This is a genomic window from Cyclobacterium sp. 10D3-21, assembly GCF_055809755.1.
Genome location: NZ_CM147924.1, coordinates 1,845,486 through 1,960,828, shown reverse-complemented (window position 1 = coordinate 1,960,828; position 115,343 = coordinate 1,845,486). Strand labels below are relative to the sequence as shown.

The following is a 115,343-nucleotide window of genomic DNA, read 5'->3' as shown; positions in this document are numbered from 1 at the left end:
AGGAAATAATCTCGTTTACTTTGGCCTGTGCTTTTTCTGGAGGCATAAAGCCCTAGACCTATGATCCCTACAATGTAGACTACAAATATCCCTAGGTCTAAATTCGTAAAATTGGATTCCATATTGTTTTGAAGATAATCAGGATTTACTGTTCATTTTATTTAATACCTCTTGAACCAAAACTTCATAAGCTCCTGCTTCAAAAGGCGTTTGCCATACTGTATACATGTCCTTGTCATAAAACTCTTCAGGTGGCAAATACCCTATATGCCCATTGACTATATTGCCTACGATCACAGGAGCCGGAGAGAATTTATTTCGAATGGTCTGCTGAAAAACAGCATAGGCTTCATTGGGTTGCACCACGATCAGACAATCTCCCAATTGCCAATACCAAACCTTGACTGTGACCTTAGCCCCATCCCCAATTGAACTTCTCACGCCCAGTTTCCGAATAAGCCTTTCCTTTAGCACTGGATCCTCACATTCATTGATTGAATGCCTAAGTTCCCTGACGGATGGCCATGGCTTTAATGGCAATTCAATAGCGATAATTTCAGCTGAAACATTACTTTTCGCAGAAATTTGTTCAGGTTCCCAGATGGCTAGCGGCGCACCAGAGGCAACAGTTTTATTGAAAAAAAGCGCTTTGCCGGGAGGGGGCATACTTTCGAGCACAGCCAAGGCTGCGAATGCCAATTGTCGGCCGTGCTTTTCTGCAAGCGCCACATTTCCTGAATATTGCTCTGCTGGAGCCAGGTCTCCGGAGGCTCCCTGAATGAATAAACTTGGAGCGCCAGTATTTTCTTTCATTACCTTTTTGAAAGTACCTGGGAAATCTGGAGAAATTTTAAGATTGTCCCAAGCTAAGGTTGTAGGATGACAAGCATAGTTCACGATTGTGCCCATTATTCCTCCACCAGTATCCGTAATTCTCCCTACAAGCAAGGTGTCATCGGCAGGTTTATTGGAATTATAGCCAACAAAATATTGATTACACGCCGGCTCATAATAATCCCGGTTTTTGGCCAGCTGGCATATACCATACTCCCAGGTGAGTATTCCCGAAACTTTATTCCGTAGGCAGTCTTTAATTAATTCAGTACATGTTTCCCTCAAGGTATCCAGGTAAGGAGCTATCATTTCTCCTCCCGGCTTGTCTTTGTCTCCCCTATTTAGGTTGGGTCCTGCATGGGTATGAGAGAAACAGAACAAAAGAGAAGCTTCATCAATACCTGTGTTTTCCAGGATAAAATTCCTAACATAGCCTTCATCCTGCATGTTTTTCCACCAGCCAAGATCCGCTGACAAAAAAACCATAGGAGTAGGGTTACTTTTCGTCTCAATGCTTATACAGGTCACCAATAATGGCTGATGGACACCTGTAGAAGTAGCCTGGGAAGCAGCCCCCCAGTTTTTGTTATTGATACCAACAGGAGGTGTAATATCCCTTTGTCCTATTCCAAATTCTCCTTCAAACGGTCTATTTAATTGCTTTTTCTTCGTATTACCAGATGTCATATTGGAAATAGTTTAGGACAATAGCGACAATCCCCCATCCATAAGCAGGGTACTGCCGGTCATGTGTTTATTTTCAAAATCACATAACCAGAGTACACTACTGGCTACTTCATCCGGGTGCATAATTCTTTTGACAGGTACTTTTTCTGTTGCCTTTAGCTTAGCTGATTCGTTGCCGTCTAAAACCTGCTTACTCAAACCCGCATCCACATAGCCTGGAGCAATTTCATTGACCAGAATATTGTTTGGCGCAAGTTCCAATGCCAGGCATTTGGATAGCATTCTCAATGCTGCTTTGGACACACTGTAGGTGGGTAGGTTTTGGTGAACTGTTTCTCCAGCCCAGCTCCCGACGAATACTACCCTTGCCGGCAACTTGTCCTGAAGCAACTTTTCACTGGCAAATCTGGAAAGGTAAAATGCACCGTCAAGATTCACTTTCAATTCATTTGTCCATTCCTGAGGACTGATATCCATGATTCCTTTTATGGTAACTGTAGCAGCATTTGGTATGACTATATCCAATGGTCCCAACTCCCCTGACGCCCGGTCGACCCAGTTTTTAACTTGCTCAGGATCTCGCACATCTACCTGATCATAAAGCACGTTCACTTCAGGATTTATGGCTTTTAGGCTTGCTAAAAAGGCTTCTGCCTCACCTATCGATTTCACATCTCCTAAAGCCACGTCAGCTCCCTTCCCGACAAATGCTTTTACTATTGATTTACCAATATCCCCAAGGGCACCACTTATGATTACCCTATGGTTTTTAAATGAACCAAGCATATTATTATAGTTATTTTAGAAAAAACCTGTTCAATACTCATCAAAAGGGATCTGAAATCAGCCCCCTTTATTCATAAGTTTTTTCACTACTTTCGCTGTTTTTTCCAGCGTTTCAGTGATGTCTTTTTCGGTGTGGGCATACGAAATACTGCCTTGTTTGATTGGCAAAGGGAAATTATAAATTCCTTCATGGATAAGTTCATTTCTATAGGCTTTATCCAATTCAAAGTCATGATTTAACACAATGTCATGAAAGTCCACAGGTGCATGATCCATAAAGTAAACACAATAGGCAGATTTTATACGTGCCACCTTGAAGGGCTTGTCATATCGACTAAAGATGTCCGTTAATCCATTTTCCAACAATGCTCCCATGGCTTCCAGATGATCATATACAGCACTTTCGGGAGAAGACAACTTTCTCAGCGTGGCAATGGCTGCTGCATCTGTGAAAGGGTGGGCATTGAAAGTTCCGGCAATTAAAACCCTCTTACCCTTTTCTGGGTGATTAAAATAATCCATGTATTTTTTCTTGCCACCGATCACTCCTATGGGGTAGCCATTGGCCACAGCTTTACCAAAAGAACTCAGATCTGGAGTAACTCCACAAATACTCTGGTAACCACCTAAAGCATGGCGAAAACCTGTTTTCACTTCATCAAAAACCAGCAGAAAGCCTTTTTCATCTGCCATTTTACGCAAATCCTTCAGGTAAGCCTCTTTTGGTTTTACGATTCCAATATTTTGTAAAATCGGTTCGAGAATAATACAGGCAACAGGATACTTGTCCACCACATAAGCTATTGATTCCAGGTCATTGAAATTGACTACGTGAATCAGGTCTTTGTGGCTTTGTGGAATTCCTGCTGACAAAGAATCATAAGGATACTCTCCTGGAGAAACTCTAGGCCCTATATCGTCAAGACTACTCATTACATTTGCAGAAACATCATTGTGCCAGCCATTGTACCCGCCTTGAATGATGATGACATGGTCTTTTTCAGTAACTGCCCTTGAAATTCGAATGGCATGGTAGGTAGCTTCTGAACCGGTACAAGTCACTTGTATGCTTTCCACAGTAGGCACGCAGGCACAAAACAAGGCTGCCAATTCCCCTTCGTGGGTAGTAGGTCCAGCCCCCATCAACACCTCTTGGTCTTCCATGGATTTCTTTACTGCTCCATTGACATCTGGATCATTGTGTCCCAGAAAGGCTGAAGCAAAGCCCGCTTGATAATCGATGTATTCATTCCCATCAACATCCCAGATCCTACTGCCTTTACCCTTGGAAAAGGCAATATTTGGGTCTGATTTTCGATTTAAAGAAACAACCCCACCAGGTATCCATTTCTCATTTTTATTAAGTAATGCTTTTGATTTTGGCCAATTATTCATAGTAATAAATTGAATTATTTTTATATACACCCACTAAGAGTGTCAATTATACGTCAAATGTTGGAATTTTCATGCTTTCTCCTCCCCTTAATGCCGACTGATGGGCAATAAGACCAGGAGCAGTATAGGCCAATGCTTCATGAATATTAACCAAAGGTTCTCGTTCGTTTATTACTGCTTCCACAAATTCATGGGTAATAAAAGTATGTGAACCATCGTGTCCACTATTGTGTCTCAATGGTTTAGGCAGGGCATCCGTATCCCACCAATCTGGCTGATGGTAATCTTCTTTCTCTGCCCTTTTAAACAAAAACCCTGCATCATCTCTTCCAAGTTCTTCAGAAGCATTTATCTTCACTTCATCCAGGCCATGAGGATCTCTGGCATACAAACTCATTTTATCGCCATGCCATTCTCCCCTTTCAGTTCCCATCAATGCACCTTTCCAACACACTGACATCCTGCTCGCATTGCCCTTATTGGTTTTGAAAAGGGCTGTTTCATTCCAGAAGGGATTGTTATAGGGATTACCTTTTAAAGCTTCACTGTCGTCTCCCCAACCAATGCAACTCACATCAGTAAATCGTTCCCCGGTAACAGAAATATGATAGGCCGTACAGTGCGTAGGATACATCATTGGTGGCATACCATGTCTCCAGGTAGGTTTTCCATCTTCAAAGAAAAGTACCTCCAGGCCTGGGTGGTGATAATCCGCCTCTACCCTGAATATATTTCCAAACTTACCTTCTTTATAGAATTTCTGTGCAGAGATGACCACCTGGTGAAAAGCACTGGTCTCGGCCATCATATAGGTCAATCCGGTTTTATTTACCGTGTTCCTAAGCCTTTCACAATCTTCTATAGACCAGGCAGCAGGTACTGCACAAAGCACATGCTTGCCTGCATTCAAACAGGCTAGAACATGTTCTGCATGATCTGGGGCTGGAGTGGCAATAAAGACCGCTTCTACCTTTGGATCTTTTAATAGTAACTCCAGGGAATCGTAACTTTTGGAGCAATTGTAAACTTCCATTAGTCTTTCTCTCCTGTCTTTTCTTAAATCACTTACCGCCTCCACTACACAATTGGGATGCTCATGGAAGAAAAAACTGGCGCCAAATCTTCCACCTACCACTGCCATTCTTAGTTTTCGATCACTCTTAGGTGGGCCAGCAAAGGCAAACCTTGGGCTCACCACTAAGGAGGCTCCCAATATTCCTGCTGTTTTCAAAAAACTCCTACGATGCTTTCCTGATAATGAATTTGGTTTCATAGTTATAATAAAATTTGAGAATGATTTTATAAGATTGATTAATACCTAAACAGACAATTGGATACTTTCCAATGGCTACAAACTCCGTTTAATAGTTTGGATTTTGAATTAACGTCGGCCCATCATTGGTTTCACTAAGGTCAATTTGTGCCTGTGGGATAGGATATATTTCATTTTTACCCTTTGTGAAAGAAGCTCCCTGCATGTAATAAAAATTGTAATCAGGTATACTGGTTTCATGTTGAATATAAGTGTTCAACTTTTCTGCCATATAGCCGGTACCATTGTCATACCTCTGGAGATCAAAGAATCGGTGGTGTTCCATGGCCATTTCTAATTTTCTTTCAAACCTCACCGCTTCTCTGGCGAAATCTTTTCCATTGGTAGAAAATTGCCCATTGTACAGTCCTACTTTATAATTGGCCGCAGGCTCATCTGTGGTTCCTGCCATAGGCGCATTATTGTCTTTGTATTTTTTCACCCAACTTTCAGGATCCGCAGCTCTTGCCCTTACCCTATTGACATACGCTTCTGCTAGCTCAAGATTTCCAACTTCCACTTCCACCTCTGCTGCCCATAAAAGCACATCTGCAAACCGAATCAAGTTATAGGAATTTGCACTACTATTCCCTTGTCGTGCTTCTGGTTCAGCCTGGGGGTTGGCATTTTTCATATGCAAATAAGGCCCACCTACACTTTGCTGCCTTACCCAGGACATGCCTGGATTAACTCCCCAATCAAGAAAAGGGATTCCCCTGCGACCTACAATCCAATCCAGCCGTGCATCTAAGGTGCCTTCATAAGGAGAAAATGGTTCTGAAGAAGGTATACCCAGGTCATTATTGATATCGAAATCATTGAAACTATCTATCAACGGTAAACCAGTTTCAGGATCGGTCTTATAAGAATTTACAAGCGAAAATGAAGGTTGATAAAAACCATAGCTAGGGAATGGACCACCATAAGGTCCTGAATGCCCTTCCCCTCCAGCAGTATTTCCATTCGCACCATTTCCTCCATCATTAACGGAATGCATTATAGCAAAAACCTGCTCAGGCCCATGTTTGGTTGAAGGTTTAAAATTATCGAAATAATGCTTATTCAAATCGTACTTCAATCCATTTGAAGTCACGCCATTGGCTATAATATCATCCAATATTGGCTTTGCCTCTGTGTACTTGTGCTGAAACATATGTGCCTTAACCAGAAAAGCTTTGGCTGCCCATTTATTGGCTCTCCCAACATCACTTTTGACTTCGTTTAAATTTTCTGCAGCAAATTGAAAATCTGCTTCAATAGAAGGCCATACAGGTCCTGAATTAGGTAAATTAAAGTTTCCATTTGAAAAACTAACACTCTCGTCAATAAATGGGATATTCCTCCACATCAGAGAAGCTTCAAGATGATAAAGCCCCCTTAAGAATCTTGCTTCAGCCTCTACCTGTAAGGCTTTGTCTTGGGACATTCCACCATTCTCCATTACTAGTTCTAAAAGCCGCAATACGTCATTGGAACGTTGCACACTTGAGTACAATACTTTCCAGCGGTCATTGAACCCTGGAGTAGCTGCCGTAGCGGTATAACTTTCGTATTGGGGAACCGGTTGCAGGGCTCCTGCCTCGGTTCCTGTATGCGCATCATCAGAGGTCACTCCTCCAAATATCCATCTCCCTGAGGGCCAACTCCCTCCAGAGGTACCCCCATTATTCAACAGTGAATACGCACCAATCAATACGCCATTTACCCCTGCCTCAGTTGCCAAATTGGAAGATGAAAGTGTCCCTTTGGGTTTAACATCCAGAAATTCTTCGTTACAACCAAAACTCCCTGTAAGTAAAATCATCATTACAATGATACTTTTTGATTTTATTAAATGCTTCATGATTATGAAAGTTTAATCAGGTGTTTATTATAATTAAAAGGAAAGGTTCAACCCAAGGAGAAAGCTCCTTTGATTGTTGGGATAGTTGGCCAAATCTATTCCGAAACTGGAACTACTTCCCGACAATTCAGGATCCAAACCTGTATATCCAGTTATGGTAAATAAATTCAAGGCCTGGGTATACACCCTCAGTCTGGTAAGCTTGATTCTTTCCAAAAGTGATGGAGAAAAAGTATATCCCAAGGTAAGGGTGCGCATCCTCAAGTAAGAAGCATCCTCAACAAAATAGGAATTAAACACTCCCGCTGTACTAAAGCTATTTTGAGTTTCAATTTTAGGAACCGATGTATTGGTATTCTCCGGTGTCCATGCATCCTTCAGCACATTGCTTTTGACGCCAACATAGGTGCCAAAGAAATGCGTGTAAGCAGGAACAGTATTTACTGCTTCATTCCCCTGTGATCCATAAAGGATGGTGGAGAAATCAAACCCTTTATAGGACAAAGATAAATTAATCCCATAAGTAAAGTCAGGGTTTGGGTTACCGATAAAGGTCCTGTCATCAGGTGTAATCTCACCATCTTTGTTCACATCCCTGTACCTAAACCTTCCCGGTTCAGCACCACTTTGTGCAGGTGCATTGTTAACCTCCTCTTCGGAGTTAAATAATCCTATCACATCATACCCGAAAAAAGAACTGACAGGTTGCCCTACCTGGTTCCTAACCATGCTACCCAGTTGCTGGTGAGAAGCCGTATTAAAATATCCAGGTTCTGGTATATTCACGATCTTATTGTCGTAGGCCGTAATATTACCTCCAAGGGAATATTCCATCTCATTCATGAAATTGCCTTTATAGGTAATGGAAAAATCTACCCCTGAATTTTGAATGTCCCCAATATTTACTGTAGGTGGGGTAGCTCCACCTGCTGTCGCAAGGGTAGGCTGCACAAACAATAGCCCATCAATTGACTTTTTATAGTATTCGACGGATAAATCAATTTTATAATTTAGAATTGAAGCATCAAACCCAGCATTGGTTACAATATTCCTTTCCCAACTGGTTCTGGTATTGCCACTTCTCGTTTGAAAAAAACCCTGAACGGCACTGTTACTAGTCCCCCTTATATCGTAATAAGCATTACTTATAGAGCCCCCAAAAAGGTCAAATTGGTTTTCAGGATTGATATTATTTTGAGACCCCAGGATACCATAGCTCCCTCTGAATTTCAAGTCATTCAGCCAAGTGATATCTTGCATAAAAGACTCTTCAGAGATTCTCCATCCCAATGAAAAGGAAGGAAAAACACCATACCTGCTTTGGGATCCAAACCTGGATGAACCGTCCCTTCTTACGGTAACGCCAAATAGATATTTGTCATCATAGGAATAATCTAATCTACTAAATAGGGAAAACAAGGCGTCTTCATAAAAGCTACTGTAGTTTAAGATATTGGAAGTACCGGTACTTAGTGTTCTATAGTCTACATCGGTAGAATAGTAATTTTGTCGTGATCCTCCAACAGACCTGCCGGTGTTGGTAATTGATTCTGTACCTAGCAACACGTTGAAAGTATGGCCTTTAAAATCCTTGGCATAGTTCACCGTATTGGTCCACATCAATCGATTGGAAAAAGAGGAGCTTTCACTGAATGAATTTGGATTCAGGAAGCCCTCCACATTTTCATATTGAGCAAAAGAAAAGGAATTATTGTAACTATTGTTCACCACTGTGGCAAGACTGGTCCTGGCAGAAAAATCTTTCAGGAACCTCAATTCAGCAAAGACATTTCCTACAATATTCCAGGACCTGTCTTGGTTATCCGCAGCCCTTTCTCTATTGGCCACTGGATTTGAATTACTCCCTAAATTTATCCCAGCTCTCGTACCTCCATAATTCCCCTGGATATCATGGGTTGGAACAATTGGCATCATTTTGTACAAATTGGAAATGCCCCCAAATTGACTTTGTGTATTAAAGCTTGGATTTTCTCTATAGAAAAGATTTAGGTTTTGCCCAATGGTAAAATTCTCACCAAAATTAAAAGAAGTATTGATCCTGGCAGAATACCTTTTTAAATAGGTTTCAACTACGGTTCCTTGTTGGTTAAGATATCCAAGAGAAACCATGTATTTGCTTTTGTCTGTACCCCCACTTACACTTAGGTTTTGCTCAGCCATAGGGGCTGGTTTAAAAAGCTCATGAAACCAGTCGGTACCCGTTTTGTTCACTTTTTGAATCAGGTAATTGTTCCCAGGATTCAAGGGATCAAAATTGTATTTTGAAGGATCTACAGCTGGATCACCAGCCATGGCAATTCCCGAACCACTAGGTCCAGCATACATGTAATCTGGTATTCCGTCTCTGTAAAGGGCATTGTTTGGATCTGCAATTAAAGCCATTTCAGCAAATTCCTCTGGGTTGCGCACAATATTGAAAGGGTTTCCACTCAAAGGCATTTGCATGCTGTAAAAAGTATCAAAGGAAAACTGAGGCGCTCCAGATTTACCTTTTTTCGTCGTTACTATTATTACTCCATTGGAGCCCCGCACACCATAAATGGCTGCTGCGCCTGCATCTTTCAACACCTGAATAGACTCCACATCATTTGAACTTACGTTATTTAAATCTGCCTGAACCCCATCTACAATTACCAAAGGTTGAGAATCACCAAATGAACTCACTCCCCTGATAAAAATATTGCTTGTGGACCCGGGTGACCCTGAACTAATTACATTCACCCCCGAAGCCTGCCCTTGCAAGGCCTGAGCAGCCGATCCAGAAGGAATCGACTTCAAGGCATCTGTATCCACCACAGATACGGCTCCAATGATATCTTTCTTTTGCTGGGTCGTGTATCCTGTGACCACAACTTCATCAAGCGAAGTAGCACCATCTTGGAGGCTAACATTAATAATTGATCGACCGCTGATAAGCTCTTCTACAGGCTCATATCCAATAAAGGAAAATACCAAACTGCCTTCACCAGAAACTTGTAGGCTGTACTCACCATTAATATCCGTAACTGTACCAACTGAGGTGTTTTTCAAAAGAATGGTTACGCCAGGAATTGGCTGAGCATCTGATGCAGAATGTACCGTGCCCTTAACCGTAAAACTGCTTTGGGCATTCACCAAGCCCGGTGCTATACCTGACGCTAAAATAGCCAGATATAGCAAAAGCTTGCAATAATTGATAAGTGGTTGAAGTAGATTTTTCATTAGAGTTAGGTAAGGTTTCTCAAGTAAAACTTTTCATTTAAATGCAAATTTTGTTTACCAAACATATATATTTTTGTTTACATTTAAAAATAGTATTCAAAAATTAATTTTGTAATCTAACCTACTTATAAAAATTAAGAAAATTCATGGAATAGTTTTCAACCACATTAATAACAGCAGTTTATACCATTAGAATTGTAGAAACAACACTCCTCCCCTGCATAGCACAGTTAAAAAGGAATGGAAAAGGCAATAATTATGTAAACATAAAAATGAACAACCCTCTATAAATTTTTTAAACTAGTAATTGTACTTTGGCGGTCAAAAAAAAAAAAAACGTACAAGACTAATTAAACCTCGGCCTATAAATAGGATGTCCATTCAGCTCTTGAGTAGCTTCGAAAGATAATATTGCTCATATAAGTCTTGGAATGCCCACTAAAAAGACTAAGATGTCTAGTGGATTACATTAAACAGTAGTAAAAACACTTCACCTAGAAAAATAACAGAATCATTATAGTGACAACATTGCTTCACTTCACAGCATACAGCACCGAACTAACGAATAAACGTTAGTTTTTCAAGGCTCTGAATCCAGGCTAAAAAAAAAATATAGGTTTGGAAACTGGGGGATAGAATAAGACCAACAAAAGCAGTGAAGAGGTTTTTTTACCGTCCAATTCTCGTTACGATAGGATATCGAGCTAAAATTCTAACTTGTTTGCCTATAAAAAAATCAGAAATGGCATCTACAATTCCAGATTAAAAGACGCCATTTCTCCTCTTAAAAGATGTTTTTTTAGCTTTTCCTCCGCTTTTGCCAAGTCTTTGTTTTTAAGTGCATTCACAATAGCTCGGTGCTCTTCATCGGTATGTTCATAATCACTCATGTGCACCTGTGTATGCCCAAGTTTTTGGTGAAAAAGTGGAATATTACTCAATTGGTAGATTTGCTTCAGCTTTTCATTCCCAGAAAGCTCAATCATTTTCTCATGAAACCTAACATCTGCTTCACAGGCCCCTTCAAAATACTCACGCTTAAACATTGTTGTAAAATCATCGCAAATTTCCTCAAGGATGGTGATGTCATTTTGGTTCTGTTTTTGAAAAACCAACCGTAAAGCGCCCAACTCGATAATTTCCCTTACCTCACGAATCTCTTTAACATCTTCAGGCGTAAGACTTTTAACAAAAAAACCTCCCTTCTTTCCGAAAACCACCAGATTTTCTCCAAGCAAACGATTCAATGCTTCTCTTACGGCCATCCTATTTACATTTAGATGGGTTGCCCAATAATCTTCTTTCAAGCGGATGCCTGAAACCAGATGATTGGACAATATCTTCCTTCTTAGTTCTGAATAAACCTTGAAGGAAAGTGAATCATTTTTCATTTCCAGGGTGTTAAGTTTACAAAATGACCACAAAATAACACAAAATATACCATTAAAACATGATTTTTCTCTCAATCCTTAAACTTGTAAACAAAATGACTAAATCTTGGCACGGAAATCAGCTATTCCGTTTATATTAAACAATTAAGAAGTGCCATAACGGTGGGCATCAAAACCAATTCTAACCATATAAACAGTTTTTATTTTAATAAATTTTACCGAAAAAATTGATAAACGTACTTGAAACGCAAAATTCAGACAGGTTCGGAATCGCTTAATATATTGGGTGAAATACTGACTTTTTTAAAACACCATTTTGCACATTGATCTATTCCATAATTTCTACCAACATCCATCCCTCATCGGTTTTAACAAATCGTCCCGTTTCTATATCAGCCATTCCGGCACCAATTTGCCCCATCATGGAGGTTATCATTTTTCCTGACACTCCTCCTTTTATATTTTTTTTGATTGAATAGTCGCATACAAATCCTCCCCGGCTGGCAGACTTTTCACAGGTGATTTTTCGAAAATATTCCAAGACTACCTCAGAGCCCTTTAAAAACATTCCTCCCAAGACTATGGGCAGGTTCATTGGATGCTGTTCGTCCAGTTTTGTATTTCCTATTTGTTTTATTTTTTTGTTTTTCAAATCAACCTGACTTTGCATCGCAAATCTCATTTGGGCCTCTGTAGGCTCTCCAGAAGCAGTAGTTTCCCGCATCATGTCATCGATCTTCTTTTGCGCCTGCTATCTTGCCATCCGCACTAACGCTTCTTCTTTTCTTTTTTCTTCAGCAATTAGATTCTGTTCCAATCTGGAAGTAAGGCTTTCCAATCTTTGTACAGCGGCTTGACTTTCCAGGTTAGATAAATAAAATACTCTTTTCTCAATTAATTGATTTCTATCCTTTATAGACCTGAAATATTGTCCTATCTCATTTTCATTATTCTCTACAATTTTAGTTTTCAATTTTTTCATGTACAAAAGCATACCGCCAACTATAGGTAACCTAACAAACTCCCCTGCATCCTTAACAATCATTTTGTAGAGTAATTCTACCTTAACCAAGGAAGTAAAATCATCCATTGCTATATTGTTAAGCTCCTTCTCCCTTATCCCCTCAAATGCTGAGGCAAAGACAGAGGACACATAAGCATCCCCCATCTTTTTAAGTTTTTCTTTTTGGTCAGAGGAGATTTTACTATATAGTTCCCTATGATTGTTAGAGAAAGCTGCAATTTGGTCTACGTGTACCTTATTGAGTGGTTGTTGAACGATTTGTTCCATTTTTTCATGAAGCATCGCAAAAGCTGCATTCTTTTCTCTACTGAGAACAAGGTCGCCAAATGGTTTTTTTTCTTCCGGGTAGAAATAAAAATAATCATTTCTCATAAAATCACGATAAGAAAGCAATTCTTCCCAGTCCATTGATTCATTGGATTCCATTTTTAAAATCATGGAATCGTACTCTTTTTTTACCTTACTTAAATCTTTCGCCAATTTTTCTGGTGCCAGCAGAAGCCTCCCATCATCTCTAGCATTTAACAAGTGATAGTTTTCGTTTCCTACCCGGTTGTATTTACGTACCCATTGGTTCTGATCCTTTATTTTTAAAGGTACATTTTTTCCTTTCATTGTATTTTTGCTGATCGCTCCTGCGATCAAAAGCCCACTCAATAAACCTGCCCCTCCATAGGCCGCGGCATTTTGTTCTTGGTTTTCAAGCCCTTCAAACACATCAGTAGTGCACCCATATGCACCACCTGCTGCAAGCCCCAATAGTGGAGCAATAAGCCATATGCCGTTCTTTTTCACTTTCCATTGAGGCTCCACCAAAATGGCTCCTCTCTTTGCATCCACTTTTTCTACTACTGTAGGTTTTTTGCTGACACAGGAATTACCTATTGAAAAACAAATACCTATCAGGGTAATAATACATACATTTCTCATGTCAATACAGATTAGCTTTTTACTTCAATTCTAATAACCAAGGTAAATTTTCACGATGCGTTTTCAACCACCAACAATGGTGGTTTTCTGCAAAAACCACAGGTAATTTTATTTCAGCTGGAAGACACAGTAATGAATAATGGCTTAATCCTACCCTCTCAAATAGGTCATAGCTATTACTTATAATAAAAGTAGAGAGCGTATCCCGCTTAAATTAGAAATTATGGGATCTAAAAAGTGAAATCAGAAGAGATGGTCTTTCAATTTCAATTCTACTAAAAGTAAGGTGTTCTTATGAAAGACGGAGAGTTAAAAAAAACCACCATTAATGGTGAGCTAAATTGGAGAATGACCTTCTATTTTTGAACTGTCTGCCTATGGCTTGCAGGACAAAATGAGTAAAAGTCGTATAATCTTAAATTTTAAACTGTATGAAACGCTTTCTTAGTTACCTATCCATGATTTTAATCTTAGCAGGCTGTGAAACCACCCCGACAGAAACCCCTATTAATCAGGAAATAACCGCCACTATAGACGGAAAGGCCTTTAAAGCAATCAAAACACCGGAAAATTCATCGGGTTTTGATCAGATTGAGGCTGGACTTGTTATCTATACAAATCAGAGTGGGTTTGTATTGTTTTTTGGTGGGGTGGATTTAACCTGGGAGAATGCGGCTGCCGTAGACATAGGACTTGTATTGATAGGGCCGGACTTTGCCTCCTTGAAGGCTGGAACTGTTTTTGAGTGGCGAGGAACTGATACGGAGCCCAGCTTCGATACCTACTCGGGGGCAGGAACTTCCAGTATGGTCTTATTAAATGAAGAAGTTGCCTATTCTGCACTTACCGATGAATTTGGGGAGATTGAGTTGTTCGTAACTGCCATAGACCATGAGGCCAAAAGAATTTCGGGGACCTTTGAATTTACCGCAGTCGACCCGGACGAGAACCGAACGGTGGTGGTAACTGGAGGAGTATTTAAAAATATTAGCTGGGAGGAATAGAAAGGGGGGCGAACAAAATAAAGTGAGAATTACAAAACCTTGACACGAATCCCATTTGAAATTTATTTTCACACACAAATTAGCCAAATTCCATTCCCTACTTGTCATCCCTCACTCCCAAAAATAAAAGCTTCAAGAATTACCTAGCCACGTTCACGAACAAGATTTCTAACCCTTCAAAACACTTCCTTTATTGTCTTCCATAATTAGTAGTCAACCACTTAAAGACTATGTACCATGGAACCAATATTATCAAATGAACAGGAATTTATCAAAACAAAGATAAATGCGCTAAAAGTTGCAGGAGAGTGGATACCGGGCATCAAAATTGTCCAAAGCACTCAGCCTATTCAGAATTTATTTATCTGCAATCTTGGCTTGAAAAAATACGGACTAACAGAAAAGTTTTTTAGCCACCTTCCTATTCATGAATACAGGAAACTAATCTTCAATCCAAAAGGCTCCAACACCTGCCTCCTTGAAAGGACTAATTCTTGTAGCAACGACATCTCCACAAAAGAGCTGTATATCCGATATGACCAGCATCAGGAAAACCAAGAAGTAGAGCTAATCATCGTATACCATTTTCTACCTGATAGCAATGGAAACACTCAGTATTCCTTTACCCAAATCCTTCCACTAGGTTTTCAGTCCTGGGCTATTCCGAAAACAAAAAGGATAGCTCAAGAGGTGACTTTCCGTAAGAAAAATCAAAAAAAGTTTTCGCAGCTAACAGACAGGAACAAAGAAGTTCTTTCACTTATGGGACGCTGTCTGAAAGCGGAGGAAATTGGCGACAGGTTATTTATTGGTACGAATACCGTAAACTCCCATAAAAAACGGATTAAAGAAATATTGGAAACCAATGAAACCTGGGATTTAATCCAATATGGCTTTGCCTTTGACTTGGTATAAAATACCCGAAGTATGCATCCGACAACCCACTGTCAGATGAAATCACTTTTTTTTATAGGTCAGCAATAGCCTTTCCATTATTCAACCTATGATTACATAAAACAATAAATTTAAAGCATTTATTTCGTCTGGATTGTTACTAAAAGGCAACAATCCAGACAAATCCCCATCTGAGTAAGCCAAATAACTTTGGCACACAGGCCAGGCCTGTTAAAATTTTTCCTGCTTTATTAACCTAGGTGTAACATTTTTCTCCAAAAAAATCGTTTTTATAAAGGTTTACAGTTACGGTTTAGTTCGTTTTAATTTGATTTAATCTCGAACTCAACTTATTATTAAAACATCCGAAAACACCCTGACGAGGAATCTCACCAAAATCCCCTCCGCTTTTACAATCAATTTCCGACAATTAACTCTCTCATTAAATAATGTTTAAGTTCGAAACCTTGTGAATAGCCTTTAGTTAAATCCTAGAATGGCTTCATTATTGTTTAAAAGAATATTATTATTTAACAATTATATTCTTCCAAATAGAACTTTTGCCTACTAATTTCGATTAACAACCTATGGCAAATTACTTTTGGCCAAAGAAAATAATTAACTACTGAAAATTGAAAACAAAATCATTACTTTTAATCCTTTCTATTTTACTATCCCTATCGACTTATGGACAGGTGGTAATAAATGGAAAAGTCACTGATGCTGAAACTGGTGACCCCATCCCTTTTGCTTCAGTATTGTTACAGGGTACAACTATTGGAAATTCTACTGATTTCGAAGGTAATTTCCTAATTAACAGCAACATTAGCGCAGATAGCCTAGAGGTTTCGTATATAGGGTATTTACCCCAAACAAAAGCCATAGGTACCGGAGATGAGCTCACCCTTAATTTTCAACTACGCCCTTCCGATATTCAAATGGAAGCATTTGTTTTTGAGGCAGGAGAGAATCCAGCATTCGAAATAATTAGAAGAGCGGTCGACAAGAAAAAGCAATTTGACAAGAGGAATCTAGAGGCCTATGAAACAAAAAACTATACCAAGATAGAAATTGACATAGACCATGTTTCTGAAGCCTTCACAAAAAGAAAAGCTGTTAAAAAAGTAACAGCTGTTTTAGATTCCATTAAGCAATTGACAAATGATGAGGGCGAAAAGATTTTGCCAGTCTTTTTCTCTGAAACACTCTCTTCGTTTTACTTTAGAAACAACCCTGAACTAAAAAAAGAGGTGGTGGAAAAATCTAGAGTTACGGGTGTAGGAATTACAGATGGGTCCACTGCTTCTCAAATCACAGGTTCCGCCTTTCAGGAATATAACTTTTATAGAAACTGGCTGGTTATTCTAGAGAAAGAATTTGTCTCCCCAATCGCAGATGGATGGCGTGGATTTTATGACTATGACCTACTCGATTCTGTTAAAATCGGTGAAGATTCCGTTTATGTCTTACAGGTCTATCCTCTAAGAGAGCAAGATTTGGCCTTTACCGGTACCATTTGGATCAATAAAGACACCTATGCTTTAAAACAAGTGGATCTAACGATACCAAAGGAGGCCAATCTTAACTTTATCGAAAGAATTAAGATCCATCAGGAATTATCACCTACCCAAAAAGGTGCACTTATTCCTTCAAAAACACGTGTGCAAGTAAAAATAGGGCAAATAACGCCAAAGACGGCGGGTTTATTGGCGAAATTTTATACTACAGTTGACAGTGTTAGTACTGGGGCACCTAAACCTACTTCCTTTTTCAATCAGGCAGTTGTTTTAAAACCTGATTTTGATATTGGAGGAGATGAATTTTGGAACAAAAACAGAAAAGACCCACTTAGTAGCGAAGAACTTGCAGTACTGCAGATGGTGGATACCCTAAAAAAAATCCCTGTGATTCGGTTTTATTCAGAGGGCTTAAAATTTCTTGCCACTAGTTATTTACCTATTGGCAAGTTTGACCTTGGACCATGGCCAGGATTTTTCAATTACAATAATGTAGAAGGCATAAGGCTGGGAGCTGGCTTACGCACCAATTCAAAATTCAGTAATAAATGGACCCTTAGTGGTTATGCCGCTTATGGTTTCCTAGACCAACGCTGGAAATATGAAGGAGGAATTACTAGAATTCTGGACAGGGACAGGTGGACAACTATCAAGCTCTCTACCCAAAAAGAAATTGACCAAGTAGGACTGGAAATGGAAAATTTAGTGGGAAATAGCATTTTCCTCTCAGCGAGCAGGTTTGGCACACTACGAAAACCTTTTATTTCTACCAACCATCGCTTGGACCTTAAAAGGGAATTGGTAAAAGGTTTAATCTTATCTGGCGGCCTGAAGTCAAACCATTTTGACCCTCTATACAATTTCTACCATAGAGATGAAGGAGATTCCGAACTTAAAACGGAATTTAGAACTACGGAAGCTAAAGTAGGCATACGTTATGGAAGAGACGAGACCTTTCTCATTAATGACAATGAAAGGATTTCTTTAGGACCTTCCCGATGGCCAATTTTCTCACTTAATTATTCTCAGGGCTTTAAGTGGCTTAAAGGTGAATACAATTATTCCAAGCTAAACCTTTCCATCACACAAAAACTAAACATGGGCATGTTAGGCATTTCCAGATATGAGGCAGAAGCAGGGAAAGTCTTTGGTGAAGTGCCCTACCCAATATTGGAAAACCACTTGGGAAATGAAACGCTATTTTATACTTCAGCGGCATTCAATACGATGAATTTCAACGAATTTGCATCCGATCAATACTTTAGTATTCGTTACAGACACTTTTTTGAAGGGTTCCTATTGAATAAAATTCCTTTGATAAGGAAATTAAAATGGAGGGCTGTTGCCAATGCCAATGTGCTTTTTGGTTCAGTAAGTGAAGCCAATAGGTCTCATGCGCCCGTAATGGACCCTGAAGGTTATGCATTACAACCTTTTGGATACCTTGATACCACAAAACCTTATTTAGAATTGGGGTATGGTGTGGAAAATATTTTCAAGTTTTTCAGGGTGGACTTTTTTCACAGAATGACCTATCTGGATGACCCGGCAACCAAACCATTTGCTGTAAAAGTCAGTGCTCAAATAATTTTCTAATGAAGTGATTTAAGGCGCAATGGTGAGTAAAACACTTATTTTTCAAGAATTTGAAAGCTGATAAATGTGAATTAGTAAAATAAGTAAAATCACATAGAAATGGAAATTAGAGACCTTTTTGCACAACAAAACGACTTTTTCAATTCAAATAAAACTAAAAGTGTAAGCTTTAGGATAGAACAATTAAAAAATATTAAAGGCATTCTAAAAGAAAATGAAGGTTTACTTTATAAGGCAATTTATGAAGATTTTGGGAAATCTGAATTTGAAACTTATGCTTCTGAATTATCATTTCTTTATCACGAGATCAATATTTTTATAAAAAACGCAAAAAAGTGGAGTAAACGAAAAAAGGTAGCCACCGGAATGGCCAATTTCCCTGCAAAAAGTTACATTATTCCAGAACCAATGGGAGTTACATTGGTGATTGGCGCCTGGAATTATCCCTATCAACTTTCGCTTCTGCCCGCCATCACATCACTTGCGGCTGGAAATACGGTTATCCTAAAACCAAGCGAACTTCCTTCCAGAACTTCTCAAGTAATGGCAAAAATTATCAATGATAATTTACCAAGCAGCTATTTTCATGTCATAGAAGGTGGTGTAAAAGAAACCACCGAGCTTCTAGAGCATCCCTTTGATAAAATATTTTTTACTGGTAGTATTCCTGTCGGAAGGATAATTTATCAAGCCGCAGCAAAACATTTAACGCCTATCACACTAGAGCTGGGAGGGAAAAGTCCAACATTCGTCCTTGCTGACACGGATATCAAAATGACGGCTAAACGAATCGTCTGGGCAAAGTTCTTAAATGCGGGCCAAACCTGCATTGCCCCAGACTATATTTTAGTAGATCAATCCATAGAGGAGTCTTTTCTAGAAGCCTTGAAAAATGAAATTGAAACTCACTATCAAAACAAGGCAGATATTGAGGAAAATTATTTAAGAATAATAGACACCAAAAATTTTGAGCGCCTCAGTAAATTGATTGAAACAGGTCAGGTTTATTTTGGAGGCAATTTAAATAGAGACAAAAGGTTTATAAGCCCTACAATTCTTCAAAATGTATCCTTCGAGGACGAAGTTATGAAAGATGAAATTTTTGGACCTATCCTCCCTGTTATAACCTTCTCTAACCTTGAAGAAACAATACGGACCGTGAAGGAAAGGCCAAAACCGCTTTCCTGTTATATATATTCGAAAAACAGACAAACCATTAATAAATTATTGAATGAACTCTCTTTTGGTGGTGGGGCTGTAAATGACAGTATAATGCACCTATCCAACAGTAACCTTCCATTTGGAGGAATAGGCTCAAGCGGCATGGGGAGTTATCACGGAAAAGCAGGATTTGATACCTTCACTCACTACAAAAGCATATTAGATAAACCCTTTTGGTTTGAAGGGAATATCAAATATGCTCCTTATACAAAGAAAAAGAAGGCCATCATTAAGTGGTTTTTTGACTAGTTCAACACCAAACTATGAAAGCACAAGAAAGCTTCTAATTGCCTCATGAAATCACTTCTTGAGAAATTTCAGAAACTGCTATTGAATAATTTGGATTAAATGATATTCAGTGCTTGTTCTTTGATTTTCTCCAATTCATCTTTCATATTGATGACATGATGTTGAATGGAAGAATCATTGGCCTTTGACCCTATGGTATTGATCTCTCGACCCATTTCCTGGCTGACAAAACCCATTTTCTTACCTTCAGACTTATTTGACAGTAAGACATCAGCAAAAAGCTTCAAATGGGCTTCTAACCTGACCACCTCTTCGGTAATGTCTAACTTCTCAAAATAATAAATGAGCTCTTGCTCAAATCGGTTTTTATCGAAGTCCTGTTCCTTCACCCATTCCGAAAAATTACCCCTTATTTTCTCAATAAGTCTGTTCTTACGGACGGGAACCAATGTTTTAATGCTTTCCAGGCTTTCCGTAATAATAGACAAGCTCTCCTGAAATTTCTCCATCAACACAGCACCTTCATTGATTCTAAATTGATCGCAGTCTTTTAACGCTTCTTCTAAAACCGGCAAAATAATTTTCCAGGCTTCATTATAATCAGACTTCTCTATATTAATAGTGCTGACTCCTGGAGACTGTAGCGCCAATTTAAAAACATCTATTGTCGAACCTTTTACCATTTCGGCCATGCCCGCATATTTTTCATAATACCTTTGGAAGAGCTCCTCTTGTATTACTATTGGAAGGTCATCTTCTTTTTTGGCACTGAAATCAATAGAAACATTAACTTTCCCTCTTTCTAAAATACCAGAAACTATACTTTTTACTTCTGTCTCCTTTTCTGAAAATTGCTTTGGGGCCCTGTAATTAAGGTCTAAAAACTTAGAATTAAGGGTCTTTACTTCTATTTGAATCGTATAGTCGGAGTCCTCATATACTGCCAGGCCAAAGCCTGTCATTGATTTTATCATTTCAAAAGATTTTGTATCTAAAAATTATAACCCAAAGTTACATAAAATCTCGTTTTCTCAACCGTATAATTTCTTATTGGTCTTGCTGCATCAAACTTCACATAATAATTTAACAATACAGTTCTTAACCCTGCCCCATAACTTTGTAGCCAGGGGTTATTGAAATTGTTGAGTGTTATGACAAATGGCGAACCCTCCGTATTGATTACCTCGGTGTTTTGATCATTTACGCGCTCCCAAGGTGCGGAATCAGACCAAGAAGACCCCGTATCATAAAACCCTACCAATTGAAAATTTCGAATGAAATTAGAAGTTATATTCCCTCGAGAAAGGTAAGAAAATAATGGAATTCTCAATTCTGTGCTAAAGGTTATTACATTATTACCCCTGATTTCATCATAATCAAAACCACGTAAATCCACAAACTCAGCAAAGAGCAAATTGGAATTTTCCACTCCTTGATCATTTCTAATAGGGGAAACTTCTGGTCTATTGGTCGGTGGTTGGTAAAATTTATTAAACAACCAGTTCTGCATTCCTCCAACCAAATATTTTTGAGGATTGCGACCGAAGTAACTGCCAGCATATAATCTAGTGGCCAGAGTAATGTTTTTGTGGATTTTCTGATAATTTCTGAAATCAAGATAAACATTGCTAAAAGACCTTTCACTTCGGTTAAGCCCTTGATAGTGAAGCATGCCTATTTTACCTTTAAACCCCTGTTCCATATACAATCCCAAAAGCCTGGTTTTGTCTATGACCACCTCTGCTCTCCCACCTGCATAATTCACATCCAACCGATTTTGAGGTCCATTGCCACCTCTTATAATTGAATCTGGGTTTAGATTAAAATATTGAGTTTTGGCGATAAAAGGGGCTAAACTCACCCTTGCTCCAGTAGATAATGGATACGAAACACCAATTTCAGTTTTGCTAAGGATGTATTTTTGAAAGGTAAGGTCACCTTCATTTCTTAAAATTGAACGGCGATCAAATCGACCGCTTATGTCCAACTTGTATTTTCTATATTCGTATTCAAAATAAAGGTCACTACCAGATCGAAAATCCAAAGCGGTTAAAACGCCGCCTTTAATAGCGTGATTGTCTAGCAGATCAGTCATCTGACCACTAAGATTCAATCCAAATCCTCTCAATGGATCCACAACGAAAGAGGTATTGAGACTGCTTGTAATAAATTGTGGTACATAGTCTTTTGGACCCTGTACTCGTTTTACCATGTTTTGTTTCCTGAACGCATCCAATATATTGCTCCTTCGGTCTGCAAGACCTGAAGCATCCTCTAATGGCCTAGAAGATTCTTGTCCATAAAGATTTGGTATGGTATCAAAGGAGTAATTGTCCGTATCAAGACCACCCTCTGTTTCAAACCTTAGCCTGTCCACATTTATAGCGGCCGTTATTGGCTTATTTTTGGGAGGGATGCTGTCCAAAGAAGCTCCTGCCCTGTCAGGCAAATTAGTGTCTGCAAGTATTTTAGATTCACCTCCTGATAAAAGCTCTTCCAGGTCTACACCCGATACGCTGGTATCTGCCGGTGTTAGTAGTACATCTTGATTATCGGTTTCCGTATCGAGCACTGGAGACTCACCCGAATTTCCAGCTGATATTTCTTCTTCCTGTCTTTGTATTCTTCTGTTAGAAATCCTTTCGTTTACAAGTTTGGCTTGTTCCAATTGGATTCGGGGAGTGCTTGGGGTAAACTGATCCATATTAGGAAAGTTTTCCAAAACCAGTTTACTCCGACTACCGTCTTTTACGGAATAGGCCCATTTGTTATTTTCCAAGTCATAATCAAAGGATTCAAGACTTTTATTAAATGCAGAAACCTGGCTGGAAACACTACTCCCAAGAGCTAGTCGCATTAAATTGGTGATCCCACTCTGCTCGCTAAGGAATAAAATAGTGGCATTGTTAAGTTTTTTGGGATGCAGGTTAATATGATTCACATTCGTTAATCTGGTTTCTGTAATGGTATCCCCCAGGTTTAATTGAAATAAATTATAGTAATCAGGGAAATTATGAACGTCTATAACACCATTCAACAGGCTATCCGCAAGATCTACCTTATTTGAAGCATAAATTATCGTAGAATCATTCAGGTATATTGGTGTTCTGTTGTCGAATACATCATTGGTAATTCTTTTCCCCTGTCCTCTCATATTTAGGGTGTAAACATCTGTTTTACCATTGATTATCGCAGATAAAATCATGGTACCCCCATTGGGAGAAAAATCGAGATCTAAAATCTGTGTGATGTTTCTTAAAAATATTTTATCTTGACTACTGCCATCGATCGCTCTCATTCTTAGGGTGGTTACACCTCTTTTGAATGTACCTATTACTAAATTAAGGGTATCCCTCCACGCAATAGTAGGCGTACTGTAATCTGCCTCCTGCTCATAAGAAGCATAACCTCCTTTGTATATCACCCTTTCTCTGCCCGAGGATACCTCCCTGATTTTTACTTTAAATTTCCCTTCCACATTCTCAACATAGGCAAGGTTCTTCCCATCAGGACTAAAGCTAATGTCTGTGATCTCACCAAATCGGTTTTTGGGAGTAATATTAATCACATTTTCCTCATTGATATCTTTAAAGTTCTCAAATACTCCAGTGTTGATATCGATGTAAAATTTTCTCCACTCTGTGGTAAAATCTTTAAAGCGTCGTCCGAGGGTATTTGCTATGCTTGTCCCTTCATTTCGATTAATTCTACTTAAGTTTAAAATACTGGAAACATACCTTCTGCCATATTTCTCAACGACATAGTTCCAGATGGATTGCCCCACCAAACCAGCTTCCTCATCTTGAAGCTTGAATAATTTTGGGTTTTCATTGTCCCGCAGATAGTGACGAACAAAATCATCCATTTCTCGACTCCATCCAAAAGCCAGGTATTTGGCCGCTCCATCTATAAACCAATCTGGAAAGTTATTCACAAGGTTGGATTGGAAAGCATCAGAAATGCTCGACCCATATAGCATCTCCTCTATGATTATTTTAGATGTTTTGTATAATAATTCTTTTTTGAAGGACTCCCAGGATCCTGAATAAGCCGCTTCAGCAAGGAGTTTACTAAAGAAAGTTTGCCCATCAACAGTAAAATTATTGGTGTTGAGATTTAAATTACTTTCAAGTAATTCCTGCTTGGAATTGTAAATAAAAATCTTGGGTTTGGTATATGCTACATACCCTATGGACTGGGTTAAGTTATCAAATTCACTTTCTAAGAAATCTATGGCCCTTCTGGCGTTTGTTTGCCCCCCATCATAATAGTACACCTCAAAGTTATTGGAGGTGAAAAAATACCATTCTTTATCTTTATGCTGAACCCTGTTCTTTCCAAATTTCTCCTTATTGAATTGCGCCATTAGCTCCCCGCTAGTGAAGCAAGAGGTAAGGATCCATATTAATAATAAATATTTAAGTCTCATTTACGTGCCTTAGAATTATTAGCCAATGTTTTAAATATACTTAAAAAATCTATTTATGTTCACTTCTTTATGAGGTTCCTCATCGCAAACCAGAAGTTTTACCATCTGTTTACTTAAATGAGGCATTAACGATACTCCCTTCGCTCCAAAACCACCAAACAAGTAAACGTTTTCCTTGCTCGGATGTTTTCCAAGTACCGGAATTCTATCCCTTATGCCAGGCCTTATTCCTACCTGATGGTCAATAATTGAGATCACTTCTCGCTCAATTAACTGTCCTAATTTATCAATAATTTCCATTTTTCCTGCATCCGTTGGACATAAATCGATTTCTGAATTGTTATAGGTAGAACCAACCTTTCCAATTCCCTTGCCCATATCAATTCTAAACACCCCTCTATTTATTATCTCAGAAGAATAGAAATCCTGTTTAACTGTAAGTATTTCCCCTTTCACTGGAATGAAAGGTATCCAGTCGAAAAAAGAATTGTTCCTCGCTTGGATTCCATTAGCAAACACAATCTTCTTGGCAATAATGTCCATCAATTGCCAATGACCATCCTTAGTTTGCACCAAATCTTTTTCGGACATCACACTGGTCGTAAGCAGGTTTCGTTCTTTGAGCCACTCTCCATAGCCATGGACCAATTCCCGGGTGTCAATATAGCCAGTAGATTTGAGCAGTAACCCTCCAAACGGATCCTTTACACCTTGATTTCGTGGTTGGGAAAAAACCTGATCAATATAAGCATTGAACTGAGGATCGGCACTTTTGGCCACCCATTCATTTTGTTCTTGGTAAGAAACAAAGGGGCGGTAAATCCCTACTGGATGTACGAACTTCTTGTGAAGTAAAACCTCCATTTCGTGATAAAACCCTTCTATTTCTTTAAAAAGAACATCAGCTTGCCAGGTTTTCACCAAATTCCTCCCCGTCACTGGATTATACAATCCAGCAGCTATTTTAGAACTGCTATTAGGATCTCCATCATCTATCAGGTGAACACTAAAACCTTTTTGAATAAGCCGATGGGATAAAACCGTACCTGCTAATCCCTGACCAATAAGTAAAAAATCCACTTCCATGCCTAAAATTAAATCATTCTTTGTTATTTTGATGCAGGAATTCAAATCATTTTAAAATGCTGCAGATTAAATCATTTACTTTCAACCCTTTCTCGGAAAATACTTACATCTTATTTGATGAAACAAAAGAAGCACTAATCATTGATCCTGGTTGTTATGAAAAACAAGAAAAAGGAATATTGTATGATTTCATAACCAAAGAACAGCTGAAACCAGTAAAAATCATCAATACCCATTGTCATATAGATCATGTTTTAGGCAATGCCTTTATCAAAAAAACGTATAAAATTCCTCTCTGGTTTCACGCTGAGGAAGAACCAATTATGAAGGCTGTAGGTACCTACGCGCCTAATTATGGGTTTGCCCAATACCAGGAAAGCGAGGTAGATCACTTCTTACAGGAAGGAGAAATAATTAAATTCGGAAATACTGAATTGATGCCAATTTGGGTTCCTGGCCACTCACCAGGACATTTGGTATTGTACAATGATGCCTCCAAAATCTGCATCGGTGGCGACACCTTGTTTCAGGGAAGTATTGGCAGAACAGATCTTCCTGGAGGAGACCATGACACACTTATTAATGCCATAAAGGAAAAACTTTTTAAGCTTCCTGATGATGTAATCGTTTACCCAGGGCATGGACCATCAACGACGATTGGTTATGAAAAGTTAAACAATCCCTTTGTGGGAATAAATGCAGTAAATTGACCATAAAAAAACACATCCCAAATGCACTAACCAGCCTGAATCTACTTTCAGGCATGATCGGAATTCATTTCGTCATGGTAAATGGTCCTTATTATGGCTTCTATTTTATTATAGCAGCGGCCATTTTCGATTTCTTTGATGGCTTTGCAGCCAGAATGTTAAAAGTACAAAGCCCCATTGGTAAGGAGTTAGACTCACTGGCTGATCTTGTCACTTTCGGGGTTTTACCTTCATTTATTATTTTTTTATTATTGGAGTCTGTCAGCACTTCTGACTGGCTTCCCTACATTGCATTTGTGATTGGCATCCAATCTGCCCTAAGGTTGGCCAAATTCAATATTGATGAAAGGCAAGCAGACAGCTTCATTGGCGTACCTACACCTGCCAATGCACTGTTTTTTTCTACCTTGCCCCTATTGGGCTCTTCTGTGATATGGATTGGAAATGGACTGGAAAACCCTTGGCTCCTCGCTGGTTTAACCTTGCTCTTCTCCTACCTCCTTACCGCCGAATTACCACTATTGGCATTAAAATTTAAACACTTTAACTGGAAAGGAAACCAATGGCGTTATCTGGTGCTTATCATCTCAGGGCTTGGTATACTGATCCTGGGCTTTGCTGGAATTCCAATCGCTGTTCTTTCGTATATTTGCCTTTCATTGGTCAATAACTGGATGGACGGTCATGGAGATAAGGGGTAAATTTGTTTTCAAACTCTTGTTTGGCGTATTAGGTAGCTTATACTACTTTACGCCACTCCACGGCCAGCAAATTTATAAATTTCCGGTTTTAGAAGAAGGTATCTACCACCTAAGCCAAGGTCAGGCCACTGACTGGGGTCTTGGAAATCTTGATCAAATCAGCATTTTAGGACATCCCGGCATGCTGAATCAAAAAATTGACAGTAGTATTTTTTATCAAAAGGAAATCCCACAGAAAAAAATAGGAGATAAATTGTATTTTTTTCTTGAAGGAGCTGACCAGGTGCTCATCGAAGATGGTAAAGCCAAAATAAACGGGCACCACTATACGGATACACTTTATTACTTGCTCCAAACCGGAAATCCTTCGGTAAAAAGGGTTTTGTCAGAAGCCAGCTCTCTAGAAGTCGATGAGGACCTCTATCCACCAAAGCAACTCTTCCAAATTTCCATTCATAAATTGGAAGAGGACAACCTATTAAGCTCAGGTAGGAATTGGTACGGTTATCGAACCTTAAACAGAGGCAGCCAAATATTATCCATAAACCAACCTTCCCCAAACTCCGATGGGCCTGTTGCCATTTGGGCCCAAGTGATGGCCAAATCCTATTCAGAAAGTAAATTCACCTTTGCCGCTAATAACCAAGTCATTGGTGAGGCCAGTATCCCTTCCGTCCCTGAAAGCAGGTATGCCATCAATGGAAGTGAAGTAGGCTTTGACTCGAATTTTCCTAAACCTCAAGGAAATAAACCCCAAGAAATAGTCCTCACTTATTCCTCCGATCACGCCAATGGTACCGGCTATTTGAAAAACATCCTTTTAGGCTATCCGTTTTCTTCCTCCCAACTACCTGAGGGAGTTTATTACAATCCTGATGAGAAACCCTACCCATTGGAATCCACTTTTACAGGCTTATGGGATGTTAGTGATTTTTATCAAGTAAAGGATTTGAAAACCAATGGATCTCAAGTAAGTGATTCAAAAAAAATAGTCGTTTTCGACCCGGAAAACACAACTGAAATAACAAGTCCCAAACAAGTAAAACAAAGAATTGACCTGCTTTCTGGACAACCCGAATTCATTATAATCACCTCTGACCTTCTTTACGGTCAGGCAAAAAGACTTTCTGATTTTAAAAACGCATATGGATTGTCCACTGAAGTAGTCTTGACAACCGATATTTATGACAGTTATGGCTATGGTAACCCAGACATTACAAGCATTCGGAATTTTATAGCTGACTATTGGCAAAAAAGCAGCCGCTTAAAAAATGTTTTGTTCTTTGGGAAAGGCAGTTTTGATTACAAACATAAGTTAGGTGGCAGACCTAACTTAGTGCCTACGTACAGCTCCAGAGTTAGCCTAAACCCATTGACCACCTATGGCTCAGATGATTATTTTGGCATTTTGGAGATGGGGGATGGTGAATGGTTGGAAACCCCAGATGGGGATCACATGATGCAAATAGGCATTGGGCGAATCCCTGCCATCAATTCCAGGGAAGCAAAAATAGCAGTAGACAAAATCATCACTTACCAGACTGGAAATCAAGGCAATTGGAAAAAAAACCTTTTATTCGTGGCTGACGATGGCGACAATAATATACATCTGAATGATTCAGAGAAGCATACTGCCTACCTCCACGACCAATCCCCTGAATTTGAACTAAAAAAACTATATCTTGACAACTTCCCTCAGGAACTAACGGACAACCAGCAAACAGCGATAAAAGCCAAAGAAGCATTTAATAAAGAAATAAAAGAGGGACTTTTGCTCCTTAATTATATTGGGCATGGCAGTTGGCTTAACCTAACTTTTGAAGGGCTGTTTAGTGTAAGTGACATTGAAGACTGGCCGATAACCAATCGGTTCCCGGTGATGGTTACTGCCACTTGTGAATTTGGCAGGCACGACAGCCCTTTTATTCGTTCGGGGGCTGAAGAGCTTTTACTTGCAGAGCAGAAAGGGGTAATAGCGATCCTAACTACCGGAAGACCTGTTTTTAGCAGCATTAATTACGAACTAAACAAAGCCTTTATAGAAGTTGCATTTAAGCAGGGAGAGGCATTGACATTGGGGGAGATTTTTAGAGAAACAAAGAACAATAGTCTCAACGGACCACTGAATAGAAATTTCTCCTTGCTTGGTGACCCTTCATTGAAACTGGACCTCCCTTTATACAAAGCCAGCGCAAAGGAGTGGATAGAGCTGGATACTCAAATAAAGACGGATCGCTTAACTGGCCTCAATCGACTTGAATATAAAGGCAAGGTAGAAGACCCATTAACCGGCGCCAATATTACTCAATTTAACGGCAGCTATGAAATAACCATCAGTGCTCCTCCTCAGCAAAAGGAAACACTTGGCGATGAAAGTCCAAAGACCACCTATACTGATTATAACCAACCTTTGTTTCGTGGTACAGGAAGAGTGGATAATGGAAGTTTTTCCGGAGAAGTCTTACTTCCTGATTTAGCAGCCTATTCTAATGGTGAACTTCAAGTCAGCCTTTTTGCCAGCCATGAAGCCTTAAACCTGGAAGCATTTGGTGCTACTAAAATCGCTACAAACTCAAAATCATCTAACATTCTTCCAGAAGAAATTGGACCAAAGATGGAAGTATGGATTGCGGATAGTTTGTTGAGTAAGCAGGTAATTTCATTTAGAAACACACCTGTTTGGGTCCAATTATTTGATGATTCAGGAATTAGGATAAATGATCCAATGGATCTTTCACTTCAGGTAAATGGTGCTGAAACCATATCGCTAACCAGTTATTACACTGCCATAAACGGGAGTTATGATACGGGCAGGATCAAAGCCTGGGCTAATGGTTTAAAGGAAGGAACAAATACACTTGTTTTCACGGCTATTGATCAAATGGGGAATAGTACCCAGCACATTGAAACGGTGGAAGTAATAGGCAGTAACCACCTCAAAATAGAAAACCTATCGGTTTTCCCAAACCCGGCGAGTGATCAGGTCAGCTTTAAAATATCCCACAACCGACAAGGAGAAACCTTGAATCTAAACTTAAGTATATTTTCTTTGCAAGGAACTGAAATATTTTCTTACCAAGGACGTTTTCCAAAAGCTGAACGGTCAATATTAGATATCCAATGGATATTTTTAAACAGTAAGTCCAAGAATCTAATAAAAGGAACTTATCTTTACAATTTAAATCTATATTCTGAAGAGGATGCAACTTCGGATATATTAGCAGGTAAAATTATTATTCAATGAAAGCAATTAAAAAAAGTTTCCCAATTTTTATTTTTTTGTTGGTATTCGGCTCCTTTCAGGTCGTCACCAAAGCGCAAAATGCTGTGGTACTCTCCGGACAAGACCCCAACAGAAGGGTTATAATTACGGCAGTCCCATTTTTGAATTTCGCTCCTGACAGTCGACATTCAGCAATGGGAGATGCAGGGGTAGCTACTTCCCCTGATGCTAACTCAGCACATTGGAATGCTGCGAAGCTAGCGTTCATTGAAGATGACATGGGATTTTCCCTATCTTATTCTCCCTGGCTGGGAAGATTGGTTCCCGATATGTCTCTAAACTATCTTACCGGGTACAAAAGGATTGACGATGTTTCTGCCTTCGGTATTGACCTCAGGTATTTTAATATGGGGGATATTGATTTAACAGATGGTCGGGGAAACTCCCTTGGAGCATTTAGTCCCAGGGATATTGCCATAGGAGGTACCTATTCCAGAAAACTCTCTGACAACCTGTCTTTAGGAATTAGTGCAAGATTTATACATTCCAACTTATCTGGCAACATTAGTTCTTCAGGAGGCAACGAAAGCAGACCTGGAGTATCAGTAGGTACAGATGTTGGGATTTACCACACTTCAGAAATATTGATCTCCGATAAAGAAGGTGTTCTATCTTGGGGGATAAACCTCTCCAATATCGGACCCAAGATCACCTATAATAGTGCTGATGATTTGGATTACCTCCCTACCAATTTTAGAATTGGAACAGCGCTAACAATACCAATGGATGAAAAAAATAACATCACGTTTGCCCTGGATCTAAACAAATTAATGGTACCAAGTCCACCCATTTACAAAGAAGATGAAAATGGACAATTGGTCATCGACCCCAACACTGGTAAACCTGAAATTGAAGCTGGGAAAGACCCTTCAAGACCTTTAATTAGTGGCATTTTTGGTTCATTTGTGGATGCGCCAGACGGATTCAGTGAGGAATTACAGGAATTGATGATATCATTTGGTACAGAATATTCCTATGATGATAAATTCGCACTTAGGGTAGGCTATTTTCATGAAAACGCAAAAAAAGGTGGTAGAAGGTACTTCACTATGGGTGTAGGGTTTAAGTATAACCGTCTTGGATTTGATTTTTCCTACCTTGTCCCGCAGGTTCAAAACCACCCTTTGGCAGAAACACTTAGATTTAGTCTGCAATACAACGTTCAGAAATGAGTATAGACCGAAGTCTTGCACCCCATTATAGTTTCCCTGAAAAAATTCACCTTAACCCTCCTGAAGTAAGGGTTTTGGCCAATGGAACGCCTTTATATTATATTCCATTTCCAAATATAGATGCGGTTAAAATTGAAATAATTTTCACCCTAAAAAATTCAGACAACACACCGTTTAAACCCTTGTTGCCTTACTTTATGCTACACATGCTATTGGAAGGAACAAATTCAATGAGCTCCGAAAAATTGGATGACTTTTTTGATTTCCATGCGTCTGAAGTCGATGTAATTTCGGGCTATGAAAAGCATGGATTAAGCCTGCTTACTACGAAAAAACACCTTTTGGAGGTATTGCCTGTTTTCAGGTCTTTGTTCACAGATGCAACTTTCCCGGAAAAAGAACTTAACAAAAGGAAATCCCAGAAAAAATTAAGTATCAGCATTAAAGAAGAACAAACCTCTTCTCGTGCAAATCAGTTGATCCGAGGAAGCTTATTCGAAAAAGACCATCCTTTCGGTTATCAAGTCACTGAGAAAGATGTAGATGCTATCAATCAAGATGACCTTAGCCGTTATTACCATAATGAATTTTTGATAGCTCCCCAGATTTTCTTAACTGGCCAACTTTCCAACGAGGAGCTGTATCAAATTGAAAGCTCATTCAGTGATTTACCTTTATCCACTGAACAGCTAATCCCACGACCTACTGGTAAAATTATCCCTTCAAAAAAAGTAGAAAACAAACCCGAGGCCTTACAATCCAGCATTAGGATCGCCAAATGGATGGTACCTAAATCTCATCCCGATTATCCTGCATTGTCTGTTCTTAACACCCTTCTAGGTGGCTATTTCGGAAGTAGGCTGATCAAAAACATCAGAGAAGAAAAAGGGTACACTTATGGCATCAACAGCTTCTTAGGGGATTTGAATGGGAATGAATACTGGATGACTGTTGCTGACGTTAAGGGTGGCTATGGTGAAGTGGTAATTCAGGAAGTTTACAATGAAATTGAACGCCTAAAAACGGAACCGGTAGCTGCAGGTGAGCTCGAAATCATCAAGAATTATTTGGCAGGGAGTCTATTGTCAAATTTCAGCAGCCCTTTTGATCAAATGAATCATTTCCAACAGGTACATTTCCAGGGTCTGGATTTTGATTATTACACACGTCTTCTTGAATACATTACTAATTTTGACGGTAAGGACATATTGACCATGGCGAATAAGTATTTCGATCAGAAAGACATGCTTGAAGTCATCGTTGGTGCAGGATAACAACCGAGCTTAATTAAATGACCTATTGCGCCACTTTTCATACAATGGAGAAAGGTCACATTTCACTTTAGCCCATACATAAAAGAGTATGTAGCTGAAATTCGCTGAATAAAGCTTTTTATAAAGTTTCAGCATCCTCAACGCAATATCAAAATTAGCGGATGCTGTAGCGTGTTTTATTTCGTTGAGTAATCTCAGCCGAAGTGCTTCCTTTTCTTGATCTGTGCTGACCATCCCCGCTATCTTTTCACAAACAATAAAAGTAGAAGGTAGCAAATGAGATATTTTTGATTGGTATTGTTGCTGAGACAGAGAATTTTTAATAATTCTTTTATTTACGCCTAAATAATCTCCGTACACGAAAGGGTACCTAGCAGCCATTCTTACCAGAATATCAAAGTCTTCGTAACTCAAATTTTCATCATAACACCCAATCTCTTTAAATGCCTTTACATCCATGACCAGGGTTGGAGAGGGAATGACATATCTCTTGATCACCTCAGCAAAAACATTTCCTTCTACTATTGGCACATTCGCTTTTCCAGAATTATCTGTTGAATAAAAGGATTGGATTTCTCCATTTGGAAAATGCTCTAACGCATTGCAAAAATAAACTTTGGCTTCACTTTGCTGTAAGTGCTTCATTGCAAACTCAAAATGCCTTGCATTAAAAAAATCATCTGCAGCCAAATCCACAAGGAAATCCCCATGTGAATTGGCAAAGGCCTGATTAAAAGATTTACAATAGTTCATGGGTTTGTCATGAAAGATTGATTTTACAGGGATTTTTTTGGCGTTTCTATCCAACCATAAGTTAATTTCTTGCTTTGAATGGTCACTACTGCCGTTATCTATAATGGTAAGTGCTATGGGCCTGTAGGTTTGAGTCAAGACGCTATCCAATGCCTGGGCTACATAATCTCCTTGATTGTAACAAGTGCAGATCACCGTCACAAGAGGCTTTACTTCTTCCCGCAGAGCAGACCAATGTATTGATTCCTTCATCAGATTAATTCTTATGACTAAATTAGCAAATGAATATTGAGATTATTAAACAAAGCCAATAATAATGGAGGATACTTATCGCAGTATTGACAAACCATCGACAGGTATTTATAAGGAGAAAGGGAGTAAGTTTTTATCATTTGCCTATCCGGTAGAAGACGAAGAAGAAATACAGGAGTTGATTCAACAACTCAAAAAGCAGTATTATGATGCCCGTCACCATTGCTATGCATATATACTGGGAAAGGACATGGAAACCTATCGGGCAAATGATGATGGTGAACCATACCACAGCGCAGGAGACCCTATTTTGGGTCAAATCAGGTCTCAGGAATTGACACAGGTATTGATTGTCGTTGTCAGGTATTTCGGCGGCACCAAATTAGGAGTTGGCGGCCTTATACGCGCCTATAAAACTGCTGCCGCTGAGGCTTTATTATCCGCAAACATCATTACAAAAACCGTCATGGTACCTCTTGCTTTTACATTTGAATACCTATCGATGGATGAAATAATGAGAACCATAAAACGATATGACTTAAAGATAATCGCCCAGAAATTTGACAACAATTGCCTCATAAAACTGGAATGTAGAGAAAGTCTGGTAGAAGAGGTCCTTGCAGTACTATCGGATGTTCCTTCAGCCAACCACCTCAAATAGAAAAAATCTCATCCAAATGCCCCTCTTCCTGTAATTTAAGGAAAATCTCCAGACAAGCCCAGGCATCAGTTGCGGCATAAAGCATTTGCTTGGCGGTCAACACAGGTGCTTCCCAATTGGACACTTGCTCAGATTTCGAAATTCTGATCCCCAACACCATAGCGCTAAGGTTTCTTACGCCTACATTCAAGAAGCCTACTCTCTTTAATTCTTCATTCAAATCAAAAAAAGAATCTGGCTCAAAGTTGGGAGCAATTTTTTTCAATGCTTTTAGGTCATCCCGTACCGCAGCACCTACTTTGACGATATTCGAATTCTCCAATATTGCTTTGGCGCTAGGAGGAAAACCGGTATGGTTAAGCCTAATTAGGTAAGCATTCTCTGTAGTAGAAAGCTGAAGTAAAGCTACATCATAACTTACCCCTTTTCTGAACGCTGGTCTGGTTTCGGTATCAAATCCTATGATTTGACTTGCTTTCAAATCTTGCTCCATCTCGCGAAGCCCTGTTTCATCCTCTACCATTATAATATTCCCTGGAAATGCCCCCAAGTCCAATGCATTCACTTCTTCTTTACTTATTTTTAATGGAATCATGCCACAATTTCTTCTTCGTTGATTAATTTCATTTCCTTTTTAGAGTAGTAGGATATTCCCCAATTGAGATAGCCAAACAATATTGTCATTATTGGACTAATTATATTGAAAAAACAATAGGGTGCATAGGTCAGGGTGGCCACTCCAAGGACCGATGCCTGAGTCGCCCCACAAGTATTCCATGGTATTAATACTGAGGTAACAGTTGCACTGTCCTCCAATGTTCTGCTCAAATTTTCACCCTTCAGTCCACGTTTGCGATAAATATCGGCATACATTCTTCCCGGAACCAAAATGGCCAGGTATTGATCTGATGTGGTGATATTAAAAAACAAGCCAGTGCCTGCAGTAGCAGCAATTAGAGATCCTACAGAATTCACCTTACTGATGACAGCTTCTGCTATTACTTTCAGCATACCGCTAACTTCCATAATACCACCAAAAGCCATCGCACATAAAATCAACCATACGGTATAAAGCATGCCTGACATCCCTCCGGTAATCAGTAATTCATTCACTATTTCATTGGATGTGACAATGGAAGTCTCTCCATAAAGTGCCATCATCACGATTTTAAAAGATTGAAGAGAAACACCACCTTCCAGGTTCAAAAGAGTTGCCAGGTTACGGATCACTTCCTGTTGGAAGATCACTGCAAAAACAGCTCCAAGTATAGCTCCGCATAACAGAACGGGAATAGCGGGCACTTTTTTAATGATAAGTAGAAATATGACTACAGGAACAATAAACAGCCAACCATTGATGGCGAATGTATTGGAAATCACAGCAGAGATTTCTTCCACCTGACCGATCGTTCCCTTAGGATTTCCCATCAAACCTATCACACCAAATATTATTAAGGTAATGGTGATCGAAGGAATGGTAGTTTTCATCATATGCTTGATATGGGTAAACAAATCCGTCCCTGCCATGGCAGGTGCAAGGTTAGTGGTGTCTGAAAGGGGCGACATTTTATCACCAAAATAAGCCCCAGAAATGATAGCCCCTCCCACTAAACCTTCACTAAAACCCAGGGCCTTGCCTATACCCAGCAAAGCCACCCCCACGGTAGCCACCGTAGTCCAGCTACTGCCTGTGGCGACAGATACTACGCCACATACAATACATGCCGCCACCAAAAACACCGTAGGGTTTAAAACCTTCAGTCCGTAATAAATCATTGCTGGTACAATTCCGCTTAACATCCAGGTTCCTGCCAGTGCACCTATCAACAGTAAGATAAGGATTGAAGACATGGCTGAAGAAATACTATTGATCATCCCATCTTGGATCACTCCCCACTTTACCTTCAACCTGAAAGCAGCAATAAGCCCAGCTACCGCAGCTGAAATAATCAGTACCAATTGATTTGATCCAGACAAACCCTCCGTCCCAAATACTTTGATATTGATCACCAGAAGAATCATCAAGAAAACAATAGGAAATAATGCCTCCAAAATGGAAGGTCTTTTTGAGGTATTACCCATGTATGTTTGGTATATTCATCATAAAAGTGAAACTCAAATTACGCACAAGTTACACAACAACTTGTCGAAAACATTTTAAATTCAGCCATTAATTGTTAAACCCAGAATATGCCACAATCATTCTATTCCTTTCTTAAACTTCAAAGAAACTATAGTCATTCTACCGCAGGAAGTAATCCTAACAAAACCAGCCACTTCATTTTATTCTTAGAAAACGTCCCGTGACGCTATCCCTTTGTTTCCCAACGGCTAGAATTTATTCATTATTGTAGCATTAATGAAGATGCCAAATTCGATTTAACGACAAATAAGCAAATCCATTATTTAACATTCAACAGCAAGGTTATTCCTTTGTTTTCTTTATTCACAATTAAGCCCGAAGCTTAATCCAGTTTAAAGTTATAAAAATTTATATGTTTTAGCCTTCTAGACCAGATTCACTTTGAAAATTATTAACGAATCAAAAGTCCAAGGATAAAATTTCACTCGCAGAAATTATATGAATATTAGCGATTTTTTTTTAACTTATAAAGACTTTACCCACCAAACACATTAGTATGAGGAAAATAGATGGTCTATTAGAGGAATACGGCATCAGTCATCAAAACCCTACCAATAAAGCCATTCATTGGTTTTGTGTTCCTGCAATCTTTTTTAGCATTGTGGGATTAATCTACAGCATACCTCCAGGACCATTGACTTATCTGGATTTTCTGTTAAGCAACTTCACCAACTGGGCGACTATTACGTTGGTGCTAGTCTTGTTTTATTATTTTGCCCTCTCCCCTCCTTTGGCTTTGGGAATGTTTTTATTTTCATCCATATGCCTGGCATTAGCAAATTTATTGACCTATTATTTGCCATTCCCACTATGGCTTTTTTGTACATTCCTTTTTATTATAGCTTGGGTATTTCAATTTTATGGTCATAAAATTGAAGGCAAAAAACCATCTTTTTTTAAAGATGTCCAATTCTTACTAATTGGTCCCGCATGGTTGATGCATTTCATTTATAAGCGATTGGGTTTAATATATTAATAAAACTAAAACCTCCATTACACCCTGCGTTAAAGGGTCAATTATTTTCAACTCGACTCCTTAGCGTAGAATTCTTTTTATTATAGTATCTTTCTAACCCATTTCTTTTCAATTACCCGTACTATGAACCCTTTTATATTAGCAGTAGCAGAACTACCCTTATTATCCGACATCGTAGTAATCTTTGGGTTAGCCACTTTGGTAATTCTGCTCTTTATGAGACTCAAGCTACCGACCATTATCGGGTACTTACTTACAGGCGCCATTGCCGGACCTTATGGGCTCTCGCTTGTCTATGCTTCTACAGCTGTGGAGGTTTTATCAGAAATCGGGGTAATATTATTGCTATTTGTGATTGGCCTGGAGTTTTCACTAAAAAGCTTGATGGCCATCAAAAAAGCGGTATTTATTGGTGGAAGCCTGCAGGTGACCCTAACCATTGGTGTCACCGCATTGATCAGTTATTTGTTTGGTTTCAGCTGGAACATAGCGGTATTCTTTGGGTTCCTTTTTGCCTTGAGTAGTACCGCCATTGTATTGAAATTATTGCAGGAATCAGGACAGGTCAACACCATTTCAGGACGTACCACACTAGCTATATTGATCTTCCAGGACATCATTATTGTCCCCTTGGTACTGTTCACCCCTATGTTGGCTGGAGAGTCCGACAACGTCCTCCTATCGCTTTTCTACCTGGCGCTTAAGGGAGGCTTGGTAATTGTACTCACCATCATCAGTGCCAAATACCTGATCCCTCAGTTATTGTACAGAGTGGCAAAAACTAAAAATGAAGAACTTTTCCTTTTGAGCATAATAGTAACCTGTTTTGCTGTAGCTTATGTCACCTCATTACTTGGCCTTTCTCTAGGTTTGGGGGCCTTTTTAGCAGGCTTGATTATCAGTGAATCTGAATATAGCCACCATGCTACTGGCAAAATCCTGCCATTCAGGGAAATATTTCTAAGCTTCTTTTTTGTTTCCGTAGGAATGCTTTTTGACATTAGCTTTCTAGCCGAACATTTTTTACTTATTTTGGCTTTGGTCGCACTTACTTTTATTGTAAAATTTATAGTTACTTCAATTGCTGTAAAGTCATTAGGGACTAGTTATAAAGAATCTTTTATCGTGGCTTTCTCCATCTTTCAAGTCGGTGAGTTCTCACTTTTACTTGCCAAAGAAGGGCTGAAATATGAATTACTGGACAATAATACTTACCAATTTTTCCTTGCAATCTCTATTCTGACCATGATCATTACCCCATTCGTACTTAAGCAACGAGAAAACCTCGCATGCAAAGTACTGAACATCCCGATGCCTCAAAAATTTAAGGATAAACTTGAGCAACAAACGAAGGTACCCGAATTGAATCTTGAGAAAGATTTGCTCAATGATCACCTGGTCATCATCGGTTATGGATTGAATGGGAGAAATCTTTCCCGAGCAGCAAAAAGGGCGAAAATCCCTTATGTAATTATTGAAATGAACCCTGAAACTGTAAAAGTAGAGGCAGCAAAAGGTGAACCCATTATCTACGGTGACGCTGCCAATGCTGTAGTCCTTGAGCACGTTCAAATTCACAAGGCAAGGGTGGCTGTTATTGCCATTTCTAACCAACCTGCAACGAGTGGAATAATCGAAAACATCAGGTTGACGTCACAAAGTGTCTTTATCATTGTTAGAACAAGATATGTCAATGAGATTGAATCCATGCTCAACCAAGGTGCTGATGAGGTCATTCCTGAAGAATTTGAAACCTCTATTGAAATTTTCACAAGAGTCTTGTACAAATACCTCGTTCCAAAAGGCGAAATTGATGAATTCACTATAGACGTTAGGCATCATAATTATGAAGTTTTCCGTACCCCTTCTAATGACAATGCAGTTCCAACATTGGACCTACCGGAAATTAATTTTTCAGGTATTAAAATTGAAAAAGACCATGGAGCATTTATAGGTAAATCCATCAAGGACAGTAATTTAAGAGAAAATTCAGGCCTTAATTTGGTTGCCATCAAACGAGATGGGAAAACGGTAACAGAAATTACGGGCCACACGAAAATTAAGCTGGGAGACATCGTCTATGTGGTCGGAAAACCAGAAGCCTTGGAGCTATTTGAAGAAGAAGTTGGGATAAATTAATCCTAATTATACACACAATCAAAAAAGCCCTGTCAATTATAATTGACAGGGCTTTTTTATTTTTTTATAGCAAAAATTGCTACTAGATAATCAGCATGGCATCTCCATAACTGAAAAATTTGTAATTCTCTTTAATCCCTTCCTGGTAAGCCTTCATGATCAAATCATATCCTCCAAATGCCGAGGCAGTCATCAATAGAGTAGACTCAGGCAAATGAAAATTGGTGATCATTGCGTTGGCAATTTTGAATTCGTATGGAGGGATGATAAACTTGTCTGTCCATCCACTACTAGCTTTTAATCGGCCATTGGCTGTAACAGAAGACTCTATGGTTTTTAAAGGAGTGGTTCCTACAGAAACTACCCTTTTCTTTTGGTCTAGGGCCCTGTTAACAAGGTCCACGGTTCCTTGAGGGATGTCATAATTTTCAGAATCCATCTTGTGTTTCGTAAGGTCTTCCACATCTACCTGTCTAAAAGTTCCCAAGCCAATATGCAGAGTAATTGGACTAACCTCAATACCCTTTATTTCAAGGCGTTTCATCAAATGATGGGTAAAATGCAGACCTGCCGTAGGAGCAGCTACTGCACCAACATGCTTTGCAAAGATGGTTTGATACCTTTCTCTGTCCGCATCTACAACATCCCGCTCAATAAAGTCTTTCAATATCGGTGTCTCACCAAGCGTATCTATGGTCTTGTAAAACTCTTCATCCGTTCCATCAAACAAAAAGCGGATAGTTCGGCCCCTGGAAGTAGTATTATCGATTACTTCTGCAACCAAATCACTGTCCCCAAAATAAAGTTTGTTCCCTACCCTGATTTTTCTAGCTGGATCCACCAATACATCCCATAGCCTTAGTTCCTGATTGAGTTCCCTTAACAAAAAGACCTCGATTTTTGCACCAGTTTTCTCTTTATTCCCATAAAGTCTGGCCGGAAATACCTTTGTATTGTTGGTTACAAAAACATCTCCTGTATCAAAATAATCAATGACATCTTTGAAAATTTTATGTTCTATTTTACCTGTATCCTTATGAATAACCATCAATCTGGACTCATCCCTGTTTTCTGGGGGATGAAGGGCAATAAGTTTTTTTGGAATTTCAAACTTGAAATCTGATAACTTCATATATGTATATATTTAGGAAATACCTATTAAACGTAATTATCGTAAAAAATGCAAAGTTAATAAGAATTAAGCCAGATTCTATTTATATTGTCAAATTGTTTTAAATAATATTATAATTTGATCGTATTTAGACTTATTTGGGAGAGCTTTCGCTTTGCAATGGATGCATTGAAGTCTAATTTGACAAGGACTATCCTTTCTCTATTAGGCGTTACGGTTGGTATCTTTGCTATCATTGCTGTTTTTACGCTGGTGGATTCACTAGAAAAGAACATCAAGGACAGTCTTACTTTTCTGGGAAGTAATGTGGTTCGGGTCGATCGATTTCCTTTTGCTGCCGGAGGCCAGGATTACCCTTGGTGGCGATACTTTAGAAGACCTCCGGGAACGTATGCTGAGTTTACTTTTTTAGATGAACGATTAAAAAGCGCTGCAGCGGTTACTATTTCTGCTAACACAAGAACTACCGTAAAAGCAAACAGTAATTCTTATGAGATGGCCAATTTAGATGGGGTCGTATTTAATCACAAAGACGTCTATGATGTTCCTATTGATCAAGGTAGGTTCTTCACCGAAATGGAAATAAATGCCGCAAGAAATGTTGCCATTGTAGGTGTAAAGATAGGAGAAGCCTTGTTTCCAGGACAAAATCCACTAGGGAAATCATTCAAAATTAAAGGTTTAAAATTCACCGTCATTGGCCTTTTTGTAGAAGAAGGAGAAGGATTATTCGACACCCCTTCAAAAGATGAGGCTTTAATCATTCCTTATGGCGCTTTTTCCAAGCTATTCTACGTTGGAAAAAATGGTCGTGAACCTATAATTGCTGCCAAAGGAAAGGATGATGACCCTGGACTGGTGATGTTGGAAAATGAAATGGCAGGACTCCTAAGGGCAAAAAGAGGTCTAAAACCGACAACTGAAAACAATTTCGCTTTAAATAAATCTGAATTTATCCAAGATGCCGTAGGCTCTATCTTTGCGGTCATATCAATTGCTGGAGGGGTAATCGGTGGATTCTCAATCTTAATTGGTGGCTTTGGAATTGCCAATATCATGTTTGTATCGGTAAAAGAACGCACTGGAATTATAGGTATCCAAAAGTCTCTTGGCGCTAAAAATTATTTTATTCTGCTTCAGTTTCTATTCGAAGCTACAGTCTTAAGTCTAATTGGAGGTTTAGCAGGACTTTTAATCGTTTATGCCGCCACTTTTGTCTCTTTGGGCAACTTGGAGATTATACTCACCTTTAAAAATATTGTCCTGGGATTGGTATTGTCTTCTGCTATTGGTATTATTTCTGGAATAATACCTGCCTCACTGGCCGCAAAAATGGATCCGGTAGTTGCTATCAGAATGTGATCACAACTACCAGATTTTTTTATTCTAAATGAATTTATTTTTCAGCCTTGGGCTTTTTACCAGACTTTGCTTTTTCCTTATCCAATTTAAGTATCCCTGCTTTTTCTTTGATCTTAAGTTCTATTTCATCCATAAGCTCAGGATTGTCCAAAAGAAGGTTTTTTACCGCATCTCTTCCCTGGCCTAATTTATTCCCTTCATAGGAAAACCATGACCCTGCTTTCTTAACAATTTCAAATTCAACACCAAGGTCAATAATCTCTCCTACTTTGGAAATACCCTCACCATACATGATGTCAAATTCTACCACTTTAAATGGAGGTGACACTTTGTTCTTGACCACTTTTACCTTGGTCCTATTGCCTAGAATATTGTCTGGACCATCTTTAATTTGGCCTATCCTACGAATATCTAGTCGAACAGAAGCATAAAATTTAAGTGCATTACCACCGGTCGTGGTTTCAGGATTGCCAAACATCACACCGATCTTCTCTCTCAGTTGATTGATAAAAATACACGCACAACCTGTTTTATTGATGGCCCCAGTAAGCTTTCTTAGCGCTTGAGACATTAATCTGGCCTGAAGTCCCATTTTGGAATCTCCCATTTCGCCTTCAAGCTCTCCTCTTGGAACCAAGGCAGCTACAGAATCTATGACAATAATGTCAATGGCTCCGGACCTGATAAGGTGTTCCGTTATTTCTAGTGCCTGTTCTCCACTATCTGGTTGGGAGATTAGCAAATTCTCAGTATCTATCCCCAGTTTTTCCGCATAGGCTTTATCAAAAGCATGTTCTGCATCTATAAAAGCAGCCAATCCGCCTGCTTTTTGCGCCTCAGCGATGCAGTGCATAGACAGTGTAGTTTTTCCGGAAGATTCCGGTCCATAAATCTCTATGACTCTACCTCTGGGTACTCCCCCAATGCCTAGCGCCATGTCCAAACCTAAGGATCCTGTAGAAATAGCAGGCACATCAAGAACCACATTATCGCTTAATTTCATTACAGTCCCTTTGCCGTAAGTTTTCTCCAACTTATCCAGCGTAAGCTGTAGGGCTTTTAATTTTTCAGTATTTACACTCATATTCTCTCTTCAGATATTCGCTAATGTTCATTCCTAATGTGAAAGTAAACATTAGGGAGTTCATTAACAACTATTGAATAACCATTGTTAGCGCAATACATTATAGTACATTTGGATAATCAAACATCAGTGCTTGAAATCCACAATGGTATGAACTTTGAAGTAAACCAATTAAAAAAGGCATGATCATGTACCTTCAATCTTTTATTATAGTGCTACTGTTGTTTTTTCAAACGGCCTCATCAAGTCAGTCCAATGTCAAAAACAATGAAGCGTTTACCAAAGGAGAAACGCTCACATTTAACGTGAGCTATTTCCTATTTAATGCTGCAGAAGCCAAAATGGTCATTGATGATAACATCCATTATATCAATGGAAAACCTACCTACAAAGTTGATGTTTACGGGAAAACGCTGAATATTTTCAAGCTGTTTTATGTTAAAGACAATTGGGGAAGCTATATTGATACCGCACAAATAATTCCTTATCGATCGTATAGACATATCGAAGAGGGCAATTATAGAAAACATGAAATCATTGATTTTGATCATGAGGATCAAGTAGCCAGCAGGAAACTGTTCGATAGGGAAAATGAAAATATAAAGGAAAGAAATACCTATGACATCCCCTACCAGGTACAGGACATCGTCAGTGGTTATTATTTATTGAGGACGATGGATTTCACAGGATTAAAAAAAGGTGATAAAATAGACATCAAAGGATTCTTTGACGAGAAAAATTATAACTTAAAATTAACATACGAAGGGATGGATGATATTTCCACAGATATTGGAGATTTTGACACCTATATTTTCAGCCCTGAAATGCCGAGCAATAAACTCTTCCGGGGTAAAAAACCCATCAAAATATGGATTACTGCCGACCAAAACCGTATTCCTGTTAAAATAAAGGCGAGTATGTTTGTCGGTTCTATTAATATGGAGATCGTCTCTGCTGAAGGGCTACGAAACAAATAATTAACATTAAGTTAAAACTAATTTCACATTGTATGCAGTTTTATTTCCGCAGCTATTGGCTATTTGGACAGTTCAGGTGTCAAACACTTAATTGTTTTTTATAATCCTTATCTTTGTGACTTAATTAAAATAAATTGTTTTTTTAGGAAATCAAGCAATGGGTAACAATCAGAAGCAAAGGGTATTGGTAGTAGATGATGAGGAGGATATCATTGAAATCTTAACCTATAACCTGGAAAAAGAAGGCTATGAGGTTAACTCAGCAGGCGACGGAATTAATGCAGTAAAAAAGGCAGCAATTTTCAAACCTGACATCATTCTTTTGGATATCATGATGCCCAACCAGGATGGCGTAGAAACCTGCAGACAGCTGCGCGAAAACCCTGACTTAAAAAACACTTTTATTATTTTTCTCACTGCCAGGTCAGAGGAATACTCAGAAGTGGCAGCATTTGATGTGGGTGCGGATGATTATATACACAAACCTATCAAACCCCGGGCCTTGGTAAGTCGTATTGCAGCTTTATTTCGCCGTGAAATTAAAAAAGAGGGTGACACCAATAAAATCACCATTAAAGATTTAATAATAGACCGAACCAGCTTCACCCTGCTAAAGGATGGGGAATTAATCGTGCTTCCAAAAAAAGAATTCGAATTGATCCACTTTCTAGCCAAAAACCCCAATACGGTTTTTAGTAGGGATGAATTGCTGAAAAATATCTGGGGAACCGATGTGTTTGTATTGGCGAGAACTGTAGATGTACACATCCGTAAAATAAGAGAAAAAATAGGTGACGATTATATCTTTACTGTCAAAGGAGTGGGCTATAAATTCAATTCATGATTAACACCTCCAAAGGTATTGCATTTGGGCTGGCCATATCCATCGCTTTGCTATTGGTAGCCTTTTTATCCCTTTTAGAAGCCTCCAATTCTATAATACTTTTGGCTGCTGGTACCTTGACTTTTTCTATTGCTTACCTTTTGATTCACCTCAGTCTTGAATTCCTTATTTTTAGAGAAATTGGCAATATTTATAGTGTGCTGGAGAAAATCCAAAAAAAGGACACCACCTTTAATGCCTCCAATAAAATAAAAGCTTCTCTCCCACCTTTAAAAAGCATTCAGGCGAACATTCATGACTATGCCGCAGCTAAAAACAGGGAAATTGAAATCCTGCAAAGGAATGAAACCTTCCGAAGAGAGTTCATAGCGGACATATCCCATGAGTTGAAAACCCCCATTTTTGCTGCTCAAGGTTATATTCACACCTTAATGGATGGCGCAGTAGAAGACCATACAGTAAGGGACAAATTCTTAAATAGAGCGGCCAAGAGTCTTAACAACCTGGAGGATTTAGTACAGGACTTGATCACACTAAACCAGATAGAAAGTGGGTTCATCAGGTTTCATCCAATCAATTTTGACCTTAAAGAAACCATACTTGAGGTCATGGAGCAACTGGAAGGCAAGGCCCAGAAGAAGGGCATCAGCATGGCCTTCCGATATGACAAAGAAGCAAGTTTCCAATCGTACGCAGACAAGGATAAAATATTCAGGGTTTTACAAAACCTCGTTTCCAACGCCATAAAATACAACAAAGAGGCTGGTTCCGTTACGATCCAATTAAATGCACATAAAAATCACCTGACGGTAAAAGTAAAAGACCAGGGAATCGGCATTCAACCAGAAGACATGAAGCGAATTTTTGAGCGTTTTTACAGGGTAGAAAAAAGCCGGTCGAGAGAAAATGGAGGTACCGGACTTGGTTTGGCCATTGTCAAGCATATTTTAGAAGGGCATCAGTCCAAGATAGCGGTAAGTTCTACCCCAGGAAAAGGCTCTGTTTTTAGTTTTGAGCTGCCTCATGCCGCCAAAGTTTTGGAGGTGCAGGGAGCCAAATCAAAAAAATAAACCCAAGTGTTTTCAATAAGGCTTTTTTTTATTGGCTAATTTCGGAACTTTGTATCGAAACACAACGGTATGAAAAAGATCGATTTTAAATCATTGGTAGTTAAAGAAACTGATGATTACCTAATAGTCAACAAGCCTCCTTACTTTTCTACATTGGAAGACAGGCATGAGGCGCAAAACATGCTTGCTCTTGCCAAGCAGGAATTCTCAGATATTCAGGTATGTCACCGGCTGGACAAAGAAACATCTGGCTGCCTGGTTTTCGCCAAAAACCCTGAAGCTTATCGAAATATTGCGATGCAGTTTGAGGACAGGAAGGTGGAAAAAGTATACCATGCTGTGGCTGATGGCATCCATGACTTTGATGGCGTAATGGTTGACAGGAACCTTACGGCCAGCAATAACGGAATCGCACGAATAGTAGTGAATGGAAAATCTGCGCAAACCATTTTCAAAACCGTCAGAACTTATTTTTCACATACCCTTATCGCTTGTAAACCTATCACCGGTCGACTTCATCAAATTAGAATTCACCTGGCTTACCTGGGTGCTCCCATTTGTGGTGACGAGCTTTATGGTGGCAAGCCATTGTTCCTATCCAGTCTTAAACGCAAGTTTAACCTGAAAAAAGACACAGAAGAGCGCCCCATCATGCAGCGGGTGGCCCTGCATGCTTTTGCCATTTCCTTTACAGACCTTTCCGGAGAAAAAATAAGTGCAGAAGCACCTTACCCCAAGGATTTCGCGGTAATGATCAAACAACTGGAAAAAACCAGTAAATAGTAAGGGAGTTCTTAGGTAAAAGTGGTTTCGCTGACCTTTTCCAAGGCTGGGATTTGGTTTTGCATTTTAACATAGGTTTGACACCCTGTACTGAGGGATTTCGCCATTTTAGTTAGGCTGGGTAATTTGATTTGACCTCATGCCCGTTTTTGACAAGAAATAAACGTTGTGATTTTGTCAGCATTGTTGCAGAAAAGAGCAACAATACCGCCAAAATCATATCAACTGATAATTTACTAAACCAGTGGCTGACGCCACTGGCTACAAAAATATCACCCCTACCGGGGTTTAGATTACGAACAAGTTATTACGTGGCTTAAAAAAATCAATGGACAGGGTCGCTTTACCCAAAGCTGCTCTCATTACAAAACTTCACACCCTGAAAGCTTATTCGTCAGTAAATATTACTTCGTCAAGGTTGGTGATTTCTAAAAGCAATCGGCACTATTAAACCCGATGGATACAACAACTTCGATGACTTCGACAAGCTCAGCCACCGCAGCCACCGGAGTCAACTTAGATATCGCAATTACCGGAGCCAGTGCACTGGAGACAACACAGCCACCGCAACCACGGGATATTCCTCAGCCAGTATTGCCAATCCCCACACCGAATATTATATAATTAAGTTAATTCTGAACTTATTATACTCATCATCCCAGGCCTGGAGGGCCTGAACAATAATAGCCGTGGGTGGCAACCCACGGATTGGGTACATACAACAAACACTACAACCCCGGACGGGGTTGAACAGGAACCTCTATCAGCCTAATCAATTCCGATTCTCATTCTTTTAACCAACCAAAGGTAAAACTGTAGCTTGATCTGGTTTGTGCTTAAAGATCACCGCACTTTGTTCGGGGAATGTTTTTAGGACATATTCATAAAACTGATCCTTACAAGTGTGACAACCATAGTCCAGCACAATAACAAATGAGGTAAATTGATCGCTTTCCATTCCTATTCGCTCCATATAGGCTTTGCCCTGATCAGTCTGGCAGCTCAATAATAGTGGCATTATCAAAATCAACTCGGCAATATCTATAATCGACTTTCTTCCTGCATTTTTCAACATCAAGTTATATTTTTAAGGTACGCTGATAAAAAGCTTAATTAAAATTTCACCATAACTAATCACTGATATCAAACTTTATCATTTTATAATTTAGGTGGTTTTCATCAAAATTAGGATTAAAAATATTATTTGTTGAAAGATATAGTCCTTGTTCTCCAACGAAAAAATTATAGGCACCAAAAATCTCGTACTCTTTAAATACAGTTTCTCCAAGAATATTTAAATCAGGGTCTAAAACCATTACCCCAACATCCTTCCTAAACCAATTTAAATCTTTTATCTTTTCCATAGAAAAATCTTCTGGTATTTCCATACCAGGAAGGAAGATCCTATAGAATACATCACGGTACTTATCATAGATAAGAGACTCGTACCTATCATAGATCAATCTGTCAATGTATCCCTTGGTTTGATTTTCAGGTAATTCATTAACATATAAAAAGTTATTGACATCATTTGATTTGACCTCTTTTCTATCAATTATTTTATTAGTAGTCAAATCAAAAACCTGGATTTGATGGTCATACCAGGGAGCGATATACAATTTATTTTCCCTTTTTGCCCAAGAAAATTCGGCTAGTTTTTTCCCCTTATTCCAGAAACCGTCTGGGTAAAATACATCGTACCATTCAACACTGTCAGTATCGATATCGTAACTAAAAAATAATTGATGGCTTTTGATATCTTCTTTATTCATATTGTGGTGATCTGCAAATAATGGTTGAGTTCCATAGACTTTAGAGCCATTTTTAAATAGCGCCCTATGTTGAAATGCAGACAGGTACATTACAGGATTCAATTCATTTTTGAATTCTTTTTTAAGTTGAACTTCTCCTTTTGCGTTTAAGAGTATAATACTTGAAGGACTGGCCAAATTCCAGATACTGTCTTCAGATGTTAGACTACCTCCCGATATTTGTCTTATTCCATCCTTTTCTTGAAATACCAATGGTATTTCCAAGACAGGTTTGCCAGAATCAAATGCCAAATAGTTATAACTTTTATTGTATCCATTGTAAATAAATAAGTAATTCCCTGAATCTGATTCAATGAGTTGAGTAATACCTGGATTTGAAGGAATGGTACCAGTTATGGGAATAGAAACAGACAAGTCTTCGTAATCAAGCCTTTTATTCTCATTGTTGCTTTCACAACTAAAAAATAAAACAGTAAGCATTAAAAGAATAAATCTCATATTTTTTTTTTTTAAACAAGACAAGTGATTAAATTTTGTTCTAAATCACTTGTCCTACTAACAAACATTAACACCAATCGCAAATACACGGGGTAGTATTTACAGGTGCCAAGCAACCTGGAAATTGAGGATGATCAATAAATTCACACCATTCTATTTCTCCTTGTGCAATTACATCTGCACTTTGAGTAGAAACAAAACCTAAACCAATCAATGCTCCCAGAGAACCTAAGAAAAGAACTGGTTTTTTAATTAACTTTTTCATAAATAATAAAAATTTAAATGAAACAATTATTTAGTTAAAACTAAAAAAAAAAATGAAACTACAAAATTAAACCGGTCCAATATTCTTAAAAAACAAAATGACATCACGTAAAAAACGCTATTTAACAATATATTATTTCGTGTAAATTATATAAAGCAACTACCATATTGACATGATAAATGTATTTTTACTTTTCGGGAAACAATATTTTAATTTTTATAAATAATTTTACCTACCCAATATATTTTATATATAATTATTTCAATTTTATTTATAGAATTAACTATTAAATAATAAAATTCCCCTAGGAGTAGTTTAGAACTACTCCCATTTATCCATTTTAAAAGAATACAAGGCATTTGCAATGCCGGTCCCACAAGAAAGGATCAATAAATCCAAAAGCATTATATTAATAAATTCTAATTCTTCTCATTCCCCCACATCAAAGCCAACCACCATGTACCTTAAATGGTCCTCATCATAATCGGGACTGTTTTTATTGTTAAGCGAGAGGTATAAGCCTTCTTCTCCGACAAATACATTAGAAGAAGCATGTACTTGAAATTTATCAAAAACATGCTCACCTATTACATTCAAATCCTTGTCCAAGACCATCACTCCTCTGGGAGTAGTTTAGAACTACTCTCATTTATCCATTTTAAAAGAAATTGAGGCATTTGGAGGCCGGCTCCACAAGAATGGACGAATAAAATCAAAGGTATTTTAATTATAAACGCTTCTTCTGCTCATTACCCCTCCTCAAACCGAACCACCATGTACTTCAAATGATCCTCATCGTAATCAGAATGGTTTACATTGTTAAGCGAGAGGTATAAGCCTTCTTCTCCTACAAAAACATTAGAATAAGCGTAAACTTGAAATTTATCAAAAACATGCTCTCCTATTATATTCAAATCCTTATCCAAAACCATCACACCTGTAAAAGGTCTGGAGTGTCTTAGCATCCTTAATTTTTCTATCGAATATACCTTATCGTCCTTATATCCCGGATAAAAAAACCGATAAAAACAATCTCGGTACTTGTCATAAAGGATTATCCCATATAGATCATTATTTAATAATTTTGTTAACCCTTCTTCGTGAGTTCCCGGAATCTCATTAGCATAAAGAAAACTATTAACATTATCCGACTTAACTTCCACCTTATTAGTTACTTGTTCCTTTTGCATATCAAACACTTGGATTTCATGGTCGTACCAAGGAGCTATATAGAGTTTATCCCCTCTTCTTACCCATGAAAAGTTAGACCCCTTTTTTCCCTTATGCCAATAATCCTCAGCATAATACACCTCATACCATTTGGTCTGATCTGAAACCATATCATAACTATAGACCAGAGAATGTTTTTGGATGTCTTCCTTTCCCATCCCATGATGATTCATAAAAAGCGGTTGCATACCGAAAACCTTATCACTGTAGCGATGAAGCCCCTGATGAAAGTCAGAGCCTACATAAGTAATATCAGCCTTACCTGCAGGTATTTTCTTTTCAAACTGGATTTCGCCATAATAATTCAAAAATGATATGCCATGCGGGCTAAATGTTGTCCAAACCTTATCCTCTTCCAGGCCTGCAATTCCGGAAAGTCTGCTCATACTATTTGGCCCATCGTATTCCAATACAATTTCCTTGGCTACCTTTCCGTTTTCCAAATTCAAAAACTGTAAATTCTTTGAAATATGGTTCAGATAAAAAAGGTATTGGCCGGAGTCCGATTCTATCAAATGAACATAGGCCGGGTTAGATGACATCATAACCTCAGGCTTAATTTTCACTTCCTTAACCTTTACTATTTCCAGCAATTTATTTCCTGCTTCTCCCTGACATGAACAAAAAAGCAAGAGGCAAATGGTAAATACTTTGCAATGTGTCAATAAATTTTTCGTAGAAATAAGCATATAAAGAGTTTGTCAAAATGGAGTTTCCCCTTATTAAAGGTCCCATATAAAGCCTCGCATCATTTAGCCTCAAGAGAACTAAATCTAAACAATTAAGAACTAATATCAAAGTTTAAAATTTCTATAAACTTTGATTTGAAAATTTAAGGCAAGAGGTAGAGAAAATCCGGCTTGGTTAAGGGCTGAATAGTTTGGTTTGATCTATTGCGCGTTTTTGATAAGAAATAGACGTTGTGATTTTGTCAGCATTGTTGCAGAAAAGAGCAACAATACCGCCAAAATCAAGATGGCGCTATAATTTTCACACCAAGGGCTGGCACCCTTGGCTAATATATTGCGCCCCTTCCAGGGCTGGAAAACAGGTAACTTTTCCGTTAATTGCTCTCATTACAAAACTTCGTACTCCCCTGGGAGTAGTTTAGAACTACTCCCTACCATCCATTTGAAAAGATTACGAGGCATTTGCAATGCCGGCTCCACCTTTCAGTGCCAGGATTTGGTTTTGCATTTTAACCCATTGACCTAATGCGCGTTTTTGATAAGAAATAGACGTTGTGATTTTGTCAGCATTGTTGCAGAAAAAAAGCAACAATACCGCCAAAATCATATCAACGGATAATTTTACTAAACCAGTGGCTGACACCACTGGCTACAATAATATCACCCCTGCCGGGGTTTTGCGCTTCGAAGTGGTTATTACGTGGCATAAAAAATCAATGGGCAGGGTAACTTTTCCCTAAGCTGCCCACATCCCATCACGATAACAACACATCCTGAAGGCTTAAGCATAAGCCAATATTTCGTCAAGATTGGTGATTTCTAGAAAAGCTGGGCAATTTTAAACCTGATGGATACAACGACTTCGATGGCTTCGATGACTTCGACAAGCTCAGCCACCGCAGCCACCGGAGTCAACTTAGATATCGCAATTACCGGAGCCAGTACACTGGAGACAACACAGCCACCGCAACCACGGGATATTCCTCAGCCAGTATTGCCAATCCCCACACCGAATATTATATAATTAAGTTAATTCTAAACTTATTATACTCATCATCCCAGGCCTGGAGGGCCTGAACAATAATAGCCGTGGGTGGCAACCCCATAGCCGTCAGGCTAAGTGTGTAAACGTTTGATTTTGAGATAGTTTATCTTTTTTCTTTTCAAGAATAAATTCCATGGGGGCTATTTTCAACACCCTAATAAGGATTTTCTCCATCTGAACGGGATCTTTCAGTGCCATTCTGAGTCTTTGAGCAATCCGGGTTGCATATTTGTAAAACTTCCAGACACTGCAGAGTATTCTTTCCCTTTTGTAGATCTCATTTCCCATCCATTTAAAGATCCTCCAGTTTAGGAGCAGCCAGATCAGTTTGCTATACAATTGACACTCAAAACGTTCTATTTTCATTTCCTTGATCTGGTCTATTTTCGCCTGAGATTTCCAGACCTTGAAGAGGAGTTCCAGCTGCCATCTTAGTGTATAAACTTCCCGTACTTTTTCTGTATCCAGGTCCTTTTTGTCCACATTGGTGATGAAGAAATTGAGCCTACTCTTTGCCCTGTACTCTTGGGACACCTTGTACTTGTAGTGCTTACCCTTTTCTGTTGCCTTTCTTATCCTCTTTTCATAGGTTGCATTATCGACAGGCATGATGACAAGCCGGCAGGGAAGTTTGGCTTTTTTACCCACCAACACGTTCAGTTCCATGTGTGATAAATTGCGTTTTTTCATTATCGCATATAAATTCTTGAAATCCATTTGTTCGCACCCGTCTTCGGCGGTATATACTACAGTCTTGGCGGGAAGTCTGTTGAGGAAAAAGGCCCCTCCCTCGGCAATTTTTTCTAGGTAAGGGAGGCTACAATAGCCAAGATCCCTGATGAAAAGGTCGTTCTCGCGGATGTCATCAGTAAAATCTCTGGAATCCGACAGGTCGTTTTTAAGCCCGTCGGTCAGCCTGAGATCCATTGTTTCTCCGCTGAGCATGTCATATTCGTACTGGACGCTGATCAGGGACTCGCAATTGTCGGACTTGCCCCCGTTGCCACCGCCCCCGTGTCCCTTGTATTTATGGGTAAAGGCTTTTGGAAGAGGAAACTTCGTTGAATCTTTTATCCTCACCCTGTTGAAACGGGAAAGCAACCCCCCAAAATCTTTACAAGTATTAAATTCGGCGGAAAGTAGCCGGTCTAGTATCCGGCGGAAGAAAAGTACGGCTCGGTCATTGAACCTGTCATCAATTGCCTGTTTTGTGATCCCCAGCTCGTATTCCTCCATAAGATCCGAACACACATCCATGAGGCTGAAAGATTTTCCTAAATGATGGGAAAACATCAGGCTCTCGAAAAACAGGTGGGGCTTAAGTTTGGATTTTCTTTTGGAAAAACCTGTTTCCTTGGCAAGGCAGTCAATAATATCCGGGTTGAAAGATAAATTAAATTTTTCCGCTAAAACTCTAAATTTTACTGGTAATTTTCTTTAATTTTTGGTCTTTTAGATGGAAATTATATGTATATTTAACTAGAAAAAACAGGGGGGTCAGTGGGCATAGCCGTCAGGCTAAGCTAAATTTTAGGTTACAAAATAATATTTGGTGTATATGCACACCAAGCCCGGTGAGGGCTTGGGAAGTTTTATTCCTCATAATCATATTTTTTTTGAAGGCCTGTTTAATGTTTAGGAGAAGCAGGCCTTTTTTCTTCTTTTTCTTTATGTTCAATATAACACTTAAACACCTCATTTACAAATGTTTAATCGTAAATATTCTTCCAAATTATACCTTCCTTTGCGTCTTTCCTGAATTAGGAAATCCAGACAATTGCTTCTGGTATTCTTTATAAAATCCTCCATTTGTCTGCCACTTCCAGAAAGTAGTTGACGCCATTTTGGTTTGTTTTGTATCCAGGCTTTTGCAAACTTCATTTTGCTGACAAGCACTTGTTTTTCCTTCCATATCAGACTTGCTAAACTGTAGTACAGTTCCCATCCTGATAGGATGAAGAGTAGACTGGCATATAAATAACACTCCAATCTATGGAGCTGCATCTTTTTAAAATGATGGAATTTGAAATAACCCTTCCAGGTTTTAAATACCAATTCTACCTGCCATCTTAATCGATATAGTTCGTGGATCTGCTTAATAGTTAAATCCTCCGGTGGTACGTTGGTGATAAATAAATTGAGTCGGAGAAAGGCCTTGTATTCCTTACTAATATTCCTGCCTTTTTTAATCGCATGTTTCTTTGCTTTGCGAAGGCGCTCTTCCACTACCGCATCAGGCAGTAATTCCAGAAGTAGCCTAACGGGAATCTTCTTTGGTCCCATGTGCACCTGTTTTTCCAGATAGGGCTTTTTACTTTTTGCTATTTCAGCATACAGCGAAATAATATCTAACCTGATATATTGCCCTCCCTTAAGCTCATAAATAGTGGTTTTAGGTCTGAGACGGCTGATAAAGAAGGCTCCTTTCCGGTGGATCAAATCCAAAACATCCATCACAAAATACCCTAAATCTCTTATAATCAGGCTATTTTTGGAGATTTTGTCCACTTGGTCTCTAGCTGCTTTTTGATCTTGATATTTAGCATGGTGAAGAGATAAAGTCTTTACATTTCCGCTTTTAAGATCAAATTCAAACTGCAAGTGGGCTCCTGCCTGGGAAGCCCCACCTCCATTTCCCGGGTAACTATCTTTTAGATGCTCCGGAAGTTGGAAACGAACCGAATCTTCAATAAGCACCTCTGTAAACCTCTCTAGGTTTTTCCACGGTAATTCACAAGACCATTTCTGTTTGAGTTGTTCTTCAAGTAGATACTTAAAGAAAGCCACCGCCTTGGAATTGAAGCGTTCGAAGAGACTTTGTTTGCGCATCCTAACTCCTTGATTCGTCTTCAAATCTACCAAGTGATCGTTTAAACTCGTTTGACTACCACTAAAGCATTGAAAAAGGACAGACATCAAAAACGATTTTGGATCAATCTTTCCTTTGCGTTGTACAAAGCCTGTTTGGCGAGCAATACGCTCCAACGACTTTGAGGTGTACATAGACTGGATTATTTTGAATTTTTTGGATATTTTCGATAATTTGAACTGTTCTTTCTTCCTCTATGTCAGTACCTTATGACGTTTTAGCCTGACGGCTATGGGGTCAGTGGGGATTGCATTTTTCTGAATTAATAAAAAAAATACCAATTGATATGAAAAAAAGGAACAAAGATCCCAAGGGGGATCTACGTTTTTATTTAATTAACTCATTGTCAATGATTTAACCCGTTAACTTGACGGCTATGGGGTGGCAACCCACGGATTTGGCATATACAACAAACGCTGCAACCCCGGACGGGGTTGAACAGGGACCAAATTTTACCCTAATCATTCAGACAGACCTGATAAATCGGCTTATCCTCTTTACCTCTTTGAACCCTCTCACATGGATTACTGTTACTATAAAGACAATTAGGCAAATTTAAGGGCTGAGATTATGATCAAAATCATAAGCAAAGCAGTAATCATAGTTTTGCAAACAAGGTGCATTTAAACAAATAAATCCTTACTTTTGCATTCAAATGGCGAAAGCAATAATTCACATATCGCTCTCCTTGATGATCTTGCTCAACGGCTTGGTTTTTTCTGTCATCCAGATGGACTTCACCATTAACCGCACCTATATCATTGAGAATTTTTGTGTGAATAAAGACAAACCCACGCTGCATTGCGATGGGCAATGTTTCTTGGCAGAGAAATTAAAAAAGGCCCAGGACCAAAAAGAAAACCAAACCGGTGGCATAGAGTTTAACAGAGACTTTGGCATTTTTATTTTACAAGAAGCCTCTATATCATTAACTACCCTTCCATCCACAACCCTAAATCACGGAACCTCCTATCAGGAAGCCTACAGGGTTTCCCAATTCGTGGATATTTTTCACCCGCCCAAGGCAATTGCCTAAATTTCTTTGACAGCGTGCCATTTAATTTAAAACACGAATTAGAACAGTTGTTGTACATTTTGGTTTAAAGCCTTGAAAAGCAGACAAGGCTTGCAGCTTAATCGCTTTAACACCAAAATTATAATCAAACTTGCTTTTTCGACGTTTCTTTGGAGCAACCTGTCACATTTTCTATTATTCTACATTGGCTGGTATAGGTTATGTCACGATACCCAATTACGTATTCTATTGGGATAGTCATGGTTTGTACGTCAATTTGGGCATGCAAGGAAGAATTGGTTGAAGAACCCCTTCCCGATAACACCGAAATTGAATTACAACATCCTGATTATTTCCCTAACAATATTGCTTCCCCAAGCGACAATCCACTCACAGAGAAAGGTGTTGAGCTAGGCCGCATGCTTTTCTATGAAAAACAACTGTCACTGGACGGCTCCATTTCATGTGCCTCCTGTCACCAACAGTCCAAGGCTTTCACTGATGGCGAGCAATTTAGTCTTGGCGTAAATGGCACCATTGGCGTGAAGAACGCCATGTCATTGGCCAATTTGCATTGGACATCCAGGTTCTTTTGGGACGGGCGCGCTGAGACACTGGAGGAGCAGGCCCTTCAGCCAATTTCGGATCCTACAGAAATGAACTTACCCATTGAGGAAGCGGTCGTGAGATTGCAAAATGATCCGGATTACCCAACACGCTTTAAAGCGGCCTTTGGAACGGACCAAATAAGTGCTGAACTGGTCAGCAAGGCCATTGCCCAATTTATGCGGACGCTTGTCTCCGGAAACTCCAGGTTTGACCAATGGATCAAAGAAGAGATTGTCCTTACCGATATCGAGCAGTTGGGAATGGAGCTTTTCTTCACTCACCCGGAAGCATCTATAGCCTTGCGGGGTGGAAACTGTGGTGACTGCCACCTGGGTTTTTTAACCTCTGGGGACAGAAACGATTTGTTGGGATTTCACAACAATGGCCTGGATACCGATCTGAATTTAGAAACCGGTTTAGAGGCGGTCACGGGAAAATCGGAAGACAAGGGGAAATTCAAAGCGCCAACGCTACGCAATATCGCACTAACCGCACCCTATATGCATGATGGTAGGTTTAACACTTTGGAAGAAGTACTGGACCATTACAATGAGCATGTGGAAAGCAATGCGACTTTGGACATCCTTATGCTGGAAGCCAGCAATGAAATCGTTGAACCAGGACAGCCGGTAAAACTACATCTTACTACTCAAGAAAAAGAGGCCATTATCGCCTTTTTACACACATTAACAGACGAGACATTCATAACCGATCCGGCATTTTCGGATCCTTTTAATTAAAAAATCAGATGAAAAAACTAGCTATTATACTATTGGCCATTATAGGCTTTACTGCTTGCAAAGACGATAAGGAAGAAATGCCTGCAGAAATCCAGGTGAATTTCGAATTTTCCCATTTTATCAATGGAGAAGAATTGGTATTGGAAGGAAAAGCTTACACGCTACCTTCAGGTGAAAGCTTTATCCCAAGTAAATTCAAATACTATATCTCCAATATCACTTTTGAAAACAGCCAAACTGGCAACTCCTACACTGTTGCAGATGGCTATTACCTAATTGATGAAGCGGGAAAAAAGGAAATCTCATTGGAAGTACCTACGGCTAACTACGACAAATTATCCTACTATGTGGGTATTGACAAGGCAAGAAACCTATCCACAGATCAGATAGGTGACCTTGACCCTAACAATGACATGGTTTGGAGCTGGAAAACTGGTTACAAGTTTTTGGTATTAGAAGGAGAATGGGAATATCAGACTGCTGACAGAAGAGGGCTTGTAGTGCATATTGGCAACAATGACCCGGAGTCTGAGATTAATTTCAAAGAATTCTCCTTTGACTTAAGCTCTGAAGGCTTGTCTTTGGGCAATCAGGCAATGGTTGATCTTGATATTGAGGCCGAAATAAGCAGCCTTTTTACTGGCGACAGTGATCTTGTTGTTCATGAGCTTGAAAGTACAAGTATTATGGGAGGACCATTGGCCATTACCGTAGCCAATAATTACCAGAAGAATCTTTTCTCTATCAAATAAACCATTGTCATCCTTCATATAAATGGATTGCTACAAAATCAGTTTGTCTTTTATTTTGCTAGCAGCAGGTTTTTTAAACGCCTGCTTGCCTGTAAATGAAGACATGGGAAATAAAGCACCGGAATATTTTGTTCCGGTGCCCTCTCCCAGTCTTCAGCAGGAGGACTTTCCCCAACCGGAAAGAAATTACCTCAGCAAAGAAGGGGTTGAACTTGGTAAAACATTGTTTTTTGACCCCGGACTTTCTGCCAATGGAAAAGTTTCATGTGCAGGATGTCACCTTCCTGAAAAGGCTTTCAGCGATGGACTGGCATTGACCAATATTGGGGTCTCAGGATTGGCCTTGCATAGGAATTCACCGGCCTTATTTAACCTGGCTTGGCATGATGGACTCTTTTGGGAAGGTGGGGCCAATGATCTGGAGTCCATGGTTTTCGGTCCTCTGACACATCCCGACGAAATGGCAGCGGACTTAACCGAAGTCCTTCAATACCTTAATAGGAATGAAACTTACCCTAGGCTATTTCAGGAAGCATTCCCCACAGATAGCATTACGAGCGCAGCCATCGCCAGGTCCCTTGCCCAATTTATGCGGACACTTATATCCGATGACAGTAAATATGACCAATGGAAAAGGGAAGAAGCCAGTCTCACATCAGTAGAATTGAAGGGCTATGAAGTATACAAGGAACATTGCAGTAGCTGCCATAAGGAGGGTTTGTTTACTGATTTAAGCTACCATAACAATGGACTAGACAGCAGCTATCCCGATCCACCTGAATTGGAAGGACTGTATCAAGGCAGGTACCGAATCACTTACAAGGAGGAAGACATGGGCGCTTATAAAACTGCTTCTCTGAGAAACCTTTCCTTTACGGCTCCCTACATGCATGATGGCAGGTTTGCTAATTTGGAGGAGGTTTTGGATCACTATGAAAGCGGCATTAAGACCAATGGGACTTTGGCACCACAACTTGAAAATGGCATTGTATTAAGTGCAGCTGAAAGAGCACAATTACTGGCTTTCCTTAACAGCCTAAACGATTATAATTTTATTACAAATCCAGCCTACCAAAAATAGGTTTAAAACTATGAAAAGACTCACTATTTTAGCGATCACCCTGTTGACATTGTCCTTTTTACCCAAAGAGGCCAAAGCATGTGATAGCTGTAACTTTTTCGAATACAGTCTCTTGCAAAACAGAAGCTATTTTGGACTTTTTTACAGGCATCGTAATTTTAGCGGTTACAATCAATATGGCAATACCTCTCCCCAAGTCACCACTGCTGGTTTGTCAAATGCTGTTTTTGAAAACAGCGCTACTAATAGCTATACGCCCAATGCAAGGATGTTATCCACTACTATCCCTGATCATGTGGTTATGCACGAACCGGAAGGCACAGGACTCTATGTCAACAAAACAAAAATGGATTGGGAAACTTATGAAACGGTGGAACTTAGAGGAAACTTCATGTTAAAAAACAACTGGAACTTCGCCTTTCTCCTACCCTATGAGTCCAACCTGGTATACTATGAAAAATTGCTAGACCTACCCAATCCCGTTCAGGACACCACCATAAGCGTAAAAGGTTGGGGAGACTTGACTTTAGCAGCTGATTATATCCACTATATCTATAACCCCAAGGCAAGGCATACTTTCCGTCCGGGGATAGCCGTCACTGCTCCCACCGGACAATCAAGACAAATAGCCAATGCTGAGCAACTTTTCGACCCAATTATTCAGCCAGGTACAGGTTCCTGGAGTTTGATTGGAAGGATGAATTATCAATTGTTCTATACCAAGACAGGAGCCAACCTTTCGTTCAGCTATAAAACAGCCACTGAGGGGAGTCAAGAGTACCAATTTGGAAACAGTTTCAATGGATCTGCTGTGGGCTTTCATCAATTCACCTTTCACAACAATTGGATTTTGGTCCCTAACCTTGGTGGATATTTTGAACATTCCGCCAATGATACTTGGAAAGGTCGAACACAGGCACTTACTGGCGGTGATGTGGTATTTGCACAGGCAGGAACAGACCTCAACATAAAAGATTGGACATTGAGTTTTGTTTGGCAAACGCCTTTGTCACAAAACCTTAACGGGAACCAAATTCAACACCAGGATCGGTTGAGTTTTGGTATTATTAAATCCTTTAAGTTGTAGTAAAGAATTAAGATAAAAAAAATGTATTTAAAAAAATTGATACTTTGTATTACTTAAAAAATCATTAAAAAATATAAAAATCAAGCATGAAATAAATCATGCGGAAAGAATTCATCAAAAAATCAATTCACTACTTTCTTTTCGGCTTTGACACTGTTCCAAAGTAAATACCCAAAAACCAACTGGGGGATTACAAACAATAAAACATGTAAGGAAGTTACCCCTTTACTAAGAGATATATTCAGTTTAAAAAAATCAGCAACAACCAAGATCAATACCAAAGTTACCATGGTATAAAGATGGGCCGTCATTATTTTTTTTTTGCTTTTCATAATCTTAAAATTTATTTTATTAGAGCTACTAAAAATGATCAGTGCAGTTATTTACACGTGAATACAGAACTAATTTGGGGCATTTATTTGATAATAACAAATCATTATACAGTACGCAACACCTTTGAAAGTCAATGTTTTAGACAATTTATCATTACGAAAAACCATAAATGTAAATCGTTTAACATTAATTGCATTTCACCTCAAAAAAACTTTTTGAAAAAAAAATCACATGGCTTTCGACCGGGGACGTACACCTAAAAAACTAATCGATTTAAGACAAGATCCTTGACAAAGATTTCAACGATTTGATTGAATCCTTTGTCATCAAAAACCTACCCTAAACATATTCGATAACGAGCTTCATATATAAATGAATTAAACACAGGACATCCAATAAAGCATTAATAGTTGGTTGATCTTTCTAACAGAGATCCATTTGAACTTACCCTTTGCTGCATTTAACATACCTACTTCAAAGGCAGCATTGCTTGATCCAATAGTTTTGTCAAATTTGTATCTACCATGGCCTATGTCAATGACAGGGTCGCTTTCCAAACTGCACTTATATAGAGTATCCCTAGACAAACATGGCTAAATCTAAAAAATCAATCTTTGGAACAACCAAAAACAGGATCAAAAAAAAGAGATTGTTTTTCATGCGAAATTAAGTAAACAGTAGCTGAAGACAGTGAGTGTTGCCAATTTTGGGAATAGTTTCTATGATTAGGCAAATGGCATCCATCCCTTAAAATTAAGGTTAGATATCTGTACCAAATCAAGGCATGTGTTTTAATCAATCAGCAAAGACCATCTGGGACAATAAAGTTACAAGCCTTAATTGGTGTTTTTTCTCCAAAGCTGGATACCTTACATTTTGTCTGGTAATGGACTTTGCCACAAAACTTTAACCAGTACCAAGTCCAACACCAGGATCGATTGATTTTAGGTATTACCAAACCCTTTAAAGGATAGTAAAGAATTAAGATAAAAAAATAAAAAAAAATGTATTTGAAAAAATTAGTGTCTTGTAAGCTTCAAAAAATTTACAAAAAAAATAAAAGTCCAGCATGAAATTAATCATGTTGAAACATTTCATTAAAAAATCAATTCAATACTTTTCTTTCAGTTTTTACACTTTCCCAAAGAAAAAATCCGAAACCAAGCTGAGGTACTGTTATCAATACAATATGAAGAAAAGTTACACCTTCACTAAGAGAAATATTCAATTTTAAAAGACTGGCGACAGCAAGTATTATCACTACAGATACCAAAGCAAAAAGATGGGCCACCATTAATTTTTTTTGACTTTTCATAATCTTAAAATTTACGTTATTAGAGCTATTAAAAATGATCAGTGCAGTTATTTACACTTGACTACATGACAAATCTGGGGCATTTATTTCGTAATAACAAATCACCTAACAGTGCTTAACACCTTTGAAAATCAATGTTTTATACTTTCAACCATTACGAAAAACCTTAATTGCAAATCGTTTTACTTAAATTGCATTTCACCTCAAAAAAACTTTTTGAAAAAAAAAATGATTTTTTTTATTTAATGTTCATTGGATAAGTTGAAAATGGAAAAAATGGTTGATTTCGAGGAATTAAACATAAAACTACATGGCTTTAAACCATACAATTAAATGATCCCCTTTGAGTGATCCCGAAATAAAAAGGTTCATTAAAAAAGGTAACTTTTATTTCCTTGAATACGGTCGAACTATAATTGACCATTATTCAATTGGTCCAGAAACACTTTATCATATCCAAGTATGGTTTTCTCAATAAGCCCCTCTTCATTGATAAGAATGAAAGTAGGGTAAGCTGATACGCCATACATTTCCGCAATTTCTTTTGCCCCTGCAATTACGGGGAAAGGGACAAGAAATTTTTCAACGTAATCGATTACCTTATTTCTGGAATCAAGTGGATTTATGTACAAGGCCAAAACATTATTTGGCAATTGATAATCCTTTTGGTTAAAATGATGGAGGGCTTGAAGGCAATACCCGCAGTTTATTACTGAAAAATTCAGTAGTACTTTTTTACCCTTGAACTCTTCTAAATCAACGGTATTATTTTGCAAATCATCGGCTAAAAAAATAGGGGCAACCTGACCAAGGGCCAGCATCTTCTCTTCATACTCACTCCCATAAGCGACAGACTTGTAACCTTCTGGATAATCATAAGTAAGAGACACACTTGATTTTTCAGCATTAAAGTCAGAATATTCATACACTATTGTTTGATTGAGATCCCCTTTAAAATAGTTTCTGCGTTCAAACCTCTCTAGTCGCTTCGATTCACTATTAATGAAAATGCGTAGCTCTGTATAAATTGTGTTACCGTTTACGATGGTATCACTTTCAACTTTAAAAAAATCTCCATACGATTCCCCACCAATAAGCGTGTCTTTATCGAATTTCCACTCCGATTGATTTAGTAAGGCTACTGGTGAATAATTGATGTATGAATTACCATTAATTTGGTGTTTTATTTCTTCCTGTTTTTCTGATGGATAAAAAATTACTTCCTTTTGGGCGTGATTTACTATCCTATATTCCCCGTTGGTATATATTTCATCGCCCCTTTCTGATTTTATTAAAAAATCATAGCCTATAACACTGTTATCAGCATTACTAAATACAAGCGAAGCAATTAAGGTATCGTATGTCCCCATGGGGTTAGGGTAATACGCTTTTTGAAAATAGCTAAAGTACTTTTGATCAGACAATTTCATTTTAGCTTTGTTGAAAATTTTTTGAGGATTGTCAGAACAAGAATTAACTATAAACCACAAGAGGGTCAAGGTGATGTATTTTACTATTTTCATGGATGTATTTTTTAAATTAAAATTAAGGAAATTGGTTATTACTTGACTGAGGCACTTTGTCTCACCACAATTGCATAAGCCTAACTTCAAATCAATAGAGCCCAATAAATTAATGAATACAGTTAACTCTGGATAAATGATTAAACTTGGACTTTCAAAAGGATTTTTAGTGATAAGGGGCATTGTCCTTAGGCAATCTTGCTATTTGGAAGTGACCCTATCAGATAATGGATATTTCTTCAGTTTAAATAATTTCTGTAAATACTTTTTGCATGATTTGCTTTAAGTTCATTTCACCTTTGCCATAGGCCAACAAATCTTTTGCTTTGGCTGAAATCTCAACAGTTCCTGGCAATTGGCAGGTATTACAACTGGGCATGTTTAAGCGCAACAGCACTCGCTCATTTGGAGCAATGGACTTAATGGTTTTTCCGTAGTTGATAAACTGCTTGGTAATTTCCTTCAAAAAATCGGGGTAAAGACCAACTAACTTGTCATCTCTTTCTTTTTCGCTTATATTTCTAAGATTTAAAGTAGGGAAATCATAAAACCCTTTGTTTTTCCTTATCGAAGAAAATAGATTAATGGAATAGATTACTCCAAAACCTGGGAGAATCTGAACGGACGGTTTTTGTTGAATATAGTAGTTTTCTGACAAATCTATCTGATACAATCGCTCAAGAATTGAAGCGAATACCAATAAATCTTGTGCAATTTTAGTGGTATCCAAACTTGAAAATTGAATGCGGGTTATGGCCTCTTCCCTATTTATTTTCCCAGTTGTAAAATCAGTTAAATCGGCTTTAGTAATAGCTGCACTAACATTATAATCAACCTTATGGGTGTCATTTATATTGAATGCCAATCCAGAATCTTTGTTTTCAATTAATACTACCATCAACTTGTCATCTGGGGCCATTTGAGATATAAGTTGGCCATAATCCAGCAAATAAGTTATCAAGTTTTCTTTCTCTATATTATTACCATCTGACTTAAAACCTTGGATGCTTTTCGTTACAGACGACGTTTTCCCCAAACCAATTTTGGATTCAAAGGTTTGATCTCCATTGAAACTTTGCATGTTGATCGCTCCTTTTGTTGGTACCGTAGTACTATCTATAATAGGTTGGCTATTATACATGTGAAACCCATTAAACACCTGGTCTCTAATATCAATAGCTATCATTACCCCAAAACCTTTGATATACTGGGAGCGCATTTTATTAGAATTACCTGAATGTAATCTAAGGCTATTTTGGGGTATTGGCTGGTCCATATCCAAAACCATCACTTCTCCATTTGAAACTATTGAAAAGGCCTGTGACTTCCCTTGGGGAGTAATCAAACCTTTAAGAATGGTTTCCGCCACCTCGATGTCTTTTTCCATCAAGTTCTGGTCAATTCCCTGAGCCATGAGGCCTTGTGAAAAAAAGAGCAGAAACAACAATAACATACGGTAGGTTTTCATATTTATTCGTGTTTAAGGTTACCATTGAGGTAATAATGATCAGATAAGTATTTATTTGTTTCAGCTAGTAGGTTTTCTTTATCTGCCTCTATTCCTGCCAGTACCATCTGAAGGTACAATAGGTCGTATTCCCGAATATCCTTCATCTCAGCCATCATAACTTTAAGGATTTCGTTGCTTTGCAATAGCTGTTCCTCCCCTAATTCAACCACTAGTTTTTTGTGGTATTCCTTATTAATGGCTTGCCCATTTTCTATTGCCACCTTCAATTTATTTGTTATGTTTTTTTCCAATTGATCAAGTTCCTTCCTAACCAATAATTCCGGAACCTGGTATCCTTCTGATAGCTGATCTAAAATTTTTATTGAGACCAGCCTTTCCTGATCGAGAAGTTTTTCTATATTTTGGATTCTCGCTTCAAGACCTACTGATGTAGCACTTACGTTTGGAATTAGTTGCCCATCCGATTCCATAAATTGCCCCTTATTACCAAAAGTTATAAGTAGGCCGTTCGAATTTGAAAAAACACTCAAGCCTGTAACCTTGGCTGTGAAAATTAATAATCCGACAATTACCCCCAGGATGGCAACCAGCCTTACAGCTGGCTTTGACAAAAGGGAAGCAGTTGGTGTTGGAAGTAATAAGGGAGGGTGTACAGGAACATCTTCTAAATGGTTCAAATAACCACGGATTCGCATAAAGTCTTTGTGTTCTTTATGCAAGTCATGGTTTTCCGCTAATTCCCCTTCTACCTCCTTCTTTTCGTCTGAGGACAATTCCCCATAGAGGTAAGCCATTAATCTATCTTTGTCAGTGCTATTCTCCATAATCAAAGCTATTTTGATTGATGTTCATTTTGTTTAAATATTTTCTTAGGTGTTTGAATGCATAATACAGCCTGGATTTGACTGTATTTTCCGAAACACCCAAAATTTCTGCTATTTCTCTAAATTTCAATCCCTCAAATTCTTTCATAATCAAAACACTTCGTTGTTCTTCTGACAACTCCATTAACCCCTTTTCAAGACATAATTTAAGTTCCTGGTCCATCATTAATGACTCAGGATCACCCGAAGGTGAAATATAATCTGAACGAAAATTTCCCTGCGCTTCAGGAGAGTAATTTATACTTTCATATCTTCGGTTCGTTGCTTTTCGCCTTTCCCCAAGACAATGATTGTGTAGAATAGTATACAACCAAGTTTGAAATTTGGCAGCATCTTTTAATCCAGGCAATTTGAGCCACACTGTTATGAAAGTTTGCTGACTCACTTCCATCGCTGCATCATAATCACCTAGTATCCTTAAAGAATAATTAAACACTCTTTTGTACCAAGTCTTCACCAATAATCCCTGGGCGATGGGATCTCCTTTTTGAGCCCTTTGGATAATCTGATCGTCTGGATTTATTTTATTCATTGGAAAGTCTACTATGTACAAATGATCTAATGCTAAGATGCTTTCAAAGCCAATTTAGTTTTACTAGCTGACATTTTTTTTCTTTATTTTTTTATGAGCGATACAAAGGCCCCATTTTTCATATAAATTTCATACAAGGATCCAATTTTTCCCTTACCTGGTTTCTTTCCCGATAATTGATGCTATTTTTGTACTTTGGAAAGAGAGGCATGACATATCAAATCAAGGCGTTTGAAAACGGAATCAGAGTTGTACATCAGGAAGTAACCAGTACCCGACTGGTCCATTGTGGGTTTATTCTTGATATCGGCAGTAGGGATGAAACTGAAGATCAGGTAGGATTGGCGCACTTTTGGGAACACATGGCTTTTAAAGGCACAAAAAAAAGAAAGGCCTTTCATATCTTAAACAGGCTTGACTCTGTCGGTGGCGAGCTTAATGCCTATACTACCAAAGAGAAAATCTGTTTCTACGCAACTGTATTACAGCAGCATTGGGACAAAGCAGCAGATTTACTCTGTGACATAACCTTCAACAGTACTTTTCCACCCAAACAAATAGAAAAAGAGCGACAGGTTATATTGGAAGAAATGGCCATGTACCGGGATTCACCGGACGATGCCCTTCAGGATGAATTTGACAGTTTGCTTTACCCCAACCATTCCCTGGGCTACAATATTCTGGGTACAGAGAACTCGGTAAAAAATTTCACCCAGGAGGATTTCATTAATTTCATTGCTCAACACATGGATACCTCTCGAATTGTGGTCTCTGTGGTGGGCAATATCAGTTTCAAAAAAGCCCTTAACCGGTTAAGTCCTTTATTAAGTAATATTCCTGCTACTGAAAGTTTGGTAAAAAGAACCCCTTCTCTGGCTTACAGGCCACAGTCCATCGCTTTCCAAAAGGACATCACGCAGGCCAATTGTGCCTTGGGCAAGCTTGCACTTTCAATAGATGATCCTAGAAGGTTTAAGCTTCATTTGCTAAACAATATATTGGGAGGCCCCAGCATGAATTCAAGGCTAAATATGGCTTTGAGGGAAAAACATGGTTTGGTTTACAGTATTGAATCAGTTTATCAGGCATTTACAGATACAGGTTTTATCGGGATCTATTATGGCACAGAAGAAAAGGCAGCCGACAAAGCCCGTAAAATCGTCTTAAAAGAAATCCATCGCATTTGCACCAAAAAACTTGGTAGTATGCAACTGCACATGGGCAAAGAGCAGGCCATAGGCCAAATGGCCATGGCAGAGGAAAACTATGCCGGCTTGATGCTTGTCTATGGAAAAACACTTCTTGACAAAGGGAAAATTGAACGGCTTGAAGATATTTTTTCAAGCATTCGCTCTTCTACAGCCGAAGAGCTTATGGAGTTGGCCAATGAAATATACGATGTAGATAAATTTAGTTTTTTAACCTATCTACCAAAATAATTATGATTGACGAAGACCTATTAAACTATTGTGAACAAAATAGCGGTAGTGAAGACGAGCTGCTTCAATTGATCCGTAGACAAACAAATCTTAAGGTGCTAAAGCCAAGAATGTTATCAGGGCACTTACAGGGGAAAATATTGGAAATTCTGGTGAAAATGAGCGGGGCCAAAAATATTCTAGAAATCGGAACGTATACAGGCTATGCTTCTATATTTCTTGCTCGGGGATTGGGCGCTACAGGCAAATTGACAACGATTGATATCAATGAAGAATTGGAAGAAATGGTTCAAGGTTTTTTCAATCAATCAGGCTTAGAAGACAAAATCGATTACAGAATAGGAGATGCGCTTGAAATTATCCCTACGTTGTCAGGGCCTTTTGATTTTATTTTTATTGATGCAGACAAGCGCAACTATGTCAATTACTATAATCTTATCGTTGATAAAATTAAGCCAGGAGGTTTAATTTTAGCCGACAATATTTTATGGTCTGGAAAAGTCCTGTCCAAAAACCGTAAAAAAGTTGACAAGGATACAGCAACTATTCTCGCTTTCAACGAGCAAGTCAATGCTGATCAACGCGTAGAGAATGTAATTTTACCGATAAGAGATGGCATCATGCTTGCCAGAAAGCTTTAACCGGAATAAGAATGAAAAAAACAGTAATTGCCAGCATTTTATTTTTTCTAAACATTTGCCTCCCGGTTTTTGGACAGGTACCACAAGTACCTCGTGTCATAGACTTTGCTGGGCTAACCTTAAAACTTAATGATGCAGCCCGAAAAGATATTCAGGCAGATGTGGATGCTCAATATAGAAGTGCCTCTCATTTTCAGGTAAAATTGGACCGGGTAAATCTTTATCTGCCCATTATAGAAAGAGTGCTTAGGGAAGAAGGAGTACCTGACGACTTTAAATTTCTAGCCATTCAGGAGAGTAGTCTCATTTCAGATGCGGTATCGACATCAAATGCTGTTGGTTTTTGGCAATTTAAGAAAGGTACAGCAGAAGAAGTCTTCTTAAGGGTGGACAATGAAGTAGATGAACGAAAAAGCATTGTTTCCTCCACAAGAGGAGCCGCGAAATACTTAAAAAAACACCAAAGGTACATGGACAACTGGGCGACAACGCTGGTTTCCTATCAAATGGGATTGGGTGGAGCAAGAGGTTATTATAAAGACAAATACAAGGGTCATCGAAGTATGGACATCGATAGGAATACCTATTGGTACCTTAAGAAGTTCCTGGCACACAAAATCGCCTACCAGGGTCAATTAGGAAAAGTGGTGAGCAATGGGGATTATTTGCATGAATACCCAATTCAGGGCCCAGCCAATCTTAAATCTGTAGCCAAAACACTAGGTGTAAGCGAAAATCATTTAAAAGAATACAACAAATGGTGTTTGAAGGGTAGCATTCCAGGTGATCGGACCTACACTATCACCTATATTTTAAAAGGGATAGTACCTGAACGGCCTTTACTTACCAATAATACTCCCTCCACCAACGATAACGGCCTACTTCCTGTAAAATCAAATGCCATGGGCTTCCCTAAAATCTCAGGGGATACCGGGAATTCAAACCAGCCGAATCAAATCAAAATAAATGGCATTAAAGGAATTGTTGCGATTTCCAACAACCAAAGCCAACTTGCCATTCAGGCAGGAATAAGTGAAGGGAAATTAAGAAGGGTAAATGATTTAAAGCCATCAGATCCTATACAAAGAGGTGGCTATTATTATACTAAAAGCAAAAAAAGCAAGGCAAAAACACCTGAGCATATCGTTCAACCAGGAGAAACCCTCTGGGGAATCTCTCAATTGTATGGCATCCGTAAACACTCTCTGATGGCAAAAAACAGGGTCTATAAAGACGAACAACTTCTTCCCGGCATGGTGTTGCGTTTAAGAAAATATTACAAAAAGGATGAAGCAATTGCACGGGTTAAGTTAACTCCTGCACCAGCTCAGGCAAAATCTGATCAAAAGCGTCCTCAAAGGACGCCTACAGCCAAACCTCATGCGCCTGTGGCTGTGCCTGATAAAAAGTCAGAAAACGCTCCACAAACCCAAATACCTACAGAAATAAAGACTGCATATAGAGAACACCAGGTAAAACCGGGAGACACACTCTATTCCATCTCCAGAAGTTATGGTGTCACAGTAGATGAATTAAGAAATTGGAACAACATAAGTGAAGATAATATCCTCTCTGTGGGACAAAAACTGGAAATTAGAAAATAAATAAAATAATTGACTGTATATTTGTAATCCACCGTTTATTCGCCATGCACACAAGGATTGTTTTAATTTTATTTTTACTATTTGCTACAAAAATCAGCTTTGTACAGGGTCAGGACGCATTGTCTAAGGCAGATACTGTAATCATCGGTGGTGATACACTTGTAATGCTGGGAGATTCCTTGATTTTCACCACAGAAGTAGAACCTATTTATTGGAAAAATGGTGGCAATTTCAATTTTAGCTTGCAACAAGTAAGTCTTAGTAACTGGGCTGCTGGGGGAGCAAGTTCTTTTGCTTTAAATACCGGGTTACAACTATTTGCCAATTACAAAAAGGAAAACATCATCTGGGACACCAAGTTGAATATCAATTATGGGATTAACCGCCAGGCAGGAAGGGCTTTTCCTACAAGAAAATCCAATGACAACTTTATTTTCATTAGTAAATATGGCCGGCAACTAAGTAAAAAAATATACCTCTCCACCCAGATTGATGCGCGAACACAACTGCTGGAAGGTTATCGTTATTTTCGGCCTTCAGGTGCTGAAAGAGATAGTAGAAGTCGACTTTCTGATTTTTTAAGCCCTGGATACGTCCAGTCTTCCACTGGTTTGAATTACCAGACAACTTTTAAAAACAACGGCAAGTTTTCTTCAATCTTGTCTCCTTTTACCGGAAGGTTTACTGTCGTTTTGGATGATTCTCTGAGTATGGCTGGAGCATTTGGGGTAATACCAGGAGAAAAGGTAAGGCCAGAAGCAGGTATTTCTTTGGGTTCTTCTGCTGATTTTCAATTGATGGAGAATGTAAGATGGAAAATGGACCTTAACCTCTTTACCAATTATGAGAAATTGGGTAACACAGTAGTCAATTTCAATTCTGTAATCAGTTTGAAGGTGAATAAATACATCACCACTAGAATTGAAACCATTATGATTTATGATGAAAGTGTCTATATTTCACAAGATGATGGTCCAGCTACACGTGCCATACAACTCCAAAACCTGCTAAATTTCGGAATTGCTCTAGATTTTTAACTAACCTCTTAGATTTTAATAAAAAACCTGTTTCGCCCTACCTATGGAGGGACAACTTAAAATTATTTAGCATCACAGTGGCGTAAGGGGTAATTACTGGAAAGATTGGCACCTGGCACCCTCTTTCAGCTTTAAAAATCAGCTTGTAAGCCAAAGCGTTTTTTCAATTCTTTTAGTGCAGGTGACTTCTCCATCAGATAGGTTAATTTCTCTCTGGATGTATAGAGGTTTTTTAAAGGGTCTTTTACTTCTTTAGTAATTTCAAACGTCACCTCTACATCAGGATGCCTCAGCTTCCTTCTCAACATTCCCGTAAGCTCTGGTTTTAATTTAGGGAATAAGTCTTCATGTAGCCCTGAGCTAAGCATAAAAACGACTTCTAACCCCCTAAGTTCAAAAGGTTGGCTGAGTAAAGCCATTTCCATGTTTTTATGGTCTTGCTTAAATTCAACCAATACTTCTTCAAAAACTGTTTTAACTGTATCCGAGTTGAGTGGCTGCCTGGGGAGATCCTCATTCACCTCAGAGACTTCCTCTTTTACCGCTTCTTTTTTGGTCAATTCTTCCAGTGGCCGGTCCTTAATTTGTTTTTCAACAGCTTTAAGATTGGATGGGATGGTAATGGTCTTTTTTATCGCCGAGACAGGGTCACTATGGATAGAAGACTTTGAATATCCTGGATTCTCAGCCTTTATTTCCGTCTCATTCGTTAGGCTTTTTTTTTTGCCTCCTCCCCTGCCACAGCGGCAAGTGAAATGGCATGGGGCAACTTCGCCAATTTCATTAAAACCAACTCTACATGTAGTCTTTGGTTTTTACTGGTTTTATAGGACAAGTCTGCCTGGTTGCAAATATTTAAGGCAGACAATAAGAATGAAAAAGGACTCTCTTCAGCTTGCGCTACATACCTGGCTTTAGCAGTGTCAGAAACCTGAAGTAATACGACCGTATCCGGGTCTTTACACACCATTAAATCTCTGAGGTGTTCACTAAGCCCCACTAAAAAATTATGTCCATCAAAACCTTTTTTAAGGATCTCGTCAAAAATCAATAATGCTTTAGATATACTCTCTTTAAGCAATGCATCTGTTACTTTAAAATAGTAATCATAATCCAAAACATGAAGATTATTGATGGTTTCCTTATAGGTAACCTTTTTACCCGCTGAGAAGGTAACAATTAAATCATAAATGGAAAGTGCATCTCTAAGGGCACCATCTGCTTTAGTAGCAATTAACCTTAATGCCTCAGTTTCATAATCTACCTCCTCTTCTTTAGAAATATATTCCAAATGCTGGCTGATATCTTGTATCTGAATCCTATTAAAATCAAATATCTGACAACGAGAAAGGATTGTTGGAATAATTTTATGCTTCTCAGTGGTAGCGAGGATGAAAATAGCATGTTTGGGAGGCTCTTCAAGTGTTTTCAAAAACGCATTGAAGGCCTGGGTAGTAAGCATGTGAACTTCATCAATAATGTAGACCTTGTATTTGCCTTTCTGGGGCACATACCTTACCTGTTCTACAAGGCTGCGCATATCATCGACGGTATTATTAGACGCCGCATCCAATTCATGCACATTAAAAGAACTGTTAGAGTTGAAAGCGGTACATGAACTGCATTCATTACATGCCTCTCCATCCTCTTGGCGGTTCTCACAATTAATAGTCTTGGCCAGAATTCTGGCGCAGGTAGTCTTACCCACTCCTCTTGGCCCACAAAACAAAAATGCCTGAGCCAAGTGCTCATTTTTTATCGCATTCTTTAGCGTAGTGGTAATATGGCTTTGCCCCACCACACTCTTAAAGTCCGAGGGTCTATATTTTCTGGCAGAAACAACAAAATTTTCCATCACCGCAATTTATAAAATTAATCGAACTTAAAACGCTCTGCCCTTCCTTTTTAGCCCTCCACTTTTGCTAACACACTGGAAACATGATTATTTAAATATTATTTTAAAGTCGAAAGAATAGCAATACCTTTTATTGGACTTAACCTAATTCAGGTCCGGTTATCAAGTAATAGCTTTCAATATTGCCATTAGTAGATTGAGGGGGAATAAACATTCTAATCAACTCTCGTTGCTTTGTGAAGCCACATTCTTCAAGCCATGGATTTAATTTTGAATGATGCTCTCCTAAATCTAAGACCAGATCACTTCCTTGAAAATCGATTAAAACCTTATTGACAAGCATTTGGGCTAGTGCATCATTTGAGGCGACCAAAGGCCCAAGTTGTAAAAATTTACTCCCTGGTCTACAGAAAACAAATCCAACTATTTTTGCTTCTCGCTTAATGAGAAAAGCTCCCTGAGGAAAACTATTGAACAACTGAACCAACACCTCTTCCCTGTCGGCTCCAAATACCTTCTTGTCATAGGACAGCACCTCAGCAAAATCTTCCTGAGCCACTTTCAGCACTTCATCGGTAGGAATTCCCCTCAATTGCAATACCCCTTTAGGTCTAATCCACCTAAAGAGGGAATATTCTTTGACAAAGCCTAGTTGTTCATACACCTTTTGACCTGCAGGAGTTGCATCTAGTTTTATGCTTTGATTTTCACCTATTCGCTGGATAACTTCATGCATAAGTCTCTTACTTATGCCTTTCCTTCTGTACATCCTGTCTACCAGCATCATTCCAATCCAGGCCAATTTACCTTTATAGGAAAAGGAACAAACGGTGCCTACTACTTTATCTTCAGCCACCACTACCAGGCATAAACCAGGGTTATTTATTAAAAACAACTCCCAATCAGCTCTGGTTTGGTTCCACCCTTCCACTGATTTCAGCCTCATAGCTGCATCCAGGTCTTCTGCCTGCATTTCTCTTATAAATAATTCCGAATCCATAATTTTAAAGACATCTTAAATTGAAATATAAACCAGTAAACTGGAATATTTAACTGCATTTGGGGAAATTTTTCATATTTTAGAAATTCGAACCCACAAAACCCAACAATAACCCAGCTATCTATATGGTGAAAATCCTGATAAAATTAGAATTATTAAAAAGGATAAGAAGCACTTCTTTTGCTAGAAGTTTGACGATTGGCATATTTATGCTATTTATAGGTGTTTTATTATTAGGCTACCTGCTTCTTTTGGGGCTGTTTCTTAATAAGCTGATTACGGAAGTTCTGGAAAAACCTGATGCCATTTACTTTATCAACAGTAACCTGCTGTATTTCTTTTTGTTAGAGCTGATTTATCGTTATTTCATCCAACAGCTTCCTGTAATTAATTTGGAAAATTACCTGCATTTACCCATAGCCAAATCGGCTATCATTCACTTCCTATTGGTCTGCAGCTTCCTTTCTCCACTGAACATCATTGCATTGTTAGTCTTTGGGCCCTTTGCTATTATAGAACTAAGGGCAATTTATGGCGCCGCTCCGGCTTTTGCATGGCTAGGTGCAGTGCTACTTACCAGTTGGTCCATGCATTGGTTTGTCCTTTGGTTCAAACAACGATTTGAGGACAGTCTTATTGGCACGCTGGTCGTTTTCAGTGCCTTATTGATAAGCATAGGTTCGAGTTATTTAGGACTCTATGATTTAGGAGCCTTTTTTGAACCTGTTTTTACTTTTGCACTTGAAAACCCAGTACCTGTTTTCCTTTTGGTCGCGGTTTTGATTTTAAGCTATTTTCTGTGTTTTGCCTTCTACAGACAAAATGCCTATTTAGAGGAACTTTCGGAAGGAGATCATCTTCAATTTGCCAACCAGGACTTAGGATTTTTATCCAAATTCGGGCTCGCCGGTGAGATGGCAAATTTGGAATGGAAATTAATAATCAGGCATAAAAAGAGCCGTACCTATCTTACCTTATGTCTACTATTTCTGCTCTACGGATTGATATTTTACAACAATCCTGCTTATGTGCAAGAAAGCGGATTCAGCTACTTATTTATATTTGTAGGTACTTTTATTACAGGAATATTCATGCTTCAATACGGGCAATTATTTCTAAGTTGGAACTCGCCAACCTTTGACTTTTATGTGCACCAAAAAAATGGTTTAAGGGCATTGGTAAAAGGAAAATACCTTTTGTTTACAGGGATTTCATTTCTATGCTTCATACTCTCTGTACCTTATGTATACTTTGGATGGAATGTATTGCTTATCCACCTGGCTACCTTTTTGTTTAATATGGGTGTAACCATACACCTTGTAATTTACATGGCACTATGGAAACCCAAGCCGATGAACCTCAACAAGGGCTCTGTATTTAATTATGAAGGCATGGGTATCTCCCAATTCCTAATGATCATTCCATTGATAGCTGTACCCTATGCGGTTTTTCTTCCTGTGGCATATTGGTTTGGTGACTATTCTGGATTGTTAGCATTAAGTGTTATAGGCGGATTTGGTTTACTCATTTTCCCAATGATCTCTACTAAAATGGCAGATGCTGTAGTAGATAAAAAGTATGAAATTTCAGCAGCATTCCGTCAAGAGTTATGATTAGAATAGAAGCATTAAAGAAAATATACGGAAACACTACCGTTTTGGATATCCCATCCCTCATCATCCCCAAGAGTCAATGCCTCGGCTTGGTAGGGAACAATGGAGCAGGAAAGACTACCCTTTTTCGTGTCATGTTGGATCTTGTCAGGGCTACAGAGGGGGCTGTAACCGTAGATGAAGAGGAAGTAAGTAAAGGTGAACAATGGAAAACTAAAGTGGGTGCCTACCTGGATGAAAACATGCTTCTCTCCTACCTTAGCCCCGAAGAGTATTTCACTGCCCTTAGAAAGATTTATCGCCTCTCAGAGGAGGACCTTCAGATACATCTGGAGAAATTCCACGATTTTTTTAATGGTGAAATTTTAGAAACCAAAAAATACATTAGAGACCTCTCCAAAGGAAATATTAAAAAAGTGGGAATCGCAGCCGCACTACTGGGAAAACCTGAGGCAGTATTGCTCGATGAACCTTTTGAAAACCTTGACCCAAGTTCGCAGATCAGGTTAAAGAAATTAATCCTAAAGGAGAAAGAAGAAAACCTGGTGACCTTCTTAATCTCAAGCCATGACCTTAATCATGTGGCCGAAATTTGCGAAAGAATAGTGCTACTTGAAAAAGGTATAATTATTAAGGATTTGGAGGACAAAAGCCATATGACCGAAGAATTAAACAATTACTTTAATGTCAGTTAAATCCAGGTGATCATTCAGTCAAAAATGAAAAAACAAAAGCCCTAAGGTACTCTGCTGAACATTATATGTCCTGATACCAGCCTTTGATTTATAGCTCTCTAGGATTCGCCCACTTTCAACCCAGCATTTCTTCTGTTTTGGTTTTATTAAGAATAAGGAGAACTACCTAAAAGCAAAGGGAGATGACACCTAAATCATGCCCTAAGCATTAGAATAGGATATTGGCAAACCTTTCATAGTTACCTTTTTCCCTCAATGGACATAAATGATCCCTCATATATATTAGAGATAATATAGGTTTTCGCTTGCCTATTTCTGGTTAAAATGGTTTAATTTACAATTTCATTTGAAACCAGAATACCTATGGCATTAACAGAAAATCCAAATAGGAGAAACTTCATAAAAAAGACAGCATTAAGCTCAATGGCAGCCTTACTAGGTACTAATGTAGTCTTTGCCCTTCCGGAAAATTACACCCCTGTGGCACTAGAGCAAGACAATGACCCCTTTACACTTTTCGGCAAGAATAAGGAAATGATTGTGCTCAATGACAAGCCCTGGAATGTGGAATCAAAAGCCCATTTACTGGATGATGCAGTCACACCCTCAGATAAAATGTTCATCAGGAACAATGGCCTGATTCCTGAAAAAATAGAGGTGGAAAATTGGACCTTGACCATCAAAGGAGAGTCCATAGATGAAGAGAAAACTTACACACTGAAAGACTTAAAAACAAAATTTCCTATTCATACTTACCAACTTGTTTTGGAATGTGGTGGGAATGGCAGAAAAGAATACTATCCCCCTGCAAAAGGGAACCAATGGTCTTTAGGTGCTGTATCTTGTGCCAAATGGACAGGCATCCGTTTAAAGGATTTATTGAAAGACGCAGGCATAAAAAACAATGCGGTATACATAGGCTACCATGGTGCCGACAAACACATCAGCCGAGACCCTAACAAAGAACCCATTTCCAGAGGGATCCCCATTGCAAAAGCCATGGATGAGTATACGATTTTAGCTTTTGCCATGAACGGAGAAGACATTCCTATTGCCCACGGGCATCCTTTGCGTTTGATCGCTTCTGGCTTTCCTGCATCAGTTTCAGGAAAGTGGCTGGAGGCTTTATCCATCCGGGACAAGGTTCACGATGGTGAGAAAATGGCAGCCCCTTCCTATTCAGTACCCAAATTCACAGTTGAACCAGGTGCTCAGGTGAAGAATGAGGACATGAAAATCATTGAAAGCATGCCTGTGAAATCACTGGTTTCTTATCCTAAGTCAGGCGCAATGATTAAATCAAACCAAGCCCTTGAAATAAGAGGACATGCCTGGACAGGTGCAGAGCGCATAAGTAAAGTAGAATATTCCATTGATTTTGGAGCTACATGGCATCCATGTAACCTTCAGAAAGCTGTCAATCGCTATGCCTGGCAACATTTTAAAGCCACTATAAACTTTCCTCAAAATGGATACTACGAAGTGTGGGCCAAAGCCACTGACAATACTGGCCTTAGTCAGCCGATGGTTACCCCAGGATGGAATCCTAAAGGATATCTAAACAACGCTTGTCATAGAATCGCCATAAAAGTAGCTTAAAATGGGAAAATTAAAAGTAATCCTAATCACAGTACTAATCGTCTTGGTAGCAATCGGCGGTTACCTGTGGTCAATTAAAGAAACACCCTTAGCTGATGGGGAATTCATTAAAGCTGATGCACCAATAGAAGCAAACCCTTTGGCATCGGAAATAGAAAATGGCATTCATATGCCAACTGGTTTCATTGCGGATGAAGGCCTTAACCTTGTCATCGCAAATTGCACCGCTTGTCACTCTGCTAAACTGGTCACACAGAATCACGCCGATAGGGCTGGGTGGGAAAAAATGATAAGATGGATGCAAAGCAGCCAAAACCTTTGGGACCTGGGCACACAAGAAGACATAATCCTCGATTATCTATCGAAAAACTATGCTCCAGAAGACGCCACCCAGAGTAACGCTGGCCGTAGGGCACCATTGATGAACATCGAATGGTATGAACTGAAAAACTAACTCAAGGTCTTTCAGCTACAAAAATTTGCACATGGCTTTCAACCTCTTGGTTGAAAGCTATTTTTTTACCATCGTTGGAATAATTTATAGCATAGGTTCGCGTTCCAAATTCCGGGCTAATTGCATTGGCTTTGCCAGGATTCATTTTCTCATCTATCGTATTGACAAAAATCTGGTCATTACAGACATAGGCAAACTCTCTTGTTTTAGGATGCCACCTAACGGTACTCTGCACTGAGGTAGAATGAAAGGAAACCTGTTTAGGCGTACCTCCATTTACTGGTATTATAAAAACCTGGTCGATTCCTTTGTTGTCTTTGGCTAAATAACTTAAGAAGGCTCCATCCATAGAAGAAGTCACCCAATGTCTAAATTCTGTAGTGACTCCAGGGTATTTTTCTCCTTCAGTAAAGGTAAGCCTTTTGGTTTTGGCGCCCGCTGGAGGCATGGGCATGGTCGTTGAAGTCCCGGCTAAAGGTCCTTCAGCACCTTCAATACTTATATCTTCTGGCACATCAACCACAAAAACCTCTGTAAGTTTCTCACCCTTGCTGGTCACAAGATCTCCTAAAAATGCCCTTGCCCGTTGCCAACTCCCATCTGATTTTTGATAGCCATTTTGTCCTACCCACCAATCACTATAGGCCTTGCTGATTTCCTCACTTCCAGGCCCTGGAGCAGGCACCACTTTTACCAAGAGTACGGAATACCATTCCCCCTGAAAATTTTCACCGGTTTTGGTTGAGACTTTAGGGCTTTTTATATTTCTTGTAGACACCCCCACTGTTCTTAGATTATGCGTTTCTCCTGTCTTTTCCTCCAAATCAAACATTAGGGCGTCATTATAAGTATACCCCAGCCAATTTCCATCACCGCTCCATTGATGCCTATGCGTTCCTCCACGCAAAGCTCCCGGAGTAAAAGGAGCCATTACATCCCTGCTGTCCATCCAATAAGAAGTCTGGGTTGATTCATTAACTATTTTCCCCAGTCTCCTGTGCATCGCATATGGTTTTTCTTTACTGGTAGGCGGTAAGCCATGAATAAAAACGACTTCATTTTCTGTAGGATGATAACTTACAGCCCCTACTCCAGGTCCAAATTCATCGGCATTTTTGGTCTTGTAGACAACTTTAGTTTTACCAGTTGCAATATTTACTTTTTCAATGATAGCATTTTCTCCGATCCCTCCTTCGTCAGGCCTTGTATCATAAACTATCCATGCATCGTCGGGAGAAAAATTTTGGTTATTGTCCATCGCGTGGTTCTGGGCTTGATGGGTCACTTGCCTAATTTGCCATAATTCCTGTGAAAAGAGAGGGGTGGTACTCATGATTAATAGTACTGGTAAAAGCCAATTATTTAGTTTATTAAGGGTCATTCGCATCGAGTCTTCAAATTTATATTTCAAATATACGCTGGAATGATTAAATAGTACTATTGTTTTACACGAGGTACCTATCAAGATGCCTTTTTAATCTTTTTTACTTTATTAATATTTCTATTTGAAAGACAATAATTTTAAAGCCATGAGATACCTGTTGTTATTTTGTTTTCTTACCTGTACTATTTACCAAGTTAATGCCCAGCAAATTGCTTGGGAAAGTATCGCTCCAGGGGTTTGGAAAGGAACTGTTGGAGAAGCTGAGGAATACAACCTCCTAACTGCTGCGGATGCGCAACCTAATGCTTCTGCCCTTTCAGACTTGGGACAAGCGCCCTTCCCAATTGGCAAAGAGGAGATCAAGGCCAAAGTATTGGATGGCAAAACTTATTTGCAATTCCCTCTTGATAAAACGGAGGAGGTTTATGGATTTGGATTAAATTTCAAAACCATTCATAAAAGGGGCAGAATCATGCGTCTTCATGTAGATCATTATGGAGGGCAGGACAATGGAAGGACCCATGCCCCCGTCCCCTTCTATGTAACCAGTAAAGGATACGGTGTTTTCATTAATTCATCAAGGTATATGGACGTTTATGCCGGAACAGGTTCTCGGTTAGACAGTAAAAACCCCGCAGAAGCATTGGATAGGAACACCAATCCAGCATGGACTGCGTCTCCATATTCTGACGCAGTTGAGATTCTTGTTCCCGCCAAGGGAGTTGTCTTTTATGTTTTTGCCGGGCCATCCATGCTGGAAGCTGTTCAGCGTTTTAATTTATTCAATGGAGGAGGGCCTATCCCACCAAGATGGGGACTAGGTTTTACACAAAGAGTGCATCGGCTTTTGGACCAGAACCAGGTATTGGCAGAAGTGAATGAATTTGAAGAAAGAGGTTTTCCATTGGATTTCATAGGGCTCGAGCCAGGTTGGCAGAGCAAGTCTTATCCCAACACCTTTGCATGGGATGAAAGTCGTTTTCCATCTCCAGAACAATTGATTCAAAAACTGAAGGAAAAACACATCAGTTTAAATCTTTGGATCAACCCATATGTTTCTCCGGAAGCCAGCTTCTATGACAAACTCAAGCCCTATTACGGAAGTCATACAGTATGGGCTGGTGCTGTTCCAGACCTTAGCATTCCTGAAGCACAAAAAATTTATTGGAAGCCTTTCAAAGATGACCATATCATTCCGGGCATTGGCGGATATAAGATTGATGAAGTTGACGGATACGACCGTTGGCTGTGGCCGGATGTGGCTCAATTTCCTTCTGGACTCGCGGCTGAACAACTTCGCCAAACTTACGGCTTGCTGGTACAAAAGCAATCCAGTGAACTTTTCAGAGAGCAAAATCGGAGAACTTATGGGCTGGTGAGGGCTTCTAACGGCGGTGGAGTTTCTTTTCCTTATGTCATTTACAATGACTACTATGACCATAAAGACTTTATAACGGCATTGATTAACAGTGGATTTTCGGGTCTTTTGTGGACACCTGAAGCCAGGGCTTCAAAAAGTTCTGAGGAATGGCTAAGAAGATTCCAGACCGTTGTTTTTTCTCCCATGGCGATGATCAATGCCTGGGCCAGCGGCACAAAGCCCTGGTCCTATCCTGAGGTAGCAGAGGAAGTAAAAGAAATGGCACTATTACGAATGAAAATGATGCCTTACTGGTACAGTAGTTTTGCCCTTTATCATTTTGAGGGAATCCCGCCTTTCAGGGCCATGCAACTTGAAAATGGATTTTCTATTAATAATGAGAAGCAAATAAATGGCATTTCAAATCTGGAAGAGAATCCCTACAATGAGGCAATAAAAAAAGAATTAAATGATCAATACATGGCTGGCCCTTCCTTATTGGTTGCACCAATCTTTGCAGGAGAAGATACCCGAAAAGTGGTATTGCCAAAGGGAAAATGGTATGATTTTTACACAGGAAAATATGTAGGAAATGGTGAAATCATTACAATCAACGCTCGCTTAGACCAAATCCCGGTCTTTGTCAAAGATGGCGGAATTGTCCCATTAATGGAACCCATGCTTCATGCACCTGGTAAAAACCAAAGTTTCGATTTGCAAATACTTCATTATGGAGAATCACCTGGTCACTATACTTTATATGATGATGATGGAATATCATTTGATTATGAAAATGGGCACTATTCTTGGAGAGATATAAATGTATCCAAGGAACCCAATGGAAAATGGAAAGGCTCCATTTCCACGGTTGATTCTCAAAAGCCGGACAATATTGGGGAAGTTAGTTGGGTATTCATGTCTGATGGAGAGGGCCAAAACCCTTTAAAGTAAAAGAAGGAATTTAGACTTCCACCCTCAGAATTTAAATTGGTTGTGAAATAGGACCTTTATCTAAATTTTCACCAATAACACAGCACCGAATCAACTCATTTTGTATCGATCTCTTTGGGAAATTAATCATTTCCCCTTAATAAAAAAATGAACATTTCACTGTGCTTCAGGTTAATATCAGATATTGTTTAAAATAAAATGGCAAACCAAAAACAAAAAAAAATGAAAAAATACCTACTTACTAAAAAAAGTTATTTCACTTACTTAACAGTGTTTGCAGTGCTCCTAGCCTTTTCGGCTTGTTCTACTAAAGTCACCTTCCCAGTTTCCAATATTGTACCGGCAGCAGAACCTACCGCTACCATCAGTAAAAACAAAGAAGGTGCCTATGATGTAAAAATAAACATCAACAACCTGGCACTCCCAGAGCGATTGTCTCCACCAAAAAAGCACTATATGGTCTGGATAGAGGCTTCTGGTCAAGGAATAACTAAACTTGGAGAGATCTCAAACAACAGAGGTGTTTTCAGCAATAGGGGAAAAGCATCCTTTGAAGGAGAGACCATGTACAAGCCTACAATGATTTTGATTACGGCAGAAAATAGTATGGATACAACGTATCCCGGATCAAACGTAGTATTAAAAAGCAAACCTTTTAAGGTAAAATAACATTTGGAACAAAGGCTATCTTATTTGATAAAATATATTATTTTATAATTATCTATAACAGATTTAAATACTTTTCCGAAATTTAATTCTTACTTTTGCATCTTAATAACATTACACATGCAGAGTATTCGAAATATTGCAATTATTGCACACGTTGACCACGGAAAAACAACCTTGGTAGATAAGATAATACACGCCTCAAAACTTTTCAGGGAAAATCAGCAATTTGATGACCTTATATTGGACAGCAATGATCTGGAGAGGGAAAGAGGAATTACCATTCTTTCAAAAAATGTTTCTATTAGGTATAAAGATACCAAAATTAACATAATAGACACCCCTGGTCACGCTGATTTCGGCGGAGAAGTTGAAAGGGTTTTGAAAATGGCAGATGGTGTTATTCTTTTGGTTGACGCTTTTGAAGGACCTATGCCCCAAACTAGATTTGTATTGGGCAAAGCACTTGAGCTTGGTCTTACACCTATAGTAGTGATCAATAAAGTGGACAAAGAGAACTGTCGTCCTGATGAAGTTCATGAAGCAGTTTTTGATCTAATGTTCAACCTGGATGCAACTGAAGAGCAGTTGGAGTTTCACACCTTGTACGGTTCAGCCAAAAACAACTGGATGGGTGAAGATTGGAAAAATCCTAATGACACCATTTTCCCTCTTTTGGATGCGGTAGTTAAATACATACCGGAGCCAAAAATTGAAGAAGGTACCACTCAGATGCAAATCACTTCTTTAGATTATTCAAATTTCGTTGGCCGTATAGCCATTGGAAGGATCAAGAGAGGAAGTATCAAAGAAGGACAACAATACGCGCTCTGCAAAGAAGACGGCGTAGTAAAAAGAGTTAAAGTCAAAGAACTTCATGTTTTCGAAGGACTAGGTAAAAATAAAGTAACGGAAGTCCAAGCCGGAGACATTTGTGCCATCACGGGTATAGAAGGTTTTGATATTGGAGATACTGTTGCAGATCTTGAAAACCCAGAAGCATTAGAAAGGATCTCAATAGATGAGCCTACTATGAACATGCTTTTCACCATCAACAACTCCCCTTTCTTTGGAAGAGAAGGCAAATTTGTTACTTCTCGCCACTTGAGAGAAAGGTTGATGAAGGAAACAGAGAAAAACCTTGCACTAAGAGTAGAAGCCACTGATAGTGAAGATAAATTCTTGGTATATGGTAGAGGTATTCTCCATTTGTCAGTTCTTATCGAAACAATGCGAAGGGAAGGCTATGAATTACAAGTAGGTCAGCCTCAGGTTATTTACAAAACAATAGACGGCGTTAAGCATGAACCTATTGAAACCTTAGTAGTAGACGTACCTGAAACATCTGCAGGTAAAGTAATAGAGCTGGCCACCCAGAGAAAAGGAGAGCTTTTGGTAATGGAACCTAAGGGAGATTTACAACACCTTGAGTTTAGCATTCCTTCCAGAGGATTGATTGGATTGAGGAACAATGTATTGACAGCGACACAAGGTGAAGCGATCATGAACCACCGTTTCTCTTCCTATGAGCCATTTAAAGGCCCTATCCCAGGTAGAATCAACGGTTCATTGATCTCTATGGACTCAGGTCAGTGCACGGCTTATGCCATTGATAAATTGCAAGATAGAGGAAACTTCTTTGTGGATCCAGGAGATGACCTTTACACTGGTATGGTTATTGGCGAGCACTCAAGAGACAACGATATCGTGGTAAACGTACAGAAAGGTAAACAACTTACCAATATGCGTGCATCAGGATCGGATAACAACGCAAAAATTGCTCCAGCCAAAAAATTCTCACTAGAAGAATCTATGGAATATATCCAAAAAGATGAATATCTCGAAATTACTCCAAAAAGTATTCGGATGAGAAAAGTCCATTTGGAAGAAAACGAAAGAAACAGAGCTGCCAAATCGCAGAACGCTTAAATTACTTAAAGGATGGAATTAAATTTTCATCCTTTTTTTTTAGCCAAATATTAAGTGTGTACTGGTAATTGGTTAATTTTACATTTCAGATTTACTCGGAATTTGGCAGGTAACTCCTTTTACCGGGAAACTGGGTATTGCTCATTAATGAAATATAGATATGAAAAAAATTGCAGTATATACCTCTGGTGGGGATTCTCCAGGAATGAATGCTTGTATAAGGGCAGTCGTTAGAACAGGGATTTATTATAACCTGGAAGTTTATGGAATCAAATACGGATATGATGGCATTATTAATGGCAACATTAAAAAAATGCAATCCCATTCTGTAAGCAATATTCTTCAAAGAGGAGGCACAATCTTAAAATCTGCCAGAAGCAATGAGTTTCGCACCAAAGAGGGGCGTCAAAAAGCTTATGATGAACTATCTAAACACGGTATAGAAGGACTCGTTGCCATTGGAGGAGATGGCACTTTTACTGGAGCCAAAGTTTTCTATGAGGAATTTGGTATTCCTGTCGTAGGTTGTCCGGGCACCATTGACAATGACATTTACGGCACAGATTACACCATTGGCTTTGATACAGCAGTTAACACTGCTTTAGAGGCTATAGACAAGATAAGAGATACTGCTGCAGCTCACGACCGCGTATTTTTTGTAGAAGTAATGGGAAGAGATAGTGGCTACATCGCTATAGAATGCGCCATAGGCGGTGGTGCTGAAATGGTGATGATACCTGAAACCACCACTACTATTAACGAAGTATCTGTATACCTGAAGAATTTGAGAAAAACAAAAACTTCTAGTATTGTGGTAGTAGCAGAAGGTGATGAAGAAGGTGGGGCGAATACTATTATGGAGAAAGTGAAAACGGAATTCATTGGTGATGAAAAAAAATTCAAAGTAACTACATTAGGCCACATTCAACGCGGAGGAAGCCCTACCGCTAAAGACAGACTATTGGGTAGCAGAAGTGGATTGGCCGCTGTAGAGGGCTTAATAAACGGCCAATACAACTGCATGGCTGGAATAATAAACGACCAGGTAGTTTACACACCATTTGATGATTGTATCAACAAAAACAAGCCTTTGAATAAAGACTATTTTAAGCTTCAGGAAATATTAAGTATTTAACCATGGGCTTTATTCCAATTTTCTTAACCCTTGGAGGTTTTGTTTTTCTATTTGTGATGGTGGTTCATCAAAATTTTAGACAAAAAAAACAGCTCTTTGAGGGTGAGTTAAAAAACATTTCTTCCACAATTAGAAGCATCCCCAAAACAAGTAATATCGATTACCATATACCGGATGTGCTCGATATTAAGGAAGCAGAAAGATTATTACAATCCCTAAGTGAGGAAGAAAAAACAGGTGAGTCTCAAAACCAAACAATTGCCATCCGACAAAAATTGGGTGAAGTGAAAAGGCTTCGTTACAATTATAACAAGTTAATTGAAACAAAACCTTACAGTTTCGTGGCAACGCTTATGAGGCATCACTCCCTTTGAGCATTTATAAGTTCGAGCATACCATTGATTTCATCTGGATGAAACCAATGGTATGCTTTGTCTTTTTTCAACCAAGTCACTTGTCTTTTTGCATATCTACGAGAATTTCTTTTAAGTAGTCTTATGGCTTCTTCTTTGTCATAGGCCCCATCCATGTAGGCGAAAATCTCCTTGTACCCAACTGTATTTAGCGCATTTAAGTCTTTATAGGGATACATTTCTTTGGCTTCATTAAAAAGTCCATTTCGAATCATGTTATCCATTCGCTTATCTATTCTTTCATACAATTCATCCCTTTCCCTGTTTAAGGCTATTTTGATGGTTTTAAACGGCCGGAAGACCTTCTTTTTAACCCTATAACTACTAAAAGGGGCACCTGTTCCCAAGCAAACCTCAAGAGCCCGGATCAAGCGTTGAGGATTTTGCCTATCAACACTTTCGTAATAATCAGGGTCTAATTTTTTTAATAATTCCTGGAGGTGAACAATCCCTTCTTTTGCATACAGGGAATTTAATTCTTCACGTATTCCTGAGTCTATATCAGGAATATGATCCATCCCTTGAACTACAGCGTCAGTATATAAGCCAGACCCGCCTGTTAAAATCAATAAATCTTTCTCTTTAAACAATGCGTTAATACAAGTGAGGGCTTCAGATTCATACCTCTTAACATCATATGGATCGTGAATTGATTTATTTCCAATGAAATAATGGGGCACCGTAACCAGCTCTTTATCAGAAGGTTTGGCAGTTCCTATATTAATTTCTTGAAAAAATTGTCTACTATCGGAAGAAATTATGACGGTATTAAATTTTTTGGCTAAATTTATGCACAAATCAGTTTTCCCAACTGCGGTTGGACCTGCAATCACCAGGATTATTTTATTTAATGGAGTCAAGATTCAGTTAGCTATTTTAAGCTCCGAATTTAAGGAAATTTGCCCATGAAAAACAAAAAAGTCTTGATAGTAGACGACAATGCCCTAAATCGGAAGGTATTTGAAAATGTAATCGGACACAATTATTTTTTTGAATCGGCATCAGATGGACTAGAAGCGATAGAATTATTAAAAAACAACAAATATGACATCATATTGATGGACATACAGATGCCCAAGCTAGATGGGATAAGTTGTCTTAAAATAATAAAGGAGGAGGAGATTACGGACATACCTGTTATAGCTATTTCGGCTTACTCAAATCAAGGAGACCGGGAATATTTTTTATCGACAGGCTTTGATGATTTTATTGCCAAGCCGGTAAAGCCTAAGGACTTGTTAGAGGCGATCCATTTCCACTTAAATCAAATTAAAACTAGAATAAATATTCCTGAAAAGGAAAAAGACATTGAAGTCGATATAAATGAATCAGTAATCCAGCAATTATTAAAATACCACAGCTTGGATAATATTAAATCGGTTTACAACGATTTTTTAGAAGAGGCTGAAAACCTCACGGAAGAAATAAAAATATTGGCAGATTTCAATAAATTTGAAGAAATTGGAGAAAAACTTCACATATTGAAAGGTAATTCAGGTACACTCGGTGTAAATATGATGTATAAGGTAACTGCTTTGTTTGAGAAAAAAATCAAAAATTCCACTACCGAAGGAATAAATGATGATATTGATCAATTGAAGTCCAGCCTAAGTAAATTCAAACAGTTGGTAGAAAACGATAAAATTTTTATGAAATATGAGTGATGCAAAAAAAGTATTGGTAGCTGAAGATAGTTCGGTTATAATCAATCTAACAAGGAATGTACTATCCTTCGAAAATTTTTCAATGACTGCCGTTAAAAATGGTCAGCAGGTTCTAGACAAACTTGACAAAGAGGATTTTGATTTAATTCTTATGGATATAAATATGCCGGTAATGGATGGTATAGTTTGTACCAAAGCCATCCGAAAACTTTCAGACCCAGTAAAGTCTAAGATTCCTATTATCGCCATTACTGGCAATTATAAAAATTACACCCTGGATGATTTTAAAAAGGCGGGTTTAGATGATTATATTCAGAAACCTTTAGATTATGACTTATTATTGTCCACTGTAAAAAAACACATTTACAAATAAAATGGCCATAAAATACACCAAAAACTTTTTGGATAAACTGGAAAATATTTTTGCCTCATCAGAGTATCATTTGAGATATGAGAAAGGTAATTTTAAATCTGGTTATTGTATTTTAAAAGACACTAAGATTGTTATTGTCAATAAATATTTCACGCTTGAAGGCAAAATCAATGCTTTGCTGGACCTCCTTAAAACACTTGATTTTAACCCACAGTCCTTTGATAATCAAAAGCAACAGGATTTCCTTATTGAACTTAAACAAACAGAACTGAAGCTTTGAACATCACATTTTTAGGAACTGGCACATCCCAGGGTGTACCGGTAATTGGTTGTAATTGTAAAGTCTGCTCCTCTTTGGACTATCGAGACAAACGCCTCAGGTCTTCTGTGCACCTGGAAATAGACGGATTAAGCATTGTCATAGATACTGGGCCAGACTTCCGGGCACAGATGCTTACAGAGGCTGTGACACACCTTGACGCCGTTCTTTATACCCATGAGCACAAAGACCATACTGCAGGACTTGACGATATTCGCCCGTTCAATTTCAAACAACAGATGGATATTCCACTGTATGGAACAGATCAGGTGTTAGAACAAATAAAAGGTGAGTTCTCCTATATTTTTGCCAAAACCAAATACCCTGGAGTTCCAAGGGTTATTCTCAATAAAATTTCTAATTCGCCATTTGAAATACAAGGAATTCCAATCATCCCGATACAAGTAATGCATAACAAACTACCTGTATTGGGTTACAGGATTGGCGATTTCACCTATATCACCGATGCCAATTATATTCCACCAGAAGAAATTGAAAAAATAAAAGGGAGCAAAATACTAGTAATCAACGCATTACAAATAAAACCACATATTTCCCATTTTACCCTTTCAGAAGCTTTGGAGTTCATCGCTTTAATAGCTCCTGAAAAGGCATACCTAACGCATATTAGCCATCAGATGGGCACACACCAGGATGTGACGACTACCTTACCTCCTAACGTTGCCATTTCCTATGATGGCCTGAAATTGCACCTTTAACATGCACCTTAATTATCACTTCTTTAAATTTTTGTGTCCTTCTTTAAATGATGAAATTCTTGGGGGTACAATTTCCGCCTGTTTTTCTCAAAACAAAGAAGAACTTATCATTGAAGTAAACAAACTTGATGGGACGCCCTTTTTCATCAGGGCATTGTTACTCCCTTCCAATACCAGTTTAAGTTTTCCCAAGGATTTTAAAAGAAGCAAAAAAAACAACGTTGATCTATTTCCTGAAATAATTGGCAAAAAAGTAACGGATATCAAATTATTAAATTTTGAAAGGGCCTTTTACATCACCCTGGATGACACGGAGGCCTTATTATTCAAAATGCATGGAAGCAGATCTAACCTATTGTATTTCAAAGATCTAGAAGCCACTCCTTTTACTATTTTCAGAAAAGAGCTTAAAGAAGACATGGCATTGCAAATTCAGGACCTTGAGAAATCTCTACTATTAACTAGGGATAGGTTCTTCGACCTGGAGGGGAATGCTTCTCAATTTCTACCCACATTAGGTAAACTGCCTAGAGCCTGGCTCAAAGAAGCAGGTTATTTGGAAGCCGATATGGAAACCCGGTATACACTGATGGTAGACCTGATGGACATGCTCGAAAGTCCGTTTTTCTCTGTTTTCAGTGAAAACGAAAACTATTTCCTTACCCTCTTGCCTTGTAAGTGTCCTATTGCAAGCACTACTGACCCTTTGGAGGCATGCAACCTATATTTCCAAAAGGCAGTCGTTAGAAAAAATTTCGAAAATGTTAAAAACCAATTGCTTCGAACCCTTACTGAGAAACGTAAAAAAACAATAAATTATATAAATAAAACCAGCCAGAAACTGGAAGGAATGGAAAATGAACCTCCTCCCAGCCAAACGGCAGACATAATCATGGCTAACCTTCACCAGATTCCCCCTGGAACAGAAAAGGTGAGTCTTTTCGATTTTTACGCCAACGAGACAAGGGAGATAGTCTTGAAAAGAGGGTTGAGTCCACAAAGGTTTGCCGAGCAGTTGTACAAAAAAAGTAAAAACAAGAAAATTGAATTTGAACAATTGCGGAAAAACCTGGCGCAAAAAGAAAAGGATCTTGAAGAAATCACTGCAGAAGAAGATTTCCTACATGAATCCGAAGACTTCAAATCAATTAAGTCTCTCATTAAAACCGGAAATAGATTTTCAAAAGTCCAGCCTCAGCTTCAATTACCCTATAAACGATTTGAAACAGAAGGATTTGAGATCTGGGTAGGGAAATCAGCGAAAGCCAATGATGAATTGCTAAGAAGGTATACTTGGAAAGAAGACATCTGGCTCCATGCAAAAGATGTGGCAGGATCACATGTAATCATCAAAACGCAATCAGGAATGTCACCCACCAAACTGGTCTTGGAACGAGCAGCCGCACTGGCGGCGCACTATTCTAAAAACAAAACCGCATCGCTTGCAGCCGTCATGTACACTCCCTGCAAATATGTAAGAAAGGTTAAGGGTTCTCTTCCAGGGGCTGTAAAGGTAGACCGCGAGAAGGTCATTTTAGTAAAGCCTGAAGGGCCGGAGGACATTTAACACCTACTTAACACAGAATCAATATGAGGCTCCTACAAAGGACACCCTGACATTCGTAAATCAACTATCCCTTTCTTGAAAGACCTGTATAAAAAATGGCCACCCAACATATTGGGTAGCCATTTTTTATACAGGTAATTTTTCCATCGAAATGTTTACACATCCCTTATATTTTATCCCGAACTAGACAATAAGCTTTTTTACGGGATGGAATTACGGATTCATCCATCTAATTCGTTCTAGATACAACACTATAATCAATAGCCATGGGTTATTGCCCATGGCTTAGAGATATTTTAGACGAGATTTTGTCAGCATTGTTGCGTAAAAAAAGCAACAATACCGCCAAAATCTCAAGCTTGGTTAACTAACATTACTTTATACCGAGGTCATGGAATCCAGGTTAAAAGGTATCAATCCACCACGTGAATCTTCAACATATTCGTTCTTCCTTTCGCTTTCAGCGGCATACTTGCAGTGTTAATGACAATATCACCCGCAGAAACATGTTTCTCGGATTTTAATCTCTCTTGAATATCCTGGAAGGTACCATCCGTTGAAACCTGACTATCGTAATAATAAGCCCTCACACCCCAAACCAGACTGAGCTGGGTAAGTAATTTTTTATTTCTAGTAAAAATAAAGATACCAGCAGAAGGACGGTGGGAAGAAATCCGTAGTGCCGTAAATCCAGAAGCGGTAATCCCTACAATTGCCTTGGCTTTTACATTTCTAGACAATCTACTTGCCATAAGCAACAAATTATCACTTAAATAGCTCTCTGTATCTTCACGAATTTTATAAAGATTATGATAGATATCTCCATTGACTTCAATGTGATCAATGATACTACTCATGGCTTTAACAGCGGCAATAGGGAATTTACCTGAGGCAGTTTCAGCGGAAAGCATTACCGCATCTGCACCATCCAATACAGCTGTAGCCACATCATTGGTTTCTGCTCTAGTTGGCCTAGGGTTTACAATCATGCTTTCCATCATTTGGGTAGCGATGATTACAGGCTTACAAGCAATTTTACACTTTTCCACCATTCTCTTCTGCCATAACGGAACGATTTCCATAGGGACTTCCACACCCAGGTCACCTCTAGCCACCATAATTGCATCTGTTGCGTTTATGATTTCATCAATATTTTCAAGCGCTTCAGGTTTTTCTATTTTGGCTACAATTTTACAAAATTTACCAGCTTTTGTAATTCTTTCTCTAAGATCAAGAATGTCCTCTGCACTACGTACAAATGACAAGGCAATCCAATCGACTTCATTTTCCAAGCCAAATTCAAGATCAATCAGGTCTTTTTCTGTAAGTGATGGGGCACTAATTTTGGTGTTGGGTAGGTTGATGCCTTTTCTAGATTTCAGTAAACCACCATGTACTACCGTACAATCTACATTTTTACCATCTGTCTTAAGGACGACCAACTCTAAATTTCCATCATCAATCAGGATTCTGTCTCCTTCTTCAACATCGTTTGGCAAATTCTGATAAACAGTACTTACTAAGCGAGCTGTTCCCACCACAGGATCGTTAGTTATGGTTATAGGATCCCCTGGTTTAATTAAAACTTCATTATTTTCAATCTCACCCACTCTAATTTTCGGACCTTGAAGATCTTGCAAAATACCAGAACTAATATTCATGCTTGCGTTCATTTCACGAATGGTTTTGATTACCTCTGCGTGAATACTATGATCGCCATGGGAAAAGTTCAACCTGAAAATATCAGCCCCTGCCATCACAAGCTCTGTAATGGTTTCCTTATTATTACTGGCAGGTCCAATAGTGGCTAAAATTTTGGTTTTATTAAAAATAGGTACTCTCATTTTCTATTTATTTAATATGTTAACAGGTTTTCTTTTGATTTTAACTTTATAGTATCAATTTTCACTATACTATGAATACCTTTTACTATAGAAAGGCCGTCAATATACGTATTTAAATCCACTTCATCTGTAAAGTCCTGGCAGAGTAGAAAGTAATCCATACTTTGAAGTTCAGGTATCAAGTATCTTGAGTGCCCCCCTACCGGATAAGACTTGTTTTTCAATAACTGTATGAATCCATGTTCTTTTTTTATTATAAATTGAGAAATAATTAAATCGGGCTGATTTAAGAATTCCATATGATAATCTTCTGCTTTTTTTAGACTTATTCCCAAAGCACCATTGATCAGCCAAGCCAATTTATAGTCCTTTAAAGGGGCTACAAGGCCTAAAAGATCAAAATCAAAGGTAGTTTCAAAAAGAAGTTTGCTTTTCTTCATTCAGGAAGAATTTAAAAGCTCAAAGGTAAAAATTTTATTCCAACTTCAACCTCTGAGTGAAAGTTCTTAATTTAGTTTGTCATTTTTTTTGACATTAAGGTATATAATAATTTTCTTTGCGGTGTGTTTAAACTAAACTGATCACAAAATGTCTGAAATTGCACAAAAAGTAAAAGCCATTATCGTTGATAAGTTAGGCGTCGAAGAATCTGAAGTTACTCCTGAAGCGAGCTTCACCAATGACCTTGGTGCTGATTCTTTAGATACTGTAGAACTTATTATGGAATTCGAAAAAGAATTCAACATTTCTATTCCGGATGACCAGGCTGAGCAGATCGGCACGGTTGGTCAGGCTGTTAGCTATTTGGAAGCTAACGTAAAATAACCCATACTTAAAATCATTTATGAATTTAAGAAGAGTTGTAGTAACAGGTTTAGGTGCTCTTACACCAATCGGCAATACCGTTCCAGAATTCTGGGACGGTTTGTCGAATGGTGTAAGCGGCGCTGCGCCTATTACCCGTTTTGATGCCTCAAAATTCAAAACCCAATTTGCCTGCGAAGTCAAAAATTTGGATATACTTCAATTTATGGACAGGAAAGAGTCCAGAAAAATTGATCCTTATTCACAATATGCAATGGTAGCCGTAGCGGAAGCCATGCAAGATTCCGGGCTTGACCTTGAAAAGATTGACCTTACAAGAGCCGGAGTAATCTGGGGATCTGGTATAGGTGGATTAAGAACCTTTCAGGATGAAGTCACTGAATTTGCAGGTGGAGACGGAACGCCAAGATTTAACCCCTTTTTCATCCCTAAAATGATAGCTGATATCGCTGCAGGGTTTATTTCCATTAAATATGGATTTCAAGGGCCTAATTTTGCTACCGTTTCAGCTTGTGCCTCAGCTACCAACGCCCTACTGGATGCATTCAATTATATCCGATTGGGAAAAGCCAATATCTTCATTTCTGGAGGATCGGAAGCAGCGGTAACTGAAGCAGGTGTAGGAGGGTTTAACGCTTTGAAGGCATTGTCTCAAAGAAATGATGACCCAAAGACTGCCTCCAGACCTTTTGATAAGGACAGGGATGGTTTCGTTCTTGGGGAAGGAGCTGGTGCATTGATTTTGGAAGAGTACGAACATGCGAAAGCACGTGGTGCCAAAATTTATGCTGAATTGATCGGCGGTGGAATGACAGGCGATGCCTACCACATTACTGCACCTCATCCAGAGGGACGAGGAGCTGCCAATGTGATGAAGTTCGCACTGGAAGACGCCGGTTTACAACCTGAAGCGATTGATTATATTAATGTGCATGGTACTTCTACTCCTCTTGGAGATCTAAGTGAAGTGAAAGCCATTAAAAAAATCTTTGGCGATCATGCGTATAAAATTAATATCAGTAGTACAAAATCCATGACAGGTCACCTTCTGGGAGCTGCCGGTGCTGTAGAAGCCATAGCATCAATTTTGGCTATGAGAAACAGTCTTATTCCGCCTACTATCAATCACTTTACTGATGATGAGGAAGTGGATGAAAAATTGAACCTCACTTATAATAAAGCCCAGAAAAAAGAAGTCAATGTAGTATTGAGTAACACTTTTGGATTTGGAGGGCATAATTGCTCCATCATCTTCAGAAAAATAGAAGAATAAATTTGAAATTACTTCGGTTGCTCAGAATTCAAGAGCTAACTTATAATAAGAAAGATAAAAGGCTTGCTTTCGCTATTAAAAACATAGTGGGTAGCAAGCCTTTAAATTTATCTCTCTACAGACTTGCGTTCAGACACGTTTCTGCATCGAAGGAAATAAAAGCCGGTGTAAAAATAAGTAATGAACGCCTGGAATACCTAGGTGATGCGGTACTAGGCACCATTGTGGCCGAATACCTCTTTCAGAAATTCCCCTATCGTGATGAAGGTTTTTTGACCGAAACAAGGTCTAGAATTGTAAATAGGGAAGCTTTAAACCAAGTAGGACAAAAAATAGGATTGCCTAAAATCGTAGAATCCGAGATGGGCACTAAAGTACCTTATAGCTTCAAATCCTTATATGGCGACACCCTCGAAGCACTTATAGGAGCCATATACCTCGATAGAGGGTATTATTTTTGTAGAAAATTTATCAATAGCAGGTTGATCAATCCATTTTTTGATTTGGATAATATCATTGCTACCACTACTAATTTTAAAAGCAAAATCATTGAGTGGGCACAAAAAGACAATAAAGAAATTGACTTTAATCTAAAATCCGTAGAAGGAAGCCAGCGGTTTAAAGAGTTTAAAGTTGAATTAAATATCAATAGCGAACCTTATTCTGAAGGAAAAGGTGCTACCAAGAAAAAAGCTGAACAAGAAGCCGCTAGAATAGCCTGCGAAAAACTCCAAATAATCTCCTAAACCCAAGCATCCTTATTTCGGTCTCTAAATAAATTATCATGTCTCCATTACTTCTGGCTGGCGCCACTCTCAATCAAACTCCACTGGATTGGGAAGGAAACCTGGACAACATCATCCAATCAATCTCCCTGGCAAAAGAAAAAAAGGTTGACCTTTTGTGCTTTCCGGAACTTTGTATTACTGGTTACGGAAGTGAGGATTTGTTTTTAAGCTATTGGTACCCTAAGAAAGCACTTGAAAAGATTAAAAAGATCCTTCCGCATACCGAGGGAATCAGTGTGTTTGTGGGCCTTCCAATTAGGATTAATAGCCAAGTGTACAATTGTATGGCAGTCTTGGAAAACCAAGAGATCCTAGGCTTTGTACCCAAACAATTTTTAGCGATAGACGGTGTCCATTATGAAGCCAGGTGGTTTACTCCCTGGAAAGCAGGAGCCGAGATTTCCTTTGAATGTTTTGATTCCAAATATCCTTTTGGGGATATCATCTTTGAGAAAAATGGCCATAAATATGGGTTTGAAATCTGTGAAGATGCCTGGAGAAGTAGCAGCAGACCTGGATACCGGTTAAAAGAACGTGGTGTAGACATTATATTTAATCCCAGTGCCAGCCACTTTGCCATGGGTAAAAGTGAGCAAAGAGAAATATTAGTTAAAGAAAGCTCAATTGACCTGGGCGTTGCCTACCTCTATGTTAATTTACTGGGCAATGAAAGTGGGAGAATGATATTTGATGGGGAAATACTTTATTCCGAACAAGGAAAGTGTTTGGTAAAAAACAAGTTACTTTCCTTTCAATCTTATCAGTTGGTTACGGTAGCTTACCCTGCTCAAGATCAGAAACCCATAAAACTAGAACATAGTTTACAAACCAAAAATGAGGAATTTATGGCAGCCTCCACTTTGGCGCTCTTTGACTACCTTAGAAAAAGCAGAAGTAGGGGTTTTGTCCTCTCACTTAGTGGCGGAGCCGATTCATCCACTATAGCCATACTTGTGGCCGACATGGTGAAAAGGGGAGTAAACGGTCTTGGAACAACCCTATTTTTGGAGAAAATTCATAGAGCGTCAGACATTGCCCCAGAAAGCAGCATTCAGGAAATTACCGAAAAACTATTCACTACAGCTTACCAGGGAACAAAAAACTCGTCTGAAGCAACCCTCAATAGTGCCCGCAATCTGGCGAAAAGTTTGGGTGCTACTTTTCACCATTGGACAATCGACGAGGAAGTAAACTCTTACACCAAAAAAATCGAAAATGCCTTGGGTAGAAAACTTACCTGGGAGCAAGATGACATCGCCCTTCAAAACATCCAGGCAAGGGCAAGATCCCCCATCATCTGGATGTTGACGAATATCAAAAACTACCTACTTCTAAGCACTTCCAACCGAAGTGAAGGGGACTTGGGCTATGCCACGATGGATGGGGATACCAGCGGCAGTATTTCGCCAATCGCAGCGGTGAGTAAAGACTTTATCCTGCAATGGCTACGATGGGCAGAAAAGGAAAAAGGCTATGATGGATTAAAGGAAGTCAATGCCCTGCAACCTACTGCAGAATTAAGACCTCAGGAGCAGAGTCAAACCGACGAAGAAGACCTTATGCCCTACCCTATCATTTCTGCCATTGAGAAATTAGCCATAAGGGACAAGAGGTCTCCAATGGATGTATACCTGATTTTGAAAGAAGAAATATCTCTTGAACCATCTCTTTTAAAAGGTTACATTGCCAAATTCTTTAGGCTGTGGTCAATCAATCAGTGGAAAAGAGAACGCCTGGCAGTCTCTTTTCATTTGGATGAATTTAATGTAGACCCAAAGACCTGGTACCGTTTCCCTGTACTTTCCGGAGGGTATCGGGAAGAGTTGGCACTAATGGAAACCCTTGAAGAATAAATCAACGACAATCATCAAAAACATAATAACCCATGATCAATAGTATTTTGTATTACGTCGTATGGAGTCCAAACCCTTCGATTTTTTCAGGATTTGACAGGTTACGCTGGTACAGCCTGCTTTTTGCATTAGGCTTTATTATCTCCCAACAGTTCATGATCCATTTCTTTAAAAAAGAAGGTCATGATGAAAATTTGGTGGACAAATTGACAATTTACATGGTGTTCGCTACCATCATTGGTGCCAGACTAGGCCACGTTTTATTTTATGAGCCGGAGCGGTACCTGAGCAATCCCATAGACATTTTGAAGGTATGGGAAGGAGGCCTGGCGAGCCATGGCGCAGCCATCGTTATCCCTATTGCTATATGGCTTTATGTCAGAAAAACGCCCGGCCAATCCTATTTATGGGTTGTAGATAGAGTTGTTATCGTAATCGCCTTGACCGGAGCTTTGATTCGTTTCGGTAACTTGATGAATTCTGAAATTGGTGGTAAGGCCACAGGTACAGACAGCGGATTTGTCTTTGCTCGAGATACGGAAGAAATTCTGAATACCATGAAACTTCCAATAACTTCTATCAAAGCCTATAAGCCAGCTGACCGACAAAGTGGACTTACCGGAACAGGACGTGTCCCCGTCAATTTTGATATTGAAATCGATAAGGGAGGCTTTGATGAAGAAAATCTAAGAGCTGTTCTTGAAAGAGATGTTAAGTATGCACTGACCCGATTCAATAGCTCAAAAAAATACATGTCTGAGGATCCTGAAAAACCTTTGGACCTGGAGATCAAAGATCAGGGTGATCATTACCTGGCGGTGGTAAAAACATTTGGCCAAGCCAAATACCCCACCCAAATTTATGAATCACTCACTTATTTATTGATTTTCATCTTGCTATTTCTTGGGTGGACCAAGTATAAATCTAAATTACCCGAAGGGCTATACCTGGGATTATTTCTTATTTCCGTTTTCGGAATGCGGTTTTTCTGGGAGTTTTTCAAGGAAAACCAAGTGGACTTTGAGGACAACCTTACCTTAAACATGGGACAAACGCTAAGTATTCCTTTGGTCCTTATCGGTCTTGGGTTTGTTGTTTATTCATTAACGAATAAAAAGAAAAAATCCATCGAAAACTAATTCAAGGGACAGGGTCATGGCCCTGTCCTCCCCACGGGTGACATCTACCTATTCGCTTGATTCCCATCCATCCTCCTTTTAAAACACCATGTTTCATAATCGCTTCTTTGGCGTATTGACTACAAGTAGGATAGTACCTACAGGACCTCGGAATCAAAGGAGAAATAGCATATTGATAAATCAAAATGGGAAATACAGCAATTTTTTTCACTATTTTCTTCACTTTTTCGTATTTACAGTAAACAAGCTTATTTTTAAAAATAAAGTTCTGTTTCTAAAATCAAAATTAAGATTCAATTGAAGCTAAAACCGCTATTTTACCGGCTCTTACTCCTTATTTGCATTCTGGAAACAGGTGTTGGCAAAGCCCTGTATGCCCAGAATAGCGACTCCCTTAATGTCACTTCAGAGGAAGTAGAAACGCCTAAGCAAGTCACTGTCAATAACATCTTTATCGTTGGAAACGAAAAAACCCGTAAAAACATTATTTTACGGGAAATGGATATTGCTGAAAACATGACCTACAATTGGGAGGAATTTGTAGCTCTTGTAGCAGCTGACCAAAAAAAAATATACAACCTTCAACTTTTCACAACCGCAACTGTGACGCCCCTTTTTGTAGGAGAAGAGCAGGTTGAAATTTTGGTTTCTCTGAAAGAAAGATGGTACATTTTACCTAGTATAATCTTTAATTTGGCTGACAGGAACTTCTCTGAATGGTATTCCAATCAAAACAGGGATTTTTCGAGGGTGAACTATGGGGTAAAATTAGACCATAATAATATTGGCGGAAGAAACGAAAAACTCAGGGTAATCGGCCAGATAGGTTTTACTCAAGCCATTCTTCTGAATTATACCATTCCTTATTTTGACAAAAATCAACTTCATGGACTGGCAGCTAAATTTAATTTTTACACAAATAAAAACATACCCGTAAGGTCAATTGGCAACAAGCAATATTTCTTCAGGAATGCAGATGAAGAAATTCTACGAAAAACACTCAATGCCTCCCTCACCTATAGTTTTAGAGGAAGTTTTTATAACTCTCATTATTTCACAGCAGGCTATCAGAAAACCCAAATTCATGAGGATGTAATAATTGAAAACCCCAATTACTTCACATACGAGGGCCAAAAACTACAGTATTTCCTGGCTTCTTACCGTTATCGTCATGACAATCGGGACAATGTAGCCTATGCTACCCAAGGAACTTTATTGGATGCTAGCCTAACCAAATACGGTCTGTTTGGGAATGATGATATCAATGAGCTGGAATTTAGCATTATGGCTAGCACTTACAAAAGGCTAGGCGATAAATCTCACTTTGCCACAGGCATTTCCGGTTCTGCCTTCTTTAGTGATCATCAACCGTATACCCTAGTCCGTGGTATTGGCTATAAACCGGACTTTATAAGGGGCTATGAGCTCAACGTTATCGAAGGCCAACAATTGATTGTCCATAAAAACAGTTTGCGCTATGAGTTGTTAAATGTAGCCTATGACATTTCTGATTTTATGCCCATAGATGAATTTTCAGTTTTCCCCCTTAAGCTATACCTCAGTGCCAATTTTGACCATGGATACGTAAGAGATGCCAATCGATTACCCCAGAATGCAGCCCTTACTAACAAATACCTGACAGGATATGGCATGGGTTTGGACCTTATAGGAATGTATGACGCTGTTTTCAGATTTGAATATTCGGTGAATAATATGGGTACAGGGAGCTTCTTTATCAATGTAAAAGCTCCTATATAATCCGTTTTTTGTTTCTTCAATACATTTTATTGTAGTATATTCAAGTAATACTTTCTTTTTTTCCTTTTTTTTTGATTATGGAGAAATGGGTACTACTTGGTATATTAATGCTTTTTTCGGGGCTAATCTGGTCCCAAAACAGCATGGATCATTTTCCAAAAGGTGCTCAAAGTATAGGGCTAGGAAATGCAAGCGTTACTTTAAGTGATCCATGGGCAATTTTTAACAATATAGGAGCGCTGGGAAAAGCACCCGCTGAAATATTAGCCATAGCGGGATACGATCACAGACTTGGACTCAACGAACTGACCACACTTGCTGCTGGCATAACGCTCCCTACCGAGAAATTAGGGACGATAGGAATTGGCTTTTCCAATTACGGTGGAGACCTTTTTAACCAACAACAAGTAGGCTTGGGATTGGCAAAGCAACTTGGTTTGGCCAGCTTAGGGATGAAAATCAATTATTTCCAGACAAATATTGAAGGCTATGGAAGAAGCGCCAGACCTGTGCTCGAACTTGGAGGAACAGCTGAACTCATTCCAGGTTTGTTTTTTGGTGCGCATGTATACAATATTACCCGAGCGGCTATAAGCAAAGCCAATTTAGATTATTTACCGACGATCGTTAAGGCAGGCATATCTTACCGACCATCCAATAACTTGATGGTCAATATTGAAACGGAGAAAGAATTGTTTTCTCCTCCCCAATTTAAAGCGGGTATCGCTTATAGCTTTGAAGAAAAATTCTGGGCACGAACAGGCATCAACAGCCAACCTAACAATCTGTATTTTGGTATAGGTTTTAGGCCTAGAAGGTTTCAGGTAGATTATGCCATGAGTCGCAATTATCTATTGGGATTTACGCATCATTTTTCTTTAAACTATAACCTTAAAGCACCTTGAAGTGCCGATTTGTCATCGGCCTTGCCTTGTACCTGGTATCCTTTGCGCTTTTTGCACAACGAACACCACAAAAAGAGCTCGATATAGAAGCATTCGTAGAAGAGCGGTTTGCCATGCAGGAAGAAGACATACCTTACGAAGACCTGTATGAAAGCCTTCTCCAACTTTATTTCCAGCCTTTGGACTTACAAATAGCCTCAAGTACCGAGCTTCAATCCTTGTACATTCTTAGCCCCCTACAAATCAAATCTTTTATTGACTACAGAAATCAATTTGGAAAGTTTTCTTCCATTTACGAGCTGCAGGCCATCCCTGAATGGAATTTAGAAACCATTGATAACATTTTGCCATTTGTGGTAATCAATTCCACTCACCCCAATCAAAGCACCCCAGGACTAAAGCGCATCTCAAAAGCAGAGAATGCCTATTTGCTCTTTCGCCAAAGAAGGGTGTGGCAAACAAGAAAAGGCTTCACTTCACCAGATACTTTAAGCAATGGAGACCTGAGTAACCGGTATGTGGGAGACCCCAATGATTTTTACATGAGATTCCGACTACAGCAACCAGCGGATTTTAGTCTTGGTTTGACTTTAGATAAGGATTCAGGAGAAAAATTCACCTGGGACCCGAAAAGCAAACGTTACGGATTCAATTTCCTCTCTTTCCATTACACCCTCTACAATAAAGGCAAACTAAAGGCGCTGTCTCTAGGGGATTACCAATTACAATTTGGTCAAGGCTTGGTTTTCGGTTCGGGATTTTCTGTTGGAAAAGGGGCCGAGACCATCACCACCGTAAAAAGAAGTTCGACTGGTTTAAGACCATACACTTCCGTTATGGAAGCAGGGTTTTTCAGAGGGATAGCGGGAACCTATACATCAGGAAATTTGGAGTGGACCGTCATGCTTTCAAGCACTTCCAGGGATGCCAATTTACAATACATTCAAGACAGTCTTGCCAATGAATATCCCTATTTATCCTCATTGGTTTTATCCGGCCTTCACCGGACAATAGGCGAGATAAAGAAAAAAGCGCAGGCAACGGAACAAAATTTAGGACTAAATATGAGTTATCGGCATCCCAACAAATCTTTTCAGTTTGGTACCAACTTCCTTTACACCCAATACAGTCAACCGCTTATTCCATTGGAAAGAATCTACAATCAATTTGAATTCCGGGGAAAGAACAATGTCACCAACAGTCTATATTTTACCTACAATTACCGAAACCATTATTTGTTTGGAGAAACGGCACTATCAAAAAGCGGGGGAATGGGTCATGTAGCGGGGGTTATGAGTAGTCTGAACAGCAAAGTAGATTTCTCGATGATTTGGAGGAAGTATGATCGTAACTTTCATTCACGATATGGTAATGCCTTTTCAGAAGGTACCCGACCGATCAATGAAGAAGGCTTGTATTTAGGGATTCATTTCAAACCCGACCGGAAAATCAGCTGGTCTGCCTATTATGACTACTTTAGATTTCCCTGGATGCGTTTTAGAATGTATGCGCCTTCAATTGGCCACGAATGGCTCAGCAGGATAAAATATCAGCCAAACAAACAATTAATGTTGTTTTTCCAATTTCGGGAAGAGGTAAAGAGTAGAAACGTCCTTTCAGAAAACCAAGTCAGCAGTCAGTACCGGTTGGCGCAGGGAAAAAGACAAAACCTAGTATGGAACCTAACTTACCAACCAAGCCGCTGGTGGCAGGCTAAAACGCGTGTACAGCAAAGTTATTACCACATAGATGGACAAAGATCTAAAGGTTTTGCTATCTCTCAGGATTTATCAGGGGAGACAGGCGCGTGGAGACTCTCAGGAAGAGTTTCACTGTTTGATACGGATGATTATGAAAACAGGCAATACTTGTATGAAAAAAATGTGCTTTGGGCATTTTCTATACCGAATTTCTATGATCAGGGAATACGTATCTATTTTTTAGCGCAGTATAAGCTCAATCGACGGCTTACCTTTTGGGGCAGGTGGGCGAAAACAACCTATACGAACAGGGAGGGTATTGGCTCAGGCTTGCAGGAAATCGAAGGCAACGAGTTAACGGAAACAACTTTTCAGTTAAGGTATCAATTTAACCGGTAAGGGACCTGATTTGTCCCTTACCGGCCAATTTGTTTCTATCAGAAATTATTTGGTTTTAAGCAAGTCTCTGATTTCCTCCAACAATACATCTGTCTTATTAACAGTAGGTGGTGGTGGCGTAGGAGCTGCAGCCTCTTTCTTTTTCATGTTATTAATCATTTTAACGATCATAAAGATGGCAAAAGCTACAATGGCAAAATCTACAGTGAATTGAATAAATGTACCATAATTAATGGTGACCGCAGACATTTCTTGCCCTGCGGGGTCAATATAGCCCTCCTTGAGGACAATTACCAAATCAGTAAAATCAACCCCCCCAAGCAATAAGCCAATAGGTGGCATGATAATATCCTTTACCAGAGAAGAAACGACCTTCCCAAATGCTCCGCCAATGATGACAGCTACAGCTAAATCTACTACATTACCTTTTACGGCAAAATCCTTGAATTCTTTAATCAATCCCATATTTTTGTTGGTTAATGCATTTAAATGGTTTAATATATAATATGAATAACCCTTTCAATATAGGGAAAATTCTATAACTTTTAATAATTAACCGATACACAAAATAAAAGTATATAAAGCAGGGTATGGCCAAACAAAAAAACATAGATCAACCAAAAGCACAAATTATAACCAAAACACTCCAAAATCAAGATTCAACCAGAACTGATGATTATTTTTGGATGAATGATAGAGAAAACCCGGAAGTTCTGGATTACCTTAAAAAAGAAAATGAGTTTAAAGATTTTTGGCTGAAGAAAACTGACACCCTCCAGAAAACACTTTTCAAGGAAATGAAGGGCAGAATAAAGGAAGATGATGCCAGCGTCCCTTATTTTAAAAATGGCTTCTATTACTACAATCGCTTTGAAAAAGGCAAAGAATACCCCATTTATTGTAGAAAGGAAGGAAATCTCGATGCGGAGGAAAAAACGCTCTTGAATATAAATACACTGGCAGAGGGGCATGAATACATGAATGTCAATGCACTAGCAGTAGCGGAAAACAATCAGTTGCTTGCTTATTCTTTTGACAATATTGGTAGACGTATTTATACGATTCATTTTAAGGATTTAATAAGGGGTGAGGTATTGGAGGATCAATTAAAATCCGTCACGGGAAACCTGGCATGGGCAGCGGACAATGCGACCGTTTTTTATACCCAACAGGATCCCATGACCCTTAGGCCAAATAAAATTTTCCGCCACGTCCTGGGCACACCTCAGGAATCAGATGAATTGGTTTATGAAGAAACGGATGAAACCTTTACCGTCGGATTAAAGAAATCAAAATCGAGAAAATTTTTATTCATTGCCAGTCACAGTACGATTTCCTCAGAATACCGTTTTCTACCCCTTGATCAGCCCGACGAAAAATGGAAAGTCATCCAAAGTCGACAAGAAAACCTGGAGTACGATGTGGATCATTATGGAAAGCATTTTATAATTCTTACCAATGCTGACAATGCCAAAAACTTCAAGTTGGTAAGAACACCAATAGAAAAAACAGAGAAAGAGCATTGGGAAGACATCATCCCAACCAGAGAAAATGTTTTTTTAGAGGAATTTGAGGTTTTTAAGCATCATCTGGTGATTGCAAATCGCTTCAATGGACTGCCGAGATTAGAAATAAGGTCTTGGGATGGAGATAAAAAACACACCATAAGAATGGAAGATCCTGCCTACACCGTTTGGATAGGCAACAATCCTGAATTCTATACGGATGTGCTTAGGTATGGCTATAATTCATTGACTACTCCTGCCACTGTTTATGACTACAACATGGACAGCCGGGATAAAACGCTAATGAAGCGTCATGAAGTAGTGGGAGGTCATACCCCTGAGGACTACCAATCTGAACGGGTATGGGCAAGCTCCAAGGACGGAACGGAAATACCTATATCACTGGTCTATAAAAAGGACCTGTTCCATCATAATGGCCAAAACCCTGTTTTGCTTTACGGTTATGGGTCTTATGGACTAAGTTCAGATCCCTATTTTAGCTCCAGTAGATTAAGCTTACTGGATCGAGGCTTTGTATTTGCCATTGCACATATTAGAGGAGGCCAGGAAATGGGCCGGCATTGGTATGAAGAGGGTAAAATGTTAAAGAAAAAAAATACCTTTGACGATTTTATCGCCTGTGGGGAATATTTAATTCAGGAAAAATATGCCCATCCAAAAAAGCTTTTTGCGATGGGAGGAAGTGCTGGAGGACTCTTGGTAGGTGCCGTAATTAACCAGCGACCAGACCTTTTTCATGGAGTTGTTGCAGCCGTACCTTTTGTGGATGTGGTCACAACCATGTTGGACGAAAGCATTCCTTTGACTACCGGAGAATTTAATGAATGGGGAAACCCTAAGGAAAAGCAATATTATGACTATATGCTATCCTACTCTCCATATGACAATGTGAAAAAACAGGATTACCCTCACCTCCTCATTACATCCGGCTTACATGACAGTCAAGTACAGTATTGGGAACCTACCAAATGGGTAGCAAAATTAAGAGCAATGCGCACTAACCAAAACCTTTTACTATTGCATACCAATATGGAGGCGGGTCATGGCGGGGCTTCTGGTCGCTTTAGTGCTTTAAAAGAATTGGCCATGGAATATGCCTTTATTTTATTTCTGGCAGAGAATTAAACGCTAAAGTTTTGGGCATTATGACCCGGATCCGAAAACATGTGAAATTAAGTCGTAATGACGCCAAAATCTTGATCTGCTCCTAATATATTTACCAAGTGCTAACACCCTTGACTATATTATTTCGCCCGTTGAGGCTGGGGAATTCGGAACGATTGAACTTCCCTTACTATATGAGGATTACCGTATCGGCTAAAAGAGTTTGATGGAATTATACAATAGTATTTCTCGACTCAATCAGGAGGTGTTACAATCTCCAAACAGCAACGAAATGGCTGATTTTGAAGCAATTTCAGCACATAATAGATGCCTTGCTTATTTTGAATTAAAGTAGCCTGTTGACTTGTACAACAGGCTATTTATTTTTCAAACCTGTAATTTCCCAAATTGCAGCTAATAATGAGGGTTAATCAATTTCCATTAGCTCGAATAAGGCAAAAGAAAGGTAGTCTTCTTTAAGTTCTGGATTATCAGGGTGGTTTTTAGATAGGTATAAACCCTCTTCGGTTATGAAAACATTGTCAGACAAAAATTCACCTTCATCGAATAAAGTTTCACCAATGACATTTAACTCACTGTCTAAAATTAATAGGGAGAAAAGTTTAGGCAGAAATCTATACTTCATTATTTTCTCTTCACTGGTTACCTCAATTTCCGGATAACAAAATCTATAATAGACGTTTTTGAATTTATCGTAAAGGATACTTTTATAATTCGGTGCGCTTGCATAATATTTATAATGCTCCGCCCTGGAGCCAGTCACGTCGAAGTTCTGAAAGCCATTGATGTATTTACTTTTTGAATGTACTGCTGTTAAGCCAGCCTGCATCGAATCTGAATAGTACACATTAGGGTCAGAATGAAAAGAATAAACCCATCTGTCTTTCCCTTTTGCAAAACTGAAGTCGAAAAGTTTATACCCATCTTCCAAATAGTCATTGGGGTATTTATGATTCAAGAGTTCCGTCTCCCCATTGTTGAGGTTGATGCTATAAGTCAAATGTCTTTTTGACAGTGCCTCATTTGTTATTTCTTTATAATCATCAGCAGGACGGGTTTTCACCACTAAAGCGTCAGCTATAACCACTACTGGAGATGTAAAGTAAGTGGAGTGTACAAATGGAGGGGTATGCATTTCTGGTACTTGAACGGTGATTTTATTCCTGATCGACTGGCTTGTGTCGGTTAAATATATATTTGGACTAAACTGCTGAAAGAGGAATATACTGTCCAGATTGTGAATGTGAAACGAAAAAACCCGACCAACGCCATTGTTTCCTTCAACGGGAAATTTCAATCTTTTATGAAGGGAATTGTCTTCCAAATCATACATCTGTATCTCGTTGGTACGCATGTTAAGATTGAACAACCAATCCTTCGAACCTTGGTAATGGACCAGCTGTGTACTTCTATTTACCGTTAATGAATCAATCGGTATGCTTATCGATTTTGAAGATTTAACCAATTCTTTTGACACTACATACGCACCGGCTTTGTCCAGGTTTTCACCTTTATTACAAGCAGAAACAAATACCAAAAACAGGATCAATCTAGAGAATTTGTATAGGTTTTTCTTTCCTAATGTTTTTTGTCTGCTGCTCATTTTTGGGTTTTAATGAATTTGATGGTGCTATTTTCTGGTTTTGCCCTTTTTGCTTTAAAAAAACAGCTATTAAGCTTCATTTCTAAAATGCCCATACTTGAAAGCAATGAAATTTTAATACAGGAACCTTATAAGGCACAGTTACCAATTTATATAACTGATAATTTAGTGTATACCGTTTGAATTAACAACTTTACCTAAGCGTTTAATTTATAGCTTTCAATCACTCTTCAATTTGGTAATCGATCAGCTTCCCAAGAAGGAAGAAGGTTAACCTGAAACTGGATCCGAACTTTTGGCTGATAATCAAACAGAATATTTAATCAGTCATACCCCGCAACCAAAGTACATTTTTCTTAAATATTAATAACAGCCTCCAATTATTTGCATAATTAAAATATAATACCTAATTTTTATAACTTCTATAATTCATAAGTCATTAATCCAACTGTTTTAATTAGGCAAAATGAAGGTAAACCACGAATCCCAACATTCTTTTTATGATGAGATGTATGATGAACATCAGACATTGCGTGAACACTACTCCAGTTTCGGAGCATTTATTGAAAACACTTCGGCCAAAAAACTTAACCAATTGCAATACTCTGCAGACAAGGCCCAGATGGCCATGGGGATGACTTTTAATGTCTACCATGACAAGGAGGGTTCGGAAAAAATTCTGCATTTAGACATAATTCCCCGAATTATTCCAGGAAACGATTGGAATAAAATAAACGAAGGGCTCAAGCAAAGGATTACTGCGTTAAATCTCTTTTTACAAGACATTTACAATGACCAAAAGATCCTCAAAGACAAAGTAGTTCCTTCAGATTTGATTTTGGGAAGTAAAGATTTCCTGAAACCATGTATGGGTTTGACTCCTCCAAAAGGTATTTGGTGTCACATTACAGGCACAGATCTGGTTAGGGACAATAATGGGGAGTTTTATATTTTGGAAGACAATTTGCGCTGCCCTTCAGGTGTCTCCTATATGCTAGAGAGCCGTGAAATCATTAAGCGGGCTTATCCAGACTTGTTTAACAAACTGGGTGTAAGGCCTGTGTCGGATTATCCTGCAAAACTATTGGAGATGTTGCAGTTTCTGTCTGACAAGCCCAAGCCCAAAATAGGAGTACTTACTCCGGGAGTTTATAATTCCGCCTATTTTGAACATTCATACTTGGCCCAGCAAATGGGAGTGGAGTTGGTTTCAGGCCTGGATTTAATCGTGAAGGACAATAAAGTGTACATGCAGACCACCAAAGGTTTGGAACAAATAGACGTCCTATATAGAAGAATAGACGATACTTTTCTCGACCCACAGGCTTTCAATCCCAACTCAATGCTGGGTGTCCCTGGTCTTTTTGAAGCTTATAAGGCCGGCAATATAGCACTTGCCAATGCTCCAGGAACAGGCGTGGCAGATGATAAGGCGGTATATGCCTATGTACCCAAAATAATAAAATACTACCTCGATCAGGATCCTATCCTTCACAACGTACCAACTTTCCTTTGCAGGGAAGAGAAAGATAGAAACCATGTTATTGAAAACATTGCTGATTTGGTGGTAAAGGAAACCAATGCCGCCGGAGGTTATGGCATGATGATAGGGCCTAAAGCTGATGCTGAAGAACATGAAAAATTCAGACAATTGGTCAAGTCAAACCCTAACAATTACATCGCCCAACCTACACTTTCACTTTCCACTGTGCCGTCCATTGTAGATAATAAAACCATAGAAGGGAGGCATGTGGATTTAAGGCCTTATATCTTGTATGGCAATGAGGTAGAAGTAATTCCGGGTGCCCTTACCAGGGTCGCATTAAAAAAAGGTTCTCTCGTAGTCAATAGTTCTCAAGGTGGCGGAAGCAAAGACACCTGGGTATTGTATTAAAATAAACAAACGATATGTTAAGTAGAGTTGCAAATTCAATTTACTGGCTGGGGAGATACATGGAGCGGACTGAAAATTATGCCCGATTCATCAATGTTAATTTCAACTTAATGTTGGATTTACCCCCTGACCTAAAGGAACAATGGGAGCCTTTAATTATGGCCACAGGAGACCATGAGCTTTATAAATCTCGAAACCTGGATTACAATATGCAGGAAGTCATTTTTTTCCTGGCCTTTGATCAATCTAACCCGAATTCTATTATTTCTTCAATCTCCAAAGCCAGAGAGAATGCAAGAATGATAAGGGAAAACCTCACCAAGGAAACCTGGGAAAAATTAAATGAAACCTACCATTTTGTAAATAAAGCTTCTGATGGAAAAATCTGGAAAAAAGATGATCCCAGAGATTTTTTTGAAGAGGTAAAATCCCAGATTTTGCTCCTGTATGGGTTGGCTGACAATACGGTGGCACGCACGGAGGGCTGGTATTTTAGGCAGTTGGGTCAGTATTTGGAGAGAGCAGACAAAACCTCCCGAATCCTGGATGTTAAATACCACATCTTACTCCCTTCCCCTAATGAAGTGGGTTCCCCTCTGGATTTTCTGCATTGGATGGCTTTGCTAAAATCTGTTACCGCTTTCAACACCTATAGAAGGCTCTATGGCAATATTTCACCTTCAGGAGTAGTGGAGTTTTTATTACTGAATAAATACTTTCCCCGGTCTGTTTTCTTTTGTTTGAAAGAAGCCGAACAATGCCTTTATAAGATTTCAGGAGCCAATAGTGACGGATATTCAAACAGTGCGGAGAAAGAAATGGGTGAGCTACGTTCTAAGCTAGAGTATGATGATGTCAACGACATTATTTCCAGCGGTTTACATGAATACATCGAACACCTTCAAATCAAAATTAATAATATATCAAATAAAATAAACGACAATTATTTCCAAATAAAAGATAACTTTGCCTCCCAAACCATGGGACAAGAATGACATTTTGCATTGGAATAAAGACAAAAGACGGAATTGTAGGCTTATCTGATACCAGAATCACTTCAGGTAATGACACTACCACTTCGAAGAAAGTATATACAGTAAATAGAAGAAACCATTCTTTCTTTATTATGACCTCTGGTCTTCGCTCCGTAAGAGACAAAGCCATTACTTATTTTGGAGAATTAATTGAAAAAAATGATTCTTCTTATGACAAGCTTTATAAGGCTGTCAATGGGTTTGCTGATCAGGTAAAACGTGTTGCAGGAGAGGATATGGCCTCATTGGAAAATTCTGGATTTTCCTTCAACTTGTTTTCCATCATCGGCGGTCAACTTGAAGAAGACAAGGAACCAAAGCTCTATTTACTTTATCCTCAGGGAAATTGGATAGAAATCCGACAAGGAACACCTTTCGTCATTATTGGCAACACTGGGTTTGGTAACCCTGTATTGAGAAGGTCTCTCAAATATGATGAACCGCTGTTACTCGCTTTAAAAAGTGCCTTTCTGGCTTTTGATGCTACTAGAATCAGCTCAAATGATGTTGACTACCCAATAGATACCGTAGTTTTAGAAAACGACAGTTACAATATAGTAGAAAACCGATTTGAACAGCATGAATTAAATCATTTATCTGAAATTTGGAACGATTCACTAAAAGAAGCTATCCATAATCTTCCGGCAGATATCCTGGAAAAGGCTTTCTCCCGCAAAGAGTTTTTGAAAAGTGACTAAGGAAGCTTAAATATTGTTGTCTTTTCTAATTAAAACCAATAGCAATTATGCGTCTGAAAATACAACACACCACCACTTATGAATACCAAAAGTTGGTAAGGTTAAACCCCCATCACTTTTACCTCAAACCACTTCAGAGAAACTACCTGGAAATCAATGCCTATAAACTGGATATAGATCCCAAGCCCGAGGGCATGAATGAAAGGTACAGCATAGAAGGAAACCCCTATTTCCAGGCTTGGTTTACAGGGGAGACGGAAAACATGGTGATTCATGTAGATTTTCAGGTAAACACCAGTCACTTTAACCCCTTCCTTTTTCTAATGGATCAGTGGTTTTTACAAAATTTCAACCCTGAAAATGACATCCCTTTTGCTTACCAGCAAAAAAATTTACCAATCCTAAATCCTTACCTGCTCCATAGCAATAACAATTTGCTAAAGAGCTACGCGCTTGAAAAGCTGAAAAGCAACGACCCTATCCAATTTTTGACTCAACTGAATGCTGCCATTCATGCCGATTGGCACCATATCATTCGAGAAGAAGAAAACCTTTGGTCAGCAGCCAGAACCTTTGCCGCAGGGAAAGGTTCCTGCAGAGACCTCTCCTTTATGTTAATTGAAATGTTAAGACATGTAGGGCTGGCTGCCAGATTTGTCAGTGGTTATGCTTTCAATCCGGAATTAGAGGAAGGCCATGAACTTCATGCCTGGGTGGAAACCTACTTGCCTGGTGCCGGATGGGTAGGATTAGATCCAAGTCTTGGGCTAATGGCAGACGAACATTATATCCCCCTCGCTACCAGCTTTCTTCCAGAAAACACGCTACCCGTCCATGGTTCTTTTGGCGGTGAAAACCTCAAACCTTCTACCCTGCACACGTCTGTCAGCATTCAGCAGATTTAATAGGAATACCCTGTTTCCTTGAATCGAAAGGATGGAAACGAAATTTTATTAACCTTTTCCCATGATTTTCAGTTTAATAGGATAACATAAACTATTATGAAAAAAGTGGGAGGTACCTTATTTATTATTACGTTACTATCAATTGTGATTTTTTTAGATTGGTACGTTTTTCAGGGAATTAAAGCAATTTTGCCCGCAGATTATTTAACTCCAGGCAAAATAATATATTGGACAATAGCTGGGGCAGTGGCTATTTGGTTAGGTTTCACCTTTTACACCATTATGCAGGAAGGCAAGATATCACCTGCTTCCCAGCAATCCCTTAACTTGTTTTTGGTCATTCTTGTCACCCAGATAACCGTCATTGTCTTTCTATTTGGCGAAGACATCGTCAGGGGGATTGGTTCTGTATATGGCTATGCGACAGGGGCTACAAATGAAGATGGATCACTAATGGCTTCCAGAAGAAAGTTTATAAGCCAGATAGCTTTTGCAGTGGCGGCCATTCCTATGACCGGATTTATTTATGGAATCATTAAGGGAAAATATGATTTCAGAACCATCAAAAAAACGCTCTATTTTAAAGACCTCCCAGAGGCCTTTGATGGATTTACCATCACCCAGATCTCAGACATTCATGCCGGTAGTTTTACCGATTATAAAGCCGTAAAAAAAGGGGCTGACATGGCAGCAGCCCAGCAATCTGATCTTTTTGTATTTACCGGTGACCTGGTCAACCACAAAGCCGATGAAATTGATCCCATGATTGATATTTTCTCTCAAATCAAAGCGCCTTTTGGGCAATTCTCTATCTTGGGAAACCATGATTATGGAGATTATACATCGTGGCCAAGTCCCGAAGCAAAAGCACAGAATCTTCAGTCCCTGAAGGACAAACACAAGAAATTGGGTTTCGATCTTTTGCTGGATGAGAGCAGAGTAATTGAAAAAAATGGGCAAAAAATAAGCTTATTGGGTGTAGAGAACTGGGGCTTGGGCTTCCAATCAAAAGGTGACCTTGAGAAATCCCTTCGAAATGTTCCTGACAATGCCTTCAAGGTTTTACTTTCTCATGACCCTACACATTGGGACGAACAAGTGAAAAACCATCCTAAAGACATACACCTGACACTTAGTGGACATACCCATGGTATGCAGATCGGTATAGAAACGCCTTATGTTCGTTGGAGCCCTGCACAATACCGCTATACCAACTGGGCTGGAATTGCTGAACAGGCAGGGAAATACCTTTATGTAAACCGAGGTTTTGGTTTCCATGCCTTTGCCGGTAGAGTGGGAATCTGGCCTGAGATTACGGTTATAGAATTAAAAAAAGGTTAAAAATTTGTCCCTATCTGGCCTATGCTAAAGCTTAGGTTCGATAGGGACTTTTCTTTTTCAGCCTTGAAATTTTACTGCCCCGCGATGTCCTGATAAAAACCAATAAGCCAGTGGCACAAAATACAAAGCGGTAAAGGTTCCTATGGTCAGTCCACCAATTACTGAAAAAACCAAAGGCCTTTGCAAATCAGCACCCAAACCTGCACTAAAAACCACTGGAATAAGCGCCAGAATAGTGGTGATAGATGTCATTACAATAGGCTTCAACCTTATTTCTCCCGCATGGTACAAGGCCTTGGTAAGGGCTTCTCTTGGCAGCAATCCATCTTTCGTTCGATAGGTAACCCTAAGCCGATTGATGGTGTCTATCTTAAGAATAGCATCATTCACCATTATTCCTAACATTACCACCAAACCTATAGCTGACATTACATTTAACGAAGTGCCGGTGAGCCATAGCACCAAAAAGGCGCCGCCTACTCCCAAGGGAAGGGTGAATACAACAATAAGTGGTTGTAAAAAACTCTCAAACTGAGCGGCCAGTATGAAATAAAGCAATAGAATGGACACCATTAAGATCCCCATCAACTGTTTGATGGTTTCCTGATCCTGAAAATACTGCCCGGCAAATTCAACGGCAAGGTTTCTTTCAACGCCCCAAGATCGAATGTCCGACGCATATTTTGTCGGATCCGAAATTTCGAGATTTATAGATTGATAAATCCCTGCCCTGTCGGCCGTTACAAATTTATAATGGGAGTCATATGAAAATTCAATGAATTCATTCAATGCATACGCCACTCCCTCTTCTCCATAGATAAAATTACGCTTCAGAAGTGTTTGAAAATCCAATTGATCATTTCTCAATTGGATAGGGATAATTTCACCAAATTGTCGGATATCTGTAATCAGGTAATTTCCAAACAATTGTTCAATTGTAGTGATCAACTGATCTACTCCCAAACCGTACAAAGCTAACTTCTCAAGATCTGTTTTAAATATCACAGAAGAACCTTCTTGCAAACCAGGGCCTTTGGACCAGGCTTTTATTGGGAATTGTCCCATCCATAAATCCATTTGGCTTGGACTTATAGGCTTTTTGGATTCAAAATTTTTTAAACGCACCTCATAGTATGGCCGGTTTGAATTGAACAGTTGATCGAAGGCATTGGGAGCATCATTTATTTCTAAACTGGCTTGGGGGTAATTTTGGTGGAAATAACCCTGAAGTTGTTTGCTAACATTTTCTTTTGCCTCATTATTGGCAAACATCAGGTAAAGATCAGCCTGCTGAATGGCATTTTCTCCTTCGTATAGAATAAATTGCCTCAACCCCAAATCGCTTTCAGCAACAGTAAACTCACCTTCCAATTGGCCAAGGAGGTTTTGAATTCGGTCTTTATTTTGGCTTGCATTGATAGGTTCATTCCAATCCAGAGAGATCAATGTATCAAACTTCTCGATCGGCGGCAAACCTTCTACTTTTAAGAATTTGACTGTAGCCAGCAGCAGTGGGATCATCAAAAACAAAACCAGCAAAGACCAGCCAGGATGGGCAAACAATTGCTGGTAAATTTTTTTATACCCTCTTAGCATCCCTTTGAAAAGGCGACTGTCTTCTTTAATCGTGCTATTCGTTTTGTTTTTGAACAACAAGAAATACAATAAGGGAAGTAATATAAAAGCTACCAATAAAGAAACGCATAGTATGGCTGCAACAGAGACCGCCTGGTCATAAAACAAGGCTCCTGCTACCCCACTTAAAAACACCAATGGAACAAACACTGCCAATGTCGTTAGAACAGAACTTATTAGTGCAGATTGAACTTCATTTACACCACTTACACATGCTTCAAACAAAGGTAAGCCT

General features: G+C 39.0%; 97 protein-coding genes (2 of these 97 cut by a window edge). 54 read left to right on the top strand and 43 right to left on the bottom strand.

The genetic code is table 11. The annotated features are described in order from the left end of the window. The 10 genes from AC0L7T_RS08050 to AC0L7T_RS08005 form a co-directional block, all read right to left on the bottom strand. Nucleotides 1-122, bottom strand: the 5' end (the start) of a protein-coding gene (locus tag AC0L7T_RS08050) for a sodium:solute symporter family transporter (protein ID WP_473342030.1). 1,453 nt of this gene lie to the left of the window's left edge; only the first 122 of its 1,575 coding nucleotides appear in the window; it begins with the start codon at nt 120-122; the stop codon falls past the left edge of the window. 16 nt (nt 123-138) lie between these two features. Further along, nucleotides 139-1,521 carry a hypothetical protein gene (locus AC0L7T_RS08045; RefSeq protein ID WP_473342029.1) on the bottom strand — a complete coding sequence of 461 codons (1,383 nt, stop codon included), beginning with the start codon at nt 1,519-1,521 and terminating at the stop codon, nt 139-141. A 12-nt stretch (nt 1,522-1,533) separates the two neighbouring features. Then, nucleotides 1,534-2,307, bottom strand: a complete 774-nt coding sequence (locus AC0L7T_RS08040) for an SDR family NAD(P)-dependent oxidoreductase (protein ID WP_473342028.1) — start codon at nt 2,305-2,307, stop codon at nt 1,534-1,536. Between the two features lie 57 nt (nt 2,308-2,364). Next, the gene (locus AC0L7T_RS08035; RefSeq protein ID WP_473342026.1) at nt 2,365-3,702 is read right to left on the bottom strand and encodes an aspartate aminotransferase family protein; all 1,338 of its coding nucleotides are present in this window, start codon (nt 3,700-3,702) and stop codon (nt 2,365-2,367) included. Between the two features lie 46 nt (nt 3,703-3,748). Further along, entirely contained in the window at nt 3,749-4,975 is a 1,227-nt protein-coding gene (locus AC0L7T_RS08030) for a Gfo/Idh/MocA family protein (protein ID WP_473342025.1), read from the bottom strand. Between the two features lie 88 nt (nt 4,976-5,063). Further along, nucleotides 5,064-6,857 carry a RagB/SusD family nutrient uptake outer membrane protein gene (locus AC0L7T_RS08025; protein WP_473342024.1) on the bottom strand — a complete coding sequence of 598 codons (1,794 nt, stop codon included), beginning with the start codon at nt 6,855-6,857 and terminating at the stop codon, nt 5,064-5,066. A gap of 33 nt (nt 6,858-6,890) precedes the next feature. Further along, the gene (locus tag AC0L7T_RS08020) at nt 6,891-10,079 is read right to left on the bottom strand and encodes a SusC/RagA family TonB-linked outer membrane protein (RefSeq protein ID WP_473342023.1); all 3,189 of its coding nucleotides are present in this window, start codon (nt 10,077-10,079) and stop codon (nt 6,891-6,893) included. Between the two features lie 749 nt (nt 10,080-10,828). Continuing rightward, nucleotides 10,829-11,470, bottom strand: coding sequence for a GntR family transcriptional regulator (locus AC0L7T_RS08015; RefSeq protein ID WP_473342022.1), 642 nt, complete (start codon nt 11,468-11,470; stop codon nt 10,829-10,831). A gap of 328 nt (nt 11,471-11,798) precedes the next feature. Beyond that, entirely contained in the window at nt 11,799-12,197 is a 399-nt protein-coding gene (locus tag AC0L7T_RS08010; protein ID WP_473342021.1) for a hypothetical protein, read from the bottom strand. A 24-nt stretch (nt 12,198-12,221) separates the two neighbouring features. Beyond that, a complete protein-coding gene (locus AC0L7T_RS08005; RefSeq protein ID WP_473342020.1) occupies nt 12,222-13,424 on the bottom strand; it encodes a hypothetical protein in 1,203 nt (400 codons plus the stop codon). A gap of 431 nt (nt 13,425-13,855) precedes the next feature. Here AC0L7T_RS08005 and AC0L7T_RS08000 point away from each other — a divergent pair, with 431 nt between their 5' ends. The 4 genes from AC0L7T_RS08000 (at nt 13,856) to AC0L7T_RS07985 (ending at nt 19,905) form a co-directional block, all read left to right on the top strand. Then, on the top strand, nt 13,856-14,428 hold the full coding sequence (locus AC0L7T_RS08000) for a DUF6252 domain-containing protein (protein ID WP_473342019.1): 573 nt from the start codon (nt 13,856-13,858) through the stop codon (nt 14,426-14,428). Between the two features lie 237 nt (nt 14,429-14,665). Then, nucleotides 14,666-15,343 (top strand): helix-turn-helix domain-containing protein, encoded by a 678-nt coding sequence (locus AC0L7T_RS07995; RefSeq protein WP_473342018.1) that lies wholly within the window; start codon nt 14,666-14,668, stop codon nt 15,341-15,343. A gap of 611 nt (nt 15,344-15,954) precedes the next feature. Then, nucleotides 15,955-18,435, top strand: a complete 2,481-nt coding sequence (locus AC0L7T_RS07990; protein WP_473342017.1) for a DUF5686 and carboxypeptidase-like regulatory domain-containing protein — start codon at nt 15,955-15,957, stop codon at nt 18,433-18,435. A gap of 99 nt (nt 18,436-18,534) precedes the next feature. Beyond that, a complete protein-coding gene (locus AC0L7T_RS07985; RefSeq protein ID WP_473342016.1) occupies nt 18,535-19,905 on the top strand; it encodes an aldehyde dehydrogenase in 1,371 nt (456 codons plus the stop codon). A gap of 95 nt (nt 19,906-20,000) precedes the next feature. Here AC0L7T_RS07985 and AC0L7T_RS07980 read toward each other — a convergent pair whose 3' ends face one another. Genes AC0L7T_RS07980 through AC0L7T_RS07970 form a run of 3 tightly spaced genes read right to left on the bottom strand, consistent with a single transcriptional unit; the run spans nt 20,001 to nt 25,465 of the window. Beyond that, nucleotides 20,001-20,879, bottom strand: a complete 879-nt coding sequence (locus AC0L7T_RS07980; RefSeq protein ID WP_473342015.1) for a YicC/YloC family endoribonuclease — start codon at nt 20,877-20,879, stop codon at nt 20,001-20,003. A 17-nt stretch (nt 20,880-20,896) separates the two neighbouring features. After that, complete coding sequence (locus AC0L7T_RS07975; protein WP_473342014.1) at nt 20,897-24,334, bottom strand: biopolymer transporter Tol; 3,438 nt, start codon at nt 24,332-24,334, stop codon at nt 20,897-20,899. A gap of 30 nt (nt 24,335-24,364) precedes the next feature. Further along, nucleotides 24,365-25,465, bottom strand: coding sequence for an NAD(P)/FAD-dependent oxidoreductase (locus tag AC0L7T_RS07970; RefSeq protein WP_473342013.1), 1,101 nt, complete (start codon nt 25,463-25,465; stop codon nt 24,365-24,367). Nucleotides 25,466-25,476: 11 nt separating this feature from the next. Here AC0L7T_RS07970 and AC0L7T_RS07965 point away from each other — a divergent pair, with 11 nt between their 5' ends. From AC0L7T_RS07965 to AC0L7T_RS07945, 5 genes are read left to right on the top strand one after another with little or no spacing between them, the layout of a single operon-like run. Further along, nucleotides 25,477-26,130 carry an MBL fold metallo-hydrolase gene (locus tag AC0L7T_RS07965; RefSeq protein WP_473342012.1) on the top strand — a complete coding sequence of 218 codons (654 nt, stop codon included), beginning with the start codon at nt 25,477-25,479 and terminating at the stop codon, nt 26,128-26,130. Next, nucleotides 26,127-26,831 (top strand): CDP-diacylglycerol--serine O-phosphatidyltransferase, encoded by a 705-nt coding sequence (gene pssA, locus AC0L7T_RS07960; RefSeq protein ID WP_473342011.1) that lies wholly within the window; start codon nt 26,127-26,129, stop codon nt 26,829-26,831. The genes AC0L7T_RS07965 and pssA overlap by 4 nt, the downstream gene beginning before the upstream one ends. After that, on the top strand, nt 26,815-30,075 hold the full coding sequence (gene porU, locus AC0L7T_RS07955; RefSeq protein WP_473342010.1) for a type IX secretion system sortase PorU: 3,261 nt from the start codon (nt 26,815-26,817) through the stop codon (nt 30,073-30,075). Before pssA ends, porU begins: the two co-directional genes overlap by 17 nt. Continuing rightward, nucleotides 30,072-31,286: a type IX secretion system outer membrane channel protein PorV gene (gene porV / locus AC0L7T_RS07950; protein ID WP_473342009.1), complete on the top strand. Its 1,215-nt coding sequence runs from the start codon at nt 30,072-30,074 to the stop codon at nt 31,284-31,286. The genes porU and porV overlap by 4 nt, the downstream gene beginning before the upstream one ends. Then, nucleotides 31,283-32,560 carry a M16 family metallopeptidase gene (locus tag AC0L7T_RS07945; RefSeq protein ID WP_473342008.1) on the top strand — a complete coding sequence of 426 codons (1,278 nt, stop codon included), beginning with the start codon at nt 31,283-31,285 and terminating at the stop codon, nt 32,558-32,560. Before porV ends, AC0L7T_RS07945 begins: the two co-directional genes overlap by 4 nt. A gap of 9 nt (nt 32,561-32,569) precedes the next feature. Here AC0L7T_RS07945 and AC0L7T_RS07940 read toward each other — a convergent pair whose 3' ends face one another. Continuing rightward, entirely contained in the window at nt 32,570-33,565 is a 996-nt protein-coding gene (locus AC0L7T_RS07940) for a glycosyltransferase family 2 protein (RefSeq protein WP_473342007.1), read from the bottom strand. A 64-nt stretch (nt 33,566-33,629) separates the two neighbouring features. Between AC0L7T_RS07940 and AC0L7T_RS07935 the strand changes: the two genes are divergently transcribed. Continuing rightward, entirely contained in the window at nt 33,630-34,226 is a 597-nt protein-coding gene (locus AC0L7T_RS07935) for an IMPACT family protein (protein ID WP_473342006.1), read from the top strand. Here AC0L7T_RS07935 and AC0L7T_RS07930 read toward each other — a convergent pair. Then, complete coding sequence (locus AC0L7T_RS07930) at nt 34,219-34,821, bottom strand: 3'-5' exonuclease (protein ID WP_473342005.1); 603 nt, start codon at nt 34,819-34,821, stop codon at nt 34,219-34,221. The genes AC0L7T_RS07935 and AC0L7T_RS07930 overlap by 8 nt on opposite strands. Next, on the bottom strand, nt 34,818-36,308 hold the full coding sequence (nhaC, locus tag AC0L7T_RS07925) for a Na+/H+ antiporter NhaC (RefSeq protein WP_473342004.1): 1,491 nt from the start codon (nt 36,306-36,308) through the stop codon (nt 34,818-34,820). The genes AC0L7T_RS07930 and nhaC overlap by 4 nt, the downstream gene beginning before the upstream one ends. A 557-nt stretch (nt 36,309-36,865) precedes the next feature. On the opposite strand from nhaC, the gene AC0L7T_RS07920 reads away from it, so the two are divergent. Further along, the gene (locus tag AC0L7T_RS07920; protein ID WP_473342003.1) at nt 36,866-37,345 is read left to right on the top strand and encodes an Mpo1 family 2-hydroxy fatty acid dioxygenase; all 480 of its coding nucleotides are present in this window, start codon (nt 36,866-36,868) and stop codon (nt 37,343-37,345) included. A gap of 123 nt (nt 37,346-37,468) precedes the next feature. After that, nucleotides 37,469-39,484: a monovalent cation:proton antiporter family protein gene (locus tag AC0L7T_RS07915; RefSeq protein ID WP_473342002.1), complete on the top strand. Its 2,016-nt coding sequence runs from the start codon at nt 37,469-37,471 to the stop codon at nt 39,482-39,484. An 82-nt stretch (nt 39,485-39,566) separates the two neighbouring features. Here AC0L7T_RS07915 and queA read toward each other — a convergent pair whose 3' ends face one another. Beyond that, nucleotides 39,567-40,616: a tRNA preQ1(34) S-adenosylmethionine ribosyltransferase-isomerase QueA gene (gene queA, locus AC0L7T_RS07910; protein WP_473342001.1), complete on the bottom strand. Its 1,050-nt coding sequence runs from the start codon at nt 40,614-40,616 to the stop codon at nt 39,567-39,569. Nucleotides 40,617-40,733: 117 nt separating this feature from the next. On the opposite strand from queA, the gene AC0L7T_RS07905 reads away from it, so the two are divergent. Then, nucleotides 40,734-41,978: an ABC transporter permease gene (locus AC0L7T_RS07905; protein WP_473342000.1), complete on the top strand. Its 1,245-nt coding sequence runs from the start codon at nt 40,734-40,736 to the stop codon at nt 41,976-41,978. Nucleotides 41,979-42,012: 34 nt separating this feature from the next. Here the strand turns inward: AC0L7T_RS07905 and recA are convergent, their stop codons facing one another. Beyond that, on the bottom strand, nt 42,013-43,062 hold the full coding sequence (recA, locus tag AC0L7T_RS07900) for a recombinase RecA (RefSeq protein ID WP_020888899.1): 1,050 nt from the start codon (nt 43,060-43,062) through the stop codon (nt 42,013-42,015). 182 nt (nt 43,063-43,244) lie between these two features. Between recA and AC0L7T_RS07895 the strand changes: the two genes are divergently transcribed. From AC0L7T_RS07895 to AC0L7T_RS07880, 4 genes are all read left to right on the top strand, one after another. Next, complete coding sequence (locus AC0L7T_RS07895; protein WP_473341999.1) at nt 43,245-44,039, top strand: DUF3108 domain-containing protein; 795 nt, start codon at nt 43,245-43,247, stop codon at nt 44,037-44,039. Between the two features lie 157 nt (nt 44,040-44,196). Beyond that, nucleotides 44,197-44,883: a response regulator transcription factor gene (locus tag AC0L7T_RS07890; RefSeq protein WP_473341998.1), complete on the top strand. Its 687-nt coding sequence runs from the start codon at nt 44,197-44,199 to the stop codon at nt 44,881-44,883. Continuing rightward, the gene (locus tag AC0L7T_RS07885; protein WP_473341997.1) at nt 44,880-45,953 is read left to right on the top strand and encodes a sensor histidine kinase; all 1,074 of its coding nucleotides are present in this window, start codon (nt 44,880-44,882) and stop codon (nt 45,951-45,953) included. Before AC0L7T_RS07890 ends, AC0L7T_RS07885 begins: the two co-directional genes overlap by 4 nt. A 69-nt stretch (nt 45,954-46,022) precedes the next feature. Next, nucleotides 46,023-46,736, top strand: coding sequence for an RluA family pseudouridine synthase (locus tag AC0L7T_RS07880; protein ID WP_473341996.1), 714 nt, complete (start codon nt 46,023-46,025; stop codon nt 46,734-46,736). Nucleotides 46,737-47,529: 793 nt separating this feature from the next. Here AC0L7T_RS07880 and AC0L7T_RS07875 read toward each other — a convergent pair. From AC0L7T_RS07875 to AC0L7T_RS07840, 8 genes are all read right to left on the bottom strand, one after another. Further along, nucleotides 47,530-47,811, bottom strand: a complete 282-nt coding sequence (locus AC0L7T_RS07875; protein ID WP_473341995.1) for a hypothetical protein — start codon at nt 47,809-47,811, stop codon at nt 47,530-47,532. 55 nt (nt 47,812-47,866) lie between these two features. Further along, nucleotides 47,867-49,006 carry a DUF4221 family protein gene (locus AC0L7T_RS07870; protein ID WP_473341994.1) on the bottom strand — a complete coding sequence of 380 codons (1,140 nt, stop codon included), beginning with the start codon at nt 49,004-49,006 and terminating at the stop codon, nt 47,867-47,869. A 67-nt stretch (nt 49,007-49,073) separates the two neighbouring features. Then, nucleotides 49,074-49,271, bottom strand: coding sequence for a hypothetical protein (locus AC0L7T_RS07865; protein WP_473341993.1), 198 nt, complete (start codon nt 49,269-49,271; stop codon nt 49,074-49,076). A gap of 429 nt (nt 49,272-49,700) precedes the next feature. Continuing rightward, complete coding sequence (locus tag AC0L7T_RS07860) at nt 49,701-49,889, bottom strand: hypothetical protein (RefSeq protein WP_473341992.1); 189 nt, start codon at nt 49,887-49,889, stop codon at nt 49,701-49,703. Between the two features lie 131 nt (nt 49,890-50,020). Then, nucleotides 50,021-51,190 (bottom strand): DUF4221 family protein, encoded by a 1,170-nt coding sequence (locus tag AC0L7T_RS07855; RefSeq protein WP_473341991.1) that lies wholly within the window; start codon nt 51,188-51,190, stop codon nt 50,021-50,023. A gap of 451 nt (nt 51,191-51,641) precedes the next feature. After that, on the bottom strand, nt 51,642-51,797 hold the full coding sequence (locus tag AC0L7T_RS07850) for a hypothetical protein (protein WP_473341990.1): 156 nt from the start codon (nt 51,795-51,797) through the stop codon (nt 51,642-51,644). 504 nt (nt 51,798-52,301) lie between these two features. Beyond that, on the bottom strand, nt 52,302-53,606 hold the full coding sequence (locus AC0L7T_RS07845) for an IS4 family transposase (protein WP_473343358.1): 1,305 nt from the start codon (nt 53,604-53,606) through the stop codon (nt 52,302-52,304). Nucleotides 53,607-53,930: 324 nt separating this feature from the next. Continuing rightward, nucleotides 53,931-55,238 (bottom strand): IS4 family transposase, encoded by a 1,308-nt coding sequence (locus tag AC0L7T_RS07840; protein ID WP_473341989.1) that lies wholly within the window; start codon nt 55,236-55,238, stop codon nt 53,931-53,933. 521 nt (nt 55,239-55,759) lie between these two features. Between AC0L7T_RS07840 and AC0L7T_RS07835 the strand changes: the two genes are divergently transcribed. The 5 genes from AC0L7T_RS07835 (at nt 55,760) to AC0L7T_RS07815 (ending at nt 60,388) form a co-directional block, all read left to right on the top strand. Beyond that, entirely contained in the window at nt 55,760-56,140 is a 381-nt protein-coding gene (locus AC0L7T_RS07835; protein WP_473341987.1) for a hypothetical protein, read from the top strand. Nucleotides 56,141-56,340: 200 nt separating this feature from the next. Then, nucleotides 56,341-57,468, top strand: a complete 1,128-nt coding sequence (locus AC0L7T_RS07830; protein WP_473341986.1) for a cytochrome-c peroxidase — start codon at nt 56,341-56,343, stop codon at nt 57,466-57,468. An 8-nt stretch (nt 57,469-57,476) separates the two neighbouring features. Continuing rightward, nucleotides 57,477-58,220: an MbnP family protein gene (locus AC0L7T_RS07825; protein WP_473341985.1), complete on the top strand. Its 744-nt coding sequence runs from the start codon at nt 57,477-57,479 to the stop codon at nt 58,218-58,220. 22 nt (nt 58,221-58,242) lie between these two features. Then, complete coding sequence (locus AC0L7T_RS07820) at nt 58,243-59,301, top strand: cytochrome-c peroxidase (RefSeq protein ID WP_473341984.1); 1,059 nt, start codon at nt 58,243-58,245, stop codon at nt 59,299-59,301. Nucleotides 59,302-59,311: 10 nt separating this feature from the next. Next, complete coding sequence (locus AC0L7T_RS07815) at nt 59,312-60,388, top strand: hypothetical protein (protein WP_473341983.1); 1,077 nt, start codon at nt 59,312-59,314, stop codon at nt 60,386-60,388. 122 nt (nt 60,389-60,510) lie between these two features. Here the strand turns inward: AC0L7T_RS07815 and AC0L7T_RS07810 are convergent, their stop codons facing one another. From AC0L7T_RS07810 to AC0L7T_RS07785, 6 genes are all read right to left on the bottom strand, one after another. Next, nucleotides 60,511-60,720 (bottom strand): hypothetical protein, encoded by a 210-nt coding sequence (locus AC0L7T_RS07810; RefSeq protein ID WP_473341982.1) that lies wholly within the window; start codon nt 60,718-60,720, stop codon nt 60,511-60,513. Between the two features lie 1,106 nt (nt 60,721-61,826). After that, nucleotides 61,827-62,036 carry a hypothetical protein gene (locus AC0L7T_RS07805; RefSeq protein ID WP_473341981.1) on the bottom strand — a complete coding sequence of 70 codons (210 nt, stop codon included), beginning with the start codon at nt 62,034-62,036 and terminating at the stop codon, nt 61,827-61,829. Between the two features lie 410 nt (nt 62,037-62,446). Then, entirely contained in the window at nt 62,447-63,559 is a 1,113-nt protein-coding gene (locus AC0L7T_RS07800) for a TlpA family protein disulfide reductase (protein WP_473341980.1), read from the bottom strand. Between the two features lie 244 nt (nt 63,560-63,803). Further along, entirely contained in the window at nt 63,804-65,027 is a 1,224-nt protein-coding gene (locus tag AC0L7T_RS07795; protein WP_473341979.1) for a hypothetical protein, read from the bottom strand. A gap of 2 nt (nt 65,028-65,029) precedes the next feature. Beyond that, a complete protein-coding gene (locus AC0L7T_RS07790; protein WP_473341978.1) occupies nt 65,030-65,854 on the bottom strand; it encodes an anti-sigma factor family protein in 825 nt (274 codons plus the stop codon). After that, the gene (locus tag AC0L7T_RS07785) at nt 65,844-66,446 is read right to left on the bottom strand and encodes an RNA polymerase sigma factor (protein ID WP_473341977.1); all 603 of its coding nucleotides are present in this window, start codon (nt 66,444-66,446) and stop codon (nt 65,844-65,846) included. The genes AC0L7T_RS07790 and AC0L7T_RS07785 overlap by 11 nt, the downstream gene beginning before the upstream one ends. A 209-nt stretch (nt 66,447-66,655) precedes the next feature. On the opposite strand from AC0L7T_RS07785, the gene AC0L7T_RS07780 reads away from it, so the two are divergent. Genes AC0L7T_RS07780 through AC0L7T_RS07765 form a run of 4 tightly spaced genes read left to right on the top strand, consistent with a single transcriptional unit; the run spans nt 66,656 to nt 71,167 of the window. Further along, nucleotides 66,656-67,885 (top strand): M16 family metallopeptidase, encoded by a 1,230-nt coding sequence (locus AC0L7T_RS07780; protein ID WP_473341976.1) that lies wholly within the window; start codon nt 66,656-66,658, stop codon nt 67,883-67,885. A 2-nt stretch (nt 67,886-67,887) separates the two neighbouring features. Then, on the top strand, nt 67,888-68,526 hold the full coding sequence (locus AC0L7T_RS07775; protein ID WP_473341975.1) for an O-methyltransferase: 639 nt from the start codon (nt 67,888-67,890) through the stop codon (nt 68,524-68,526). 11 nt (nt 68,527-68,537) lie between these two features. Next, nucleotides 68,538-70,130, top strand: coding sequence for a LysM peptidoglycan-binding domain-containing protein (locus AC0L7T_RS07770; protein ID WP_473341974.1), 1,593 nt, complete (start codon nt 68,538-68,540; stop codon nt 70,128-70,130). 44 nt (nt 70,131-70,174) lie between these two features. Further along, complete coding sequence (locus tag AC0L7T_RS07765) at nt 70,175-71,167, top strand: DUF3078 domain-containing protein (RefSeq protein WP_473341973.1); 993 nt, start codon at nt 70,175-70,177, stop codon at nt 71,165-71,167. 131 nt (nt 71,168-71,298) lie between these two features. Here the strand turns inward: AC0L7T_RS07765 and AC0L7T_RS07760 are convergent, their stop codons facing one another. From AC0L7T_RS07760 to AC0L7T_RS07750, 3 genes are all read right to left on the bottom strand, one after another. Then, entirely contained in the window at nt 71,299-71,727 is a 429-nt protein-coding gene (locus AC0L7T_RS07760; RefSeq protein ID WP_473341972.1) for a hypothetical protein, read from the bottom strand. Nucleotides 71,728-71,876: 149 nt separating this feature from the next. Beyond that, nucleotides 71,877-73,022, bottom strand: coding sequence for a DNA polymerase III subunit gamma/tau (locus AC0L7T_RS07755; RefSeq protein WP_473341970.1), 1,146 nt, complete (start codon nt 73,020-73,022; stop codon nt 71,877-71,879). Nucleotides 73,023-73,161: 139 nt separating this feature from the next. Next, nucleotides 73,162-74,022, bottom strand: a complete 861-nt coding sequence (locus AC0L7T_RS07750) for a GNAT family N-acetyltransferase (RefSeq protein WP_473341969.1) — start codon at nt 74,020-74,022, stop codon at nt 73,162-73,164. Between the two features lie 125 nt (nt 74,023-74,147). Here AC0L7T_RS07750 and AC0L7T_RS07745 point away from each other — a divergent pair, with 125 nt between their 5' ends. The 4 genes from AC0L7T_RS07745 to AC0L7T_RS07730 all read left to right on the top strand — a co-directional run bounded on the left by AC0L7T_RS07745 (nt 74,148) and on the right by AC0L7T_RS07730 (nt 78,383). Further along, on the top strand, nt 74,148-75,635 hold the full coding sequence (locus AC0L7T_RS07745; protein WP_473341968.1) for a DUF5687 family protein: 1,488 nt from the start codon (nt 74,148-74,150) through the stop codon (nt 75,633-75,635). Further along, nucleotides 75,632-76,330 (top strand): ABC transporter ATP-binding protein, encoded by a 699-nt coding sequence (locus tag AC0L7T_RS07740; RefSeq protein WP_473341967.1) that lies wholly within the window; start codon nt 75,632-75,634, stop codon nt 76,328-76,330. The genes AC0L7T_RS07745 and AC0L7T_RS07740 overlap by 4 nt, the downstream gene beginning before the upstream one ends. Before the next feature lie 363 nt (nt 76,331-76,693). Continuing rightward, entirely contained in the window at nt 76,694-77,929 is a 1,236-nt protein-coding gene (locus AC0L7T_RS07735; protein ID WP_473341966.1) for a sulfite oxidase, read from the top strand. A gap of 1 nt (nt 77,930) precedes the next feature. Continuing rightward, complete coding sequence (locus AC0L7T_RS07730; protein WP_473341965.1) at nt 77,931-78,383, top strand: hypothetical protein; 453 nt, start codon at nt 77,931-77,933, stop codon at nt 78,381-78,383. 1 nt (nt 78,384) lies between these two features. Here AC0L7T_RS07730 and AC0L7T_RS07725 read toward each other — a convergent pair whose 3' ends face one another. After that, complete coding sequence (locus AC0L7T_RS07725) at nt 78,385-79,716, bottom strand: DUF3748 domain-containing protein (protein ID WP_473341964.1); 1,332 nt, start codon at nt 79,714-79,716, stop codon at nt 78,385-78,387. 196 nt (nt 79,717-79,912) lie between these two features. On the opposite strand from AC0L7T_RS07725, the gene AC0L7T_RS07720 reads away from it, so the two are divergent. The 5 genes from AC0L7T_RS07720 (at nt 79,913) to AC0L7T_RS07700 (ending at nt 86,182) form a co-directional block, all read left to right on the top strand. After that, on the top strand, nt 79,913-82,078 hold the full coding sequence (locus tag AC0L7T_RS07720; RefSeq protein WP_473341962.1) for a TIM-barrel domain-containing protein: 2,166 nt from the start codon (nt 79,913-79,915) through the stop codon (nt 82,076-82,078). Nucleotides 82,079-82,300: 222 nt separating this feature from the next. Then, on the top strand, nt 82,301-82,747 hold the full coding sequence (locus AC0L7T_RS07715; protein WP_473341961.1) for a hypothetical protein: 447 nt from the start codon (nt 82,301-82,303) through the stop codon (nt 82,745-82,747). Nucleotides 82,748-82,864: 117 nt separating this feature from the next. Then, on the top strand, nt 82,865-84,673 hold the full coding sequence (typA, locus tag AC0L7T_RS07710) for a translational GTPase TypA (protein WP_473341960.1): 1,809 nt from the start codon (nt 82,865-82,867) through the stop codon (nt 84,671-84,673). A gap of 160 nt (nt 84,674-84,833) precedes the next feature. Continuing rightward, nucleotides 84,834-85,808 carry a 6-phosphofructokinase gene (pfkA, locus tag AC0L7T_RS07705; protein WP_473341959.1) on the top strand — a complete coding sequence of 325 codons (975 nt, stop codon included), beginning with the start codon at nt 84,834-84,836 and terminating at the stop codon, nt 85,806-85,808. A gap of 2 nt (nt 85,809-85,810) precedes the next feature. Continuing rightward, nucleotides 85,811-86,182: a hypothetical protein gene (locus AC0L7T_RS07700; protein WP_473341958.1), complete on the top strand. Its 372-nt coding sequence runs from the start codon at nt 85,811-85,813 to the stop codon at nt 86,180-86,182. Here the strand turns inward: AC0L7T_RS07700 and miaA are convergent. Continuing rightward, a complete protein-coding gene (gene miaA, locus AC0L7T_RS07695) occupies nt 86,170-87,081 on the bottom strand; it encodes a tRNA (adenosine(37)-N6)-dimethylallyltransferase MiaA (protein WP_473341957.1) in 912 nt (303 codons plus the stop codon). The genes AC0L7T_RS07700 and miaA overlap by 13 nt on opposite strands. A gap of 45 nt (nt 87,082-87,126) precedes the next feature. Here miaA and AC0L7T_RS07690 point away from each other — a divergent pair, with 45 nt between their 5' ends. Genes AC0L7T_RS07690 through AC0L7T_RS07670 form a run of 5 tightly spaced genes read left to right on the top strand, consistent with a single transcriptional unit; the run spans nt 87,127 to nt 90,863 of the window. Continuing rightward, nucleotides 87,127-87,885 (top strand): Hpt domain-containing response regulator, encoded by a 759-nt coding sequence (locus AC0L7T_RS07690; protein WP_473341956.1) that lies wholly within the window; start codon nt 87,127-87,129, stop codon nt 87,883-87,885. Next, nucleotides 87,878-88,258 carry a response regulator gene (locus AC0L7T_RS07685; RefSeq protein WP_473341955.1) on the top strand — a complete coding sequence of 127 codons (381 nt, stop codon included), beginning with the start codon at nt 87,878-87,880 and terminating at the stop codon, nt 88,256-88,258. Before AC0L7T_RS07690 ends, AC0L7T_RS07685 begins: the two co-directional genes overlap by 8 nt. A 1-nt stretch (nt 88,259) precedes the next feature. Next, nucleotides 88,260-88,538: a hypothetical protein gene (locus tag AC0L7T_RS07680; protein WP_473341954.1), complete on the top strand. Its 279-nt coding sequence runs from the start codon at nt 88,260-88,262 to the stop codon at nt 88,536-88,538. Continuing rightward, complete coding sequence (locus AC0L7T_RS07675; protein WP_473341953.1) at nt 88,535-89,296, top strand: MBL fold metallo-hydrolase; 762 nt, start codon at nt 88,535-88,537, stop codon at nt 89,294-89,296. The genes AC0L7T_RS07680 and AC0L7T_RS07675 overlap by 4 nt, the downstream gene beginning before the upstream one ends. A gap of 31 nt (nt 89,297-89,327) precedes the next feature. After that, nucleotides 89,328-90,863: an NFACT RNA binding domain-containing protein gene (locus tag AC0L7T_RS07670; protein ID WP_473341952.1), complete on the top strand. Its 1,536-nt coding sequence runs from the start codon at nt 89,328-89,330 to the stop codon at nt 90,861-90,863. Nucleotides 90,864-91,276: 413 nt separating this feature from the next. Here the strand turns inward: AC0L7T_RS07670 and pyk are convergent, their stop codons facing one another. Further along, nucleotides 91,277-92,707 carry a pyruvate kinase gene (pyk, locus tag AC0L7T_RS07665; protein ID WP_473341951.1) on the bottom strand — a complete coding sequence of 477 codons (1,431 nt, stop codon included), beginning with the start codon at nt 92,705-92,707 and terminating at the stop codon, nt 91,277-91,279. Between the two features lie 11 nt (nt 92,708-92,718). Continuing rightward, entirely contained in the window at nt 92,719-93,147 is a 429-nt protein-coding gene (locus tag AC0L7T_RS07660; protein ID WP_473341950.1) for an IPExxxVDY family protein, read from the bottom strand. Between the two features lie 148 nt (nt 93,148-93,295). On the opposite strand from AC0L7T_RS07660, the gene AC0L7T_RS07655 reads away from it, so the two are divergent. From AC0L7T_RS07655 to AC0L7T_RS07635, 5 genes are read left to right on the top strand one after another with little or no spacing between them, the layout of a single operon-like run. Continuing rightward, complete coding sequence (locus tag AC0L7T_RS07655) at nt 93,296-93,532, top strand: acyl carrier protein (RefSeq protein ID WP_010855324.1); 237 nt, start codon at nt 93,296-93,298, stop codon at nt 93,530-93,532. A gap of 19 nt (nt 93,533-93,551) precedes the next feature. Then, nucleotides 93,552-94,805, top strand: coding sequence for a beta-ketoacyl-ACP synthase II (gene fabF / locus AC0L7T_RS07650; protein ID WP_473341949.1), 1,254 nt, complete (start codon nt 93,552-93,554; stop codon nt 94,803-94,805). A 2-nt stretch (nt 94,806-94,807) separates the two neighbouring features. Then, the gene (gene rnc / locus AC0L7T_RS07645; RefSeq protein ID WP_473341948.1) at nt 94,808-95,551 is read left to right on the top strand and encodes a ribonuclease III; all 744 of its coding nucleotides are present in this window, start codon (nt 94,808-94,810) and stop codon (nt 95,549-95,551) included. Between the two features lie 38 nt (nt 95,552-95,589). Further along, the gene (nadE, locus tag AC0L7T_RS07640; protein WP_473341947.1) at nt 95,590-97,446 is read left to right on the top strand and encodes an NAD(+) synthase; all 1,857 of its coding nucleotides are present in this window, start codon (nt 95,590-95,592) and stop codon (nt 97,444-97,446) included. A 32-nt stretch (nt 97,447-97,478) separates the two neighbouring features. After that, nucleotides 97,479-98,585, top strand: a complete 1,107-nt coding sequence (locus tag AC0L7T_RS07635; RefSeq protein WP_473341946.1) for a prolipoprotein diacylglyceryl transferase — start codon at nt 97,479-97,481, stop codon at nt 98,583-98,585. A gap of 1 nt (nt 98,586) precedes the next feature. Here the strand turns inward: AC0L7T_RS07635 and yidD are convergent, their stop codons facing one another. Beyond that, nucleotides 98,587-98,808: a membrane protein insertion efficiency factor YidD gene (gene yidD / locus AC0L7T_RS07630; protein WP_473341945.1), complete on the bottom strand. Its 222-nt coding sequence runs from the start codon at nt 98,806-98,808 to the stop codon at nt 98,587-98,589. 74 nt (nt 98,809-98,882) lie between these two features. Here yidD and AC0L7T_RS07625 point away from each other — a divergent pair, with 74 nt between their 5' ends. From AC0L7T_RS07625 to AC0L7T_RS07615, 3 genes are all read left to right on the top strand, one after another. Then, nucleotides 98,883-100,343: a BamA/TamA family outer membrane protein gene (locus AC0L7T_RS07625; RefSeq protein ID WP_473341944.1), complete on the top strand. Its 1,461-nt coding sequence runs from the start codon at nt 98,883-98,885 to the stop codon at nt 100,341-100,343. 77 nt (nt 100,344-100,420) lie between these two features. Beyond that, nucleotides 100,421-101,248, top strand: a complete 828-nt coding sequence (locus AC0L7T_RS07620; RefSeq protein ID WP_473341942.1) for a PorV/PorQ family protein — start codon at nt 100,421-100,423, stop codon at nt 101,246-101,248. Then, entirely contained in the window at nt 101,245-103,347 is a 2,103-nt protein-coding gene (locus AC0L7T_RS07615) for a ComEA family DNA-binding protein (RefSeq protein ID WP_473341940.1), read from the top strand. The genes AC0L7T_RS07620 and AC0L7T_RS07615 overlap by 4 nt, the downstream gene beginning before the upstream one ends. 45 nt (nt 103,348-103,392) lie before the next feature. Here the strand turns inward: AC0L7T_RS07615 and mscL are convergent, their stop codons facing one another. Further along, complete coding sequence (gene mscL / locus AC0L7T_RS07610; RefSeq protein WP_473341939.1) at nt 103,393-103,812, bottom strand: large-conductance mechanosensitive channel protein MscL; 420 nt, start codon at nt 103,810-103,812, stop codon at nt 103,393-103,395. A 125-nt stretch (nt 103,813-103,937) separates the two neighbouring features. Between mscL and AC0L7T_RS07605 the strand changes: the two genes are divergently transcribed. After that, complete coding sequence (locus tag AC0L7T_RS07605) at nt 103,938-105,998, top strand: S9 family peptidase (RefSeq protein WP_473341938.1); 2,061 nt, start codon at nt 103,938-103,940, stop codon at nt 105,996-105,998. Nucleotides 105,999-106,404: 406 nt separating this feature from the next. On the opposite strand, the gene AC0L7T_RS07600 is transcribed toward AC0L7T_RS07605, so the two are convergent. Next, entirely contained in the window at nt 106,405-107,601 is a 1,197-nt protein-coding gene (locus AC0L7T_RS07600) for a DUF4221 family protein (protein ID WP_473341937.1), read from the bottom strand. A 466-nt stretch (nt 107,602-108,067) separates the two neighbouring features. Here AC0L7T_RS07600 and AC0L7T_RS07595 point away from each other — a divergent pair, with 466 nt between their 5' ends. The 5 genes from AC0L7T_RS07595 to AC0L7T_RS07575 all read left to right on the top strand — a co-directional run bounded on the left by AC0L7T_RS07595 (nt 108,068) and on the right by AC0L7T_RS07575 (nt 113,473). Continuing rightward, nucleotides 108,068-109,495 carry a circularly permuted type 2 ATP-grasp protein gene (locus AC0L7T_RS07595; RefSeq protein ID WP_473341936.1) on the top strand — a complete coding sequence of 476 codons (1,428 nt, stop codon included), beginning with the start codon at nt 108,068-108,070 and terminating at the stop codon, nt 109,493-109,495. A gap of 14 nt (nt 109,496-109,509) precedes the next feature. After that, nucleotides 109,510-110,490 carry an alpha-E domain-containing protein gene (locus AC0L7T_RS07590; protein ID WP_473341935.1) on the top strand — a complete coding sequence of 327 codons (981 nt, stop codon included), beginning with the start codon at nt 109,510-109,512 and terminating at the stop codon, nt 110,488-110,490. Further along, entirely contained in the window at nt 110,487-111,227 is a 741-nt protein-coding gene (locus AC0L7T_RS07585; protein WP_473341934.1) for a proteasome-type protease, read from the top strand. Before AC0L7T_RS07590 ends, AC0L7T_RS07585 begins: the two co-directional genes overlap by 4 nt. A 47-nt stretch (nt 111,228-111,274) precedes the next feature. Further along, nucleotides 111,275-112,132, top strand: a complete 858-nt coding sequence (locus AC0L7T_RS07580) for a transglutaminase family protein (RefSeq protein ID WP_473341933.1) — start codon at nt 111,275-111,277, stop codon at nt 112,130-112,132. Nucleotides 112,133-112,228: 96 nt separating this feature from the next. Then, nucleotides 112,229-113,473 (top strand): metallophosphoesterase, encoded by a 1,245-nt coding sequence (locus tag AC0L7T_RS07575; RefSeq protein WP_473341932.1) that lies wholly within the window; start codon nt 112,229-112,231, stop codon nt 113,471-113,473. Between the two features lie 57 nt (nt 113,474-113,530). Here AC0L7T_RS07575 and AC0L7T_RS07570 read toward each other — a convergent pair whose 3' ends face one another. Next, nucleotides 113,531-115,343 carry the 3' portion of an efflux RND transporter permease subunit gene (locus AC0L7T_RS07570; RefSeq protein WP_473341931.1) on the bottom strand. The gene runs 1,238 nt beyond the window's last position, so only the last 1,813 of its 3,051 coding nucleotides appear in the window; its start codon lies beyond the right edge, outside the window — the gene reads right to left on this strand; its stop codon occupies nt 113,531-113,533.

Excerpts from the sequence above, each read along its gene's own strand:
- AC0L7T_RS08045 (WP_473342029.1), bottom strand. The coding sequence starts at position 1,521 with ATGACATCTGGTAATACGAAGAAAAAGCAATTAAATAGACCGTTTGAA.
- AC0L7T_RS08040 (WP_473342028.1), bottom strand. The coding sequence starts at position 2,307 with ATGCTTGGTTCATTTAAAAACCATAGGGTAATCATAAGTGGTGCCCTT.
- AC0L7T_RS08035 (WP_473342026.1), bottom strand. The coding sequence starts at position 3,702 with ATGAATAATTGGCCAAAATCAAAAGCATTACTTAATAAAAATGAGAAA.
- AC0L7T_RS08030 (WP_473342025.1), bottom strand. The coding sequence starts at position 4,975 with ATGAAACCAAATTCATTATCAGGAAAGCATCGTAGGAGTTTTTTGAAA.
- AC0L7T_RS08025 (WP_473342024.1), bottom strand. The coding sequence starts at position 6,857 with ATGAAGCATTTAATAAAATCAAAAAGTATCATTGTAATGATGATTTTA.
- AC0L7T_RS08020 (WP_473342023.1), bottom strand. The coding sequence starts at position 10,079 with ATGAAAAATCTACTTCAACCACTTATCAATTATTGCAAGCTTTTGCTA.
- AC0L7T_RS08015 (WP_473342022.1), bottom strand. The coding sequence starts at position 11,470 with ATGAAAAATGATTCACTTTCCTTCAAGGTTTATTCAGAACTAAGAAGG.
- AC0L7T_RS08010 (WP_473342021.1), bottom strand. The coding sequence starts at position 12,197 with ATGATGCGGGAAACTACTGCTTCTGGAGAGCCTACAGAGGCCCAAATG.
- AC0L7T_RS08005 (WP_473342020.1), bottom strand. The coding sequence starts at position 13,424 with ATGAGAAATGTATGTATTATTACCCTGATAGGTATTTGTTTTTCAATA.
- AC0L7T_RS08000 (WP_473342019.1), top strand. The coding sequence starts at position 13,856 with ATGAAACGCTTTCTTAGTTACCTATCCATGATTTTAATCTTAGCAGGC.
- AC0L7T_RS07995 (WP_473342018.1), top strand. The coding sequence starts at position 14,666 with ATGGAACCAATATTATCAAATGAACAGGAATTTATCAAAACAAAGATA.
- AC0L7T_RS07985 (WP_473342016.1), top strand. The coding sequence starts at position 18,535 with ATGGAAATTAGAGACCTTTTTGCACAACAAAACGACTTTTTCAATTCA.
- AC0L7T_RS07980 (WP_473342015.1), bottom strand. The coding sequence starts at position 20,879 with ATGATAAAATCAATGACAGGCTTTGGCCTGGCAGTATATGAGGACTCC.
- AC0L7T_RS07975 (WP_473342014.1), bottom strand. The coding sequence starts at position 24,334 with ATGAGACTTAAATATTTATTATTAATATGGATCCTTACCTCTTGCTTC.
- AC0L7T_RS07965 (WP_473342012.1), top strand. The coding sequence starts at position 25,477 with ATGCTGCAGATTAAATCATTTACTTTCAACCCTTTCTCGGAAAATACT.
- porU (WP_473342010.1), top strand. The coding sequence starts at position 26,815 with ATGGAGATAAGGGGTAAATTTGTTTTCAAACTCTTGTTTGGCGTATTA.
- porV (WP_473342009.1), top strand. The coding sequence starts at position 30,072 with ATGAAAGCAATTAAAAAAAGTTTCCCAATTTTTATTTTTTTGTTGGTA.
- AC0L7T_RS07945 (WP_473342008.1), top strand. The coding sequence starts at position 31,283 with ATGAGTATAGACCGAAGTCTTGCACCCCATTATAGTTTCCCTGAAAAA.
- AC0L7T_RS07940 (WP_473342007.1), bottom strand. The coding sequence starts at position 33,565 with ATGAAGGAATCAATACATTGGTCTGCTCTGCGGGAAGAAGTAAAGCCT.
- AC0L7T_RS07935 (WP_473342006.1), top strand. The coding sequence starts at position 33,630 with ATGGAGGATACTTATCGCAGTATTGACAAACCATCGACAGGTATTTAT.
- AC0L7T_RS07930 (WP_473342005.1), bottom strand. The coding sequence starts at position 34,821 with ATGATTCCATTAAAAATAAGTAAAGAAGAAGTGAATGCATTGGACTTG.
- nhaC (WP_473342004.1), bottom strand. The coding sequence starts at position 36,308 with ATGGGTAATACCTCAAAAAGACCTTCCATTTTGGAGGCATTATTTCCT.
- AC0L7T_RS07920 (WP_473342003.1), top strand. The coding sequence starts at position 36,866 with ATGAGGAAAATAGATGGTCTATTAGAGGAATACGGCATCAGTCATCAA.
- AC0L7T_RS07915 (WP_473342002.1), top strand. The coding sequence starts at position 37,469 with ATGAACCCTTTTATATTAGCAGTAGCAGAACTACCCTTATTATCCGAC.
- queA (WP_473342001.1), bottom strand. The coding sequence starts at position 40,616 with ATGAAGTTATCAGATTTCAAGTTTGAAATTCCAAAAAAACTTATTGCC.
- recA (WP_020888899.1), bottom strand. The coding sequence starts at position 43,062 with ATGAGTGTAAATACTGAAAAATTAAAAGCCCTACAGCTTACGCTGGAT.
- AC0L7T_RS07895 (WP_473341999.1), top strand. The coding sequence starts at position 43,245 with ATGATCATGTACCTTCAATCTTTTATTATAGTGCTACTGTTGTTTTTT.
- AC0L7T_RS07890 (WP_473341998.1), top strand. The coding sequence starts at position 44,197 with ATGGGTAACAATCAGAAGCAAAGGGTATTGGTAGTAGATGATGAGGAG.
- AC0L7T_RS07885 (WP_473341997.1), top strand. The coding sequence starts at position 44,880 with ATGATTAACACCTCCAAAGGTATTGCATTTGGGCTGGCCATATCCATC.
- AC0L7T_RS07880 (WP_473341996.1), top strand. The coding sequence starts at position 46,023 with ATGAAAAAGATCGATTTTAAATCATTGGTAGTTAAAGAAACTGATGAT.
- AC0L7T_RS07875 (WP_473341995.1), bottom strand. The coding sequence starts at position 47,811 with ATGTTGAAAAATGCAGGAAGAAAGTCGATTATAGATATTGCCGAGTTG.
- AC0L7T_RS07870 (WP_473341994.1), bottom strand. The coding sequence starts at position 49,006 with ATGAGATTTATTCTTTTAATGCTTACTGTTTTATTTTTTAGTTGTGAA.
- AC0L7T_RS07865 (WP_473341993.1), bottom strand. The coding sequence starts at position 49,271 with ATGAAAAAGTTAATTAAAAAACCAGTTCTTTTCTTAGGTTCTCTGGGA.
- AC0L7T_RS07855 (WP_473341991.1), bottom strand. The coding sequence starts at position 51,190 with ATGCTTATTTCTACGAAAAATTTATTGACACATTGCAAAGTATTTACC.
- AC0L7T_RS07850 (WP_473341990.1), bottom strand. The coding sequence starts at position 51,797 with ATGATTTTGGCGGTATTGTTGCTTTTTTTCTGCAACAATGCTGACAAA.
- AC0L7T_RS07840 (WP_473341989.1), bottom strand. The coding sequence starts at position 55,238 with ATGTACACCTCAAAGTCGTTGGAGCGTATTGCTCGCCAAACAGGCTTT.
- AC0L7T_RS07835 (WP_473341987.1), top strand. The coding sequence starts at position 55,760 with ATGGCGAAAGCAATAATTCACATATCGCTCTCCTTGATGATCTTGCTC.
- AC0L7T_RS07830 (WP_473341986.1), top strand. The coding sequence starts at position 56,341 with ATGTCACGATACCCAATTACGTATTCTATTGGGATAGTCATGGTTTGT.
- AC0L7T_RS07825 (WP_473341985.1), top strand. The coding sequence starts at position 57,477 with ATGAAAAAACTAGCTATTATACTATTGGCCATTATAGGCTTTACTGCT.
- AC0L7T_RS07820 (WP_473341984.1), top strand. The coding sequence starts at position 58,243 with ATGGATTGCTACAAAATCAGTTTGTCTTTTATTTTGCTAGCAGCAGGT.
- AC0L7T_RS07815 (WP_473341983.1), top strand. The coding sequence starts at position 59,312 with ATGAAAAGACTCACTATTTTAGCGATCACCCTGTTGACATTGTCCTTT.
- AC0L7T_RS07810 (WP_473341982.1), bottom strand. The coding sequence starts at position 60,720 with ATGAAAAGCAAAAAAAAAATAATGACGGCCCATCTTTATACCATGGTA.
- AC0L7T_RS07805 (WP_473341981.1), bottom strand. The coding sequence starts at position 62,036 with ATGAAAAGTCAAAAAAAATTAATGGTGGCCCATCTTTTTGCTTTGGTA.
- AC0L7T_RS07800 (WP_473341980.1), bottom strand. The coding sequence starts at position 63,559 with ATGAAAATAGTAAAATACATCACCTTGACCCTCTTGTGGTTTATAGTT.
- AC0L7T_RS07795 (WP_473341979.1), bottom strand. The coding sequence starts at position 65,027 with ATGAAAACCTACCGTATGTTATTGTTGTTTCTGCTCTTTTTTTCACAA.
- AC0L7T_RS07790 (WP_473341978.1), bottom strand. The coding sequence starts at position 65,854 with ATGGAGAATAGCACTGACAAAGATAGATTAATGGCTTACCTCTATGGG.
- AC0L7T_RS07785 (WP_473341977.1), bottom strand. The coding sequence starts at position 66,446 with ATGAATAAAATAAATCCAGACGATCAGATTATCCAAAGGGCTCAAAAA.
- AC0L7T_RS07780 (WP_473341976.1), top strand. The coding sequence starts at position 66,656 with ATGACATATCAAATCAAGGCGTTTGAAAACGGAATCAGAGTTGTACAT.
- AC0L7T_RS07775 (WP_473341975.1), top strand. The coding sequence starts at position 67,888 with ATGATTGACGAAGACCTATTAAACTATTGTGAACAAAATAGCGGTAGT.
- AC0L7T_RS07770 (WP_473341974.1), top strand. The coding sequence starts at position 68,538 with ATGAAAAAAACAGTAATTGCCAGCATTTTATTTTTTCTAAACATTTGC.
- AC0L7T_RS07765 (WP_473341973.1), top strand. The coding sequence starts at position 70,175 with ATGCACACAAGGATTGTTTTAATTTTATTTTTACTATTTGCTACAAAA.
- AC0L7T_RS07755 (WP_473341970.1), bottom strand. The coding sequence starts at position 73,022 with ATGGAAAATTTTGTTGTTTCTGCCAGAAAATATAGACCCTCGGACTTT.
- AC0L7T_RS07750 (WP_473341969.1), bottom strand. The coding sequence starts at position 74,022 with ATGGATTCGGAATTATTTATAAGAGAAATGCAGGCAGAAGACCTGGAT.
- AC0L7T_RS07745 (WP_473341968.1), top strand. The coding sequence starts at position 74,148 with ATGGTGAAAATCCTGATAAAATTAGAATTATTAAAAAGGATAAGAAGC.
- AC0L7T_RS07740 (WP_473341967.1), top strand. The coding sequence starts at position 75,632 with ATGATTAGAATAGAAGCATTAAAGAAAATATACGGAAACACTACCGTT.
- AC0L7T_RS07735 (WP_473341966.1), top strand. The coding sequence starts at position 76,694 with ATGGCATTAACAGAAAATCCAAATAGGAGAAACTTCATAAAAAAGACA.
- AC0L7T_RS07730 (WP_473341965.1), top strand. The coding sequence starts at position 77,931 with ATGGGAAAATTAAAAGTAATCCTAATCACAGTACTAATCGTCTTGGTA.
- AC0L7T_RS07725 (WP_473341964.1), bottom strand. The coding sequence starts at position 79,716 with ATGAGTACCACCCCTCTCTTTTCACAGGAATTATGGCAAATTAGGCAA.
- AC0L7T_RS07720 (WP_473341962.1), top strand. The coding sequence starts at position 79,913 with ATGAGATACCTGTTGTTATTTTGTTTTCTTACCTGTACTATTTACCAA.
- AC0L7T_RS07715 (WP_473341961.1), top strand. The coding sequence starts at position 82,301 with ATGAAAAAATACCTACTTACTAAAAAAAGTTATTTCACTTACTTAACA.
- typA (WP_473341960.1), top strand. The coding sequence starts at position 82,865 with ATGCAGAGTATTCGAAATATTGCAATTATTGCACACGTTGACCACGGA.
- pfkA (WP_473341959.1), top strand. The coding sequence starts at position 84,834 with ATGAAAAAAATTGCAGTATATACCTCTGGTGGGGATTCTCCAGGAATG.
- AC0L7T_RS07700 (WP_473341958.1), top strand. The coding sequence starts at position 85,811 with ATGGGCTTTATTCCAATTTTCTTAACCCTTGGAGGTTTTGTTTTTCTA.
- AC0L7T_RS07690 (WP_473341956.1), top strand. The coding sequence starts at position 87,127 with ATGAAAAACAAAAAAGTCTTGATAGTAGACGACAATGCCCTAAATCGG.
- AC0L7T_RS07685 (WP_473341955.1), top strand. The coding sequence starts at position 87,878 with ATGAGTGATGCAAAAAAAGTATTGGTAGCTGAAGATAGTTCGGTTATA.
- AC0L7T_RS07680 (WP_473341954.1), top strand. The coding sequence starts at position 88,260 with ATGGCCATAAAATACACCAAAAACTTTTTGGATAAACTGGAAAATATT.
- pyk (WP_473341951.1), bottom strand. The coding sequence starts at position 92,707 with ATGAGAGTACCTATTTTTAATAAAACCAAAATTTTAGCCACTATTGGA.
- AC0L7T_RS07660 (WP_473341950.1), bottom strand. The coding sequence starts at position 93,147 with ATGAAGAAAAGCAAACTTCTTTTTGAAACTACCTTTGATTTTGATCTT.
- AC0L7T_RS07655 (WP_010855324.1), top strand. The coding sequence starts at position 93,296 with ATGTCTGAAATTGCACAAAAAGTAAAAGCCATTATCGTTGATAAGTTA.
- fabF (WP_473341949.1), top strand. The coding sequence starts at position 93,552 with ATGAATTTAAGAAGAGTTGTAGTAACAGGTTTAGGTGCTCTTACACCA.
- nadE (WP_473341947.1), top strand. The coding sequence starts at position 95,590 with ATGTCTCCATTACTTCTGGCTGGCGCCACTCTCAATCAAACTCCACTG.
- AC0L7T_RS07635 (WP_473341946.1), top strand. The coding sequence starts at position 97,479 with ATGATCAATAGTATTTTGTATTACGTCGTATGGAGTCCAAACCCTTCG.
- AC0L7T_RS07620 (WP_473341942.1), top strand. The coding sequence starts at position 100,421 with ATGGAGAAATGGGTACTACTTGGTATATTAATGCTTTTTTCGGGGCTA.
- mscL (WP_473341939.1), bottom strand. The coding sequence starts at position 103,812 with ATGGGATTGATTAAAGAATTCAAGGATTTTGCCGTAAAAGGTAATGTA.
- AC0L7T_RS07605 (WP_473341938.1), top strand. The coding sequence starts at position 103,938 with ATGGCCAAACAAAAAAACATAGATCAACCAAAAGCACAAATTATAACC.
- AC0L7T_RS07600 (WP_473341937.1), bottom strand. The coding sequence starts at position 107,601 with ATGAGCAGCAGACAAAAAACATTAGGAAAGAAAAACCTATACAAATTC.
- AC0L7T_RS07595 (WP_473341936.1), top strand. The coding sequence starts at position 108,068 with ATGAAGGTAAACCACGAATCCCAACATTCTTTTTATGATGAGATGTAT.
- AC0L7T_RS07590 (WP_473341935.1), top strand. The coding sequence starts at position 109,510 with ATGTTAAGTAGAGTTGCAAATTCAATTTACTGGCTGGGGAGATACATG.
- AC0L7T_RS07585 (WP_473341934.1), top strand. The coding sequence starts at position 110,487 with ATGACATTTTGCATTGGAATAAAGACAAAAGACGGAATTGTAGGCTTA.
- AC0L7T_RS07580 (WP_473341933.1), top strand. The coding sequence starts at position 111,275 with ATGCGTCTGAAAATACAACACACCACCACTTATGAATACCAAAAGTTG.
- AC0L7T_RS07575 (WP_473341932.1), top strand. The coding sequence starts at position 112,229 with ATGAAAAAAGTGGGAGGTACCTTATTTATTATTACGTTACTATCAATT.